Genomic DNA, 113,138 nt, shown 5'->3' on the forward strand with positions numbered 1-113,138 from the left:
GCAGGGCAATCAGGTGTTTCGTCATGCGGTCGAAAAACTGGCCCGAACCGCAGAAGTCGCGCTGGAGCGTGCAGGTCTGTCCAGCGATGATGTCGACTGGATCGTGCCGCATCAGGCCAATATCCGCATTATTCAGGGCACCGCCAAGAAGATGGGCCTGCCGATGGATAACGTTGTGGTCACCGTTCAGGACCATGGCAACACATCGGCAGCCTCAATCCCTCTGGCCCTGTCGGTGGGCAAGCAAAACGGCCAGATCAAAACCGGCGATCTGATCGTTACAGAGGCGATTGGTGGCGGTCTGGCCTGGGGTGCGGTCGCACTGCGTTGGTAACCGGCACAATCCGGCTTACAGAGCCTCCTGCAATTCATTGATATTGACAGCGAATTTTGCATAGCCATATGCTCAGACATCAACAGGGGAAAAAGCATGGGCGACAAAACACTGACCCGAATGGATCTGAGCGAGGCCGTCTTTCGTGAGGTTGGCCTGTCACGCAATGAAAGCGCACAGCTGGTCGAAAGCGTTCTGAACCACATGTCTGACGCGCTGGTGCGTGGCGAACAGGTTAAGATTTCGTCATTCGGCACCTTCAGCGTTCGGGACAAAACTGCCCGTATCGGTCGCAACCCTAAAACCGGTGAAGAGGTTCCGATCCAGCCGCGTCGTGTGCTGACATTCCGTCCGTCGCACCTGATGAAGGATCGCGTCGCCGCAGGGAACCGCAAGTAAGTTCAGGACATCCAGGTTATGAGTAAGTCCCCCGATGCCTTTCGCACCATAAGTGAAGTTGCGGACTGGCTCGGAGTTCAGGCTCATGTGCTGCGTTTCTGGGAAAGCCGGTTTACCCAAGTCAAACCCGTCAAACGCGCCGGTGGGCGGCGATATTATCGCCCCAATGATATGCGTCTGCTGGGCGGTATCAAGAAACTGCTGCACGAGGACGGGATTACCATCAAAGGTGTTCAGCGTATACTTCGGGAACAGGGCGTTGCGCATGTTGCATCGCTTTCACCCAATTTGGACGAAAACGCGCCCGCACCCAGCATCGACGATACTGTGGTTCCGTTCGCTTCAGCGCCGGAACCATCCGCAAACCAGATCGACATGGATTTGGGCGAAACCGCCCATTCCCCTGCCCCAGAGGCTCCGAGACCCGTCGCAACCCCCGAACCCAAACCGATACCGGCCGAGCTGGATGCAGCGCCGCTGATGGGTGGTATTGCCTCGCTGGCATGGAATCGTGACGAGTATGACGATGAGCTGTTGCGCCAGATTGCACCCATCGCCAAGGACCTGCGCAGGTGGCTGGATCGCGTCGAACACCACACGGCGGGATAGCAAAAAAGGCGATGATTTCCTCTTGCCCCCGCCGGGAAAGTCTTTATGAACACCTCAACGTCGGGCTATGGCGCAGCCTGGTAGCGCGTCCGTCTGGGGGACGGAAGGTCGCAGGTTCGAGTCCTGCTAGCCCGACCAAATCACACCGACGTTTATGGCACATAGGCCAGATCCCGCTCTGGCAGCAGAGGGGATCGAGATGACAGGTGTTTGCCCAAACCAACAGCTTGAGGCGATGATTGCACGCGGTGAGATCGCCGCAAGCCCGGATATCATCCCTGCACAGGTGCAGCCGGCAAGCCTTGATCTACGTTTGGGAACAGTGGCTTACCGGGTGCGCGCGTCGTTTCTGGCAGGCGAAGGACGGTCTGTTGCAGATCGTCTGGCCGAGTTTGAAATGCACCGCATCGACATCACCGAAGGCGCTGTTCTGGAAAAGGGCTGTGTCTATCTGGTGCCGCTGATGGAATCGCTCGCCCTGCCCGATGACATCAGTGCGGTGGCCAATGCCAAAAGCTCGACCGGGCGGCTCGACTTGCTCACGCGCACGATCACTGATGGCGGAACTGAGTTTGATCGGGTTCCCGCAGGCTACACAGGTCCGCTTTATGCCGAGATCTGCCCGCGATCGTTCTCGGTTCTGGTGCGCCCCGGAATGCGTCTGAATCAGATCCGTTTCCGCAAAGGTCAGGCGGTACTCAGCGACGCCGAGCTGACCGCGTTGCATGGTCAAACGCCGTTGGTTGATGGGCCAGCCGTCATTCAGGACGGGTTGGGGTTTTCGGTCGATCTGCAACTGCCCGATACCGATCTGGTCGGCTATCGCGCCAAGCCCCATACCGGGGTGATCGATCTGGATCGGATCGGCGAATACGACCCGCAGGAATACTGGGAAGAGGTGCATACCAAGGACGGTCGCATCATCCTCGACCCCGGCGCGTTCTACATTCTCGTCAGCCGCGAAGCGGTGCATATCCCGCCAATGTATGCTGCTGAAATGGCCCCATATCTCGCTATGGTCGGCGAGTTCCGGGTACATTACGCCGGATTCTTTGACCCGGGCTTTGGACATGCCGAAGCAGGCGGTGCCGGATCACGCGGGGTGCTGGAAGTGCGCTGCCACGAAGCGCCATTTGTGTTGGAACACGGACAAGTCGTCGGGCGCCTGGTTTATGAGAAGATGGCCGAAATGCCGACGCAACTATATGGCGCGGGTATTGCTTCGAACTATCAGGGTCAAGGCCTGAAACTGTCCAAGCATTTCAAAGCTGTGGGCTGAGTTTCAGAACTTCATGAACCGACGCATCTGACGCGACACCTGCCGCATCTGCTTTGCGCTTTGATTTTGGCGCTTGGTCGCATCGCGCATCTGGCGATCCGCCTCGGGGCCATTCTCAACATCAGACTGCCCCGGTTTGCGGCCCACCTTGCTGGCCATATCAATACCCTTGTCCACACCGTGGTTCACCAGGCGACGCATCACCCGACGCACGATCATATCGATGATCCGATTGGCATTCATTGGCTCAACTCCGTTTCCTGCACCCTATGATAGGCGGGATCTGCGGCAATAAAATGGCTGTCCGATCACTCTTCTTCGAACAGTTCGGTTTGATCTTCGTCCTCGTCATCACCCTGCCCTTCGCCCAGCGGCACAGCACCAGGGGGTGGGCGATTCTCCAACAGTCCGGCTGCGCGCAACTCCTTCAGGCCCGGCAGGTCACGGGCGTTTTCCAGCCCGAAATGATCCAGAAACTCAGGCGTTACGACGAATGTCACCGGACGGCCTGGTGTCATGCGACGGCGGCCCAGTCGGATCCACTCCATCTCAAGCAGTTGATCAATGGTGCCGCGCGAAACGGACACGCCCCGGATTTCCTCGATCTCCGCACGCGTGCAGGGCTGGTGATAAGCCACGATCGCCAGCGTTTCGATGGCCGCCCGGCTGAGTTTGCGGGTCTCGACAGTTTCCTTCTGCATCAGGAAGCCAAGATCGGGGGCTGTGCGGATCGCCCAAGCCTCACCAACGCGCACCACACGCACCCCGCGCCCTTCGTACCGTTTCTGAAGCGATTCAACAGCTTGCGCGGCATTGCTGCCATGGGGCATCCGCGCTTCAAGATCACCAATCGTCACTGGCTCGGCGCTGGCAAACAGCACGGCCTCGACCATACGTTCCTGTTCCGCCAAGGGCGGCGCTTCGAACAGTGTGCCTGTCTCTTCGTTGGCGTCAGTCACGTGTCTCAGTCCTCTTACGCAGATGGATCGGCGCAAAGGTCTCGCTTTGCTTGATCTCCATATGTCCTTCTTTCACCAGCTCAAGCGAGGCTGCGAAGGTTGCAGCCGTGGCAGAGCGTCGCCGAACCGGATCAGCATCCCAGCCTTCGGGCAGGTAGGTCTCCATATCCGTCCACACACCGGCAAAGCCTATCAGGGGCCGCATCCGCTCAAGCGCTTGTTCCATGGTGAAAACGGCGTCGCGGTCCATGACAAAGGGGCGGAACTCGTCGCGCGTGCGGATACGCGCATAGCCCTGCATCAGGTCCAGCAGTGTGGCGGAATAGGTCACGGTGCGGATACGCGTAACATCCTCACCCTGCCCGCGTTTGAAAAAATCTCGGCCCAATTGATCACGCGCCATCAGGCGCGCAGCGGCATCGCGCATGGCCTGCAAGCGTTCCAATTGGAACGCGAGGTGCGCGGCGAGTTCTTCACCCGAAGGACCCTCATCATCTGGGTTCGGAGGCAGCAGCAAGCGGGATTTCAGAAAGGCCAGCCAGGCCGCCATCACCAGATAGTCGGCGGCCAGTTCGATCCTCAACTGACGCGCTTTTTCGACAAAGGTCAGATACTGTTGCGCTAACGCCAGAACCGAGATTTTGCGCAAGTCCACTTTTTGCGTACGCGAAAGTGTCAAAAGCACATCGAGCGGACCCTCAAACCCGTCGACGTCCACAATCAAAGCCTCGGCGGCCAGCCGATCGGCTACCGAGACCGGGTCTTCGCTGAAAAGGTTATCCTGCATATACCTGCCCGCCCATTAGGGCAGATAGTTCCGCCTCGGCGGCTTGGATGTCAAGTTCCTGTGGCGGCTGGCGTCGAGCCAACGCCCGATCTGCGCGGGCTTGTGCCGCATCCGACATCTCACCAGCGGCTTCGAGCACCTTAGCACGCTCTTCAAAGGCCCCGTTGCAGTGCAAAGTAACATCGCATCCAGCGTCCAGTGCCTGTCGGGCCAAGTCGGCGGGCGCGCCGTTCAGGGCTTTCATCGTGATATCGTCGGTCATAATCAGACCGTCGAAACCGATGCGCTCCCTAATCAAAGTCATCATTCCAGCAGAAATCGTTGCGGGCCGTGGATCGATCTGGTCATAAACCAAATGCGCCGTCATCCCCATCGGCAAGTCGTTCAGCGCGCGGAATGGTGCAAAATCTGCTGCTTCCAGTGCACTTAGAGAAAGATCCACATGCGGCAACTCGTGATGACTGTCGAGCGTCGACAGACCGTGGCCGGGCATGTGCTTTACTACCGGCAACACTCCGCCATCAAAGTGTCCGTTGGCAACGGCTCGACCAATCGCGGAAACCTTTTCGGGATCAGACCCATAGCAGCGGTTCTTCAGGAACGCATGAGTACCCTCGCGGGCCAGATCGACCATCGGCGCACAATTGCTGTCGATGCCCAATCCCAGCAGTTCATGCGCGATCAGACGATAGCGCAGATACATCGCGCGCTCGGCCTGATCTCCGGCATGCGCGACATGATCCAAAGGGGGCAACCATTCACGGGCTAAAGGTGCGCGCAGACGTTGTACGCGGCCACCTTCCTGATCGACTGTGATTAGGCAATTTCGGCCAACCGCCTCGCGGAAGTCCTCGCACAAGGCGCGGGTCTGGTCAGCGGATTCGATGTTGCGGGCAAACAGAATGAACCCGAACGGGTTCATCTCTTTGAACAAAGCTTTTTCATCCGGCGTCAGGCGCAGCCCTTCGGCATCGGTGATAACCGCGCCAAATCTCACCGGACGGCGACCGGGATACAGTCTGCACCCTGCGCGACTAGGGCCGCGCAAAACTGGCGCGAGTCGCTCAGGTCATCAAACCCCATGACACGCAGGCGATAGAAGGTTCGTCCTCCGCTTGAGGTCTTCTGTATAACACGCTGTTTTCCATCCATATATTCTCCAAATCGGCCATTCAAACGTGCCCATTCGGCCTGCGCCACATCGGCGCTTTCGTATGCCCCAAGCTGAGCAAGTCGCGTGCCTTTGGTCAATGTATCGGGATCAACATCCAGACCAACAGCAGCCTTTACTGCAGCATTGATCGCAGCTTCCGTAGCGCTGTTGGACGAAATAGAACTTGGCGTAGCGCGGGCTGGACGCACATGCGGACGCAGCGACCGGCGTACACCAGGCAGTGCAGCAATCTTAGGGTCGGGCTGTTGCGCTGCGTAATCAGCCGGATCAATCGCGCGCTCTTCTTCGGGCGTGACCAGGGAAGCCAATTGCACGCCCTGCTCAGGCGTCTGTTCGAGCTGAGGTTCGGCGGCGAGCCCTTCGGCCAGAGCGTTCACGATCGCCTGATCAGTGGCGGGTTCCTCAATCACTTGCACTGCATTTGTGGCCTCAAGCGCGGTCATGGGCGTGTCTTCATCAGTCAGAGACACGGGGCGCGGTGCAAGGATCAGACGATCTGCCGGCGGTGCAGCAGTCCCGACAGCGGCAACTGCATTCACCGCTAGGCCCTGATGATCAGCAGGCGTCCCGCCGGGATTTTCGGGCTGCACGCGCATGGGTCCTTCGGCGGCACGCACGACCGGTACCCCGCTGACGTCGCGCATGATCAGTTGGTAGCCCCAAACGCCGACTCCGGCGACCAGCGCCAAAGACGCAACCGCCCCAAGCACGTTGACAATGCGGCCCAGCCCAGCGCCTGCGCGCGGGGCGTCATCATAGCTATAGCTTTCATCTGGATAATCATACGCATCTTCAGGATGCGATTGATTCGAGTAATGCATCTGCTCGGGGCTATGCTGCCCCGAGTAATCGTAACGTGCCATTTCCGCCTCACCGCCCGATTGCGCCGTAAAAAGTGGCGCGCGGGTCATTTCTTGTCTGCCTCAGACCGGCGGTTCGGGCGATATTTGTTATCGCATCTCCTGCGCCGGAGTAACGCCAAGAATACCCAAGCCCGCTGAAATCACAACAGAAACAGCCCGGGCCAGTGCGATTTTCGATTGGCTTGTGGCAACATCGCCATCCTGAATGAAGCGCAACTGGGTTTCGTCATTGCCCTTGTTCCACAGCGCGTGGAAATCTCCTGCTAATTCATAGAGATAGAAGGCAACCCGGTGCGGTTCATTTGTGCGAGCGGCGATTTCAACCAGACGTGGCCATTCTGCCAGCTTCTTGGCAACGGTCAGCTCAGAGGCGTGGTCGATCTTGCCCAGATCTGCCCCAGATAGCGTAGCATCATCGGCAGAAATCCCGGCCTCAGCGGCGCGGCGCAGCACACTCATGACGCGGGCATGGGCGTATTGGACGTAGAACACCGGGTTTTCGCGGCTTTGTTCCAACACCTTGTCGAAATCGAAATCCAGCGGTGCGTCGTTCTTGCGGGTCAGCATCACGAAACGGGTTACATCAGGCCCGACCTGATCGACTACATCGCGCAACGTGACAAAGTTCCCTGCCCGCTTGGACATCTTGAATGGCTCGCCATTCTTCCACAGCTTCACCAATTGGGTAAGCTTGATATCCAGCGGCACCTTACCATCGGAAAGGGCCGAAACCGCCGCCTTCATCCGTTTGACATAGCCGCCATGGTCCGCACCGAACACGTCGATTAGCGCGTCAAACCCACGGCTCACCTTGTCATAATGATAAGCGATATCCGGGGCAAAATAGGTCCAGCTGCCATCCGACTTCTTGACCGGGCGGTCGACGTCATCCCCGTGTTCGGTCGACTTGAACAAGGTTTGCTCGCGCGGCTCCCAATCCTCGGGCTTCTTGCCCTTGGGCGGCTCAAGCACGCCTTCGTAGATCAGGCCCTTGTCGGTCAAAGACTGCAGCGCCGCCTCGATCCGACCCGTGCCGTAGAGCGACTTCTCTGAGAAGAACACGTCCATCTCAACACCCAGCGCTTTCAGATCGGCGCGGATCAGGTCCATCATCGCGTCGGTGGCAAAATTGCGCAGCTCTTCCAGCCATCCGCTTTCCGGCTTGTCGATCAGGCTGTCGCCGTATTTCTCTTTCAGCGCTTCTCCAATTGGGATCAGGTAGTCGCCAGGATACAGGCCCTCAGCGATCTCTGGGCTCAGACCATTCGCTTCGCGATACCGTTCATAGGCCGACCGCGCCAGCACATCCACCTGCGCGCCGCCATCGTTGATGTAGTATTCGCGGGTCACATCATGGCCCGAATAGGCCAGCAAGCTTGCCAGCGCATCACCGAACACAGCCCCCCGCGTGTGGCCCACATGCAGCGGGCCGGTCGGGTTGGCCGAGACATATTCTACGTTCACCTTTTGACCATGCCCCATGGTCGAACGGCCATAATCGGTGCCCTTTTCCAGCACCGCAGCCAGCACGCCCTGCCAAACCGAAGACGCTAGCCGCAGGTTTAGAAAGCCCGGGCCCGCCACCTCGGCGCTGGTGATCCGGTCGTCTGCAGATAGCTTGCCTGCCAGCACATCCGCAATGTCCCGCGGCTTCATCTTCGCCGGTTTCGCCAGTACCATCGCCGCATTGGTCGCCATATCGCCATGCGCCGCATCGCGCGGAGGCTCAACCGCCACGTTGTCAAAGCTCAGCCCCTCAGGCAGCGCGCCTTCGGACTGCATCTGCGCCAGCGCGTCCAGTACCAGGCCGCGGATCTCGGAAAACAGGTTCATTTCGGATGTCCTTTTGCTTGCCGCGGGGTTTACCACGCAAAGCGCCAAGGTCAATGGACGCCTAAATTTTGCGCTTGGATTAACCGCTATCAGGGCTAAGGTCGGGGAAAACCGTGACCGGAGCCCCTGAATGCGCCTTACCCTGCCCTTCGCCCTGTTGCTGACCACCGCCCTGCCCACATGGGCCGAGATGCCCTCACCTCAAGGCCACGTACTGCTGACGCTCGGTGGCGCCGTCACCGAAACCAACCTGCCCGCGCGCGGCGAGAATGACGGCGGATTGTTGGGTTTTCTCGAAGTCACCCATACCGGTGCAGCAGGCTTTGACGCGGCTATGCTGGACGGGTTGGAACAGATCGAAATCACCATCCCCTACGGCCCGCCAGAGAACCAGCGCGACTATACCTTCGCTGGCCCGCTGTTGTCTGACGTAATGACGATGGCAGGTGCCAGGGGCAAATCCGCCCTGCCCATGGCTATGGATGGCTATCAGGCTGAAATCCCATGGGAAAGCATCGAGGCACACCAACCAATCGTAGCCACCCACGCGGATGGCGTGCCGATGGGCATTGGTAGTTACGGCCCCACGATGATCGTTTTCCCGCCCACGGATGATGCTGAACTGGCTCAAACACAAGCCAGCCAACAGGTCTGGGCCATCGCCTATATTGCGATCGAGTGATCTCCGGTAAGCCGGGCATGGTCTTGCAGCGCAAACCTGTCGGTCATGCCCGCGATATAATCCGAGACGATGCGGGCCAGCGCGGTCTCATCCTTTGCCGTCTCGATATCGACATGCCAGTGCCTGGGCATCTGTTTCGGGTCGGACAGGTAAATCGGAAACAGTTCCTCAACCACCTTGCTGACACTGGCGCGCACTTCCATCACGCTCGGTGCGCGATACATGCGCGAAAACAGGAAGGCGCGGATCTGTTTGAGCTTCGCCCAAAGATCATCCGAGAATTGAATGACCGGATAACCCAGATGGCGGATATCCTCGACCGACTGCGCCCCCGAGGCCGCTATCAACGCGCGTGAGGTGTCGATCAAATCCGAAACCATGACGCCAAATACCCGTCTGAGCGCCTCGTGCCGACGGCGATAAGGGTCAAGACCCGGATACTTGGCATCCACTTCGGCGAAACAGGCATCAATTATGGGAAGCTGCTGAATGTCTTCATCTCTGAACAATCCCGCCCGCAATCCGTCAAATAGATCGTGGTTGTTGTAGGCAATGTCGTCCGATAGCGCCGCGACCTGCGCCTCAGCGCTCGCATGGGTGTGAAGTTCGAGGTCAAAGCCCCGATTACACTCGGCCAATGCCCAAGGCAATGCACCAGTGACCGGCCCGTTGTGCTTGGCTATCCCTTCCAGACATTCCCAGGTCAGGTTGCACCCATCGAACTCGGCGTAGTGACGCTCAAGTTTGGTTACGATCCGAATGGCCTGCGCGTTGTGATCGAAGCCACCATATGGCTCCATCAACGCATGCAGAGCGTCCTCGCCCGTGTGACCAAACGGTGTATGCCCGAGGTCATGCGCCAACGCGACCGCTTCGGTCAATTCGCCGTTCAGGCCTAAGGCCCCGGCAATCGTTCGGGCCACCTGAGCCACTTCTATGGAATGCGTCAGGCGGGTTCGATAACTGTCACCCTCATGCTCAACAAACACTTGGGTTTTGTGTTTGAGCCGCCGAAATGCGCTAGCGTGAATAATCCTGTCCCGGTCGCGCTGAAAGCATGACCGAAAACTGCTTTCCTCCTCAGATACAAGCCGCCCCCTTGCGCGGCCTGGGTCCGAGGCAAAACCCGCTCTGTCCAAAGGTCTTGTCCTTGTCGCCTGTCGTCAGGTTCCATATATTGTACGATGCTAAGGAAATAAACCTTTGGAGACCGGCATGAATCTGCCCCCAACAGTCACAGAACGCGCCTTTGAACGCCTGGCCGAAATCGGTGCCGCAGATCAGGGCCAGGCCCTGCGTGTCGCTGTGGAGGGTGGCGGATGTTCCGGTTTTCAATACGAGATCGCCCTGGATGTGCCGAAAGAGGACGATTTGGTGCTAGAGGGCAAAGGCCAAAAGGTCATCGTCGACTCGATCTCTCTGCCGTTTCTGGAGAACGCGGTAATTGATTTCACACAGGAACTCATCGGCGCGCGCTTCGTGATTGAGAACCCCAACGCCACGTCTTCCTGCGGCTGCGGCACATCGTTCTCGATGTAGCTCCGGTGGGGGCTTTGCCCCCACACCCCCAAGGTATTTTTAGCCAGATGAAGAGGGATCCGCTCTCTGACAGTCAAAGTCAGAGAACTTCACCTGGCGCGGTCATCGGCGCCTCCGCCTGTACCGCATACTCAGTTTTGACGAATATGGTTAAGAATCCGTTTCTTCATCTGGCCCAAAATACCTCGGAGCGCGAGGCAGAGCCTCGCTTACTTGTTCGGCAACTTGCCGTTGCGTGTATTCTGCGCGATAGGTTGCCAATGGCACCGGAGGATCACGCATGAAAATCGCCACATTCAACATCAACGGTATCAAGGCACGGGCCGAGGCGTTACCTCGCTGGTTGGATGAGGCGCAGCCCGATGTTGTGTTGCTGCAGGAAATCAAATCTATTGATGAGAATTTCCCCCGCGAGATTTTCGAGGAGCGCGGATATAACGTTGAAACCCACGGGCAAAAGAGCTTCAACGGCGTTGCAATCCTTTCGAAATTGCCGCTTGAGGATGTCTCCCGTGGGTTGCCCGGTGATGAAAGTGATGAGCAGGCGCGCTGGATCGAAGCTACTGTCATAGGAAAGAGAGCACTGCGCCTCTGCGGATTGTATCTGCCAAATGGCAATCCGGTGCCGGGGCCGAAATATGACTACAAGCTTGAGTGGATGGAGCGCCTCTATGATCGTGCCCGCGATTTGATGGCATCAGAGGAACCCGCGTTGATGGCCGGGGATTACAATATTATTCCGCAGGCCGAAGATGCCAAGCGCCCCGACGCCTGGCGCGAGGATGCGCTTTTTCGACCCGAAAGTCGCGCTGCATTCCGCAAGGTATTGAATCTGGGCTTCACTGAAGCCTTTCGCGCGCGAACGCAAGGCCCTGGTCATTACTCATTCTGGGATTATCAAGCCGGCGCGTGGAACAGAAACGACGGGATTCGCATCGATCACTTTCTTCTGACGCCGCAAGCTGCAGATTTGATGCGTGATTGCAGGATCGATGCCGAAGTGAGGGGGCACGAAAAACCTTCGGACCATGTGCCGGTCTGGGTTGATCTCGACCTGTGAACGCTTACGCGGTCGCGTCGTAGCTATAGATCCACTCGTAGCGCCGTGCCAAGCGTGGACCAACCGCCATTAAGGCGGCCTGTGCGGCCAGCCTCATTGGCCCACGAAGATGGAAATTACGCGCATTTGCGCCTGCGGCGCCAACCACTTGCCTGGCACGCGGTCGTCGAGTGGCTTCATAGGTAGCCAATGCGCGGGCGACGCCTGAGTTGTCCTGGAACGCGCGTGTCAGGACCCAGGCATCTTCCAGTGCTAGGCAAGCTCCTTGGGCCATAAAAGGCAACGTCGGGTGCGCAGCATCCCCAAGCAAGGCCAATCGCCCATTCTGCCAGATTTGCGCCACGGGGCGCAGAAACAGCGCCCAAAGGTGAACCTCGTCAATCTTTGACAATATGTCACCAACCGGTCCGCCAAAATCGGCGAACCGGGTTCGCAGGTCGTCGGGATCACCCTGACGTCGCCAGCCTTCCTCTTTCCAGTCGGAACGCTCTTCTATGGCCACGATGTTCACGAGGCGTTGATCGCGCAGCGGGTAGGTTACCACGTGCCGGCCTGGCCCCATCGTCAAGGACGCGCATGGCAGTTCTTCTCGCTGGGTCCAGGGGATCGTTGCTCGCCAGGCAACCTGATGGGTGAAAACCGGGACCTCGGGGCCATTCAAGATCGGGCGGATAGTGCTGCGCCCACCGTCTGCAGCGATCGCGCATTCCGCACGCAGCCTTTCGCCGCTTTCCAGAACGATCTCGGCTTCGCTTGGGTGTTTATGAACCGTGGCGACAGGTGCATCCAGCCGAATATCCACCCCAGAGCGCAAGGCGGCTTTGTGCAACAGGTCCAGCAGATCTGCCCGGTGATAATAGTAAGTCGACCCAGCGGCAGGGACCGGGACCCGACTGATCACGCGCCCATTACGGTAATCGCGCAAAACGGTCCCACCCGAGTTTTGTCCGGCCTCAGGCACCTTACCAGCTACGCCTAGCGCACGCAGTACCGCCATCCCGTTCGCACTGATTTGCAATCCAGCACCAACTTCGGTCAGTTCTGGGGCCTGCTCCAGAACCGTCACCTGAGCACCCTGACTTCGCAGTGCGAGTGCCGCGGCCATGCCCCCAATGCCGCCGCCAATGACGCAGAAATTCAGACCATTGATATTCATGGACCTGCCATAACGCAAAAACGCCGAGGCGACAGGCCCCGGCGCAGTTGTTTTGTTGCAATTTCCCAGCGATCAATCGTCGCGGTGGACCTTTTCGCGGCGCTCGTGACGCTCTTGCGCCTCAAGCGTCATAGTCGCGATAGGACGCGCATCTAGGCGCTTGAGCGAGATCGGATCACCGGTCTTCTCGCAATATCCATACTCCCCTTCTTCGATCCGGCGCAGGGCCGAGTCGATTTTTGCCACCAGCTTACGCTGACGATCCCGGGTGCGCAGTTCCAGCGCACGGTCGGTCTCTTCGCTTGCGCGGTCAGCGACATCGGGAATGTTTCGGGTGTTGTCCTGCAGACCTTCGATCGTATCACGGCTGCCTGCGAGTAGTTCTGTCTTCCAATCCATCAGCTTGCGGCGAAAATACTCAAGCTGGCGATCATTCATGAAAGGTTCATCTTCAGCCGGACGGTAATCTTCCGGCAGAAAAACTTCCTGCTTCATATTTGCTCCCTCGGTATGGCCTGAAACGTCGGTTGCGATTGTATTACCTGACATTCGGCACCCCCTTCTGCGGAGCGTTTATCCGACGGGGCAGAGATTGTCACTACACAAACGTATGCCTCGCCGCCGCGTCACTCCGACTGCTCTAATATTGAGACTTGTAACAACAAAACCTTGTTTTTCTGTGGTTCTCGCAAGGCGTTTTTCAGGCAGCTTCAACCCCTGCGATACCCCGCCCCGAACGAATCGCCCAAAACAGATTGGACTTACAGCCCATCCCATCCTTTCGCGACGCTGCGGCCCGGCTTGTAAATAACCTTGCCTCTCTGTAACCCGAGCAGAGCAAACCCAGCCCGCATTCCGCGGAAACCACATGAGGGGTCCCATGACCGCACGTTTTCAAGGCACCGCAGAATATGTTGCCACCGACGATCTGAACATTGCCGTGAACGCCGCCGTTACGCTGGAACGCCCGCTGCTTGTCAAGGGCGAACCCGGAACCGGCAAAACCGAGCTGGCGAAACAGGTCGCGGGCGCGCTGGGGCTGACGATGATTGAGTGGAACGTGAAATCCACCACCCGAGCGCAACAGGGGTTGTATGAATACGATGCGGTCAGCCGTTTGCGCGATAGCCAGCTTGGCGAAGAGCGCGTGCATGATGTCTCGAACTATATTCGCAAGGGCAAGCTGTGGCAGGCATTCGATGCGGATGAAAAGGTCGTGCTACTGATCGACGAGATCGACAAGGCTGATATCGAATTCCCCAACGATCTATTGCAAGAACTCGATAAGATGGAGTTCCACGTCTACGAGACTGGCGAGACGATCCGTGCCAAGAACCGCCCGATCGTCATAATCACGTCGAACAACGAAAAGGAACTACCTGACGCATTCCTGCGCCGCTGCTTCTTTCACTACATCCGCTTTCCAGACGAAGCCACGATGCGCCGTATCGTCGAAGTCCATCACCCCGGCATCAAAGATGCGCTGCTGACCACCGCGCTGACCCAGTTCTACGAAATCCGCGAAACGCAAGGTTTGAAGAAAAAGCCCTCGACCTCGGAAGTGCTGGACTGGCTGAAACTGCTCTTGGCTGAGGACTTGAGCGCTGAGGACCTTAAACGCGACGGTGTGAATGCACTGCCCAAGCTACATGGTGCACTTCTAAAAAATGAGCAGGACGTACACCTGTTTGAACGGCTGGCCTTCATGGCGCGTAGCAAGCGGTGATCACAGCTTGTCATCGGTACGGTCGAGTGTCAGCATTACATCAACGAAAGACCCCGCGCCAATCGGGCCTCCAGAGCAGGAAATAGTAAAATGTCTAACGCCCTCACAATTCGCCCCTTGCGACCAGAAGACCGGGATCAATGGGCCGAAATGTGGCGTGACTACCTGGCATTTTATGAAACCGAAGCGCCGGATTCGACTTTCCAAAGCACCTTTGCGCGGCTCTTAGGTGATGATCCGAATGACTTTTCCTGTTTTGTCGCGGATTTGGATGGGCAACTGCTTGGACTGACCCACTACCTGTTTCATCGCCACGCCTGGAAGGAAGAAAGTGTCTGCTATCTGCAGGATCTCTATGCCCGCCCAGAAGCGAGAGGCACCGGAGTTGGACGCGCCCTGATTGAGGCCGTCTATGAAGAAGCGGACAGGCAGAAAGCCCCCTCAGTCTATTGGCTGACGCAGGAAAACAACCATACCGCACGCAAACTCTATGACCGCATCGGCAAGTTGTCGCCGTTCCTGAAGTATCAGCGACCATGAGGCTTTTAGGCGCAACCTTACTTCTGGCGGCGCTGTCTGCCTGCACCACGGTCGACCGGATCGAGACGCCGACCCGTACCCAGGTGATTGAAGCTTCGCTGCCGCCGTCTAAATCCTTCGGCGCTGCTCGTCCAAGCCCGCCTGCCCGCTCAAACAAGAACATCGCCGCAGATTTCCTATCTCTGCATTTCGCACTTGAGAGCGGCGCAGAGTTGCCCGTTTTCACCCGGTTTGATGGACCCATCACGGTGCGTCTGACTGGGACACCGCCACCAACGATGCAGACCGACCTGAGCCGGCTACTGACCCGGTTGCAACGTGAGGCGAAGATCGACATCCGGCAGATTCCAGAGGGTCAGGCGAACATCACGATCGAGGCTGTAAGCCAGAAACAGATCCGCCGCATCCTGCCGCAGGCAGCCTGTTTCGTCGTGCCCAACTCTTCAAGTCTGGAAGAATACCGCCGTGACAGGCGCAAAAGCAAAAGCAACTGGACCGAACTGCGAAAACGTGAACGGATCGGGATATTCATCCCCTACGATGCCAGCCCACAGGAAATTCGGGACTGCCTGCATGAAGAATTGGCTCAGGCACTTGGACCTCTGAACGACCTCTATCGCCTAACCGATTCAGTATTCAACGACGACAATTTCCACACTGTTCTGACCGGATTCGACATGTTGATCCTGCGCGCAGCCTATGCGCCTGAGCTGCAAAATGGCATGACACGCGAACAGGTGGCGGCGGTTCTGCCCGGCGTACTCAGCCGGCTGAACCCCAGAGGGGATCGGGTTGCGCCACAACAGATTACTGAGACACCTCGGGCCTGGATTAACGCAGTTCAACGCGCTTTGGGGGCTGGCGCTGGTACGGCCAAACGCGTCAACGCTGCGAACGAGGCAGCGCGAATTGGTCAACAGCAAGGCTGGACCGACCACCGCCGCGCCTATCCGCATTATCTGCTGGGGCGCATGGGGCAATTCGACGACCCTGAGGCGGCGCAGCAGCAATATAAAATTGCCCTGAAATACCTGAACGCCACCCCGGGAACAGAAATTCAGCGCGCTCATATCACGGCACAAACCGCAGCCTTTGCTTTGGCACAGGGTCAGGGCACCGAGGCCCTGCCCGAATTGAACAAAGCAATCAATGTCATGACCAAGGCCGAGAACGCCGCCCTTCTGGCCACTCTGCTGCTGCTCAAATCCGAGGCACTGCGGCAGTCCGGTCAACTAGATCAGGCACGTCGCGTTCGGCTGGACAGTATCGGATGGGCACGTTACGGCTTCGGCTCGGATTTGGTGGTGCGCTCGGTCACACAAGACATCGCGCAGTCAGCCGCCACAAGCACGGGTGGATAACGTCACATGATAGTGGTTCTGGGCATGGCTATTCTGGGCGCGATTCTGGGCGCGTTGACAGCACGCAAACGTAACGGAAGCGGTGCGGATATGGCGCAATACGCTGCGGGCTACGGCATTGCCTTTGCGTTGGTCGGGCTGGTGATTTCACTGGTCATTGTCCGCCTGGTATAGAACGATGTTCCTGCCCTTCTTCGAAAACCTCCGAAACGCTGGCATTCCCGTATCTTTGCGCGAATACCTGACGTTTCTGGAAGGGATGAAAAAGGGCTTGGCGACATACGATGTCGAGGCGTTTTACTATCTCGCCCGCGTTTCGATGGTGAAAGACGAGCGCAACATCGACAAGTTCGACCGTGCCTTTGCCGCCAGTTTCGAAGGGTTGGGTGAAATCAGTTTCGATCAAGTACTCGAGGCGGTCGATATTCCCGCCGAGTGGCTTGCAAAGATGGCCGAAAAGCACCTTTCGGATGAAGAAAAAGCCGAGATCGAGGCGCTTGGTGGCTTTGATAAACTGATGGAGACGCTACGCGAGCGCCTCAAGGACCAACAGGGTCGCCATCAGGGCGGTAACAAGTGGATCGGCACCGCAGGCACCTCACCTTTCGGCGCCTATGGCTACAACCCCGAAGGCGTGCGCATCGGCCAGAAAGAAAGCCGCCATCAGCGTGCAGTAAAGGTCTGGGACAAGCGCGAATTCAAGAACTTAGATGACACTGTTGAACTGGGCACCCGGAACATCAAGGTTGCCTTGAAACGCCTGCGCCGCTGGGCGCGTGAAGGTGCAGCGGAAGAGCTTGATCTGGATGGAACGATCAGGGCTACGGCTGAACACGGATATCTGGATGTCAAAACCCGACCCGAACGACACAACGCCGTCAAAGTGCTTTTGTTTCTGGACGTGGGCGGATCGATGGACCCGCATATCAAGGTCGTCGAAGAACTGTTCTCAGCGGCCCGAACCGAATTCAAACATCTGGAATACTACTACTTCCACAATTGCCTCTATGAAGGCGTCTGGCGCGACAATCGCCGCCGCTGGGATCAGCAAACTCCGACGCACGAGGTCTTGCGCACATACGGGCCGGACTACAAATGCATCTTTGTCGGCGATGCCTCGATGAGTCCCTACGAGATCGCTTATCCCGGCGGTGCAAATGAGCATTGGAATCAGGAATCTGGCCAAGTCTGGCTGGGCCGTGCACGCGAACAGTGGACATCGAACCTGTGGATCAATCCAGTGCCTCAGAAGTATTGGGAATATACCCATTCGATCGGCATGATCCGTGAGATATTCGAAGATCGCATGGTACCCATGACGCTGGCGGGTTTGGAACAAGGTATGCGGGAACTGACGCGCTAGTCACCGTCGGAGTCCTGGTTAACTCAGAAACCGGAAACAATAGGCCTAGTTTTCAGAGATATTCGCGTCAAAAGCACCACCAAAGAAACAATCTCAGCAAAATTCCCTGCCTCTCTCGAATTCGTGATATACGACAAAGGGATTGAAGCTGGGGGGCTGAGATGACCATTTCAAAACTACGAAATATACTGACATCTGTTTTGACCATTACAGCGTTCGCAATTGCATCGGGTGCGACCGCGACATTGGTACTTTCCCCTGACGCCGCTTATGCCAAGAATGATAATGGCAAGGGAAAGGGCCGCGGCGGCGGCAAAGGTAATTCTGGAAAAAGCAACGACGGCAACAAAGGCAAGGGAAAGTCCGGAAAAGGCAACGACGGCAACAAAGGCGGCGAAAAGGGAAAATCCGGCAAAGCTAAGGGTTCCAAAAGCGCGGGTAAAGATGCCGGCAAGGCCAACTCCAAAACGCACCGCGTGGAAAAGGCTTTCGGGTTTAACAAGAAGCAAAAGGCAAAACACCACCGGTCAGCCAAAACCTCTGCTAAAGCTAAGGGACGGAACGGCAAGGTACAAAAGACCACACTGGCGGGCTTTGGAAGAGAGTTTAAACGCGATGTCGAGCAACTATTTGGCAAGCGTTCGCCGGTAAAAACCAAGTCAAGCGCGAACCGCGTAACGAAAACGTATCGCAAGGCGTCGGTGGCTCCGGTTGAGTATTCCCCGCGACCTGTTGCTCGCACAGATTATAAATCCAAGCACTATGACAATAAGAAGCCCAGCAAGCGTCGCTATCGCGACCCGCTTGTTGCAGCGATCACCGATCCCGATGGCTCGGACAAGCTGCGTAACCTGAATGCGTCTAAGGCAGCAGCCCCGGCGTTCCGCAATGCTTCACCCAACAGCAATGTCGGCAAGATCGCGACCTATCAGGCGGCGGCGGAAACCTATTACGACCTGCGCGGTGACCTCTATGATACGCGCCGTGAACTGCGTGATCTGAACGAAGACTACGATGGCCGCAGCAGCGAAGACATCGCTGATGATATCGCCGCGCTTGATCCTGCGGACCCGAACTACGATGACAAGCTGAGTGCGCTTGAGGATGAGCTGCGCGATGCTGAAACCTATGAGGAGGCGCGCGACGATCTGCGCGCGGATCTGAGGGATCTGAAATACGAAACCCGCGACGCGTTGCAAGATGCGGAGGCTGCCTTTTATGACGCTTCGAAAGGGCGTACATTGACCAAGGCGACGCTGGGCGAGTTCCACGGCAATCTCGATCTGCCACAGCCAAACTACCGGCACAAGGACTGGGCAACGGTCCAGCCGGTGCCTTACGGTCCTGACGGCTTCCGCTATTCGGACGATAAGAAGATCTATGATGAAACCGACTATCGACTGCGCTACGACAAGCCATATTCCGATCGCAAGAAGGACCGCTATCGCTATTACCGCGACCCGCTTGTTGCAGCGATCACCGATCCCTATGGCTCGGACAAGCTGCGTAACCTGAATGCGTCTAAGGCAGCGGCCCCGGCGTTCCGCAATGCTTCACCCAACAGCAATGTCGGCAAAATCGCGACCTACCAGGCGGCGGCGGAAACCTATTACGACTTACGCGGTGACCTCTATGAGGCGCGCCGTGAACTGCGTGATCTGAACGAAGACTACGATGGCCGCAGCAGCGAAGACATCGCCGATGATATCGCCGCACTTGATCCTGCGGACCCGGACTATGATGACAAGCTGAGTGCGCTTGAGGATGAGCTGCGCGATGCTGAAACCTACGAGGAGGCGCGCGACGCTCTGCGCGCGGATGTGAGGGACCTGAGAGTTGATGCTCTGGTCGCAGAAAAGGAAGCTGAACGCGCATTTTTTGAGGCTTCGAAGGGCGAGGTCTTAACCAAGCAGTCCCTTGCCGAGTTTCATTCGAACCTGCACCTGCCCTCGCCAGGCAGGTAAGGCTGGATTGAGCCGCATAACTGATCGGGCGTGAAGGGCGAGTTACCGCTTGCCTCCTCGGGGTGGGCCGCCCATATCTAACTCATGCTTCGCTTAACACCCATCCTGCTGGCCATAGCCTATGCCGTTGTGATGTACCGGATATCCGTCTGGCGCACGCATCGTGAGTTGGATGCGAAGTCCACCGAACTGGCCGATCCTGCGCTAAAACGCATGACGGACCGGCTGGCTGCAGCCTTGGAAATTGATCGAGTCCCAGTCTACATCTACGAAATCGATCCGGTGAACGGGCTGGCCGCGCCGGACGGGCGCATTTTCATCACTCGCGGTTTTTATCGCAAATTTGGCAACGGCGAAGTATCAGCGGAAGAAATGGCAAGCGTAATCGCGCATGAATTGGGCCATGTCGCCCTTGGCCACGCCCGGCGGCGGATGATTGATTTCTCGGGTCAAAACGCCCTGCGTGCTGCGCTGATGATGCTATTGAACCGCTTCATCCCGTTCATTGGAGCCTGGATTGCAAATATGCTGACTCATTTGCTGGCCTCCCGCCTGTCGCGGAGTGATGAATATGAGGCGGATGAATATGCGGCTGCGCTTTTGACAAAAGCCGGGATCGGGATTGGTCCACAGAAGTCTTTGTTCCACAAGCTTGAGGATCTGACACAGCAGCGCGCGGGCGTTGTGCCCGCTTGGTTGATGAGTCATCCAAAGACGGATGAGCGGATCGCAGCTCTGGAAGTACTTGAACAAAAGTGGGGCGTGGGAGTTTAGGATAGGAGCGAGGGGCCAGCCCCTCGGGCTCCCCGAGATATTTTTGGCCAGATGAATGGGATCCCGAATTAAGTACTCAGGGCTTTGCCAAGGCGCGGCAGGCGGGCTTTTTTCATTAAGCTGCGCAAGGTCCATTGAGCACCGGATAGCCGGTTGGCTTCAGCAAGGACCGCTTTGGAAACCTGCGTCATGCCTTCGGGGTCGGACAGCCAGAGTTCATGTAGCAGTCCGTCCGGATCGCGCCGCTCAAGCCCTTCGTCGGCCAACATATTCTTGGGAAAATCCTTGGCATTGACGGTGACAATGACATCTGCCGAGCTTGTGACCGCCGTTGCGAGAACGTGGATGTCGGCGGCATCCGGCAACCATAGGCGCTGTTCAACACCGAGGTTGGCGGGTTGCTCGGCATTTGGCCAATGGGCCTGAACCAGCGCGATTTCGGCGCGCGCCTGCGCCTCGCCCTCGGGGCCAAGCTTGCGGGCGGCGCGGGCCCATTCTTCGAGGATACGTGCAGACCAGACGGGCGTGAAATAACCAAGCCTCGCAGCGCCCAACAGCATCTCTCGCATCACCGTGGGATAGATGACGCAGGTATCCAGAACGGCCTTCACAGACGGTAAAACACGGCTTTGAGGTAGCCGCTTTCTGCTAGCTGCGGCAGTTGTGGATGGTCCGGCCCGGCAAAGCCAGTTCGGATCAGTTGGGCCTGTCGTCCTGCCCGTCCGATCCCACGGGATGAGGCATCGCGGAAGCGGCCCAGATCAGCGGCATGAGAACAGGAGCAGAGGCCAAGATACCCGCCCGGTTTGACCAGCGGAGCCGCCAGACGTGCGGTACGCTCATAGGCACGCAAACCTGCATCCAACGCCTGTTTCGAAGGTGCAAAAGCCGGGGGATCACAGATGACGACGTCGAACAACGCGCCCTCTTCGCCGAGTTTGGTCAGTATATTAAAGGCGTCGCCTTGTCGGGTCTGGAAACGGGCAGAAAATCCTGAGACTTCTGCGCCCTTCGCCGCCAGTTCGAGCGCCGCTGCCGAGCCGTCAACGGACAATGCCTGTGCTGCGCCGCCCGCCAGCATGGCCAGACCAAAGCCTCCGACGTGGCTGAATACGTCCAGCACCTGCGCCTCGGGGTGAACCAACTTGGCGGCAAAGGCGTGGTTGGGGCGTTGGTCATAGAACAGGCCAGTTTTCTGTCCCCCGGTCAGGTCGGCCATGTAGGTTGCGCCATTCATTGGCACCGGCAGAGGCTTATCGGGCGCGGTGCCGCGCAAGGTCAGATTGGTGTCGTCCAACCCCTCGAGCACACGCGTGCGCCCCGAGGCGTTCTTCAACACTGTGTCGACCCCGGTCACCTTGACTAGCGCGTCGGTCAGAGATTCAAGATGTGCCTCAGCCCAGGTTGCGTTGGGTTGGATCACGCAGGCGTCTCCGAACCGGTCGATGATCACCCCGGGAAACCCATCCGCCTCGGCATGGATCAGGCGATAGTAAGGCGCATCGAACAGTCGCTCGCGCATCTCAAGCGCGCGGCGCAGACGGGTTTCAAACCAGTCCGCATCCAACTGCGCGTTAATGTCGCGATCCAGCACCCGGCACATGATCTTTGAGGCCGGATTCACCGCGACCAGAGCGATTGGCGCGCGCTTCTCGTCTTCCAGCACAGCCAAGGACCCCGGCCCGATTTTGCGGGTCCGGCGGTCGGTGACGATGTCATTGGCATAGACCCAGGGAAACCCGTGGCGCAGGCCACGCGCATTGGCCTTGGGTTTCAAACGGATACGGGGGCGGTCAGCTACGGGTGTCATGGCGCCCTCATAATCGTGAATGCACGGGGGTGAAAGCCCCGTTAACGGTTGCGCTTGCGCCAGCCGCCACGACGCTTGGGGGCTTGGGCCGCCTGCAAACCCTCGGTCAGGACCTGCGTCATCGGATGATCAGCAGCCTGTTCCGAATAGACTGCGTGTAGGTTGGTCAAGGCCTGATTTTGATCAAGCTCTCCGGGCAGGCTCAGCGCCCAATCCAGAAAGATGCTGCGACACTCGGGCAAGGTGATGCCTTCAATGCGATACGCCTCGCGGATCAGGCCTTTGTGGTCATTCGGATCATCACTGCGTGCCATCTTCAACCCTTCCGACAACTGCGCCAATCAACGAGGCCGCAGTGCTGTAATTGTCTTGCAACGCGGATTGCAGCTGTTCGACCTGATCGAACCCGGTCGCCCGACACAGAAAGGCCGTACCGCCTTCACCGATCTTGTCGGCCTCGATCACCTTTCCCGACAGCAGACGCGCCGCACATTGCACCGACCAGCATAAATCGTAACAACCCTTCAGGGTTTGCGCCTGCGCGACATCCAGCAGCCCGACAGCGACCGCCCCGTCCAGACCCGAGTGTACATCGCGCTGGGGCAATCCGGCCAGCAATGCGCCCGTCTCTGCCATCAGTTCGATATCCATCATGCGACCCGGCCCATTCTTTGCGTCCCAAACGCCCGCTGGTGCTTTGGCTGCGGCCAGTCTTTCGCGCATCTCGGCGACTTCTTTCAGCACCTTCTGGTGGTCGCGCGTTTGCGATAGGAATTCAGCGCGGAAGCTTTCGATATCCTCGGCTAAACCGGCTTCACCTGCGACCACATGGGCGCGGGTCAAAGCAAGGTGTTCCCACACCCAGGCCTCATTCTGCTGATAGTTGGTGAAGCTGACCCAGCTTGTAGCCACCGGCCCCTGATTGCCCGACGGGCGCAGACGCATGTCGACCTCATAAAGCCGTCCCTGCGACATTGGCGCGCTGAGCGCCGTGATCAGTGCCTGGGTGAACCGAGCATAATACGTCCGCGTCGCCAGCGGGCGAGGACCGTCGGACATATCCTGATCCTGCGGGTCATAAATGACTATCATGTCCAGATCGGATTGCGAGTTGATCCGACCCGCCCCAAGCGAGCCCATGCCCAGAACCGCAGCGCCGCGCCCTGGCGCCGGTCCATGCTTTTGGAAAAACTGATCGACAACGCAGGGCAAAACCGCCGCAATCACGGCCTGCGCCAGTTCGGCATATTGCTGCCCGGCCTGCGCCCCATCGATCAACCCGCGCAGATGGTGAACGCCGATGCGGAAATGCCATTCCTTGCACCAGCGACGTGCGAAATCGAGCTGTGTTTCATAGTCGCTTTCATCCGACAACGCCTGTGTAAGATCAGCTTGCAAGGCCGACTGTCCGGGCCAGTCGCTGAAAAAGCTGCCACCAATCACCGCATCAAAAACCGAGGCGTTGCGCGACAGATGGGTGGCGAGCGCATGTGACGTCCCAACGATATCGACCAGCAGATCAATCAGATGCGGGTTCGCTTCGAACAGGGAAAACAGCTGCACTCCAGCGGGTAATCCTGCCAAAAACCCATCCAGCGCCAGCAATGCTTCGTCGGGTTTCGCAGTTTTCGCCAATCGCGCTAAAAGTTCCGGTCTGAGCCGCTCGAATATCCGTGCACCACGCTGCGATCGAAGCGCCGGATAAGTCGGCCAGCGGGCCAGCACACCCTTGTCAAACTCAACCTCCTGAAGCGGCACGGGTGCCGCGCCTGGTCCAGGGGCGAAGAACCCTTCGGTCAGTTCGTGCACTTCGGTCAGGCGGCGGGTCAGTTCGGCGGTCAATTCGGCGCTGCTGATCCCCATCAGGCACGCGACCCGTTCGAAACCGTCCTCTGAATTTGGCACCTTATGGGTCTGTGCGTCGTGCACCATCTGGATGCGATGCTCGACCTCGCGGTGGGCGCGGTAGTGGTCAGTCAGTTTCTCTGCGACGTCTTCGGGCACCCAGCCCTTCGACGCCAACGCCGCCAGACCGGGAACGGTACCCCGGACGCGAAGGTCGGGATCACGTCCGCCCGCGATCAATTGACGGGTCTGAGTAAAAAACTCGATCTCTCGAATACCGCCCTGCCCCAGCTTCATATCGTGGCCGGGAATCGAGAGACTTCCGCCCGTTCCCTTGTTCTCGCGAATGCGCAAGCGCATGTCATGGGCGTCTTGAATGGCGGCAAAATCCAGATGCCGCCGCCAGACGAACGGGCGCAATGCATCGAGGAATCTCAGACCTGCCGCGATGTCCCCGGCGCAGGGGCGTGCCTTGATATAGGCCGCGCGTTCCCACGTGCGCCCAAGGCTTTCATAGTAGCGCTCAGCCGCTTCCATCGCCAGACACACAGGCGTCACCGCCGGGTCGGGGCGCAATCGCAGATCGGTGCGGAACACATAGCCATCCGCCGTCTTGTCGCTGAGCGTGGCACAGAAATTCCGCGTGGCGCGCACCATGCCCTGTCGCGCTTCGTAGAAATCATCGGGATCAAAGCGGGTTTCGTCGAACAGCACGATCAGATCGATATCTGAGCTATAATTCAGCTCATACGCGCCCATTTTGCCCATCGCCAGAATGACCATACCAGCTGCGGTTTCGACATCATCTTCGGTCATACCCGGCAGCTTGCCGCGCCGGATCAGCGCAGCAATTTCGGCCTTCGCTGCCACATCTGCGGCCAAAGCGCCAAAGTCGGTCAGCGCGGTAGTTACCTTTTCCAACGGCCACGCACCTGCCAGATCGGCCAGCGCCGTCAGCAAGGCCATGCGCCTCTTCGCTTGCCGCAAACCGGGTTTCAACTGATCCGGCGGCAGCGCGCGCGCTGCGCCCATCACATCCGCCAATGCCTGGTCCGGTTGCTGCAACGCGTGCGGCAACCAGTCCCTTTCTTGGTCAATCAAACCTTTCAGGTAGGGGCTAGAGCCCGCAGTTCCCGCGATCAACTCCCCCTGCTCGGCAGTCAAATCGGGCAGCGCCGCGCGTGTTTCGTCACCCAGATCGGTATGAAAAGCGCGCGGCAAGCGGTTGATAACAAGAGGCTGGCTCATGACCGTTCCAGTGGCGTGTCCTGGCTGAAACTGTTGATCCAGACGTCGTGACGCCGCTCCCACAGGGATGAGATCAGCATCGCCTCCCATTCCTGTGCTTCGGGGCGCAGATAATCTGCCCTGTATGAGAGCAAAACCACATCCGCCGATAAGACGCGCAACCTGGTATCGCTGAGTTCATATTGCGCCATCGTAGGCGCATCGGCGAACTGGCCAACATGATCGTCGCGATTGGCAAAACCCGTTGGATACACGCCCAGAAAATCGGGGCTCAACAGTGCCCGGTCCGCCTGTGCATTGCCTTCAACCAGCGCAGTCCATACCTGTTTTTCCAGCGAGAGGATCTGATCGAGTGACGGTGGGCTGGTGTTTTCAATATCTTCCATTTGCCTATGACTTGTGACGGCCGAAAATCAGATGCGGCCAGCGCACATGATCGGACAGAGTTGGCTTAGCCCTGTCCGATTGAACAGCAGAAAGGGCCGAATGTCCAAATCGTTATAGCCACTGATCCACTGGCGGCAAATCGAAAGTGAACGGATTTTCAATCCCCTGCCCGGCCAAATCCCACTCATCATAGTGCTCGTCTTCACGAAGCTGCAAAAACACCGCCTCAAGCTGATCGTTCAAACTCACCAACTCGTCCCAGGCGTCACCCATATGAGCCTGGAACATCGCCAGTTGTTGGAACAAGCCATCTGGCAAAGGGCCAAATTCCACACTCCCCAGATCGCGAGCTGGGAAATACATATCCTCTTCAAACTCAAAAAAGCGCGACATTCCGTCGTTAAAGTCAATTTGGCCATCGAACGAGACCGCAGCAAATACTTCATAAAGACCGGTCTCATTCATTTCGAGCTCGAACGACACCTCAAAACTCAGCGCAAAATCAGAAATTCCGTTTTGATGAAGCTTGCCTGCGATCTCGACGACCTCGTAATAGCCGTATGACGCCAGAACCAGATCGCCATTTGCATCGAACCCATGCACATCGAACATCTCCCCCAGTTCGCTGGCTATAGACAGATGCTGAAACTGTGCTGCCTGACTAATGTGAACGCCCTCAAATCCAAAGGCGGACCGGGCCTCATAAGAAACAGGTATGTCCGTTCCATTCATGCTTATGGTTTCAAGCGCGACTTGCTGTGTATGGTACAGCTCGGAAATGAGCGTGGCGCTTCCGCGTGTCGCGATCTCGTGGTTCACCATCGAAAGATTGAACTCAACCTCGCGAGACCCAGCACCTTGATACGCGCTGACCGTGCTGTCGATCACCCCGTCCCAAAACCCGCGCAATTCGATATCCGGCAGATCTTCTTTCCCTTCGAGATCATGGGGATCGAGGTTCAAAAAAGGCAAATCGACTTGATCAATCGAACTAGATACGCCGCCTTGCGAAGCTGGGCCTGGTTCGGTCGACAAGATGAAACTCTCCTCTGACCCGAACGGCCAATGAGTTGTGTTCACAACATTCATTTCAGCGACCTCCATTTATTGCTCCTCGGAAAACTATGTATTCAGCCATTGCGCAAACCCTATGGAAGGGTTTGATTATTAAGCGTTCTTAATAAAACGTTTAACCGATGGGCTGCGTCGCTCGGCCTGAATTACTGAGACGTAAATCCGCTGTAGTTGAATACTCGATACTGCAGTAGATCAGAGGAAGCGGGATAATTGCGAATGGACCTGAATTGGCGTGTAAAATATGGGCTCAAATGCATTTCCTTAGTTTGAAAATCTCATGAGCCCAATGGTTTTCAAGAAGGCCTTGAACAGCTATTTACGCGGTCTGCTGTTTTCTGGGACATAAAAGTGGCAAATGCCCAATGCCTCATGAAGCCAATCAAACAAATAGTTTTGGGCGCTGGTAAGAATGGCTTAGCCAAGCCATGAGTTGTTTTCATTGAATATCTGGCCAGGGTGAGCGCCCTCCTGTAGGCCAATCAGAACGTTCATATAGCCATCCTCCAAGCCAATACGAAAAGCACAGCGATAAATCTCCGGTTTCAAAAATAAAACTGGCATTGCCTATGCCTAGACAATGCCAGCGCAGGCAGCTGGGAGGAAAGATTGAACTGCCTAATATTTCTGACGTTCGTCGTGAAACCCGCTTCTTACAGATGCACGAAGAGATCACTGCCCTCTACTGATACATCGAAGCGTCTCGTTTTAATGGACGAATCCACAAGAAACTCACCGCTGCGAATGTCGAATTCCCAACCGTGCCAGGCGCAACGGACGATTTCACCGGCGCGATCATAGACAAATTCGGTTGAGTCCGTTTGGCGGGTCGTACCGCAGACCGGGCCTTCGCAGAGGGCCGCACCTTTGTGAGGACAGATGTTGAGCAAAGCGTGATAACCGTCGTCGAGTTTGAAAACGCCGATGGGCATGTTCGAAACTGTGACGATCTTTGCCGCGTCGCTGGGGACTTCATCAGTTTTGCAGGCGAAATACTTGTTTGCCATGGTCGATGTCTCCTTCTTTATTCGGCGGCATGCGCCATCGGGCGTGGCAGACGGGTATATACGTCCAACGCATTGAGTCCGAAGATCTTCTCGCGCCATGCGGGCGGGACATGCAGCTTGTTGACGTCGTCGTAGTCCCAATGCGGATAGTCCGACGCGAACATCAGGGTGTTCTCTCCATCCATCGCCTCAAGCGTGGCCCACAGGTGCTGGATATTCGCGGGCTGCTCCAACGGCTGGGTCGACATGCGGATGTTCGACTTGAAGTACTCGGTCGGCAGACGCTTGAGCCACGGCGTTTCCTTTCGCAACGCCTTGTAGTTCGCATCTAGACGCCAAAGAACCGAGGGCACCCAGGCGACGCCACATTCGATTATTACCACTTTCAAGCCCGGCCATTTCTCAAACACGCCGTGGGCGATCAGGCTGGCCATGTGGGTCATGGCCGTCTGCGGCAGTATCGCGTGGGTTTCCCAGAAGAAGGTCGAAGGCCCGGCCCCGATGGGGGTCGAGTTGATGCCGCCCTGTCCGCCGAGATGCATAGCGAATGGCAAGCCCATTTCGGCGCAAGCCTCATAGATCGGGTGATAGAACGGGTCGCCATAAGGGCGCGCGGCACCGTGGCTCACCAAAACTTGAACGACACGGGGGTGGCCGCCAACCCGGCGGATTTCAGCGGCGGCCAGATGCGGGTCCTGCGGTGCCACCACGATCGAGCCCCAGAACCGCTCGTCCTTGGGCAGCCAGTAGTCGATCATGTAGTCGTTATAGGCTTTGCACAGCGCATTGGCGTAATAAGGGTTGGCCAGCGTTGAGGCTTCGATCGGTTCGTCGCCGGTCAGGATCGCAACGTCGATATTGTATTTATCGAGGTGCTTTTCCTTCATTATCAAGTAGTTGTCGTCTTCCTCAACCGGGTTCACGTCATGGCGGGCAAATCCTTCGGGGTGGAACCAGGGACGATGGCCATGTGGGAATGCACCACGTGGGCCGGTGCGTTCACCCCGGACGAACATGTCCTTGAAAAGACCTTCCATGTAGGGTTCCAGAACCGTGGCGCTGCACCAATAGTTGTGGCAGTCGCAATCGACGATGAACATGAACTTCTCCTGTTGCTGGCGCCAAAAGGGCGGGCTTACATCTTGTTCAACGATGCTTGATATCTGCGAAACTTTGGCAAATAAATACAATTGAAACGCACCTATCGATCGGGATTACCGATTAAATGAATCGCCAGCTTTTAGTGACCTACATGGATGTTCTGGAAACGCGGAACTTCAACCGCACCGCCGAACGTCTGAATGTGACCCAATCCACGGTCAGCGCTCGCATCCGTCAGTTGGAGCAGGAGCTGGACACACGCCTGTTCGAACGGGGGCGCGGCGGGGCTGAACCCACGGCCGCCGGGCGCCGCTTTGAGACCCATTGCCGGTCACTGCTGGCTGCTTGGAGTCTGGCACGACGCGATGTTGAGGCGGGTGGCAGCGGCAACAGGCAACGCTTGCGTATATCAGTTCAGTTCAGTTTGGCCCGATCCGTGCTGATAGACTGGACTAAGGCAGTCAGGGAAAGAAACCCGTATCTGGACCTGTATCTCGAGGCGAATTTCTCACAACAGATACAGCGGGATGTTCTGACCGGCGAGACCGATATCGGTATTGTTTTTGTCCCGCAGCGGGCGCCTGACATGTTTGTCAGCGAATTGGGCAGCGAAAGCTATGTAATGCTGTCCACCGATTGTGACCGGATCGAGGACGTTCCATGGACGCGCTACATTCAGGTAGCCTACACATCATATTTTGACCGCCAGCATGACGAGGCGTTTTTGGATCAGCCGCAAAGCTCGACCCTGGTGGGCAGCAATGATCTGGCTTTGGATTTCCTAAAAGCCAGCGGCGGAACGGCATATTTCCCCGGATTTGCCGCACCGGGTCTGTGTGCCGAGTATCCAACATTGCAACAGGTTACTGACGCACCGGTGATCCCACAGCCCATCTATTCCATCGTGCACGTTCGAAAACGCCATGATCCGCTGGTGGCGCAAGCTGTCACCCTGTTCAAAGAACTAATCCAACACAGATCAATCGCTTTAACCGATTGATACCGCAATTCTGCACCGTTTTTCAGTCCCCTCGCACCATTATCCTCGCGCGAACCCTATTCTGGAGGTTTCCGCAAGATGCTCGTTGCGACGGACAGTCCGTTTTCCCTGAATTCAGCCAACAACCAACCCTGCTACGCAGGTGGGCCTGCCACTTTGACCTGCAAAGCGGTGATCGATGAAACGCATGACAGCAAGACCTTCGTCTTTGAAGACACGCAAAGCCGCAGCTTCGACTTCAAACCAGGCCAATACGTGACCTTCTGTTTCGAGATCGAGGGCAAGCAGCATGTACGCGCCTATTCGATCTCGTCCACGCCGACCCGGCCCCACAACATTCAGGTCACCGTCAAGCGCGTGCCCGGTGGGGTTGTGTCCAACTATCTGAACGATCAGATGGTCCCCGGAACAGAGATCGAGATTGCAGATATCACCGGTGGCTTCAACTGGGTGGATATCCCCAGCGATAAGCCATTGTTCCTGTCCGGTGGCTCGGGTGTCACCCCGGTCATGTCGATGCTGCAATACGTCACCGACGTGACCTTGCCGAAAGACATCGTTTTCGTGCATTTCGCTCGCTCGCCTAGGGACATCATTTTCCACGACCAGCTTGAGTTTTTGAACCGACGCTTCACCAACGTGACCATCCATACCATTGTGGATGAAGCGAATGATGGGTTTGAGGGTGAAATCGGTCAGATATCGGCAGATCTGCTGCAGCGACTTGTGCCTGATCACGCCGAGCGCAGCATTTTCATGTGCGGTCCCGAAGGGTTCATGAAAGCAGCCCGTGATGTGGCTTCTTTCATTCCGTTTGCCGCTGTCCACGAAGAAAGCTTTGGCGAAAAGATCACTATCGAAGAAAGCAGCGGCACGGGGGGCGAGGTCTATTTCTCACTCAGCGGTCTGCAAGGACATGCCGCCGAGGGCGAGACCTTGCTAGAGGCTGCGCTGAACGCAGGCGTCTGGATCGACTCGGCCTGCCAGCAGGGCGTTTGCGGCAACTGCAAAGTGCGCCTCACTCAGGGCGATGTTGAGATGCAGGACATGGGCGGCCTGCAACCCGGTGATACCGAGCAAGGGTATGTGCTGGCCTGTTGCAGTTGGCCGAAAGGCCCGGTCGCGCTCGACGCGTGAAGCGGAGATTCAAAGGGAGGAATACAAATGTCAATGAAACCACCACTATCGGAACTTCCGATAAAAACCGCTGACAACGGTTTTTACCGGGGGTTCAGCGTCAACGTGACGGTGATCAGCAAGATCGTCATCAGCCTGCTGGTTGTTTGGTGCATAGTCTGGCCAACACAGGCGGGTAGAATTCTTGGCGATTGGAATGCCGCCATTCTTTCGCAGTTTGCTGCCTGGTATATCTGGGTTGTTACCGGGTTTGTCATCGTCTGTATTGGGCTGGCCATCTGGCCAACTGCAGGACGTATGAAACTTGGCGTAGAGGGCGAGAAACCCGAGTTCTCTAACTTTTCCTGGTTCTCGATGATGTTTGGCGCGGGCATCGGTGTCGGAATGTTAACTTGGGCGGTCGCCGAACCTGTCGCGCATTTCAAGAACAATCCGTCCGTTATTCAGGGGGTGACGACTGCACTGGATGCAGACAATGTCCGAACGGCGTATGTTTGGTCATACCTACATTGGGGTTTCGGGGCGTGGGCATGCTATGCGATAGCTGGCTTGGCGCTTGCTTTCTTCAGCTATCGTCGCGGACTGCCGCTAACGATCCGCTCCTCATTGACCCCACTGTTTGGTAAATCACTGTCGGGCAACCTCGGTCATCTGATCGACATCGTCGCCGTTGTCGCCACTATTCTTGGGGTAGCCCAGACGCTCGGCTTCGGTGTTGAACAGTTCGTTGCAGGTCTCACACGCATCGGCATCGGTGGGCTCGCACAGCCCGATGGTTCTGCGACAAACTTGGGTATCGTCGTCGCTCTGCTTGTCATCATGGGCGCGTCGACCTTGTCGGCCCTGTCCGGTGTTGGCAAGGGCATCAAATGGCTTTCGAACATCAATATGGGCCTGTCGATCTTCCTTCTGGGGTTCTTCATCCTGTTCGGAGCGACCTTCTTTGGCGCCAAAGCGTTTTTTGTAGGCATATGGGACTATGTGGTCGCGCTGCCATGGCTGAGCTTCAACGTATACACATCTGATGGTGTTGAAGGGTCGGAAGCGTTCCTTCTTGCGCAGTGGCAGGGCTGGTGGCCGGTCTTCTACTGGGCGTGGTGGATCGCGTTCGCACCTTTCGTCGGTTTGTTCCTGGCGCGGATTTCCAGAGGCCGGACAATCCGTGAGTTCGTGTTGGGCGCGATGATTGTTCCCGCACTAATGTGCTTTGTCTGGTTCGCCTGGGCCGGAGGCACGGCTATCGACCTGGAACTGAACGGAGACGCAAACGGCGTCATCCTGGATGCGGCGAACGGCGACAAGATCTTCGCGATGACAGAACACATGCTTGCTCCGATTGCAGAAGCATTGGCGTGGGCAATGGCCGCCGTGATCGTTGTCCTGCTGATGACGTTCCTTGTCACGTCTGCAGACTCGGCCGTGCTGATCGTGAATACGATCAACGCAGCTGGCGACGAAGGTCCCAAGGCAAGGCCTCACATCATGTTCTGGGGCGCAGCTCTGGCACTTGTTGTCGGGGGCTTGCTTGTCTCAGGTGGTACCGGAGCCATCCAGACCGCTATGGTGATAGGTGCATTGCCCTTCTCTATTGTAATGGCGTTGATGTGCATCGCACTGATCAAAGCAATCTGGAATGATGGGCGGCGCGAAGCAGCGGGCATCGCGACAACAATCTCAGCTGAAGCAACGACTATGCCGGCCGAATAGAGGTTGAGGAAATATCTTTGATTGGCCTCCGGTATTTCGGAGGCCATTTTCTGTCTGGCCCTCAATGCCAACCCATCAAATGTGTGAGCAAACTGAAACTGATTCAAATCTGTATTCCAGTTTGAAGTTGTTTGCGACAATGTCGGCCAATGTGGACGCTTTACTACAAGTATCGCCCCGCACCTTTTTGCCGACAATCGAGGTCGCGCACATGATCCGTAAAGGTCAGCTAACGCTCGGAGTCTGTTCCTTTCAAACACTCAAAGAACTGACCACTTTATACCGCAGGTCAGATGCATTTCTTAAAACTTCAGGGGGCTTCGCTGCAGAACCTTTATGCACTCATGCGGCACCATCGGCCTTCGTCTTGGCCGATGCCAGTACGCTTGAGATAAATGCCATACCCAACAAACCGTCAAAAAGACCGGGCAGTAAGTGGTCCGCCTTATCCTCACATCGGATCAGTTCGGCGGCCTCGGCGTAGAGGGTTGCAAAGCCTTCCAAATATCCTTCAGGGTGGCCCGGAGGGATACGAGTTGCTCGTTGGGCGGCTTGCGGCAGCACCGATCCTGATCCACGTGTCAGGAGCTGCATAGGCTGGCCAAAGCGGGTGAATTGTAGGTGGTTAGGGTGTTCCTGTGACCACTCCAGACCACCACGTTCGCCATAAACCCGCAAACGCAGGCCGTTTTCGTTTCCCACGGCCACGTGACTGGCCCATAGCATTCCACGCGCGCCACTAGCATAGCGCATCAAGACGTGGGCGTTGTCGTCCATCTGGCGGCCCGGAACCAAGCTTGAAAGGTCAGCGGCAAGGTGCGATGGCACTTCGCAGTTACAAAATGTGCCAGATTGAACGCGTGAGTACCGATATCACCAATTACACCAGCACCGGACCGAATTGGGTCGGTGCGCCGGTCGGACTGCTTGTTGTCCGATGCGGTGGGTACGGCCAGCCAGTCTTGCGCATATTCCACTTGCACCAACCGCAGCTTGCTCAACTCGCCCGCACGCACCATGCCACGTGCCTGACGAACCATTGGATAACCCGTGTAGTTGTGAGTCAGTATAAAATGAGTTGATGACGCATGTCGGAAGCGCAGAATGGCGTACTCGGCATCACGTTCGGTTTCAAGATCGCCCATCTTTGCGAACCAGGCTCTTATGTGCCCGAATAGTTCGGTATCCGGATCGTAAACCTGTTCGAGATCTTACGAGTCGATGACGGGTTCATGCAGCTTTCGAACCTGACATGGTGCCCTGTTCAAACCACTATGCTGTAGATTCAGTTTTTGACCGAGGCTTAGGTCATCTGGCTTAATACCTATCATGCGACACTGATTGAACGTCTTGGCCCCCTGCTGTCGTCGTCAAAATTGACATGGTTCAAAACCGCGTTTGCGCCGTTGCCACTTTATAGAAGCCGGTTCTGTCGTGACGGGACCCGTTGCAATCTTTTGACCATTGACCTTGGTGGATCTGGCGCCTGTTTGGCGAAAGGTATTATCCAGTTGACGGTCTGCTATTGGTCTCCTTCAAAAGGCGGTTCAGTGCAGCGTGGTCCAAGACTACGCTCCGCTCCGACATGGTTTCTTCTGGGTCCCGGCAAGAAACACGCTAGCGCAGGTAGCGGAAAACCGCGTGGAAGATCACTTCATCAGGAAAATGTGCTCCCTTGAGTAAGATCAGTACGTACCGCTCCTGTCTGTTTTGCGAACGCCGCCAAAAGAACTACCTTGCAAGCGACAATTGGGATCGTAGATTGCGACAGAACCTATCTGGTTTGGTCCGAAAAACATCGTTTTCAGGCAAGGCTGTGAGTGTTCAGGGTAGTGTGTTGCAGACTTCAGCCATATCGAATGAATGACCACCGAAGTCTGCAGATGTTGCCTGCCCCGGACCTGCCGAGGCAAGCGCGCGCACCCCTACTTCAGTGCCCAATGCGGGCTAAAATCACGCTGCCGCAATCTGGCGAGCCTTTTCGACCATGACCTCCGCCTGGCGGATCGAGGCATAGTCGATCAGACGACCATCCAGCGACACCGCACCTTTGCCTGCGGTCTCGGCCTCGGCCATAGCAACAAGGATACGCTGCGCCTTGGTGACTTCGGCATCGCTGGGTGACATGACCTCGTTCGCCAGAGCGATCTGGCTGGGATGGATGGCCCATTTACCTTCGCAGCCCAACACCGCCGCCCTTTTGGCAGCTGCCTTATAGCCTTCAGGATCCTGGAAATCACCGAACGGACCATCAATCGGACGCAGACCGTTGGCACGGGCGGCGACAACCATACGGGCGAGCGCGTAGTGCCACATATCGCCCCAATGGGTCGCGCGCGCAGCATCGCCATCCGGGTCGGTCAGAACCGAATAGTCGGGGTTCACACCACCGATGATCGTGGTCCGCGCGCGGGTCGAGGCTGCATAGTCCGCCACACCGAAGTGCAGGCTCTCATTGCGGTTCGAGGCCGCCGCGATTTCGCTGACATTCTGCATGCCCAGAGCGGTCTCGATGATATGCTCGAACCCGATGCGTTTCTTGTAACCCATCGCGTCTTCGATCTGCGTGACCATCATATCGACGGCATAGACATCTGCTGCTGTGCCGACCTTGGGGATCATGATCAGGTCCAGCCGCTCACCGGCTTGTTCGACTACATCCACAACATCGCGATACATGTAATGCGTATCCAGCCCGTTGATGCGCACCGACATTGTCTTGCTGCCCCAGTCGATATCGTTCAGGGCTTGAATGATGTTCTTGCGGGCCTGCTCTTTTTCATCCGGGGCTACCGCGTCTTCGAGATCTAGGAAGATCACGTCCACATCCGAGTTCGCGGCTTTTTCGAACATGCCGGGCTGGCTGCCCGGCACGGCGAGTTCGCTGCGGTTCAGGCGCGCGGGGGCCTGTTCGATGGCATAAAAGCTCATGGGTTTTGCTCCTTTGAAGAAGGGTGCGTCAGATCACGCGGTCACGGGGTGGGCGACCAGCGAAGAAGTCGCCCAGATTGTCCAGCACGCGAAAGCCCATGGCTTCGCGCGATTCTTTTGTTGCGCTGCCTAGATGCGGCAGCATCACCAAGTTGTCGCATTGCAACAGGTCAGGGTTGATGCGCGGCTCGCCGTCGAAAACATCCAGCGCAGCGCCGCCGATCGTGTCGAATATCAGCGACTGTACCAAAGCGCGCTCGTCCACTACCTCGCCGCGCGCGGTGTTGATCAGGAAGGCGTCGGGTTTCATCAGGTCCAGCCTGCGCCCGTTGATCAGGTGCCGGTTCGCGGCCCCGCCGGGGCAATGCAGCGAGACGAAATCGCAATGCGGCAACAGATCGTCCACTGTCTCGACCTGCGTGGCGTTGAATTGCTTCAGTACGTCTGGCGACACGGTGCTGCGGTTCTGTACGAGAATTTTCATGCCGAAACCGTGATGAGCGCGGCGGGCCATTTCCTGACCGATGCGGCCAAAGCCGATGATGCCCAGCGTCTTGCCGCTGACCTTGGTGCCGACCAAATGGGTCGGACGCCAGCCGGTCCAGCCGCCAGCGCGCAGCTCGCGCTCGCCCTCACCGGCGCGACGGGCGACCATCAGAAGCAGGGTCATGGCCAGATCGGCGGTGCATTCAGACAGAACATCGGGCGTGTTGGTGACCGTCATACCCAGATCACGGGCCGCCGGTTCACAGATATGACTGTACCCGACGCCGTAATTGGCCAAAATCTTGGTCTGAGCTGCGGCCACGTCCAGCGCTTCGGCGCTAAGCGTGTCGGTGACGGTGGGCAGAACCGCGTCGTATGTCTTCAACGCGTCGCGGAGTTCCGCCGGAGACATCGGATTGTCCCCGGTATTTAGCACGGCGTTGTAGTTTTCGGCCAGTTGCGCCTCGACGGCGGCAGGCCAGCGACGGGTGACAAGGACCGAAGGTTTGACCATCACGCAGCCTTTCCCATGACACGGGCGATAGTCTCGCCGATCACCGCGGGGTTTTCAGCAACCGTCACACCAGCCGCTGACAGGATTTCCACCTTCTCGCTGGCGCTTTCGCCAAAGGCCGAGATGATCGCGCCAGCATGGCCCATGGTCCGGCCCTTGGGCGCGGTCAGACCCGCGACATAGGCCACAACAGGCTTGGTGACGTGGTCACGGATATATTCTGCAGCCTCGGCTTCCTGAGGGCCACCGATCTCGCCGATCATAGCTATGACCTCGGTGTCTTCGTCCTGTTCGAACCGCTCAAGGATATCGCGGAAGGACGAGCCGTTGATTGGATCGCCGCCAATGCCGACGCTGGTTGAGACACCGATGCCGCGCTCTTTCAACTGCGCCGCAGCCTCATAACCCAGCGTGCCCGAGCGTCCGATGATGCCCACATTGCCTGGCAGGTAGATATGTCCCGGCATGATACCCAGCAGCGCCTTACCGGGGCTGATGGTACCGGCACAGTTCGGACCGGTCAGCACCATGCGCTTGTCCTTAGGATAGCGGTACATGTAGCGTTTTACGCGGATCATGTCCTGCGCGGGGATGCCGTCGGTGATGCAGACGCAATAGCGAACACCGGCATCTGCGGCCTCCATGATCGAATCCGCCGCGAACGGAGGGGGCACGAAGACAAGGCTAGCCTCGGCGCCAGTGGCCTCAACCGCCTGTTTGACGGTGTCGAATACGGGTACGCCTTCGACGGCCTCTCCGCTTTTGCCGGGAACAACGCCGCCAACGACGTTGGTGCCATATTGCACCATATCCTTGGTATGCAGGCGCGCCATGCGTCCGGTGATGCCCTGAACGATAACGCGGGTGTCGCGGTCCAGAAGAATGCTCATTACACAGCCCTCATCTTGGTGTTTTGGGACAGATCGTTGCGCCATGCACCCACAGCGCGTTCAGCGGCTTCCATAAGGGTTGTCGCGCGGATGATTGGCAGGCCCGATTTGGCCAGGATTTTCTGACCTTCCTCGACATTGGTGCCCGCCAGACGCACGATGACCGGCAGGTCGATTTCTAACTCGCGCAGCGCCTGTACTACGCCCTCGGCCACCCAGTCACAGCGGTTGATGCCTGCGAAGATATTGACCAGCACCGCCTGAACGTTGTCATCGGACAGTACCAGTCGGAACGCTTTGGCCACCCGCTCGGGCGAGGCACCGCCACCGATGTCCAGAAAGTTCGCAGGTTCACCCCCAGCCAGCTTAATGGTGTCCATCGTGGCCATGGCCAAACCGGCACCGTTCACGATACAGCCGATATTGCCGTCCAGTCCGACATAAGACAGTCCGCGATCCGCCGCGCGGCTTTCGCGCGGGTCTTCCTGACTTTTGTCTCGCAATTCAGCAACCTGCGGATGGCGAAACAGAGCATTGTCGTCAAAGCTCATCTTCGCGTCCAACGCCAGCACACGGTCGTCACCAGTGATGACCAGCGGGTTGATCTCGACCATAGTCGCGTCCAGCTCGCTGAACGCAGCATAGCAACCCTGCAGGGTACGGACCATGTGTTGAATTAGGCGAGGTTCCAGCCCCAGATTAAACGCTATTTCGCGGGCCTGAAACTCCTGCAGTCCAACGGCAGGTTCAACGATTGAGCGTACGATACTGTCGGGGCGCTCAGATGAGATTTCTTCGATCTCCATCCCACCTTCCGAAGAGGCCACGATCATCACCCGCTGACTGGACCGATCCAGCACAAAGCCCAGATAAATCTCGCGATCAATCGGTACGGCGGCCTCCACATAGACGCGGTAGATGCCTTTGCCCTCGGGGCCGGTCTGGTGCGTCACCAGCTTGCGGCCAAACATCTCGTCACAAGCCTCGTATATTTCGCTTTCCGAGTTGCACAGCTTTACACCACCGGCCTTTCCACGCCCGCCAGCATGGACTTGCGCCTTAATAACCCACTTGTCACCACCCAACTCACGCGCGCGATATGCCGCTTGCTCGGGGCTGTAGGCCAAAGCCCCCGAAGGGACCTCGACGCCGAAATTCGAAAGAAGTTCTTTCGCCTGATATTCATGGATATCCATCTGCATTCCCTCCCGTTATGCAGCGATAGATGTGCCGTAGCGACTTTCCAAAAGTGCTTCGATGGCTTCGAAATCAACCGAGCCGCCCATCTCGCGGATGGCCTGGGCGAACAGCCTGACGATGCGACTGACCGATTGGTGGGTTAGCTGGTTCAGGATGCCGATACGGACTTGAACCGGGGCGCTGAGCGTGGGCCAGATGCCAAAGCCACGGGCGCGGCAGTTCTGTACCAACTCCATCTCACGACCCGCCAGCTCCGCGGGCAGGTTCAGCACCACAAGGCTGGGCATGTCCGAGGTGACCTGGCAACCCATCGCGGTGACGGCGTCGCGCAGGACGGCCTCATGCGTGCGATAGGAATGCGCACGTTTGACCAATCCCTCCTGCAGAGTCAGGCGTAGCGATTCATGGAAGGCGGCGACCGCATAGCCCGAATGGGTACGGTGATAGGTGCCCTTTTCCACGTCTTGCCCATCAACGATGCCCCAGTGGCGTGCTTCGAAAATCGGGTTGTGGACGTATGTATAGGCGCCGGAGGTCTTCAGCGCGTCGATATAGGCGTCGGTGAAGCTGACCGGCGCATAGGTCAGCGGTAGGCAGCACAGCCCTTTTTGCGGGCACGAGGCCCATCCCGCGACACCCGGATAGTCATCGATGCGGAAATCCGCGATACCCAACGACGATACGGCATCGATCAAACCCATCACATCGTGGCGTTCACAGGCATCCGAGAAGCCACGCAGGTCGTTGACCCGACCCGACCCGGTTTCCCAATGCGCCATGAAGGCCCACTTCGGTTTGTGCGTGGCCAACACCTCTTCGACCATCTCGCCTGTGACGGGCTGGCCATGAGGAACCTCAATAACGGCGACACTCGCAGCTTGTGGGTCCAGAGGGTTGGTCGCGTGCTCTTCCGGTGTTGCAGCCTTGATCCGCAGAGTCATCGCATCGATGCCCGAGAAGGTGCCATTGGTGAAGGCCACAACCTTGTCACCCGGCATCACCGCCGAGAACATGGTGTCCAGCCCACTCCATCCGGTGCCAGCAACCGCGAAGGTATGGGTGTTGGCGGTGCCCCAGATCAGACGCAGCATGTGCTTGCATTCGATCATGCCACGCAGCACGTCGCTCTGCATGTGGTCGGCAACGCCGGCGCTGGCAAACGCCTGCAAAACACGTGCGTCGGTGTTTCCCGGTCCTGGGCCAGCGGCCAGCGTCTCGGGGATGTCGAGCGTTGGATAAATCTGAAACGTCATGTGCTCCTCCTGTGCGTCGGGTGTGTTCGATACCGCCGATCGCCTTGACCCAGAGGAAAACTGAAACTTGCGCCGGGGCACAACGTAACTTACTACAGCTTTAGCATATCTTGTTAGGTGGGTATTAACCTACCCATTTTGGTAAATATGCCAATGTATACTGAAAGCATCCCCACCAAAATGGGTAGGTTTAGATAAAATCAGACGGGAAAACAATGTCCGACACATCTCAACGCCCCATTGATGTCATGCTGGCCAACAACAACCCTTTGGTGCTGTCGGCCATGTCCGAGATCTTCGAGCGCGACCCGCGATTCTCTCTGGTGGCCACTTCAGCGACCGCCGAGGGATTTCTGGGCACAGTCATGCGGGTGCCGGTTCAGGTGGGGATCGTGTCCTGGGAACTTCCTGCTTTGGGCGCGGCAAAACTGATTGAGGTTCTGCGCGAGCAGACCAACGCGCCACGCTTTGTGGTCTATGGGGACGAGGCTGGGGACGTACCGCGTCAGGCTATGCAGGCCGGGGCCGCAGGGTTCGCGCCGCGTTCGGGCGAGGTCGAAGGCTTGCTGGAAACCTGTGTCGATGTCGCTAAGGGCAAAATGGTATTTCCCTATATCGACGTGCGCAAAATGCATCAAAACCCGTTGCAGACTCTGTCGCGCAAGGAACTCGCTATCCTTGAGGCACTGGCGCAGGGCATGTCCAACAAGGAATTGTCGAAAGAGCTGCAGATTTCGACCAACACGGTAAAGTTCCATCTGTCGAACATATACGACAAGCTGTCGATCAAGAACCGCGCGCAGGCGATTGCCTTCTATTACGCTTCAAAACTGGACAACGGAAACTCGTGAATTGCGAAACCTCGTGACGTCCGTTGCTAAGGTTTAGATTGCTAAGCGGCTGGTTCAGCGAATTGATGAAACGGACAGATTACGGGTGTGATTTGACCTTTGCGGATCATGTGCGTCACTTACCTTTCGTCGAGCGTTACCCCCGCTGATTTGAGCGCGCTGATCCAGCCGATCAGAAGTTGAGCGTATGAATGACATTTGGGCCATGGACATCGCGTCGGACCGGCTGGCGTAGATCAGGGGCAAACCAGCGGGCTATGCCTACTTTGAGGCGTTGTTGCTGTGCACTGAATTTCTGGACGCAGATATACGCTGATGCTCTAGCCCAGATTTTGTGCCCGTAATTCTAGGATATACACGGGACACCAAATCGCTATTGGGCCGCCCAAGGGCAGCGATTCAGTTGGGGGACCCGAACCTGATCGCAACCCTCGTTGCCTTCGTTCTGTAGTAAACTCGGTTCGAACACGGCTTCGAACTCAGAGCCTTTCACCCTGACTTGACTGGTCGAAAAAGAGCTTTGCCATAGTCTTTGCGACCCGACCACCGTGAGCGGATACATCAACGGGCAGTAATAATCGCCTTCGGTTGTCTTTCGAGCATTCTTTCCCGATGTTGCGCTAAATATTTCAATCATGCGCCCTGCGCATTGCCTGCCATCCGCCGCGGCAAATGATCTTGTGCATCAACTAATTTCAACGATTGAACGCATCAATTAACAATTTTGATAAGCAACATACCATTGCTACCACTCGACCTCTGACGCAACTAGTAAAAAAACCGGCTAGGAATAAGAACAAAGCTTTGACGTCGTCAATCTGGATTTGACAAGGGCTTCGGCAAAAGTGACGGCACATGCAACGTCATCTACCACCGGCAGGCCGAACTCTTCGGACAGTTGTGACATCAGATCTGTCATGCCAGCGCAGCCCAGAACAATCGCTTCCGCTCGGTCTTCTTCGATTGCGGCGCGTATCTCTGCCCGTATTATATCGATGGTCTTGGGGTCGTTTTCCTCCAGCTTCAAAACCGGCACATCCGAAGCCCGAACCCTGACACATCTGCGATCTAAGCCGTATCGCAACAAGTTTGCCTCTAGCCCTGCTAGAGATCGGGACAAAGTGGTGATGACGCTAAATTTTGGACTGATCATGGAAGCCGCGTGGTAGGCCGCCTCCCCAACGCCGATGACTGGCGCCGAAGTGACGCAGCGCACGGCGTCGACTCCGGTATCATCGAAACAAGCAACAACAATTGCGTCCGCATCAGCATGCGCCTTCACGACCTCCAGAAGACCGGGAACACAGGTAGAGACCTCCAGATAGCCCTGAATGCTGGCGGGGCCTTCTTGCGAATTGGCGGCAATGATCGTGGTTTCGGAATGCGCAGCGGCCCGTGCAGCTTCTTTGATCTTTCGCGTCATGGAGGCGGTGGTGTTGGGATTTACAACAAGCAGTTTCACAGCGTCCTCACACTTCTCCGCCCAGATAGGCGGCTTTGATCCGGGGACCAGTGAGCGAAGAAACCAGAAAACGACTTGCTGCAATTATCCATGTCGAAATTTGAATAAAACCATGGCGCGCTTCACCCCGCTGATTGATCCGCCCGGTCAGACGCTGGATTCCGAAAAATGTAAATCTTTTTCACATACCCCCTTGCAACCACCTATCCCCCCTCCCATCTTGGTAATGTGAAAAGCATTTACATCCTAACTGGAGAGAGCACATGACCGCATTGTCCGACCACGCCGTTCCCCAAAATCCGGGATGGCTGCACCGAAGCGAAGCCTGGCTTGATAGCAAGGGCAAAGGCGCCTGGATCGCCGCAATGGTCCTTGGCTTTATCTTCTTCTGGCCCATCGGCCTGGCCTTTCTTGCCTATATGATCTGGAGCAAACGCATGTTCAGCAAATCCTGCAGCCGCCGTTCGTCGTGGAACAGCCACATGAGCGCCATGAAACCTTCGGGCAACAGCGCGTTTGACGCCTACAAGGCCGACACCCTGGCGCGTTTGGAGCGCGAACAGAAAGACTTTGAGGCGTTCCTGCACCGCCTGCGCGAAGCCAAGGACAAGGCCGAGTTCGACGAGTTCATGGACGAACGCGCCCGCGATAATCGTGATGACGAAAACGGCGAACAACCTGCCTAATTGCGGCTTGCCCTGTCCCGCCCATCGGGACAGGGTGTTTCTGCACAATACCCGGATTACAGTCTATGTCTCATCTGCCTGACCCCGACAGCCAACCCGAATTCTACCAATCCGTAGCGACCAAGCGCTTTTTCGCGTGGCTGTTCGACATCGCCTTTATCTCATTGCTCTGTACAGTTGCGATTCTGCTGACCTTTGGCATGGGCTTCTTCATATTGGCGCTGATCTACGCAGTCATCAGCTTTGTCTATCGCGTTGTTACCATCGCCAACGGCTCGGCCACGCTGGGGATGCGCTTCATGGGGATAGAATTGCGTGACGCCTTTGGCGCCCGAATGGATACGGGGAAAGCCATTGCACATACGGCAGGTTACTTTGTCAGCATGGCGATCCCGGTACTACAGATCATTTCGGTCATCATGATGATGACCAGCGCCCGCTGTCAGGGCCTGACCGATGCCTTCCTCGGCACCGTGATGATCAACCAGCGCGCCTAAAAACACCTGAGTGAAACACTTGGCTGCGCCAAAAACCGTTGCTATCATCGGTTCCGAGGAAATGCGGGACCTTCATGCGACACACGCTGCCAATTGCGCCACAATTCTATGTGACGGCACCCCAGCCCTGCCCTTACCTTGAGGGCAGGATGGAGCGCAAACTGTTCACCGCCCTACAGGGGGAAGGTGCGGATCAATTGAACAATTGCCTTTCGCAACAAGGATTTCGCCGCTCGCAGAACGTACTGTATCGCCCGTCCTGCACCGACTGCGCCGCCTGTCTATCTGCCCGTATCGATGTGTCAGCCTTTCAGCCAAGCAAAAGCCAAAAACGGGCCCACAAGCGCAATTCCTACTTGATCCGACGTGCAACATCGCCCTGGGCAACGGATGAACAGTTCGACCTGTTCCGTCGGTATCTGGACGCGCGCCATGCGGATGGCGGTATGGCCGATATGGATGTCTTCGAATTCGCCGCGATGATCGAGGAAACCCCGATCCGCAGCCGAGTCGTAGAATATGCCGATCCCGAAACCGGCGAGCTGATCGCCGTCAGTTTGACCGATGTACTGGATGACGGACTGAGCATGGTTTACTCATTCTACGATCCAGAGTTCCAGCAAAGCTCGCTGGGCACTTACATGATTCTCGACCATATCGAGATCGCGCGCGAGGCAGGGTTGCCCTATATTTATCTGGGCTATTGGGTGCCCGGCAGCCCCAAGATGGGGTACAAGGCCAAATTCGCGGGCTTGCAGGTCTATATGCAGGGTGAATGGCAGCGAATTAAAAATCCCGAGCAGTGTGACCATACGGCCCACCACCCCCTTTCGTCGGCCCCGATTGCCGAGCAGGTGGCCAACATCCAGCTGCCTGACCGCCACCCCACCAAAGGTTAATCTATCATGCGTCAGAGCCTTCATGCGGTGACGCTGGTCGTCCCGGATTATGACGCAGCGATCGCGTTCTACACCAAAGTGCTGTGCTTTACTCTGACGCAGGATATTGATCTGGGCGATGGTAAACGCTGGGTGCGGATCACGCCTCCGGGCTCGGATGGTGCTTCATTGTTGCTGGCCAAGGCGGTGGGCGCGGAACAGATCGCATCGGTCGGCAATCAAACCGGTGGGCGCGTTGGCTTTTTCCTCGAAACAGATGATTTCTACCGCGATCACGCGGCGATGCTGGAAGCAGGCGTAGGGTTTGAAGAGCGCCCGCGCCATGAACCCTATGGAATTGTCGCCGTCTGGCGGGATCCTTTCGGAAATCGTTGGGATTTGATCGAATTTTCAGCACCTGTATCGACAAAATAAATACATTTTTTTCATCGCTTTAAACTACCTTCCGCCATGCTGCGCCCAATTGTTAAGCAATCTTAATCGACCTTCCCCCGCCCGTGCGATTGAAAGTTGACGCAAGGTCACCAAATTAGCCGCACTTCTAAACGTCCAGCCCAAACCTGAAACCCGCAGCTCAATCAGACGCTGACCGGGCTGGCTTTATTGTCGCTACGGCAGGCCTCCCACCCTGTCGCAGAGGTTCTGAAGGAGGGGGAAAATGACATATGCCGCACGCCGACTGGTTTCGGCCACGCTGACGACCCAGATTCTGGTCGCGCTCGCCTTGGGCTCGATCTTTGGTCTGGTCTTGAACTATCTCGATATCGCTGCGCTCAACGCAACACTTGTGCAGGGTGTGCTGTCCATGTTTGGGCAAATGTTCCTTAATGCACTTCAGATGCTTGTTGTGCCGCTGGTTGTGTTCTCACTGCTGTGCGGCGTTGTCGGCATTGGCGATGTCAAATTGCTGGGCCGTGTCGGAGGGCTGACCTTCGTTACCTATCTGGCCACCACCGCCTTGGCCGTGACAACTGCCTTGATCTTTGCGGGCCTCATTGGGCCGGGCACCGGATTCACGAGCCTGCATCTGGCCGGTGATAGCGTAAGCGTCGCCAACCCGCAGACCACTTGGGAAATACTGGCGAACATCATCCCAAAGAACCCGATCAACGCTCTGGCCAATGGTGAGATGCTGCAGATCATCTTCTACGTGATGGTCGTTGGTATTGCAGTGCTAATGATGGGCAGCCGCGCCAAGGCCTTTGTGGAAGGATGCGAGTTCATGAATGAACTGGCGATGAAGATCGTCAATATCGTCATGGCCTTCGCCCCCATCGGCGTCTTCAGCCTGATTGCCAAAACCTTTGCGATGGAGGGCTTTGGCCTATTCGGACCGGTGATCGGCTATCTGACCACGATCAGCCTGGCGCTGGTATTCCATCTGTGTGTCACGTTGATGGCGCTGCTGTATTTTACGACCGGGCTGAGCCCTCGGGTATTCCTGCGCAAGATGCGCTCGGCGCAGGTGTTTGCGTTCTCGACCTCAAGCTCGAACGCAACAATTCCGGCCAGCTTACAATGCGTGACGCAGCGCGTCGGCGTTGACCGTTCCGTGGCGTCGTTCGGTATTCCCCTAGGGGCGACGATCAACATGGATGGCACCGCAATCATGCATGGAGTGGCGACCGTTTTTCTGGCTAATGCCTATGGCATTGATCTGGGGCTAAGCGGTTATCTGACCGTGATTTCAATCTCGGTTCTGGCCTCAATCGGCACGGCAGGTGTGCCCGGTGTGGGGATAGTGATGCTGGCGATGGTTCTGAACCAGTTGGGTATGCCGCTGGAAGGCATCGGCATCATTCTGGCCGTCGACCGGATCCTCGATATGATGCGGACGGTTGTGAATGTCACTGGCGATGCGGTGGTGACCACCATTGTCGGGCAAAAGGTCGGCAAGCTGGACAAGGCCACGTTCGACAATCCCAATGCCGGACTTGTCGAGACCACAGATCTTGCAATCGATCATGCCACTGAAGCGGAGTTTGAAAGGCTGACACACCCACAGCCGAATTCCTGAAAAACAAACGGAGGCCCTAATGGGCCTCCGTATTCGTCAGTCTAAGCGACAGATCAGTTCGGGATCAGGTCAGGAACGATGGTTACAATCGACGGGAAGAACCACAGGATTGCGATGCCCACAACCTGAATGATCACGAACGGTATGATGCCGCGATAGATGTGGCCAGTGGTGACCTCTTTCGGTGCAACGCCCCTGAGGTAGAACAGCGCAAACCCGAACGGCGGCGTCAGGAACGAGGTCTGCAGGTTCACCGCCACCATGATGGTCACCCATTTCGGATCAAACGATCCGCCATAGATCACCGGCCCAACGATCGGGATCACGATGTAGATGATCTCAAGGAAATCCAGCACAAAGCCAAGAATGAACAGCACCAGCATCACGATCAGGAAGACCGTGAATTCATTATCAAAGCTGCGCAGGAACTGCTGTATATAGTGCTCTCCACCAAAGGAAATCACCACCAGGTTCAGCAGTTGCGATCCGATCAGGATGGTGAAGACCATCGACGTCACCTTCGCTGTCTCACGCACCACCGGTGTCAGAACCCCGCTTGAGAACAGCACCCAGCAGCCGTAGATCAAGCCGAACAGCGCATAGAGGTAGGCCGAATAGGCGATGATGAACGCGATCCAGCTTTCAACTGAAACATTGCCCTGATTGATGCGCAGATCAAAGTTCACTCCCATCACCAGTGCGATGATCACTGCGAAGGTTGACCAGATGATCACTTTGCCCGACCGGTTCTGATCCTGAAGTTTCCGATAGGCCGCTAGCATGATCGCTCCACCCGCCCCCAGTGCCGCAGCCGGCGTAGGGTTGGTGACACCGCCAAGAATCGAACCCAACACCGCGATGATCAGCACCAGCGGTGGGAAGACCACACGGATCAGATCATTGGTCGCGCAACGGGCGGCAGCTTCTTTGCACCCATACATTGCGAGCGCAAAAGGTATGGCGAGTATCAGGAACGTAGCCCCGGACGAAGTCGTTGGCGCGATCAGCAACACGTCGACCAACAACATCAGCAACAGGCCAATCGCTCCGACGATCAGAGGCTGCGGCGCTTGCGACGGTGCAATCCCGCGACCCAGCACCAGCGTCAGACCCAACAGCACTACAATAACGGCGACGCCGTTGCCGATTGGCGCTGCAGCGGCGATCTTGGCCTCTTGCGCAGCAGCCAGTTCCTCTTCGCTCAGACGCTGGGCTTCGGACGAACCACCTGCTTCGTCAATCGCTTCCTGCTCGGCCACGGCCTGGTCCCAGGCTGATTGCCCATGCAGTTCGATCATCGAAGCCTTACACTCTTCGGACACGTTCGTGCGCAGCGAGGCGCCCTGCCCGATATCCGTAAATGCCGAGACCGAGATGTTCTGGCTGCCAATCACTCCCGCGCTTCCCAGAAGTACCGCGCCAACAATCAGAGCAACCGGAGCGCCCAGCAGCCAGGTCAGCCCTTCCGAGCGCGTGATGGTTTCACCCGAGCCTCCCGACAATTCAACTGCCGGGGCCTTTTCCGGGTTCAACAGCGCATATCCAAAGGCATAAAGCGCGTAGAGCAGCGCCAACATGATCCCAGGCAGCAGCGCCGCCTGGAACAGTGTACCCACCGAAACAACTGCAGGCTCGCCCAGATAGGTCAGCGCGTCGGTGCACCCGGCCTCAACCGCGCGCGTTTCCTGCGCGGTCGAATAGAGGTCACCAGCCAGTGTACCTAGCAGAACGATCACGATGGAGGGTGGAATGATCTGCCCCAACGTACCCGAGGCCGCGATCACACCTGTCGCCAATTCCGGCGAATAGTTGTTTCGCAGCATGGTCGGCAGGGCCAACAGTCCCATGGTAACAACGGTCGCGCCGACGATACCGGTCGAGGCAGCAAGGAACGCGCCCACGACCACAATCGAGACCGCAAGGCCACCGGGCAGCGGGCCAAAGACTCGCGCCATCGTGGTCAGCAGGTCGTTTGCAATTTTTGAACGCTCCAGCGTGATGCCCATCAGAACGAACATCAGCACCGCCAGCAGTGTCTCGATCGACTGCCCGGCCAGAACACGTTCGTTCATGCGGTTCACGATGAAGGAAACATTCCGGTCCAGCGCTGTTTCCCAGCCTTGTACAAAGACCGGCTCGGCGATCCTTGGCAAATCCGGGTATCGGAACACGGATATCACGTCAGGTTTGACGCCAGAATTCACCACGTCGCGGTAGGCTTGCGAGCCGGTGTCGATCGCCTGGTGGATCAACAGTCCGGCACTATCCAATGCAGCGATAATCCCGAACGAAATCACCCCGGCCCCACCAATGGCAAAGGCCACAGGGAAACCCGAAAGAATGCCTCCGAAGAGGCAGAAAAATACGATAATGAGGCCTATCTCGACGCCATCAAGTCCGAATAGCATTGTCTGGTTCTCCGTCCCTAATGCGCGCCTTCGTAGGCTTCTTCACCCTCGCCAAGGCTGTCCTTGTCGAGGTATTTTCCTTCACTTTCCGGCCCTTCCACGTATTCCAGATACGAGCGATACAGGAACGCAATCGCGTGCAGGAACACCATGGCGGCAAAGGCCACCAGCAGGATTTTGAACAGGAAGTAGGCGTTGAACCCGTTAGGACTAAACCCGATGGTTTCCACGTTCCAACGCAGCGCTCGGGACTTGGCCACAAGCCTATCCAGCGTGTCACTGGCCGAGGGTTTCGGCACGATCAGGTGCCGCCACATGAAGTACCATCCATACATCCAGGTCAGAACGGCCATGGGCATCATGAACAGAACCGCCCCGCACATATCAACGACGCGTTTGGCCTTGTGACTGATGCCCGCATAAATCAGGTCAACGCGCACATGGCCGCCCTGCACGAATGTGTAGGTGCAGCAAAGGCACACAACCATGGCGTTGTAGAGTTTAAGTTCTTCGGCGAACCAACTGATATCCATTTGAAAAGGGATACCCAGCCCAAAGGACATATCCGGCCGTGTGAACACCCGCTGCATGAATACTATAACGATCTGCTGAATTACCATCAGCAATCCCGCCCACGCAAAGAAGCGGCCAGTGGTATTGGCGAAGCCTTCGAGCCCGCGTACCATTCCCCACATGAAGTTCCGATAGTAAAGACCAATGGCCGTCAGCACCAGAAACAGCGCGAAGATCACGAAGAAGAACTCGACAGACCCGCCATAATAAACAAAGCGCATGATTGCTTCTTTGTTCGACCAGTCCAGCCAGAGCTGCGGATGCGTGATGGCGTATCCGAAATTATAGAAGGCTTCGGCAATGTTCTGAATGAACCAGACCAGTCCATTCCACAGGGCGCCGAAGAACGAGATACCGTTTTCGTCCTGCATGTTGTCCCCAGGTCGCATCGGTTGCACGTTTGGTTATGACGGCATGTCCGGGCCGCTTATGTGCAACAGGAAAGGCTCCCCCGCTGACGGGGGAACCGATTGCATTGAGCGGATTGCTTAGCCGCGTACGCGGTCACGCTGCGAGGTGTAGACACCCGACGACAGGTTGTTCCATGCCGACGATGCTGCCATCGACTCCATGGCGCTGTCGTGAATGCGCTTGAACAGCTCATCACCCATGTTTTCATCCAGAACTTCTTGGCTGGCTGCGCCAAACGCGTCCCAAACGCTGTCCGGGAATTCCATGACCTTGACACCACCGGCCTGCAGACGCTGCAGCGCTGCACCGTTGTTGGCCAGGAATTGTGCCAGGTTCCACTGGTGGCACTCGGCAGCTGCGATCTCGATGATCTTCTGCTGCGCGGCGGACAGGCTGTCATAAACCTCGCGGTTGGTGGCCAGCGACAGACCCGCACCCGGCTCATGGAAGCCCGCGGTGTAGTAGGTTTTGGTGATTTCCTGGAAGCCCGCTTTTTCATCAGCCCAGGGACCGATCCACTCGGTTCCGTCAATAGCACCGGACGACAGCGCCTGATACACTTCCGAACCCGGAATGTTCTGAACGGATGCGCCCAGTTTGCCCAGCGCCTTGCCACCCAGACCCGGCATGCGGAATTTCAGGCCGTTAAAGTCTTCGGGGCTGTTGATCTCTTTCGAGTACCAGCCACCTGCCTGCGCGCCAGTGTTACCGGCCAGGAAGGATTTCAGGCCGAAGATTTCGCCCAGCTCATCATGCAGCTCCATGCCGCCGGCATGGTAGTACCAGTTCACCAGTTCCTGCGCGGTCATGCCGAACGGAACAGCGGTGAAGAACGCATAGCCCGGGTGCTGACCCACAAAGTAGTAGTCTGCCGCGTGGTACATATCGGCCTGTCCGGACGATACCGCGTCAAACACCTCAAAGGCACCAACCAGTTCACCAGCGGCTTTGATTTCAACGTTCAGGTCGCCATCCGACATTGTGGTAATGCTGTCGGCGCAACGCTGCGCGCTGTCGAACACACCTGCGAGGCCACGGCCCCACGAGGTGACCATAGTCAGCGTGCGCTTGCCTTGCGCATAGGCGGGCGCTGCCAGCGTGGTGGCTGCAGCGGCCGAGCCGCCCAGTGCTGATGTTTTCAGAAACTTACGACGATCCATATGAGTGATCCTCCCCTTCATATTCATTCCCCGGGTGATGCCGGGTCGATCGTTTCTAGTGCGCGTTAGCCTAGTTCCACACACATGAATGTGAATACCTACTACTACGTAGCCAGTCGGGTTTTTCCACATTCAAAAGCACAAATCCGGTTGATTTTACCCGCTCGCGCCCAAATCACTGTGGCCGAGCACTGTGTTCTTCCAAATTTTTTGCAATTTGCCGGCAGCTTGCGTATCGATTCGAACATGGGAGGAATCCGGAACCTAATCTCGCTAACCTATGCGCAAAAACTGTCGCTGGTTGCCGCAATCCCGCTGATCGCAGCGGTTGCGGCCATTGCAATGGTGGTCGCTTATGAATCGCGCGCGACCGCCGAGAGTGAGATACAGGCCCTCGAGCGCCGCCTGATCGAAGCCAAAAAAGAAGAGCTGCGTAATTACGTGACCCAGGCGCGGAACGGGTTTGCCTATATTTACGGTCGCGCCTCCCCGGATGACGAAATCGCAAAAAACCTCGTGACCCAGATTCTGTCGGCGATGATTTACGGCAAGGACGGGTTCTTCTTTGTCTATGACTATGACGGCAACAACCTCGTCAGCCCGCGCCAGACTGAATTCATCAATCGCAACTGGGCCGATCTGACCGACAGCGATGGCACCCCGATTGTGGATGAGTTCATCACGCTCGCCCGGCAGGGCGCAGGCTGGCACAGCTTTATGTGGCAAAAACCATCGACCGGTGAAGAGGCTCAGATGATCGCCTATGTTGTTGGCCTGCAGGACTGGCGCTGGGTGGTGGGCACGGGTGTGTTCATTGATGACATCGTCGCCACCGTCGCCAATGCCCGGGCTGAGGTTGAGGCGCGCGTGCAGCGCACCTTCCTTTATATCGGAGGCATTGTTCTGGCCGCTGTTCTAATCGTCTTTGCCTCGGGCATGTTGCTGAACTTCCGCGAACGGCGGCTGGCTGATGCCAAGCTTAAGGAACTGACACAGCGGGTACTGGACGCTCAGGAAGAAGAGCGCGGGCGCGTCGCCCGCGAATTGCATGACGGCATCAGCCAGATTCTGGTTGGCGTACGCTATGCACTGGACAACGCCCGACGACGTCTGATCCGCGGGGATGACGAGTCGGCGCAGGAACCATTGCAAACAGGTATCGACAATCTGGCCACCGCCATCACCGAGGTTCGCCGCATCAGCCGCGACCTGCGTCCGGGTGTTCTGGATGATCTGGGGCTTGGGCCAGCGCTCAAGGCTTTGACCGACGATTTCAGTGAACGCACGGGTATTGAAACCGATTTCTCAACCGTGGTGTTCCGAAACCGATTGGATCAAGACAGCAAGATTGCCCTCTACCGTATTGCGCAGGAAGCCCTGACCAATATCGAGCGCCACTCGGGAGCAACCCGTGTTACCATTGACCTGCGGGGTCATAAGAAAGGCGCCACGATGCGGATTACGGACAATGGTCGCGGGTTGCGGAACGAACCAGGCCATGTCAGCACCGGAATCGGGCTACGCAACATGCAGGAACGGATCGAACAGCTTGACGGCACTCTACGCATCCTCTCATCGCGCGGCGGGCGCAGCGGCACCGTGATTGAGGTCAGCTTGCCGCTCAGTCATATGCTGCCACCACAGGAAGACCCAACGCCAAAACGAAAGGCCGGTATCTGATGTCCGACTCAATCATCCGGGTCCTTATTGTCGACGATCACCCCATGGTCGCCGAAGGCATTCAGTCTCTGCTGGAAAGCTATGATGAGATCGAAGTTGTCGGCACACTTTCCAACGGACAAGAAGCTGTCGATCGAGCAACCCACCTGCAGCCGGACGTGATCCTGATGGATCTCAACATGCCCGGCCTGAGCGGGTTGAACGCCACCGAGATCATTTTAGAGCGCCTGCCCAAAACCCGCGTTCTGATCCTGTCGATGCATGACAGTCCCGAATACATCTCAACCGCGCTCAGCCACGGCGCCAAAGGCTATATCCTCAAGGACGTTCCCACCGAAGAGATCAAGCAAGCCATCGATGCCGTGATGCGGGGCGAGCGGTATCTTTGTACCGGGGCCAGCGGCTCGCTGGAGCCCAAGGACGGCAACACGCGCGAGGCGCTGACCGGCCGGGAACAGACAATCCTGCTGGAATTGGCGCAGGGTAAATCCAACAAAGAGGTGGCACTGGCGCTGGACATTTCGGTGCGCACAGTTGAGACGCATCGCAAGAACATCAAGCGCAAACTTGGCATCTCCTCCACCGCCGGCTTGACCCGCTATGCCCTGGAGCATGGCGTCCTGCAGGGCACCAGCCCCGGGCTATGACCGCAGCGCGAAACGCGCTGCCCGGCCCAGCCGAAGGAGATGTGCCAACGGCACATTGAAGTCGGGCGGGAGCACTACCCGCTGCCGCGTTCACTGATATCTTCACCAAAGAACACCAAAGTCCCGTCTTCATCGAGGACATGAAATTCGCGCTGCTGATACGGCTGATCGAATGGCGGGCGCACCCGCCCTTCAGGCAGCTCCTCCAACCCGGGGCGCAGGCTTTCGAACAGGCTGTCGATTCCTTTGACGTCAACATAAAACGACTGCTCATCCCCCAATGCGCGCCCATCCTGACGCGGTGGACATTCCAATAATCGGATCGCTACAGGATCACGGCGCAAAAAGGCATAATTGTCCTGCCTGAATGTGCAGGAAAACCCAAGCCGCTGAGTGTAGAACTCAATCTGCGCGTCCAAAGAAGAACAAAGGACAAATGGTGTAAGTTGTAATATCTGCATCAAAACAGCCCTCTTCCAACCTCGGGCCCGAGACTAGCACATATCAGTCAAGCAGTTGATCACCCCGCAACCCTTCACGCTCATAATGATGCGGCAGCACACGGCCATAGAGTTGACGGGTCCGCTCCACCCCACCACACATGCCTTCGGTTTCGACAAACGAAAAGATACCAACATAGCGTTTCCGTTGTCCTTCAACCGGCGCAACCCGGTGCAAGGCATAGCGCCCCTTGAATATCTGCAGGTCGCCCGGTTGCAGTTCCAGTTGGTGTACGCCCCTCCTGCTGCCATCCAAAATCGCAGCGACGCCCTTGAAATTCTCGTCTTCACTGGTCCGCAGATTGGGTGCGTATTCGAATGCACCGCCCTCCTCGCCATTCTGGATTGCCAGCGTCACGGTGTAATTATTGGTGTCAAAATGCCACGGAAAGCCGCCTCCCTTCTCGACCACATTGATGATCACATCCGCCAACGGGTCATCATATCGGAAGAACCGATCCTCCGGCTCGTTCAAAGCCATGCGGATGAAAGGCATGAAACCTTCATACTGATAAATACGCCGCAGCGGGCTTGTGACAGGGAAGTTGTCAGCCGGAACAAAGGCGTTTGATCGGTCATAAAAACGTCGGATTGGATGACCGATCCCGTAACTGGGATCATCCTGCGTAAAATAGGCATTCGTGCGATTGAACGAGCGATGCGCTTTGGGAGCGACGTGATCGGCCTCAGCGATCAGTTTCCCAAGGCCATCTTCGTGCACAAAGCCGGGGAGGACCGCGCATCCATCAACTTCCAGATCCCGCCTCAGGTCCGCGATCAGCTGCCTGTACCCGTATGAATCAGGCCGATCGATCGGATAGCGCCCCAGATCCACAAGATCGTGCAGCATGTCTGACCTCCCGATTTAGCGCTGTTTTCACCAGCCTGCCTCAGCATCGGGCGCTGCTCTGGTCTGTTTCAGACATGGGCCTGACGCAATCAGACCACTGTTGATCACCCGATCGCCCACCAATTTGCGGCGAATTTTCGCGGATATTTCTCGACCTGCGTCATTTTGCGCAACAAAATATCAAATCCTACAAGCCCAGACTTACAATATTTTTGTATTTGCCTGTTGACGCCCCTTCCCCTCAACCATAATGTCCCTGCACGCAAAGAAGGAGCCTCTGGCGATGAAAGCGCTAGTCGTAATCGTAGGAAACACGCGCATGGGCCGGTAACGGTAAACCATAATCGAACCCATGCGCCTCCGAAAATCTCGGGGGCTTTTTTTTGGCAACACGCAAGACACATGTCGCGAACGGAGCAAAGCAGATGACACGTGAGATGACCGGCGCAAAGATGGTAGTTCAAGCCCTCAAGGATCAGGGCGTGGACACGGTATTCGGATACCCCGGTGGCGCCGTCCTACCGATCTATGACGAGATCTTTCTGCAAAATGACATCCGTCACATTCTGGTGCGCCACGAACAAGGTGCTGTGCACGCAGCCGAAGGTTATGCCCGGTCAACCGGCAAGCCGGGCGTTGCGCTGGTAACCTCGGGCCCCGGCGCGACCAATGCGGTGACCGGCCTGACCGATGCGTTGCTGGACTCGATCCCGATTGTCGTTCTGACCGGGCAGGTTCCGACCTTCATGATTGGCTCTGACGCCTTTCAGGAAGCCGACACTGTGGGCATCACGCGCCCCTGCACCAAGCACAACTGGTTGGTGAAGGATACGGACTCGCTGGCGGCAACTATGCACGAGGCCTTCCATGTGGCCACTTCCGGTCGCCCCGGCCCCGTGCTCGTTGACATTCCGAAGGACGTTCAGTTCGCCTCGGGTGAATACACGACGCCAAAACCGTCGACCTCTCACTATCAGCCAGTATTGAAGGGCGATCTGGAAGAAATCACGGAGCTTGTTGCAGCAATCGAGACCGCGAAGAAGCCAGTGTTCTACACCGGCGGCGGCGTCATCAACTCGGGCCCGGCTGCCAGCCAGCTGCTGCGCGAACTGGTGGACGCAACCGGCTTTCCGATCACATCGACCCTGATGGGGCTTGGGGCCTATCCGGCCTCGGGCGAAAACTGGATCGGCATGCTTGGGATGCATGGGCTCTACGAGGCCAACATGGCGATGCATGATTGCGATCTGATGATAAACATCGGCGCGCGATTTGATGACCGTATCACCGGCCGGATCGATGCGTTCTCGCCGAACTCAATCAAAGCCCATGTAGATATCGACCCGTCGTCGATCAACAAAGTTATCCGTGTCGACATCCCAATAGTTGGCGATGTTGCCCACGTGCTTGAGGATATTCTGAAAGTCTGGAAAGCACGCGGTCGCAAAACAGACGCTGCCAATATCAAGCAGTGGCAAGACCAGATTAACGAATGGCGCAAGGTCAACTGCCTTGCCTTCACAAACAGCGAAAAGACCATCAAGCCGCAATACGCGCTGCAACGGCTTGAAGAGCTGACGAAGAAATACGACCGCTATGTCACAACCGAGGTTGGACAGCACCAGATGTGGGCGGCGCAATACCTGGGTTTTGAAGACCCCAACCGCTGGATGACTTCGGGCGGGCTGGGCACTATGGGCTATGGTTTCCCCGCCTCGATCGGTGTGCAAATGGCACATCCCGATGCGCTGGTCATCAACGTGGCTGGTGAGGCCTCGTGGCTGATGAACATGCAGGAAATGGGCACGGCCGCGCAATACCGCCTGCCCGTGAAACAGTTCATTCTGAATAACGAGCGGCTTGGAATGGTACGACAATGGCAAGAACTGCTGCACGGCGAACGCTATTCGCATTCGTGGTCCGAGGCCCTGCCTGATTTCGTCAAGCTCGCTGAAGCCTTTGGTGCCAAGGGTATCCTGTGTTCCGACCCGGCCGATCTGGACGACGCGATCATGGAGATGATCAATTACGACGGTCCGGTCATCTTCGACTGCGTGGTCGAAAAGCACGAGAATTGCTTCCCGATGATCCCATCGGGCAAGGCCCACAATGAGATGCTGCTGGGCGAAGCCGAAACGCAAGGTGTTATTCAAGCTGGTGGAGCTGTGCTCGTTTGAGCACCGCTTTGCCACATCTAGGTCAAATGCCGGAGCTAAGGTCGCCGCACGTGACATGAAAAAGGGTTAGATCATGCGTGATCTCAGCAGTCAGTTCTCAGCCAGAGCTTCGAGCCCGGAAGAGAATTTGTCGATATTCACCGGCCGTCGCGGTTGGCAAGCGGGGCTCATGGTTCCACTCTTCGTTCTAGCGTTGATATTGTTCTGGGTCGGCACAGGCTGGTATGCCGTTGTTGATCAAGGAAAAATGGCGTTATCCGTTGATTTCAAGGTGTTCTGGGCTGCAGGTCACCTCGCGCATTTAGGCGAACCGCTTGCGGCATTTGATATCGACAGATTGTCGGAAATACACGAAGCGTCCAAGGAAGACGATTGGATGCCTTGGTCTTATCCTCCCTCATTCCTTGTCGCACTCCAACCACTCGGGGCATTGTCGTTTTCTCCGGCTTGGGCGATTTTCACAGCGATTTCAATTGTCGCGATGTTTCTTGCTGTGCGGCCATTTTCCTGCGGAATCGTACCGGTTTGGTTTGCTTTTGCACTCTCCCCCGCCATGTTGCCAAACTTGTATATGGGGCAGACCACAACCCTTTGGGCAGCAGGCCTTCTGGCCGCACTAGCGGCGCTAAAGAACGACCGCTTCGTACTGGCAGGGTTCTTTATTGGATTGCTGACGCTTAAACCCCAACTTGGCCTGCTCATACCGCTTGCGCTTTTGGCAAGCGGTGCGTGGAAGACGATCATATCAGCAACGGTCACGACGGTGGTCTTGTCCGTTCTGGCCACTCTGGTCGTTGGCGTCGAATATTGGACCGAAATGCGCAACATGATGGGCGTTCACTTTGAAGAGATACGAAGCTCAATCCACCTGAATACGGTCATGCTTAGCCCTTATTCCTTGCTGGCCAGCATCGGTGTGCCAGAAACGCTCGCGCTTGCGATGCAATGGACTTTGACAGTGTTGTCTGGAATTGCAGTCTTCGTTGCATGGCGCAGCCCAAGGGTAGGTTTTGACTTGCGGGTAGCGGTGCTCTTTCTGGGTATTTCCATGTCTACACCGTACTTCTGGTTCTATGAATCTGGGCTGCTTGCAATCGTTGCATTGTTCCTGCTTCGAGCTGGCGTCCTGACAACTTCTCCATGGCGTCTGGTACTGGCCGCCGCAATGTGGATCGGTATCGGACCAGCAACACATATGGTGCTTTTCAAGATGACCGAGATATTGTCTTTGCGCCTCGTGTTTGCCCCGATCCTAATACTGGCTTGCGTAGTTTGCCTCCAAGCGCTGATCTCTGCGCTACGAAAGCCCGAAGAAACTTATGTCCAAGATGAGGTCTATCAATGACTCCGCTAAACATCGTCAAAGGCTCCACCCGCCATTCTGCATATAACCTACGCCCAACATTCTCGGACGTGCAGGAACAACACACGATCGCGGTGCTGGTTGAAAACGAACCGGGGGTTCTGGCCCGCGTAATTGGTCTGTTCTCGGGTCGTGGCTATAATATTGAAAGTCTAACGGTTGCCGAGGTTGACCATACCGGGCATCTCAGCCGAATTACCATCGTCACCACCGGCACCCCGCAAGTGATTGAGCAGATCAAGGCGCAGCTTGGACGCATCGTGTCGGTCCGTGACGTGCATGATCTGACCGTCGAAGGTGCTTCGGTCGAGCGCGAGCTGGCGATCATAAAGGTTGTCGGTGAAGGCGACAAACGGGTCGAAGCCCTGCGACTGGCCGACATATTCCGGGCCAATGTCGTCGATAGTACGCTGAATTCGTTCATCTTCGAGATCACCGGTGCACCGGACAAGATCGATGCCTTTGCCGATCTGATGCGCCCTCTTGGCTTGATTGAAATCGCCCGTACCGGAGTTGCAGCCCTGTTGCGCGGTGACTAAGCCCCATTTCCGCCCCGGGACTGAATTCATTCTCGGGGCGGCGGCCTGCTTGGCCATTGTGCCCTGCTAACCTCAAAAAGGCTTAATGCGTTCATCAAATATGAGCAACAGCATGAAAAAGATCATGCAAATAGGCTGAAAGCCTATTGATTTTGCTTATCATCAGACTAGCCTGTGACGCGTAGCGAGGCGCTTTGCAGCGCCCGTTGGGGTCAACTTTACGATTTCTGAATACTGCGCGGCCGCTGTGCCGCCGCAAACCTGTTTTTGCTGAAGATACAAACGGAAATCTGGGACAGAAGTGACCGACATCAATCGCAGCCCCGCAGAATTGCGCAGCATGTTCGGAGCCAACCTCAGGCAGCTCGCAAACAGTTATCGGTCGGTTTCAGAGCTTTGCCGCCAATTGGGTATCAATCGAACTCAGTTTAATCGCTATCTGTCGGGTGAAAGTTTTCCCAGGCCGGATGTGCTGGACCGGATGTGTCGATTCTTCGATATCGACGCGCGTATCCTGCTGAAACCTTTGGATGAAATAGAACCGGTCGCCGCTCATCCCGCATCAGAAATCATCGATCGATTTCTCGTCACCGGGTCAGAAAAAACTATGGCGACCGGATTTTATCACGCCGCTGAGGCCTCACCAAACCGACGCGAACCAACACTTCACCGGCTACTGTTTATGCGCCGCATTCGGCATTGCACCTTGCTGCGCAGCTATGAACCCTTGTCGCATATGCCGAAATGCTCCGCGCCGATGCGTGAGGTTCAGGGCATCGTTTCTCACATCGGCGGACAAGTCTGCGCATTGATGTCCCGGCCCGGCGCACAGGATTGCAGAATGATGGTTCTGAACCTTCCGCCTGAATGGGCACCTCAGGAATGGTCGGGTTATGTGTATCGGTTGGCCGGTGGCAGTGGATCCGATGTAAGACGGCTTACGCTGCATCACCTTGGGCATAATTTGTCCGCAGCACTGCAATCGGCCCGAAAGGCGCACAATTCATCAGGGCCTGACTTAAACGGACAGATTTAAGAGGGTGTCGGCTGAGCAGCCCCGGACGGATCGTTGTCCAAGATCAAGCGATAAAGATGCCAGCTGGCATGCCCCAGCAAAGGCAGGACGATAAACAGGCCCAGGAACCAAGGGATCATCGCCAAAAAAGTGATGATCGCGATGAAGGCCCCCCACGCCAGCATCACACCCATGTTCGCTTTGACATAGGCAAAGCTGGTGATCATCGCGGTCACAAAATCCAGCTCACGATCCAGCAGCATAGGGATCGACAGCACGGTGATCATGTACAGAATGATTGCAAATACGGCCCCGACCAGTGTGCCCAATACCAACATGCTCAGCCCATTCGGGGTCAGGAATACCTCAAATGATGTTGAAATGTTGGTCATCGTCGACAGCCCCATGAACAGGGCAAAGATCATGTGGCCCAGAAAGAACCAGAACAGAAAGATCACCACGATAATGGCGCAGATCGACGGCAGTTGCCTTCGGCTTTGCTGTATGACCACGCCGAAGATCGCACCGGGATTCAACGGCTCGCCCTGTTCCAACCGGTGCGAGACCTCATATAATCCCACGGCAGCAAACGGCCCGATCAGGGGAAAGCCGATCGCGGCCAAAACCAGCCAGAACGACGTTCCCGTCTGCAGCGTGACCCACGCCATCAGCCACCCGGCCAGCACGTAGAAGCCTGCGAACAGAAGTCCGAAAAGCGGCGCGCGGCGATAATCCTGCCAAGCTCGGCGTAACGCTTCTTTCAGCATCGCGGTATCAACGGGTTTCAGCGTCGGCACACCAAAGGGTTTGTCCATTCTTGTTTTCTCCTCCCGGGCGGTTGTTCTACATGGCGGGTCGTTTCTGAGGCCAAAGCGTTGCAGAATGATATGCCGCCCCAATCGACAAGATCCGCGCATCTGCACCACGCGGACCGAACAGCTGCATTCCCATCGGCAGCCCTTGTGCTCCAAAACCGACAGGCGCACCCAGACAGGGCAACCCCAAAAGGCTGACGGGTGTCACGACCTGCATCCAGCGATGGTAGGTATCCATCCCCTGCCCCTTGATTTCGGTTGGGTACGGCGTTTCAAGCTCGAACGGCCAGACCTGCGCTGCGGGCAACACCAAGGCGTCATAGTCTTCGAAAAGCTCCACCGCCCGCTTGTGCCAGTCAGACCGGTTCACACTGGCCCGGTGCACATCCATCGCGCTGAGCGCCAGGCCGCGCTCCAACTCCCATTGCGCGGTATCTTTGAGTGATGATTTCTTCTTGGCCAAAGGCTCCAACCCTGCGGCCACTGACCAGGAGCGCAGAGTAATCCAACTGTCCCAGATCAGGTCCGCGTCAAACGGTGGTGCAAGCGCCTCAACCCGTGCACCGCGTTCTTCGAAAACGTGCAACGCATCGCGGCATAGCGCGAGGATACCCTCTTCGCACGGAAACGCCCCGCCCCAGTCGCCCAACCAGCCTATGCGCATCCCTGTCAGATCAGCCGCTTGAACGGGCGACACGCGCTCGACCTCTGTGCTCAATGGCATCCTTGGATCGGGGCCGGATATGACGTCAAGCAATAGCCCGATGTCTTCAGGGCTGCGCGCCATAGGCCCCAGAGTTGAAAGCTGATGCAGATAACCGTCCCCCACTGGCTCAGACGGAACGCGCCCCCAACTTGGCCTGAACCCGTATACGTTGTTCCATGCGGCCGGGTTGCGCAGGCTGCCCATCATGTCCGAGCCGTCTGCCAGCGCCAGCATTCCAGTCGCCAACGCCACTGCTGCACCGCCCGACGAACCTCCACAGGTTTTCGTGGGATCATAAGGGTTGCGTGTTGCACCAAAGACAGGATTGAACGTGTGCGAACCCAGTCCGAATTCCGGCGTGTTGGTCTTACCGATCAGAATTGCCCCAGCAGCCCTTAGCCGGGCGGCCAGCAGATCGTCAGTTTGCGGCACATGATCCTTGAACAATGGCGAACCCTGCGTCGAAGTGATCCCTGCCACATTTACCAGATCTTTCACCGCTATCGGCAACCCGTGCAGCGCGCCGCGAGGTGACGCGGCATCCGCCGCCCGCGCCTCGGCCATCAAAGCGTCTTCATCCCGCAGCGCGACAATCGCGTTTACCGCACCGTTCACCTGGGCGATCCGATCCAGCGTCGCGCGCATCAGTTCTGCAGCTGAAAGCTGTCGGCGGGACAAGGCGTCAAGAATGTCCGTCGCGGATGCTCTGGTCAAATCCATGCGGGTTGGTCCTTTGGCTGCTCGTCATCAGCCTAGCGACGTGCTCGGACCATTTAAAGCTACTGTTTAAATGTATCTTTTTAGAATTTCGCGAAGAAGAGCGGCGCAAGAGCGCGCATCATCTGATCCTGAGGTCGATCCGCACATTGCTGTCGCGGCCCAGCACATTGTTCAGACCAAAGACGATCATCACCAGACTAAGCACCAGCCACAACCCGCCCCACATCATGGTGGTTCCGCCGAATTCTTCAGCCAGCATGTATGCATCTGATCGCAATCCCGCGCGTCGGATCGTGTCATCGAAAATGTCAAACGGAACGTAGATCATGCTGGTCAGCCCGATGACCCGTAGAATCAGATCACACAGGTTGCGGTTCAGGAACCACGCGGTGGCCAGCATCACCGCTCCACAGCCCGCGCTGAACGCCATGGCAAACGGTTCCCGGATATACAGGAGCGCAATAATCAGCATGACTCCCCCAAAGAGACCAAGCGCAGCCCGATCGGCATTGGTGCGCAGGGCGATCATCAGCAGGCCCATCCCAAGCATCAAGGACCCAAGATATCCCGCTGACAGACTGACAAACCGATTGCCTCCTCGGCCAATAACCAGACCACCTTGTTGTGGAGAGACCGAGAAACTTTCAACCGAACCACCGGTCAGGATAATGGCACCGGCATGTGAAAGCTCATGCAGGAACACAACCAGGATTTTCAACGGAAGCACCAGCATCGTGTTCCAGAACACAAACACCAACGCGACAATTGCGATCAATTGCCAGTGGCCCTTGATCAGGTTCACAGCCGAGGTCAAGGACTGCCGCAATTAGCCTTCGCCCTGCGCCTCGGACCGGCTTTTGCCCGAGACATTCAGGGCCAGTGTCGCCGCCATGAAACCATCCAGATCGCCATCCAGCACACCTTTGGTGTCGGATGTTTCATGATTGGTCCGCAAGTCTTTGACCATCTGATAGGGCTGCAGCACGTAAGACCGGATCTGGTTGCCCCAGCCCGCATCACCCTTGGCTTCGTGGGCGGCGTTGATCTCGGCGTTTCTGCGATCCAGCTCTTGCTGGTACAGCCGTGATTTCAGCGCTTTCATGGCAATATCGCGGTTCTGGTGCTGCGATTTCTCGGAACTGGTGACTACGATTCCGGTCGGAATATGCGTAATCCGAACCGCCGAGTCCGTCGTGTTCACGTGCTGACCACCCGCGCCCGAGGACCGGTAGGTATCAACGCGGATATCCGATGGGTTCACCTCGATCTCGATATTGTCGTCCACCACAGGATAAACCCAGACCGAACTGAACGAGGTATGCCGCTTGGCCGCCGAGTCGAACGGAGAGATACGCACCAAACGGTGCACGCCACTTTCCGATTTAAGCCAGCCATAGGCGTTGTGGCCAGTGATCTTGTAGGCGGCGGACTTGATCCCCGCCTCTTCCCCCGCTGTCTCGGATTGCAGTTCGACCGTATAGCCTTTTTTCTCGGCCCAGCGGACATACATCCGCGCCAGCATCGAGGCCCAGTCGCAGCTTTCCGTACCGCCTGCGCCCGAGTTGATCTCAAGGAAGGTATCATTGCCGTCCGCTTCGCCATCAAGCAGCGCCTCAAGCTCTTTCTTTGCGGCCTTGGTCTGCAGCTTTTTGATCGCTTCTTCGGCGTCGGTTACGACCTCTTCGTCCTCTTCCATCTCGCCCAGTTCGATCAGCTCGATATTGTCGCTGAGATCGGTCTTGATGGATTCGTAGGTCTCGATGGCATCGACCAGCAACTGCCGTTCGCGCATCAATTTCTGCGCGTTCTCGGGATTGTCCCACAGGTTCGGATCTTCAACACGCGCGTTGAATTCCTCCAACCGGTGCGGCGCTGTTTCATAGTCCATGCGCTGCGCCAGCAGCTCCAGCGACTTTTCGATTTCCGCCACAATATTCTGGGTTTCGGCGCGCATGGTCAGGTCCCAACTTGCTCAATCAGGTGTGCGTGATAGCAAGTGGTGCGAGGTACCACAAGACGACTGAGCCGGGAAACTTGGGCGGATCAGTAAAGCCCGCCGCCCTGCAGATCGCCCTGGCTGGCATTGGGGCCAACGGTGATCGTATCCCCGGTTGAGGTGGTCACCTGACGGCCCGAACTTGCCTCTTCAAACAACGGCAGGTCAGATCCCATCGCGAAGCCACCGTCATAGACGCGATCGATAAAACCATCCACGCCATCACGGAAATACTCGGCGACCACATATTCTCCACTCGCGTCTTCTGGCAGGCGCGCGCCGCTGAAACGGTCAATCTTGATGAAATGGCCACCCGGAGGCACCTCGAACGGGCCACCGCCGTATTTCTCGACTGCTTTTTCCATAAAGCTTTGGAACACAGGACCGCACAAGGTGCCGCCGTAGGCTCCTCGGCCCATAGGGCGCGGGCGGTCATAACCGATGTAGCAACCGGCCACGATATTTGAGGTGAAACCGATGAACCACGCATCCTTGGATTCGTTCGTGGTGCCGGTCTTGCCCGCTGTGGGCACGGGCAGGTTCACAACACGTGATGCAGTGCCGCGATCAACCACGCCCTTCATCATCGACGTCAACTGGTAGGCGGTGATGGCATCCATGACCTGGCTGCGATCGGTGAGGATCGTGGGCGACTCATCAGGCTCAAGCCAGCTAGAGTTACAATCGACGCACTGGCGATCGTCATGGCGATAGATGGTCTTGCCGAACCGGTCCTGAATACGGTCAACCAGTGTGGGTTCAACCCGCTCGCCACCATTGGCGAACATCGCATAGGCAGCGACCATTTTGTACAGCGTAGTCTCTTCAGACCCTAGCGAGTTCGCAAGGAACGCACCCATCCGGTCATAAACGCCAAACCGCTCGGCATAACCTGCGACCACGGGCATTGTGACTTCTTGCGCCAGACGGATGGTCATCAGGTTCCGCGACTGTTCGATCCCGGTACGCAAGGGCGTTGGACCGTAAAACTTGTTCGTCGAGTTTTTGGGACGCCACAGGCCCTGCGGTGTATTCACCTCGATCGGCGCATCCACAACGATCGTCGCGGGGCTGTATCCGCTATCCAGAGCAGCGGCATAAACGAATGGCTTGAAGCTGGACCCGGGCTGGCGCTGCGCCTGAGTGGCGCGGTTGAACACGGTGTCCTGATACGAGAACCCACCCTGCATCGCCAGAACACGGCCCGAATTTACGTCCATCGCGACAAAGCCGCCCTGCACTTCTGGCACCTGACGGGCAGACCACTGCCCCTCTTCGCCAGCCATTACCAGAATGACATCGCCGCGTTTGAAATTGTCCTGGAAGTTGCCCTGCATCCATTTGATGTCTTCGCGCGGGACGGTGCCATCTGCTGGGCCATCTTCGATCCCGACGGTCAGGGATTGGTCGGCCACGTTCAGAACAACGGCAGGATACCACTGCGTCGGCAGCACCACGTCGCGGGGGATTTCCATGATCGCCAGCGCCTCGCGCCACTGTGCTTCATCCGCCAGCTTCTCCTCAGCGATGACCTCGCCTGTGCCGCGCCACCGCCCGCGAGAGCGGTCGTATTTCTGCAGCGCCGTGCGCAGGGCTTTCGCCGCTTCGACCTGCATTTCCTCATCCACCGAGGCGCGTACGGTGAAACCGCCAGTGAAGAACTCACCCTCGCCAAAATCCTCGCTCAACTGGCGACGGATTTCGTCGGTGAAATAGTCACGCGGCGGCAGTGCAGTGCGGAAGCTTTCAAAATCCCCGTTCTGAACCGAACGCAAAGGCATCTCGACTTCGGTCTCATAGGTGGCCTGATCGATATAGCCGTTCTGCTGCATCTCGCGCAGCACATAGTTGCGGCGGTTCAGCAAACGTTCTTTCTGCCGCACAGGATGGTAGTCCGATGGTGCCTTGGGCATCGCCGCCAGCATCGCGGCTTCATGCGGGGCCAGTTCCTGCAGAGTTTTGTTGAAATAGGTCTGCGCAGCAGCGGTCACACCATAAGAGTTCTGGCCCAAAAAGATCTCGTTCATATACAGCTCGAGGATCTGTTCCTTGTCCAAGGTATCCTCAAGCCGGGTGGCGAGGATAATTTCCTTGATCTTGCGCTCGGCCCGGCGATCACCGGACAAAAGGAAGTTCTTCATCACCTGCTGCGTGATGGTTGACGCACCACGAACGGTTTCGCCTTTAGTGCGCACTGCCTCGACCCCGGCAGCAATGATCCCACGCGGGTCATAACCCTGATGAGTATAGAAGTTTTTATCTTCCGCCGAGATAAAGGCCTGTTTTACCAGATCGGGAATTTCCTCGGACGGCGTAAACAGGCGGCGCTCCTGCGCAAATTCGTCGATCAGCTGGCCCTCACCCGAGTAAATCCGGCTGATAGTCGGTGGTTTGTATTGTGCCAATGATTCATGACTGGGCAGGTCTCGGCCATACATCCAGAACACCGCGCCAACGACCAGCGCGGCCATAAAAATACCCAAGGTCACAAGGCTGAAAATCGCCCCGAAAAACGAAAGAATGAACCGGATCACGTTACTGCCTTTTACTCGCGATGACGCCTATATAGTGTCGCCCCCGCGCAGGGTCAAAACACGAAAGGCTACAATGGCTGTTTTGCGCCGCTGCGTCATTGTCCGATCAGAGATCGCTTCACCAGATCGTCCCGACGCCAGTTCTCAAGCCCCTGCACAAGCCCATGCGCCATGGATGCGCGCCAGTTTGGATCAGAGATGTTCTTGAAATCGCGCGGGCTGGACAAAAAACCCAACTCAACCAGAACCGATGGGATATCGGCTGCCTTCAACACCGAAAACGACGAAGAACGTAGCGGACGACGATTCATCGGGCCTCCCTGCTGCGTCATTCCATCCACCAGCGAGCGCGCCAGTGCGCTACTGCGTGGCACAGTCTCTTGCCGAGCCAGATCCAGCAACACATCAGCGACCTGATCGTCTGCACCGCTGAGATCAATACCTGCGATCAAATCACTCCGGTCATGCCGTTCGGCCAGCTTTTGACTGGCAACGTCTGAAGCTTCCTCTGAAAGAGTGTAGACGACCGACCCATGCGCCAGCCCTTCGGAAAGCGAATCCGCATGCAGTGAGATAAACACGTCGGCCCCGGCCTGATGTGCCAGCGAGATACGGCGTTCGAGCGAGACGAATTGATCGTCAACACGCGTCATCACCACTTCGAAACCGCCGGTACGCAGCAGCGCCTCTCGCAGCTCTCGCGCGAAGGTCAGCATCAGTGTTTTCTCATTGGTATCAGCGAATTCTGCCCCGGGATCAATGCCGCCATGCCCGGGATCCAGCATGACCCGAACCGCCCGCACACCGTCGCGCCGCGGCAGTGCCGGTGTCACTGCGGGTTCCGGCAAATCCCAGCCGGGCTGACGGGGGGCACCTGCGCTGGCTGCAAAACTGTCAAAATCAGTGCCTTTCAGGTGCAGCGATAGTTGAGCAGTGCCCGTCGCCTGATCAACCCGCAGATCAGCTGTTTGCACCGCCAGCGGAGCGCCCAGCTCCAACACCAGACGCGACCAACCGGGCACGTATGCGCCGAATTGAACACCGCTGATCCGGCTAGTTTGCAGAAAGGTCTCGCGGTTCAGGCCAGACCAATCGACCTCTTGGAAATCCAGCACCACGCGGTATGGATCGCGCAGCGTGAACACGCGGTATGGCACGCCTTGAGTCAGCCCAAGTTCGACCCTTACGCCGGTATTGCCATCATCGACGATGCTGCTCTGGTCCGGAAGGACGCGTGCAAGCGCGCTAAAGTCCTGCGCGACAGCAGCACCAGTCAGCGCCCATATCAGGGCGATTGCGTAGAAAATCCTGCTCATGGCCTCAAGTTATCCCGAGATCGTTTGAGGCAGAGCCTATCGCATGACGCCGCCTTTGTGAACGCTTTAGGCCGTTCGCGGGATCGCGCCTCGCTCGGCCATAAAACGTTGCAGCCGGTCCAACCCCTCCTGAATGTCGTCGCTCGATCGCGCATAGGAAAATCGCAGCGTCGTGTGCCCGCGCACCGGGTCGAAATCCAGCCCCGGCGTCACGGCAACTCCGGCTTTGTCGAGAATCTCGGCTGCAAATGCCCGGCTGTCATCGGTCAAGTCTGAGACATCCGCGTAAACATAAAACGCCCCATCCGGCGGTGCGATATTGGTAAAACCGGCCTTGGGCAACCCGTCCAGCATCAACAGACGATTGCGGCGGTATACATCCAGATTGGCCTGCAATTCGTCGTTACAATCCATAGCTGCCAATGCGGCCACCTGACTGGCGTGAGGCGCGCAGATGAACATGTTCTGGGCAATCCGCTCGACCACGCGCACCTGATCTTCGGGCACAACCATCCAGCCAACGCGCCAACCGGTCATCGAGAAATATTTGGAGAATGAGTTGATCACATAGCACTCATCCGTCAGCTCCAGCGCAGTGACGGCTTTGGCCTCGTATTCCAGCCCGTGATAAATCTCGTCACTGATGAACGATGCACCCTGCGCGTGCGCCGCATCGATCAGCGCCTGCATCGCCGCATGATCCAGCATTGTCCCAGTCGGGTTGGCAGGCGAGGCAACCATCAATCCCTGCAAATCAAGCCCCGTGAAATCGGTGGGCACCGGCTGCAGCCGGTTTTCCGGTGCTGTCGGCAAGTCTACCGGCACCAAACCCAATGCTTTCAGGATTTGCCTATATGAGGGATATCCCGGGGCACCAATCCCCACCCGATCACCGCTGTCGAACAGAGCGGTAAAGGCGAGCAAAAACCCGCCCGATGATCCCGGTGTGATGACCACCCGTTCTGGATTGAGATCAACGCCATACCATTCGCCATACATCTGCGCGATCCGCTGACGAATAGCGGGCAAACCCAAAGCCACCGTATACCCAAGCGGCCCTTGTTCCATGGCCTTCGCCAATGCTTCGGTTGCCCCTTTGGGTGCGCCGGTCCCCGGTTGACCTACTTCCATGTGAACGACATGCCGTCCGACCTCTTCCGCCTTGCGCGCGGCCTCCATCACGTCCATCACGATGAAGGGATCGACCCCGGAACGGGTTGAGTTTCTCATGGCCATCTCCCATGTTGCAGCCATGGCTTTTGAACGCTTATCCCGGCTGGCGTCAATCCCGGCCGTGTTGCTGCTCGCGGTGACATGGGTGGTCAGCGCCATGCAGGCCAGCGCGCAGAGCCTGATCCGCGACCCTGACATTGAACACGGGCTGCAAGAGCTTGCCTTTCCGATCCTGCGCGCCGCTGGCCTGAACACCAAGCGCGTACGGGTGTTGATCGTCAATGATGGGACGTTCAATGCCTTCGTGATCGACTACAACACCATCTACATCAACTACGGCCTGATCCTGAGCGTCGAGACGCCCGAGATGCTGCAAGCGGTAATCGCACACGAGGCCGCGCATATCGCCAACGGTCACCTGGCCAGACGCTCGGAGAACCTGCGCGCGGCACAACGCAACGCGCAGCTTGGGACCCTTTTGGCGCTTGCAGCCGCAGCCGCAGGTGGTGGAGAAGCCGCGGCGGGCATTGCGGCGGGCACGCAAGCCTCGGCGCTGCGCAGCTTTCTGGGCCATACGCGGGCCGAAGAAGCCTCGGCCGACCGAAGTGCTGCCAGCTATTTACGTTGGGCCGGAATATCTCCGCGCGGGATGGTCAACCTGCACCGCAAGTTCGCGGGGCAAGAGCTGTTGAACCCGGTCAATCAAGACCCTTACATGCGCTCGCACCCCACCAGCCGCGAACGTTTGCGCGCCGCCGAGGCCTTTCTGAACGAATTCGGCGACAAGGCAAAGCAAAACGCAAACGCCGATTACTGGTTCGCGCGGATCAAAGGTAAGTTGTCAGCCTTTCTTCGATCCCCGGCCTGGACCATGCGTCGCGCGGGCGAAGAAAAAGATCGTGACATACGCCTGATGCGCGAGGCATCGGCCCATCATCAAAATCGCGATCTCGCCCGTGCCCGCGCCGCAATCGATGGTGCGCTGGAGATTCGCCCTGACGATCCGTTTTTTTATGAATTGAAGGGCCAGATTCTATTGGAGAACCGGCGCGTGCGCGAAGCTGTGGATGCCTACGGTGCAGCCGTTGATATGGCGCCCAACAATGCCCTGATCCTCGCCGGTTACGGACGTGCTTTGCTGGCGGATGGCAAGACGAAGAAAGCCCTGCAAGTGCTTGAAAAGGCGCGCGCACGCGACTATCGCAATGCCCGGCTGATGCAGGATCTGGGTTCTGCCTATTCGCAGGTGGGCAACAACGGAATGGCGTCTGCGGTGACTGCAGAACGCTATGCGCTGCAGGGCCGACTTGATGATGCGGGCATACATGCTAAACGGGCTGTTGCACAGCTCCCCGAAGGCTCTCCGGGTTGGCAAAGGGCACAGGATGTGTTGATTGCCTCGGAGCGCGCAAAGAAGAAGAAAAAGAGGAAACGGAAATGATCCTGAGACATGCTGCACCGGCCCTATTGGGTCTTTCCCTGATCACTGGTCCTGCGCAGGCGCTGGAATTGAACGCGATGAGCGACGCCGAGAAGGCCGAGTTTGGCGCACAAGTGCGCGAATACCTTCTGGAAAACCCCGAAGTGATCCTCGAGGCGATCAACATCCTTGAGGAACGCAATGCCGTTGCCGAGGCTCAGGCTGACAAGGAGCTCGTCGCGGCCAACGCTGACGAGCTTTTTAATGACGGTTACAGCTGGGTCGGTGGCAATCCGGACGGCGATATTACTCTGGTCGAGTTCATGGACTACCGTTGCGGTTACTGCCGGCGCGCCGTGCCCGAAGTGGCCACCCTGCTGGCCGAGGACGGCAATATCCGTCTTGTGATTAAGGAATTGCCGATCCTGGGCGATGCCTCTGTAGCGTCATCCCGCTTTGCCATCGCAACAAAACAGGTAGCCGGAGACGATGCCTATAAGCAGGTCCATGACGCTCTGCTGGAATTCAGCGGCGAGCCCTCCGAGGTGACCCTGCGCCGGATTTCAGATGGGCTGGGTCTGGACAGCGACGCGATCATCGCGGCAATGAACAGCGATGTGGTCACCGAAGAAATCGCAAAAACCCGCGATCTGGCGCAAAAGCTGCGGATTTCAGGCACACCGTCCTTTGTTCTGGGCACCGAAATGATGCGCGGGTACCTGCCCGCAGACCAAATGCTCCAGATCGCAAATGGAGTTCGGGCAGAACAGGGTTAAGTCATCACTGTAGGTTTCCAGCATGGATCGACGGAACCTCTTACTCACTGGAGGCGCGCTGAGCTTTATGGGCCTGTCTAAGCAAACCCTCGCTCAGCGCACCTCAAACTTCTTTGTACCGGCGGAAGAAGCGCCCCACGAACGCACATTTATGCAATGGCCGGTCAGCCGCAAAGTTTACCGTAACCAGATCTTTCTGGATATGGTGCAACAAACCATCGCGGAAATCGCGAACGCCATTTCCGCCTTTGAACCCGTGACAATGCTTGCGGCGGCAAAGCACCATGCGGATGCGCGTCAAAAACTTTCCTCATCAGTCGAGCTCTGGGATGTTCCAACCGAAGATTTGTGGTGCCGCGACGCAGGTCCAATCTTCGTGATCGACAATCGAGGCGGGATTGCGGTCAGTCATATCCAGTTCAACGGCTGGGGCCGGAAACAGGTGCACAAACACGATGCGCAAATCGCCAGTAAGGTTGCCGATCACCTCGGCCTACCCCTGCTTCCGTCCGGCTTGAGGGGCGAGGCCGGTGGTGTAGAACAAGACGGGCATGGGTTGATCATGGCCCATGAAAGCTCGTGGGTGAATGAGAACCGCAATCCAGACCTGTCACGCAACGAAATTGAATCCCGATTACTGGCAGCCTATGGGGCTGACCGCATGGTCTGGTCTGATGGGGTCTGGGGCGAGGATATCACCGATTACCACATCGACAGTCTGGCGCGCTTCACCGGCCCTGGGCGCGTTTTGATCAACCTGCCAGACGAGCCGGATATGGATGATCCATTTCATGTCGCGGCCCTTGATACTCATGACCGTCTCATCGCCGAAGGATTGCAGGTTGAGGTGATCCCTGAACCCAATAGGCGCCGAGTTAACGATCCCGAATTCGTGGCGTCTTATGCGAATTACTATGTTTGTAATGGCGGCATCGTGATGGCCCAGTTCGGAGACCGCGAAACCGATGAGATTGCACAGATGGCCCTAGCTCGTCACTACCCCGGGCGCGAGATCATTGCATTGAATGTCGACGTATTGGGCGAGCTGGGCGGCGGCATTCACTGCGCAACACAGCAAATGCCTGTTGCATAGGCCTTGTTACTCAGCAGCTTCAGCTGCCGCATCCAGCTCTGCTGCCTTCTTTTCGACCTCTTCAACGATGTGATCAATCATCTGGTCGTTTGACATCTTGTGGCTGGCTTTGCCTGCCAGATAGACCATGCCCGAGCCTGCCCCGCCACCGGTGAAACCGACATCGGTCATCAGCGCCTCACCCGGACCGTTCACGACACAGCCGATGATCGACAGGCTCATGGGTGTCTTGATGTGTTCCAAGCGATGCTCCAACGCCTCAACCGTTTTGATTACGTCAAAACCCTGTCGCGCGCAGGAGGGGCATGAGATGATGTTCACGCCGCGATGGCGCAGGCCCAGAGATTTCAGGATCTCATAGCCGACCTTGACCTCTTCCACCGGATCAGCAGACAGGCTGACGCGGATCGTGTCGCCAATGCCCATCCACAGCAGATTGCCCAGACCGATGGCCGATTTGATGGTGCCGCTGACCAGCCCTCCGGCCTCGGTGATGCCCAGATGGATGGGCGCATCCGTCGCCTCGGCAATGCCCTGATAAGCCGCGGCTGACAGGAATACGTCGCTGGCTTTCACACTGATCTTGAAATTGTGAAAGTCGTTGTCTTCGAGAATACGGATATGCTCCAACCCGCTCTCGACCATCGCTTCGGGGCACGGCTCGCCGTATTTCTCAAGCAGGTGCTTTTCCAGGCTCCCTGCGTTCACCCCGATCCGGATCGAGCAATTGTGGTCTCGCGCGGCTTTGATGACTTCTTTCACCCGTTTTTCATCGCCGATATTGCCCGGATTGATCCGCAGACAGGCCGCACCGGCCTCGGCGGATTCGATTCCGCGACGGTAGTGGAAATGAATATCAGCCACGATAGGAACAGGGCTTTCGCGCACGATCTCTTTCAGCGCTTTTGACGAGGCCTCATCCGGGACCGAGACCCGCACGATATCCGCCCCCGCCTCTGCTGCCGCCTGCACCTGTGCCACGGTCGCAGCCACATCGGTGGTCAGCGTGTTGGTCATGGTCTGCACGGCAATCGGTGCGTCACCTCCGACGGGCACATTGCCAACCATGATCTGACGGGATTTGCGGCGATAGATATTGCGCCAAGGGCGCACGTGATTGAGCGACATGAGGATCGATCCGGATCAGCCTGAATTGACCCTTAGATAGTTCGCCATCCCTTGGGGAGCAATGCCAAGATCACTCGGTGGGCGCTTCTGCCGCCTCGGTCTGCAACTCGGCCACCAGTTGCTTGAGTGCGCTGTTCTGATCGGCCTCAAGATCGGCAACTGCGAAGGTTTCTGCAACGGCATCTTTTGACAGAACAACACCTTTGGCCACCGTACCCGGCGCGCCCACAGGACCAAAATGTTCGCCATTCATCGAGAAATAGACCGACCCCGCGGCTCCTGCTCGCAGTTGCGGGGGTTCCTCGGTGAGCGGCACTTCAAACGTGCTGCCCTGCTCAACGGTACCCAGAGTTCCTTCGAAAATCACGCTGCCATCGGCTGCCGTGACACGCATCCAAGCGGGGTTCACGGCCACGATCTTCAGCGTCGTATCCAGCTTTTCAACCACTTGAGGCAAGGCCGGGCGTTCAACCGTATGAACTTCGGTCACCTTGATCTGCGGAGGTTCGGGCGCGCGGAACGTTCCGACATTGCGCGGATCAAGGGTGGAAATCGGCGCATCCCGCGCCACCAGCACCGGCACATCAAGTGCCTGCGGACGATACAGACGATCCAGCGCTTCAGAGCTTGGCACCTCGGCGCTGGCCAGCTCGGTTCCCTCGGGCCGGGCCTGTGCGGCATCCAGCGGGTCAAGGTCTGTAAGCACGACGGGGGCCTGCTCAACCGGGCTGACCTGCACCTGCTGAATGCGGTTCAGAACCGACCAGCCCCCATAACCGATGCCGCCAATGACGGCCAACAGCACCAGCGTCGATCCAATAGCACGCGGTTCAATCTGGCTGACTACGGATTCGCGGCCCGGAATATAAGGCGTACTGGGCGAGACAAACGGATCACGCCCCATCGGCCCGCGTGAAGGCAAACCACCTTGCGCTTTTTTGACCACCGACGCCTCGGCCGACATGCCATGCGCAACCTCGAAACCGCTTTCCTGACAGAAGGTCGCAAAAGTCTCATCGGGGTTCATGCCCAGATAACGGGCATATGAACGCACATACCCGGCGATGAAGCCGGGTGTGTCAAAGGCATCGGGATCTGCATTTTCGATGGCGGCGATGTAGTTGGCTTTGATTCGCAGTTCACGCTGCACATCCAGAAGCGACTTGCCCATCGTTGCACGTTCGCCGCGCATGACATCGCCAAGCCGTACCTCATAGTCATCAAAACCCTTGGGTCTGACGTCCATGTCTTCTTCGGAATCGCGCTGTGATCTGCGCCCAATCATTCCTGCTGCCCCATCTTTGCCTGTCGCGTGTTACGCGCAAACGTCGAATCGCCCCTATAACGATTCGTCCGCTTCTTTTGTTAGCGTAAGCTTAACACGCAGCAAACTCGTTGCACACTTTAGCGTGAGGTTATCCAGCAAGTTCGGCGCGATTTAGCGCACAATGTGACCAAAGTTCGTCCATCGCCTGCACCAGACGGTTCATTTCGTCGGGTCCATGCACCGGAGATGGCGTAAACCGCAGACGTTCGGTGCCGCGCGGAACGGTCGGGAAATTGATTGGCTGCACATAGATACCATAGTCATCCAGCAGCATATCGCTCAACTTCTTGGTGTGGACGGGGTTGCCAACGATCACCGGCACAATGTGGCTGCCGTGATCAATCAGAGGCATGCCAAGTCCTTTCAGCCTCAGCTTAAGAATGCTGGCCTGGGTCTGGTGCTGCTCGCGCAGTTCAGGCGCGCGCTTGAGATAGGCCACCGAGGCTGCCGCCCCTGCCGCAACCGCAGGTGGCAGCGAGGTAGTGAAGATAAAGCCCGGCGCATAGGACCGGATGGCGTCACACATCTTGGCACTCGCCGCGATGTAGCCGCCCATGACACCGTAGGCTTTGGCCAGCGTTCCGTTGATGATGTCAATGCGATGCGCCAACCGATCACGCTCGGTTATGCCCCCGCCGCGGGGGCCGTACATGCCAACCGCGTGAACCTCATCAATATAGGTCAAAGCACCGAATTCATCGGCCAGATCGCAAATCTCTTCAATGGGTCCGAAATCGCCATCCATCGAATAGACCGACTCAAACGCGATCAGCTTGGGGGCTGCAGGGTCATCAGCCTCAAGCAACTCACGCAGATGTGCCACGTCATTGTGGCGGAAGATGCGTTTGGCACCCCCGTTGCGGCGCACGCCTTCGATCATCGACGCATGGTTCAGTGCATCGGAATATATAATCAGGCCGGGGAACAATTTTGGCAGAGTGCTGAGTGTCGCGTCATTTGCGATATAGGCACTGGTGAATAGCAGTGCGGCTTCTTTGCCGTGCAAGTCCGCCAATTCAGCTTCCAGCCGTTTGTGATATACTGTCGTGCCTGAAATGTTGCGCGTCCCGCCCGAGCCTGCGCCTGCGGCCTCCACCGCCTCGTGCATGGCCTCCAAAACAACAGGATTCTGACCCATGCCCAAATAATCATTGCCACACCACACGGTGATGTTCTGCTGCGAACCATCGGGACAAGTCCGTACCGCATGCGGAAAATGACCGTTCCGACGTTCAATATCGATAAAGGTCCGATAACGTCCTTCGTCATGCAGCCTGGCAATCGCTGTATCGAGCTGAGCAGTATAGTCCAACGGACCCTCCTTGGATGCCCGGTTATTATAGCCCCGGGCGACTTTTTTCGCCACTTCACAAGCCGGGCTGGAAGTATGGCGTCGCGTTCATCTGTCCAACTGGCCTACAGCCGAACAGCCGAACCCAACTTTGATTTGCATCAAATAACGCCAAACGCCTAAACCGACAAGCAAAGTTACGACCACAAGACGCGAGGAAACGCCGCAGGCCTTTCCCCCAGATCCAGCACAGAAACCTGCTGGACGGTACCGCCCATGCTGATAGGCTCTGCCCAATTTCAAGACCTTCCCAGGAGACCCCTATGTCGCTTGACGCTGTACTGAGCCGGATCGATACCGATCTGACCACCTCCATCGACCGCCTGATGGAGTTTCTGCGCATTCCCTCCATCTCGACTGACCCGGCCTTCAAGGACCAAGTCGACCAGGCTGCCGATTGGCTGGTGGCGGATCTGAAAAGTATCGGTATTGCAGCCGAAAAGCGCGAAACTCCGGGACATCCCATGGTCGTTGGCCATGTCGGTGAGGACAGCGGTGGGCCGCATGTTCTGTTCTATGGACACTATGATGTGCAACCTGTCGATCCGCTGGAGCTGTGGACACGCGATCCTTTCGATCCGGCTTTGGAAGACACTCCACACGGACAGGTGATACGCGGGCGCGGCGCTTCTGACGACAAAGGCCAACTGATGACCTTCGTCGAGGCCTGCCGCGCCTGGAAAGCAGTGCATGGCACCCTGCCCTGCCGCATCACGTTTTTCTTCGAAGGTGAGGAAGAATCCGGGTCGCCCTCGCTCGTGCCATTTCTTAAAGCAAACAAATCCGAGCTTCAGGCCGATCTCGCGCTGGTCTGTGATACTTCGATGGTGTCGCGGGGGGTGCCTTCGATAGCGTCGCAATTGCGCGGCATGCTCAAGGATGAATTCACAATCATCGGTCCCCGCATCGACCTGCATTCGGGCCACTATGGCGGGCCGGGTCTGAACCCGCTGCGGGAACTGTCGCGCATCGTCGCATCCTTCTATGATGAAGAAACCGGCCGCGTCGCAGTCGAAGGTTTTTACGAAGGCGTACACGAAGTCCCGGCCGAGCAGTTGCGCCAATGGGAGAATTGCGGGTTCGATGAAGCGGAATACCTGAATTCGGTTGGCTATACCGAGCCGCGCGGTGAAACAGGCTATTCCACGCTGGAACAACAATGGGCGCGACCCACGCTCGAAGTGAATGGCCTTTGGGGAGGTTACAACGGCGCGGGCTCCAAAACCGTTATCCCGTCCGAGGCACATTGCAAGATCACCTGCCGCCTGGTCGGCGACATGGACCCGGACGCGCTCCGCAAAAGGATCCGCAAACATGTCGAAGAGCGCCTGTCTACGGATGCTAAAGTGGTCTGGGACAGTGATCTCGAAGGCTCGCCTGCTTCCGTGATGAACCTTAGCCGCCCAGAATTCGAAGCGGCCCGCGGAGCACTTTCGGACGAGTGGAAACGCGAGGCCGTTTTCACCGGGATGGGCGGATCAATCCCGGTGGTTGGATATTTCAATACAGTGTTGGGGCTGGATTCGATGCTGGTTGGGTATGCCAATGACGATGATGCCATCCACTCGCCGAACGAGAAATACGACGTCAAAAGCTTCCACAAAGGCATCCGCTCGTGGGCCCGTATATTGGAAGCAATAAATAAATGAGGATCCTTTGCGAGGCACTGCCTCGCGCTCCGAGGTATTTTCGGCCAGATGAAGTACGGATCCCCTGCTTCATCTGGCTATAAATATCTCGGGGGAGTCGCGGCTTGCCGCGGCGGGGGCAGAGCCCCCTGGCCTTACATGTGGATCACGCGTCCATAGGCATCCAGCACGCTTTCATGCATCATTTCAGACAGCGTCGGATGCGGGAAGACGGTGTTCATCAGGTCTTCTTCAGTGGTTTCCAACTGGCGACCGACCACATAGCCCTGAATAAGCTCTGTGACTTCGGCACCGATCATGTGTGCTCCGAGCAATTCCCCGGTCTTTGCATCGAAGACGGTCTTGATCAGTCCCTCGGGCTCACCAAGCGCGATGGCCTTGCCGTTGCCGATGAACGGGAAGCGTCCGACCTTGATGTCATAACCCAGCTCTTTGGCCTTGGCTTCGCTATATCCAACCGAAGCGACCTGAGGCTGGCAATAGGTGCAGCCCGCGATGCTTTCAGGCTTCACCGGATGTGCGTGTTTGCCCGCGATCAGCTCAGCTACCATCACGCCTTCGTGGCTGGCTTTGTGTGCCAGCCAGGGCGCCCCGGCGATATCACCTATTGCGTAAAGCCCGTCTACCCCAGTGCGGCAGTATTCATCGGTGACCACGTGCGTGCGGTCGATCTTCACACCCAAGGCTTCAAGCCCGAGGTTTTCCACATTGCCGACGATGCCCACGGCCGAGATCACCGTGTCAAAATCGTGTTTCTCAACCTTGCCTTTCACCTCGATATGCGCAGTCACCTTGCCCTTGGCGCGGTCCAATTGTTTAACCATCGCCTTTTCCATGATGGTCATGCCCTGCTTGGTGAAAGCTTTCTTGGCAAATGCACTGATCTCGGCATCTTCTACAGGCAGCACTCGATCCATCACCTCGACCACGGTCGTGTCCGCGCCCAACGTGTTATAGAAGCTGGCGAATTCGATCCCGATCGCACCCGAGCCGATGACCAGCAGTTTCTTGGGCATCCGCGGCGGTTGCAGCGCGTGTTTGTACGTCCAGACCAGATCGCCATCCGCTTCAAGGCCCGGCAGTTCGCGCGCCCGGGCACCGGTGGCCAGAACGATATTCTTCGCGGTTAGGTCTTCCGTGCCTTTGTCTGTTTTGACGCTGACCTTGCCCTTGGCGGGGATCGATGCCTCGCCCATGACAACAGCGACTTTGTTCTTTTTCAGCAGATGACCTATACCGCCGGACAACTGCGCGGCAACACCGCGCGAGCGCTTCACAACCGCATCCAGATCGTAGCCGACCTTGTCTGCTTTCAAGCCAAAATCCTTGGCACGCTCCATCAGGTGAAACACTTCCGATGACCGCAGTAGTGCCTTTGTCGGGATACAACCCCAGTTCAGGCAGATACCACCCAGATGCTCGCGCTCGACAACAGCGGTCTTCAGGCCCAGTTGCGCCGCGCGAATAGCGGCTACATAGCCACCGGGGCCAGCCCCGATTACGATCAGATCATAAGATTGTGCAGCCATGTTTCCCTCTCGGCACAGGTCAGTTCAAAAACTAGTTTACCGTTAAACTATTTTTTACAAAGCATCAACATCAGAGCCCGCGACATATGTGACGCGGGGTCAAATCAGGTATTTGGAGCTGAATTCAGCCTATACCCACGTTACCGCAAAGGCTAGAACTGACGAATATGCACTACCAGTTTTTGACCTTCCCGATTTTCGAAAGGCGTACCATGGCTAAAACGCTCAAAGATTTACTGCTCGCTCTTTTGAACGCGACATTGATATTGTTGGCTTTATGCCTGTTTTTGGGGTGGAAACTTGCGCAGTCTGTCGATCAGATCCGGGTCGGGTTTGCTGAGAACCTGCAGGTCGTGGCGCCGCTACGAGATCAGGCGCAGGGAATTCGTGGGGAACTGGCCGCGTTGCGCAGCGATCTTGCAACCCTTAGCAGTCAGGGCACGCAACTCGATGCGGTCACGCGCCAACAGCTGAATGCGGCATTGCGACGTTTGGGTGATCTGGAGGGGAAGCTGGAAAATACCCAGGCCCGATTGGCGGGCCTGGTCGAAAAACCAGAAGACTTGATCGACTATGCCATCACGACATCCGCCGACACTGTCACCGACCGCCTTCTGATCCTAAAAGGCTGTGAGCCCGCGACCTAGGTCGCGGCCTGCAACTCGCGCACAGTCGAACCATATCCGCCATTACTGACATATGCGGCTTCGTGTTCAGTAGTCGCGCGTTCCAGCGCATCGTTTCGATACGGGAAACGACCGAACTTGCGGATCACCTCACGATGAGCGCGCGCATGAAGCAGATTGCTCTCGCCGCCTTCCGGCATCCGTTCGATCATAAGGCGCACACAGCGCTCCTGATCGCACAGATTTTCGGAATGCATCATCGGCAAATAAAAGAACTGCCGCGCCGGTTCGTCGATCTTAAGATCCCAGCCTTTGTCGACCGCGCATTTCGCTGCAGCCAGTGCTGCCCGATCCGATGCAAAGGCCTGTTTGCTTCCTCGGAACATGTTGCGAGGCAACTGATCCATAAGAATAATATAGGCCAGCGAACCGCTAGGATAGGTCAGCCAAAGCGAGAATTTACCCTCACACGCGGCTTCCCATGTTGAAAGAAATTTATCCCGGATCCGCGCATCCAGCGCTTCATCCTGCAGGTACCACCCCTCGGGGCCAACCTCATCTAACCAAAAACTCAATACTTCTTCAGGACCTACCATTGCCCTAGACTCCGTAATTGCCCTCCCCAGGACGTAACGTCATTAAAATCACTTTTACAGATTTGTGACAGTAACATATTGCAACACAAAAGTCACATTTTCGGCGCTCAGGCGGGTTCTTGTGTATCCTGCTCGTCCTGGGCCGCTTCAATGGCGACCTCTTGCGCAACTTCCAGGGCAACGGGCGAAGATGTCGGGTAGATCGGGGCAATCGATCCGGTTTCATCCACGGGTTTGTAGACGCGCTGGGTCATACGATAGGCCGCATAGGCGGCCATGATGAACATCAGCGCCGCGATGAACAGGAAAAAGCCTTGTGGGCCGAGCACGCCAGCCCCCATTAGCCAACCGGTGATAATTGGACCTGCGATTGCGCCCAAGCCGTTAATAAAAACCAGACCGCCCGAAGCCGCCGACATATCGTCATACTCCAAGTAGTCATTGGTATACGCGATCAACAGAGAATAGAGCGGGCTTGTCATGCCGCCGATGATAAAGGCAGCTACGAGAAGCATGGTGAAAGTGACGCCCAGTATCATGCCTATCACGGCGCCTACCCCACCAACAGTGGCCACCAGCATGATCAGCAGACGGCGGTCCATTCTGTCGGACATCCAGCCCAACGGATATTGCAGGACTACGGCGCCGATATAAAACACCGCTACGAAGGTCGAAATCTCGACCAGACTCAACCCCACCTGAGCGCCATAAACGGCGCTCATCCCGAATTGCGCTGAAAATATCCCGCCAAGCAAGAACATGCCGACGCAGCCCAGCGGCGATGTTTCCATCAGCTGGCGCAATGTCATCGGTTTGGTGGTATCGAACGCCGGGGTCGGAGAAATGGACAGCAGAATAGGCGCAAATGAGATCGAAACCAGTATAGAAGCGATGACAAAGGTCTCATATCCTGCCGGGTCACCGACCAGCAACAAGGCCTGGGCACTCACCACACCTGTCATCTGCACCATCATATAAAGCGACAGCGCCTGCCCTCGGTTCTCGTTGTTTGCGGCATTGTTCAGCCAGCTTTCCGCGGTCACATACACGCCCGAAAAACAGAACCCGATAATCACGCGGCCAATCGACCATGCAATTGGATCGGTCAGCATCGGATACATGATCATGACAGCCGAGATGAACGAGGCCAGCGCCGCAAACACGCGCACGTGCCCGACGCGGCGGATCATTTCAGGTGCCAGACGCGAGCCGCCAAGGAACCCAAGGAAATAGGCCGACATCACAAAGGACATCTCTAGAGTCGAGAATCCCTCGATTTCTCCACGCACCCCCAGCAACGTGCCCTGCAGGCCATTGCCGACCATCAGCAACCCCATTCCCAGAAGAAGCGCCCAAGCGCTGGAAAGAACCTGAAGCATTCTGCCTATCCAAAATTGCCGGTGTGTTTTGTCCGCTTTGCCGTCAATGACGAAGCACGTCGCGCTTGTCTACGACATTGTAAGGGCGCAGATGGCCAAGATACGACTATGGTATCAGCAGAGATCCGTCGCCGTATGAGAAAAAGCGATATTCTTCTGCGATAGCGTGGTCATAGACCGACTTGACCCGATCCTGCCCAATCAACGCCGAAACCAGCATCAGCAATGTGGATTTCGGCAGGTGGAAGTTGGTCATCAGCGCATCAGTGACGTGAAATTCAAAACCTGGGTATATGAAGATATCGGTCTCGCCCTCCCACGGCGCGATCCGGCCGCGTCGTGCTGCGCTTTCGATCAGTCGAAGGGCAGTTGTGCCCACCGGGATAACGCGCCCGCCCGCTTCTTTGGTCGCCGCAATCTCGGCAGCGGCCTGCGCGCTGACCCGTCCCCATTCGGCGTGCATCTTGTGGGTGGTCACGTCTTCCACTTTGACCGGCAGAAATGTGCCTGCCCCCACATGCAGTGTGACATGCGTGAACTCGACACCGCGCTCCGATAGCGCCTGCAAAAGCGCATCATCAAAATGCAAGGACGCGGTTGGGGCCGCTACGGCTCCGGAGTTTCGCGCCCACACAGTTTGGTAGTCGTTCTTGTCCTGTTCATCCGCTGCACGTTTCGCTGCGATGTAGGGAGGCAACGGCATCGCGCCGGCCTGCTCCAACGCTTGATCGAAATCCTCTCCGGTCAGGTTGAAGCGCAGATAGGCTTGGCCATCGGCAACTCGGTCCAGGGTTGCGCTCAGATCGTCGGAGAATACGATCTCTTCGCCCGGTTTGATCTTCTTAAGCGGCTTGATCAGCGCGGCCCAACAACCATCAGATTGCGGGTCCAGCAACGTTGCCTCAATCGCGGCAGATACCGGCCCTTGCGCGCTGTCACGGTGGCGGCGACCGCTGAGGCGAGCGGGAATGACGCGGGTGTCGTTCAGCACCAGACGGTCCCCGGGCTGCAATATGTCCGGCAGATCGAACACGTGCCGGTCCTGAACAGCATCACCCTGCGCAAGCAGCAGTCGCGCTGACGAGCGCGGGCTGACGGGACGCGTGGCAATCAGGTGTTCGGGCAGGTGGAAGTCAAAGTCGCTGAGTTTCATGGCCGCGCCATACATCGGCCCGACAGATTCGGCCACAGCTCAGATCAGCGATCCTCACCACGTGTCTGGAAGGCGGGATTGGGTTCGCCAGATCGATCCGGTGTGGCATTCGGGCCATCCGAGACCGTTGGCGCAGGCTCGCGCAACAGGTTGCGCAGAAACAGAGGTGCGAGACCAGACAGAGGATTGACCGAAACTTGCGGGTCGGACAGCGGTCCGGACAGAGTGTAGTTGAAGGCAAAGATACCTTCCCCCTTTTTGGTCAGAACGCTGCCAATAGCATTGACCAGATAGATCGGTGAAATCGCGCCGCGCAGGTTCAGCATCCCGGCTACAGTGTCGACCGTACCATCAAAGGACAGCCCCATTGATGGACCTACGGCACTACCGCTCAGCACCTTCACCTCGGTCGGAGTGATACGCATTTTGCTGTCGATGGCTGCGAAGAAAATACCTTGCCCCGCCATTTCATCCAGCAACCCCACCAGACTGATCGCGTTCAATATCGCTGCCATGGCCGGGGCGTCCGTGATCCGCGTATTTTTGATTTTCAGGTCGACGTCATAATTTCCAGGCTCTGCGATCGGATCCAGTTGCAATTGCATTGTTCCACCGCGTGCCTGCGTCAGAACCCCCGCTGATCTCAGAACCGCCCCTGCATCGTCCGAGGTTAGACCAACCGCAGATCGGGACGCGCGCGGGGTGACCTGACCGCGGATCGCTGCACCGCCATTGACTTGCGACGCAAAGCTGCCGGTCAATCCGCCAGTGGTTTGAAACGAGCCAGTCAACCCGGTCAACGCAACGGATTCAGTGACTTGTAGTCGGTCCAGCTTCACATCCAGCTTTGGCCCGGGCCCGGCAGCACCACTGCTGCTGCCTCCCTCGCCGATAGTGGATTTTCCCAGATCAAGCACGCCGCCCAACACACGGATATCTGACAGCGCGGCACCACGCCCAATCAATTCCGCCGGAACTGCAAGCCAGTCGCCCAGTTCGAACGTGCTGAACCGTACCCTTTCGAACCCGCCATCCCGGAACGAGATCGCTGCAGTTGTCCGCAGACCAGCAGCGTTGATCCGAAGGGAATCGACACTTAGCTGAGCGCCCAGCATGGCCTCGGCAGTCAGAGAGCCGCCAGTGCTGGCTGATTTGCGCCATCCAAGCTCAGGGATCGCCAGCGCGACACCAACCAGATCGGATTGTGCGGACAAGCGCGGGGGTGCACCCGCACCAAGACTCAGGCTGAAATCGGCGATCCCCTCTCCGGTCAACATGCCGCGCGGCAGTCCGGCATTGATTTGTTCCATCAAACGCGGGGAGAGTTCGATTTGACCTGTCAGTTCGCTTTGCTGCGGGGTTTCGCCTCCGATCGGCTGCCGCCAAAGCGCTTCAACCGGTACAACACCAAACAGCCCCTCGCCCTGGATGGTCACTTGCGTCTGGTCGCCGCTCAGGTCCAATCGGTCTGCGCTGACTTCAAATCCGGGTACCAGCTTGCTGCTGTCCAAATTCGACAACTCGCCAACAAAATGGAACCTGGTATCTTCCAGCTTCAGGCCCTTAATCAACGGCAAGGAAAGCGTTCCATTCAGACTGACCTGACCGTCGGCCAGATCCACCGGCAGATTGGCCTTGGTCAACAGTTGCAGCGGCGGGCGGTCCAGCAATGACATGGCTGCGGTTACACTGCCGCTGGCCTTAATCCGCGCAATGGCCGGGGTGGTTTTTTTGATGCCGGTATCGGGAATGATGAACGAGGTGCCCGAGGCATCAACAGCACCTCCTTCATCCGCGATCACAATCCCCTTTTGCGCCGAGACGGTAAAGCGCCGGTTGAGCAGGCTGGCCTGTCCCTGCGCGTCTTGGATGGTTGGCAACGTCTTGGCGAACCGTATCTCGGTCTTGTCGAATTCGAAATCCGCATAGATGTCCGGCTTTTCTCCGGGCCGCAAACGCAGGGCGAAATCCAGATCGGACATTTCTCCGTGATAGAGGTTATCGGTGACCCAAAGGCGCGGTTTCGGGGCAAGTCGTTCGGGCCAGTAGTTCAACAGCTGATCAGAGCTCATCCGATCAATCTGTGCATCAATGGCTGCGACCCAGCCGTCGGTCAAACCAGCCAGAGACCCGCTGAGCCGTGCGCGATGTGCACCGTCTTCAACCGTCATTTGCCCCAGCTGTATACGGAACGGCGCAAGTTTCATCTGGAAATCAACATCGGCCCGCGTCAGATTCAGTGCTTCGGGGAACAGATTGGCCGGGTTGATCTCAATCCCGCTGAGGCGGAACTGCCCCGACATACTGTCCAACCCGCCAGCTTTGACCCCATGTAGAAAGGCCTTGCCATCTGCCTGCACCGTACCCCAGGCAGACTGGATCGAGACTTCGTTGAAATCCAGCGCCTGTTGTTTCGGGTCGTAGGTAAAATACGTCCGCGCCGCGTCGAATTTGATCGGTGTTGTTTCAGGCGTGGGCTGCACGGCGCCTGCACCCAGATTCAACGTGGCAAAGACCGGCCCCAGCGCGCCCTCAGTATCAATGCCACCCCTCAAAGCACCTGAGATCGGTGTGCGAAGTACCTGCATCCATGCCAGCGCCGGGCTGTGGCCTGCGATATCCTCGGCGGGAAGATCGGTGATCGAGATGCCGAACTGCGCAGCGGGACTGCCCAGCAAACTGGTATAGTTGGCCTCGATCGTGCTGACATAATCGCGACCGGCCAGCACCGAGAAATTGGTGGCCAGACGAACCTCACCCGCGCTGCGGTTGGCCTGAATACGCCCGCCGTCCAGCACCCAGGACCGGCCCAACCGCAGGTCCTGATAGTCCAGCGTAATTGCATCCAGTTCGACCGAGGTCAGGGCTGACAAAATAGGCGCCTGGAACACCTCGTCCGATGATTCAATCAGCTGCGCCAGGTTCCGGGCCTGACCGACCGGCGCACTTCCGGCACCGACGGTCAGCGACAGCGCTCCATCGACACCCCGTGTCAGTGCAATCTGCGCGCCTTGCAATATGATCCGCTTCGGGCGCACATGCCCGCGCAACAGCGGGCGCATCGACAGGCTGGCCCGCAGGTCGGACACTTCGGCAATCTGCCGTCCGTCCGCATCGCTGATACGAACATCGGTCAGTCGCAGTCGCGGACGCCAGCCTTCATGAATGATGAAACTGACATCGCCGAACCGAACTTTGACGCCACCCAATGTCTGATCAAGGCGCGCCTCGACCCGGTCGCGCAACCAATCCGGCGCGTGCATGCGCTGGCCGACAACCATAAAGCCGGTGACCAGTGCCAGAAATCCAAGGATGAAGACACCGCGCAATGTCCACAGGCCTGCGGTCCGACGCCGCGACCGACGGCGGGGTTTCTTATCCGCCTTCGTGTCATCCTGCTGTTCTTGCTGGACCAATTTGCGTCTCACGCCTTTCAACCTGTCAACGGAGCCCTATGATATGCGGCAACCGTTAATTTCTCAGCCGGAGTTTGAATATGCCCGAAGTCTCAGACATCGCACCCGACTTTACACTGCCTCGCGACGGCGGCGGCGAGGTGACCCTGTCGGAACAGCGTGGCCGCGCGGTCGTTCTGTTTTTCTATCCCCGCGATGATACGCCGGGCTGCACCAAGGAATCCATCGGTTTCTCGGAACAACTACAAGCCTTTGCGGATGCGGGTGCTAACGTTTTCGGCATCTCGCGCGATACCGTGGCAAAGCATGACAAATTTGTCGCCAAGCACGGCCTGACGACGCCGCTTTTGTCCGATGAGGGTCAGAGCGTGTGCGAAGATTATGGCGTCTGGGTCGAAAAGAACATGTACGGACGCAAATCCATGGGCATCGAACGCTCGACCTTTCTGATTGATGCGGATGGAAAAATCGCCCGCGTCTGGCGCAAGGTGAAAGTGCCGGGTCATGTGGACGAAGTGTTGGAGGCCGCACGCGCGCTCTAGCCCTCTCGACCCGCGCGGGCATCAAGGGTATGACCCGCGCGGAGTGCAGCGTAAGGGGGCAAGCGTGTCAAAAACACTGACCGAAATGGCGACCGAGATTCTGACCACATCGGTCGGTCGCGAGAAAACCGCCCTGTCCAAACGATACGCCGCTGCCTGGTTCGCAGCCCGGCAGGGCGACGCGCCCAAGATCGAAGTGGGCACCGCAAAGCCACCGCTATACCCTGCGCGACCTGAAAAGCCCGAACTGTTGTCGCCTCGTGATGTACCGCGCCGAAGGGCGGGGTCCGAGGCCGGCCGCATCGCACTGTTGCACGCTGTCACTCATATAGAGTTGAACGCCGTGGATCTGCATTGGGATATCATTGCCCGGTTTGGCCATGTGCCCATGCCCATCGGCTTCTACGATGATTGGGTGAAATGCGCCGAAGAAGAATCGCGCCATTTTGAGATGGTCTGCGACTGCCTCGAACAGATGGGGAGCCACTATGGTGCCCTGCCCGCCCATGCAGGCATGTGGCGCGCCGCCGAGGACACTGCCGAGGATCTTATGGGTCGTCTTGCCGTCGTCCCAATGGTGCTTGAGGCACGTGGGCTGGACGTGACCCCCGGAATGATCGACATTTTCCGCAAGGCCAAGGCTGACGACGCAGTCGCTGCACTGGAAGTGATTTATGCCGAGGAAGTTGGTCACGTCGCCTATGGCTCGAAATGGTTCCACTTCTTGTGTGGGCGCGAGAATGCCGACCCCAAGGATGTATTCCACGCCCTCGTCCGCCGCTATTTCCACGGCGCGCTGAAACCACCATTTAACGAAGAGAAACGGGCCGAGGCCGGACTGCCGCCAGATTTCTATTGGCCCCTGACCGAAGACCTGCCACCACCCGGAGTTGTGTCGGACTGACAGCAAATGCTCGCTATCGGCAAGTTCTCGCCGATCACGTGCGGTAATTCTCCGTTCATAGCTCTTGATTGGTTAACAAACTTGCCCGAATGCCTCGACCGCTTTATGCAATCGCGTCAAGGAGCGGCTACTCACTCACGACCGGCTCCGAGATATGGGGACAATTGAGGTAGGACGCGTGCGGACACGTCTGGCAATTAAACTACACTCACTGCTCGAGCGGCACTTTCCAGAGCGCCGTGTTTTTCTGAAATCTGACAACGACACGCGGTTCATCCGACTGAGTTCTGAAACTCAGATCGCTGCAGTCGCCGGTGTGTCGGTGATGGTCGCCTGGACCGCGATTGCCACGTCAGTTCTGTTGATGGACAGCATCGGATCGGGCAATTTCCGGGAACAGGCCAAGCGCGATCAGGCTACGTATCAAGAACGTCTGAACATTCTGTCGGAAGAGCGCGATGCGCGTGCGGCCGAAGCGCTGGCTGCACATGACAGGTTCAACGCAGCTCTGGAACAGATTTCGGTCATGCAGTCCGAATTGCTGGAATCCGAGAACCGCCGGCGCGAGTTGGAAACCGGCATCGAGGTGATCCAAACCACGCTGCGTGCCACTATGAAGCAGCGCGAAGACGCGCGGACAAAACTGGCCGAACTGCAACCCAGCAATGATGCGGACGCGGCTTATGCGATGGCATCGGCAAACCCGGAACAGATGGCATTTATGACCGATGCCCTGGCCCGGACCGCGGCGCAGCGCGACAAGATCGCTGCCGATGCGCAAGGCGCGTTGGACCAGCGTGACGAGCTCGAGCTTGAGATCCGCCTGATGCAGGAGCGCAGCGACGAGATTTTCCGCCAGTTGGAAGAGGCGATGCTGATCTCGGTCGAACCTCTCGACAAGATGTTCCGCAGCGCGGGCATGCCAACAGATCGTATCCTCGACGAAGTTCGGCGCGGATATAGCGGTATGGGCGGTCCGCTGACCCCTTTATCCTTCAGCACCCGCGGTGAGGAACTGAGCCCCGACCAGATCCGCGCCAATATCCTGCTGGAACAGATGGACCAGCTGAACCTCTATCGCATCGCTGCGGAAAAGGCCCCCTTCGCCAGCCCGGTGCGCGCCGCTGTCCGTTATACCAGTGGCTACGGAACCCGCCGCGACCCAAAAACCGGCGGCCGGCGCATGCATAACGGGTCGGATTTCGCCGGTCCTCGCGGGACCGATATCTTTGCGACCGCCGATGGCGTTGTCACCCATGCGGGCTGGCAATCCGGTTTCGGAAAGCTGGTGAAAATCAAACACGCCTTCGGTATTGAGACACTTTACGCTCATAACAGCAATCTTCGCGTTAAGGTTGGCCAAAGGGTCTCGCGCGGGGACCATATTGCTGATATGGGTACCACCGGACGATCGACCGGCACGCATCTGCACTATGAGGTGCGCGTGAACGGAAAACCCATGAACCCAATGACTTACATCAAGGCTGCGAGAAATGTTTTCTAAGAGCAAAATCAACGAACCCGGGTCGAAAGAGACTGAGGCAGCAAAACCGGCCGCTCCGGCCACTCCGGCAACACCTGCACCGGCTGAAACAAAGGCCAGCACCCCTCCCAAGCCCAAGCCACCGGCATCGGTGCTGTCCTCGGATCTGCACATCACTGGTAACATCAAGACCTCGGGCGATATCCAGGTCGAGGGCACCGTCGAAGGCGACATCCGCGCCCATCTGCTGACCATCGGCGAGACCGCCACCATCAAGGGCGAAGTCACTGCAGATGACGTAGTGGTCAACGGCCGTATCGTGGGCCGCGTCCGCGGCCTGAAGGTCCGCCTGACTTCAACCGCCCGCGTCGAAGGCGACATCATTCACAAGACCATCGCCATTGAAAGCGGCGCGCATTTCGAAGGTTCGGTGCAGCGTCAGGACGACCCGCTGAACCCGGGCCGCAGCGGCAAATCGGGTGCCAACCCGGCGGCGGAAGTGAAGCAGTAAACACTTATCGGCAAGACCAATCAGCAACGCCGCAGGATACACTGCGGCGTTTTTTTTGTTTTGGGGTGTTCGTCTAAATCTAACAATGACCTCAATGCGGGACGTAGCGGCCTTACACCGCGCAAGTGCCGCAATGCGCTTGGTTGATCAGGAGGGCTTGGTCTGCGCTGCCCCCGCTACTCGTACTGAACGATCACCGAAAGAAAATCATCATCGCTTGTTACTACTGTGTGGTGGCCTTTGCCGTGTTTGTCTTCCATATGCCAGACGTCACCCGGACCAATATCTCTGAATTCCCCGTCGCTCGCGGTCACGCGCACTGAACCAGAAAGACAAATGAGCTTTTGAGCGACAGGTGTGGGATGAATTGGCTCATCCCAACCCTTCTTGAGTCTCAAGAACATGGTTTGCTTGACAGCTTCTGGCTTTGAAATCTCGATTGCTTTCGCAGGTGGTGCAAAGCTTTGCTCTTCAAGTTCGACTTCGATGTCTTTCCAATGGCTTTCGCCTTGAGCATCCGAATACAGTTTTTTGAACTTCACCTTGATACCCCCACCACATCGCAAGCCCACAACCGATACCGGACATTGGGGCGCAAAGGAGAAAAACGCAAGTTGGGCCGAGTGTGTCGTTCTCAATCGCCAGCTCACCGGAAAAAGCATATTCCCTAACAGTCCCCCTATCTGACGTGTCTTGAAGGAAAATTCCCCGCATTCTCACAGTTTCACAAAAAGCGTTTTTTGAATTAACCTTAAAGTCATTGATTTCTGGAGGGCTTTTCATGTCATCAAAACTCATGGCCGAATTCTTCGGTACATTCTGGCTGGTACTGGGTGGCTGTGGCAGCGCGGTGCTGGCTGCAGGTGTTGCTGATGTCGGCATCGGCTGGCTGGGCGTTTCTTTTGCTTTCGGCCTGACGGTGCTGACCATGGCTTATGCGGTCGGTCATATCTCGGGCGGGCACTTTAACCCGGCGGTCAGTCTTGGGCTGATGATCGGAGGGCGGTTCGATGCCAAAGATCTGATCCCCTACTGGATCGCGCAGGTGATCGGAGCGATCGCCGCAGCAGCCGTGCTCTATCTGATCGTCAGCGGAGCGCCGGGTTTTGAGGGCGTTGGAGGGTTCGCGTCGAACGGGTATGGCGAGGCGTCACCCGAAGGCTATTCGATGATGTCGGCCTTGGTGATCGAAATCGTCATGACGGCGTTCTTCATCGTGATCATTCTCGGTGCGACCTCCAGCGGCGCGCCTGCCGGGTTCGCCCCGATTGCGATTGGTTTGGGGTTAACGCTGATCCACCTGATCTCGATTCCGGTGACCAACACCTCCGTAAATCCCGCCCGGTCAACCGGCGTGGCGTTGTTTGCTGACGGTCCGGCACTGGCGCAGCTCTGGCTGTTCTGGGTGGCACCTTTGATCGGCGGTGCGATTGGCGCACTGATCTGGCGGGCGATGTCGGACGACGATTGACCCGGCCGCATCAAGAACCCCCGGCCCGCAGAAGCGCGCCGGGGTTTTCTTTTATTCGGTCACCGTGACCTTTTTCATCGCATCCGGTTGTCCGATCACTGCGCCATTAGGGCCATCGCCCCGCTTGATCGCATCGACCACGTCCATCCCTTCTGTCACCTGACCGACAACCGTGTACTGACCATTCAGGAACGGGCCGGGCTCGAACATAATGAAGAATTGCGAGTTCGCGCTGTCTGGGTCCTGCGCCCGCGCCATACCCACGACGCCCCGGTCATAATTGAAATCCGAGAATTCAGCAGGCAGATCAGGGCGATCCGATCCACCCGTACCCGCACGACGCATGTCGCCACCGACACGGCCAAACTCAACATCGCCGGTCTGCGCCATGAACCCATCGATCACACGGTGGAACACAACCCCATCGTACTGACCCGCAGCGGCCAGAGCGGTGATCTGCTCTACATGCTTGGGTGCAATATCCTCGAATAGATCAACGGTGACGGTGCCATTGGCGCCCTCGCCCTCGATCTCAATCTCAAGCCCGGTTGCCAGCGCAGGGCTGGCCAGCAAGGAAAAAACTGCAGCCAGCTTATGCATCAGCAGCCACCTTAACGCTGATCATGCGGTCGGGGCTCGCTGGCGGCTCACCACGCACAATCGCGTCTACATGCTCCATCCCGTCGATGACGCGGCCATACACGGTGTACTGGCCGTTCAGGAAATGGTTGTCCTTGAAGTTGATGAAGAACTGCGAGTTTGCCGAATCCGGGTTGGCCGAGCGTGCCGCACCCAACGTGCCGCGATCATGGGGCAGTTTCGAAAACTCTGCCGGAACGTTCGGCAGCGACGATCCACCGGTGCCCGCCATACGAATGTTGAACCCGTCTTCCATGTCGCCATGCTGCACATCGCCGGTTTGCGCCATGAACCCGTCGATCACACGGTGGAAGGCGACGTTGTCATATTCACCACCACGCGCCAGCTCTTTCATGCGGGCCGAGTGCTGAGGGGCCACGTCGGGCAGCAATTCGATGACGACATTGCCGTCTTTCAGCTCAATGATGATCGTGTTTTCGGGGTCTTTGATCTCGGCCATCTGGCCCTCCTGTCTTTGAAACTTGCGCAAATACCTATGACGCGGGCGCGCGAATGCCAAGTGACGCATTGACCTGAACGCAAAATGCAGGAAAAGAACCGCTGAAACTGGATGCAATGGGCAAGGATGAGCGCGATGGGCTGGAAATCTCTGGACGATATGGATCTTGGCGGTAAGCGGGTTCTGGTGCGCGTGGATATCAACGTACCGATCGCGGATGGCGTGGTGACCGACGACACCCGCATTCAACGGATCGTGCCAACCGTGCGCGATATCCTCGGCGCAGGCGGTAAACCCATCCTGCTGGCCCATTTCGGACGCCCCGGTGGTCAGCATGTACCCGAGCTGTCATTGAAGCAGCTTGTGCCAGCACTTGAATCCGCTTTTGGGGCTCCCGTGCGCTTTGCGGATGATTGCGTAGGCTATGAGGCTGAAACCGCAGCCTCCGCCCTAGCGGAAGGTGAGGTTCTGCTGCTGGAAAACACCCGCTTCCATGCCGAGGAGACCAAGAACAGCGTCCCACTTGCCCAAGGCATGGCAAAGCTGGGCGACATCTATTGCAACGATGCCTTCTCGGCCGCGCACCGCGCCCACAGCTCGACCGAGGCGCTGGCCCGTCTGCTGCCCGCCTGTGCCGGACGCCTGATGCAGCAGGAACTGAGCGCACTTGAGGCCGCCCTGGGCGCGCCCAAGCGGCCTGTCACAGCGGTTGTCGGGGGCGCCAAAGTGTCGACCAAGCTGGACCTGCTGGGCAACCTGATCGAGAAGGTTGACTATCTGGTCATCGGTGGCGGCATGGCGAATACATTCCTACTGGCCCAGGGGATCGATGTCGGCAAATCACTGGCCGAGCACGCCATGACCGATACCGCCGCCGAAATCCTCGGCAAGGCCGAAGCCGCTGGCTGTACGATCGTCCTGCCGCGCGACATCGTCGTGGCCGAAGTGTTCGAGGCCAACGCGCCGCATCAGGTTCTGCCCGCTGATCAGTGCCCTTCGGACGCGATGATCCTGGACGCCGGTCCCGAAAGCGTCGCAGCCGTGTCCGAAGTGCTGGAAAAAAGCCAGACCCTGATTTGGAACGGCCCACTGGGGGCGTTTGAGCTGACCCCGTTCGATGCCGCAACCAATGCGGCGGCGCTGAAGGCGGCTGCACTAACCCGCGATGGCAAGCTGACCTCGGTCGCGGGCGGGGGTGACACGGTCGCCGCGCTGAACGCCTCGGGCGCGGCAACGGATTTCTCATATATCTCTACTGCTGGTGGTGCCTTCCTTGAATGGATGGAAGGCAAGACCTTGCCGGGTGTGGCTGCGCTGGAACTATAAGCGCTCAAACCTCAGGTCTCAGCTTTTTCTACTCAGGGGATTCACAACCCGAATCACCTGTGACATAGTGCGTCGAGACATCCAAAAAGGGTGCGTTTCTGAGGCAGTATTTCACACGGCGGTTAACACAGTGTCCCGTTCCAATCGGCCCGGTTTAGGGGCTTTCATTTTCTTCTCAATCGCCTTCATGCTGGGGGTGTATTTCACCTTTGCCGCCGTTCAAGGGGATTACGGTCTGTTTCGCCGGGTCGAGATTGCCGCCGAGCGCGATGTTTTGTCTCGCGATCTGGCGCAGCTGAACGCCGAAATCGAACAAATGGAAAACCTGACCCGCCGACTGTCAGACACCTATCTGGATCTCGATCTGCTGGATCAACAGGCCCGCTCAGTGCTCGGCATGATCCGCGCGGATGAGATCGTTATCCGCTGACGAAATTTTTGACTAAGGATCTCTGTACCTTAACGCCCGGAAGATAAGCTGTGGCAGGCCGCAACTCGCGTATCCTGCCCTCGCGTAACATTAGTACTCGCCAGAACGTGTGAAATGCTCTATGAGATAGTTTAACGCTAAACTATCTTGCCGAAAGGGGGAGATCGCCACTATGGCTGCGCGAAAAACCACAAAGAAACCAAATGTTTCTGCGGAAGAACTGACCACATATTACCGCGAGATGCTGCTGATCCGCCGATTCGAGGAAAAGGCAGGTCAACTCTACGGCATGGGTCTGATCGGGGGTTTCTGCCACCTCTACATCGGTCAGGAAGCGGTTGTTGTCGGCCTTGAGGCCGCGGCCAAAGAAGGCGACAAGCGCATCACGTCCTATCGCGATCACGGCCACATGCTGGCCTGTGGAATGGACCCGGGCGGCGTAATGGCCGAATTGACCGGTCGCGAAGGCGGGCTGTCCAAAGGCAAAGGCGGCTCGATGCACATGTTCTCGAAAGAGAAGAATTTCTATGGCGGCCATGGCATCGTTGGCGCACAGGTTCCGCTGGGTGCGGGTCTGGCCTTTGCTGACAAGTACAAAGAAAACGGCGGCGTCACCTTCACCTATTTCGGTGATGGCGCGGCCAATCAGGGTCAGGTCTACGAGACCTTCAATATGGCTGCTCTTTGGGAGCTTCCGGTGGTATTCGTGATCGAAAACAACCAGTATGCCATGGGCACCGCGCAAGCACGCTCGACCTCTTCGGCCGACATCTACCACCGCGGTCAAGCCTTCGGAATACCGGGCGAAATGGTGAACGGCATGGACGTTCTGGCCGTCAAAGCCGCAGGTGAAAAAGCGGTCGCCCACTGCCGTGCGGGCAAAGGTCCCTACATCCTCGAGGTGAAAACCTACCGCTATCGCGGCCACTCGATGTCTGACCCGGCCAAGTATCGTACACGCGAAGAGGTTCAGAAGGTCCGCGAACAAAGCGACCCGATCGAGCACGTGCGCGAGCTGCTGCTGACCGGCAAACACGCGACCGAGGATGACCTGAAGGCGATCGACAAAGAGATCAAAGAGGTCGTCAATCAGGCCGCCGAATTCTCGAAAGAAAGCCCCGAGCCGTCGCTGGACGAGCTCTGGACTGATATCTACGCCTGAGAGGACGAATAAGACATGGCAACCGAAATTCTCATGCCCGCCCTTTCGCCCACGATGGAAGAGGGCACATTGGCCAAGTGGCTGGTCAAGGAAGGCGACACCGTATCCTCGGGCGACATCATGGCCGAGATCGAAACCGACAAGGCTACGATGGAGTTCGAAGCCGTCGATGAAGGCATCGTCGGTAAGATTCTGATCAGCGAGGGCACCGAAGGGGTCAAAGTAAACACCCCTATCGCGATCCTGGTCGAAGATGGTGAAGACGCCTCCGCCCTGCCCGTGGCTGCGCCCGCAGCCGCAGCGGAGGCCGAAGCCGCCCCTGCGGCGGTTGAGGCCCCCGCTCCTGCCGCAGCAGCCCCCGCTGCTCCGGTTGTGGACCTGTCGCCCGATTGGCCTGCCGACGCCGAGATGGCGCAGCAAACCGTCCGCGAAGCCTTGCGCGACGCGATGGCCGAAGAAATGCGCGGCGACGAAGATGTCTATCTGATGGGCGAAGAAGTCGCTGAATATCAGGGCGCCTATAAAATTTCTCAAGGCCTGCTCGATGAATTCGGTGCCAAACGTGTCATCGACACCCCGATCACTGAACACGGCTTCACAGGCATCGCCGTCGGCTCGGCCTTTGGCGGGCTGAAACCGATTGTCGAGTTCATGACCTTCAACTTCGCCATGCAGGCGATTGATCAGATCATCAACTCTGCCGCCAAAACGCTTTATATGTCTGGCGGTCAGATGGGCTGTCCGATTGTATTCCGTGGCCCTAACGGTGCCGCTGCCCGCGTGGCCGCGCAACACTCGCAGGACTACGCCGCATGGTACATGCAGGTGCCAGGTCTCAAAGTGGTGATGCCCTATTCCGCAGCCGATGCCAAAGGTTTGCTGAAATCGGCCATCCGCGACCCGAACCCGGTTGTGTTCCTTGAAAACGAAATCCTCTACGGCCGGTCCTTCGACGTGCCGCAAGTGGATGACCTGACCATCCCGCTGGGCAAGGCCCGCATCTGGCGCGAAGGCTCGGATGTGACCATCGTCAGCTTTGGCATCGGCATGCAATATGCGCTGGAAGCCGCAGACAAACTGGCCGAAGACGGCATCAGCGCCGAAGTGATCGACCTACGCACCATCCGCCCGATGGACACCGGTGCGATCATCAACTCGGTGATGAAAACCAACCGTCTTGTGACCGTCGAAGAAGGCTGGCCGCAAGGTTCCGTTGGTAGCTACATCAGCTCGGTCGTCATGCAGGAAGCGTTCGATTATCTCGACGCCCCGGTCATCACCCTCACCGGCAAAGATGTTCCGATGCCATATGCGGCGAACCTCGAAAAGCTGGCGCTGATCACCACTGATGAGGTGATCGCTGCGGTGAAACAGGTGACCTACCGGTAATGGAGATCAGGGGCCGCGATCCAGCAACCGAATGCTACCGTGTCGAGATTGACATCGACAACCGCATCGTGCGGGCGCTTATACCCGAGCGACTGGCGGCGGATATGCGGTTGATCGGCGCGCGCCCCTCACACCAGACCGCCTATGTCTGGATGGCGGAGAACAAAGACAAAATCGAGGCTGCGATTGCGACACTCGCACGCGGCACCGGGCGCCCCAAAGCGCCCTTTGACCAAATTACTCTGATTGAGGAGCGCTGAAATGCCCACCGAAATCCTGATGCCTGCCCTGTCCCCGACGATGGAGGAAGGCACACTTGCAAAATGGCTCGTCAAGGAAGGCGACACCGTCTCCTCGGGCGATCTGCTGGCCGAAATTGAAACCGACAAGGCAACAATGGAGTTCGAGGCCGTTGACGAAGGCACCGTCGGCAAGATCCTTATTCCTGAGGGAACCGAAGGCGTTAAAGTCAACACCGCCATCGCAGTCCTGCTGGAAGATGGAGAAAGCGCTGATGATATCGGTGCAACGCCAACCGCTGCTCCCGCGGCTGCGCCAGCTGCCGCAGCGGGCAACGAGGCTGCCGCACCAGCGGCACCCGAGGCGCCCGCCCCTGCCCCAGCGGCACCGGCCAAAGCGGATGGCGGTCGTATCTTCGCATCCCCCCTTGCTCGTCGGATTGCCGCACAAAAGGGTCTAGATCTGGCTCAAATCTCAGGTTCTGGCCCTCATGGCCGTATCGTCAAAGCCGATGTGGAAAGCGCCACAGCCGCACCTGCAGCAGCACCTGCGCCTGCTGCTGCAGCCGCCCCAACCGCCGCCGCTCCCGCAGGTCCATCGGCTGACGCCGTGGCCAAGATGTACGAAGGCCGCGAATACGAAGAGATCAAACTCGATGGCATGCGCAAGACCATCGCCGCGCGTCTGTCTGAGGCCAAACAGACCATCCCGCATTTCTACCTGCGCCGGGATATCAAGCTGGATGCGCTGCTGAAATTCCGCAGCCAGCTGAACAAGCAACTCGAAGGCCGGGGTGTGAAACTCAGCGTCAACGACTTTATCATCAAGGCCGTCGCCAACGCGCTGCAGCAGGTGCCCGAGTGCAATGCCGTCTGGGCGGGTGACCGGGTTCTACAACTGAAACCTTCGGATGTGGCTGTTGCCGTCGCCATCGAGGGCGGTCTGTTCACTCCGGTCCTGCAAGATGCCGACACCAAATCGCTGTCGGCGCTGTCGACCGAGATGAAAGACCTCGCCGGACGCGCCCGCGAGCGCAAGCTGGCCCCGCACGAGTACCAAGGCGGTACTTTCGCAGTCTCGAACCTCGGCATGTTCGGCATCGACAATTTCGATGCCATCGTGAACCCGCCGCATGCAGGTATCCTCGCAGTTGGTACCGGCCTCAAGAAACCTATCGTGGGCGATGACGGAGAACTGACGGTCGCAACCGTCATGTCCGTCACCATGTCGGTCGATCACCGGGTCATCGACGGCGCGCTTGGCGCTCAGCTGCTGCAAGCCATCGTCGACAACCTGGAAAATCCGATGGTCATGTTGGCCTAAGCTCAGAAGATCATGCACAAAAAAGGCCGCCTCGAACCCCGAGGCGTCCTTTTTCGTCTATTCACTCCGAATTACTGGTCTTTCCCCAGCATATGATCCATCGAGATCGACGGCTGATCGCACCCGGCCTCGCCCACGATCTTGGCGGGAATGCCAGCGACCGTCGTGCACGGTGGCACTTCCTGCAGCACCACTGATCCGGCGGCGATACGGCTGCAATGGCCAACCTCGATATTGCCCAGAACTTTAGCACCAGCGCCGATCAGAACGCCGTCACCAATGGTTGGATGGCGCTGTTCTTCTTCCTTACCGGTTCCGCCCAGCGTCACCGAATGCAGCATCGAAACATTGTCCCCAACCACAGCGGTTTCACCGATCACGATAGAATGGGCATGGTCGATCATGATGCCTTTACCGATGCGGGCAGCTGGATGGATATCAATGCCGAATATCTCGGAAGATCGCATCTGGAAGAAATACGCCAGATCATGGCGCCCCTTGTTCCAAAGCCAGTGGGCTACGCGATAAGCCTGCATCGCCTGATACCCCTTGAAATAAAGGATCGGTTGCAGCAAGCGGTGGCAGGCCGGATCGCGTTCATAAACGGCCATCAGGTCCGCGCGCGCGGCTTCAATCAACGCTTTGTCGTCAGCATAGGCCTCATCCACGATCTCACGCAGTACCATCATCGACATCTCGTTCGAGCATAGCTTGGCCGAGATGCGATAGGACAATGCCCTCTCAAGACTGCGGTGATGCAAGATACAGGCGTGTACCAACCCGCCCATCAGCGGCTCTTTCTCGACGGCTGCATGGGCTTCCGAGGTGATGCGGTCCCAAACCGGGTCCACAGGTGTCACTTGGCTGCGCGTTTCGAACATGGCTTTTCATCCTTTGCTGCGCTTAGAATAGCCATCTAGTCGTAAAATTACCAAACGCAAACCCTTGATATGCACTACAACAAAAAATGAACTCAGCCGATCTGGACCATTTTCGGAAGCTTATTCACCAGCGCCTTCGCGATCTCGCCGCGCAATCCGCCGCCGGTCAGGATGCGCAATCAGTTGTGGAGCTGGATCAACAGGCAGTGGGTCGGCTCAGCCGGATGGATGCGTTGCAAAATCAAGCAATGGCCAAGGCGCAACAGGCCCGGCGCGACACCGAAACGCATCGGCTTCGGGCCGCGCTGAACCGGATGGACGAAGACGAATTCGGCTATTGCGAAGATTGCGGCGAGGAAATAGCGCACGGAAGGCTAGAGCTGGACCTTGCCGCCTCAAAATGTGTCAGCTGCGCATCTGGCTGATTTGGAACCGGATCAGTTTTCGCAGAACCATCTCGAAACATTGGCAATATTGCAGATCGTCGAAATTTGGCTCGTCTGCCAAGGGCCGGCAGCGCGCGGCTGCCATCAACGAGCCATTTCCATAAACAGGATGCAACCGCCCTGTTCTGGCGACATGTCGATCCGCCAGTTCGGCCTCAGCAATCAGGAGGGTGCTTATCCTATCGCGGTCGGTTCGCGGCGCGGCCAGCAAAGCCCGCGCCGCCGCGCTGAGATCTCCGTGCAGGACTGGCCGCACGGCTAGCCGACCGAAAGGCGCGCAAACGCCCCGGGTCCGTAGGTAGCCGAAACCTGCGCGACTGCGATATCGTAGGGTCCGGCCAGCCCGTCATCGGCTTTCATCGCGTCAGAATACTGCCAAACCGGATCACTGGTGACAGTTTCGCGCAACAAAGCACCCTCAGTGAAGACGCGGATCAGATAGGATTCGCTTTCTTCGCCCAGAGGCACATCCAATGCGCTCCAGTCATCGCCATCAATCCGGGTGCGGCGCACCCACGAGATCTTGTCCCCGGTAGCCGACGCAGAAGCCTGCAAATGCACTGGCGCATAAGGTCTCAGCCCATTGCCATCGAACGCTTCAACCAGATGCACATATGCCGGGTCCTCGTAGCCGCGCGTTGCAGGGCCGATACGGTAATGCTTGGCCACGCGGCGTTCGGTGCGCAGCAACCCGGTCTGATAAACACGTTCATCCAGTAGGACAAAGGTAGACGCTTCAGGCCAGACATCCGGCATCAGGGCATCCGTACCCAGCTGACCACGCAAGCGGCCTGACAAATTGTAAACGCCAGTCTCCTGCAAGACCGCATCCGAGAACTGGAACACTTCCCAATTGCCCGGTGTTCCGTCACCGATGGCAGCCAGATTGGCACCACTCAGCAACGCCGAGCGTGGACGCGACTCCAAAACGCCATCGATCAGGTTGACACGCAACGCGGCCCCTTCGTCCCAGATCCCAGCGCCTGCGCGTCGCAGGGGTGTTTCGGTGAAGCCAATCACCGCCTGCCCCGCGATCACTTGATGCAAGGTATAGTCCTCATCCTGTGCAGCCGAATAGACAGCCACGTTACTGGGCCAGGGCTCGGCCGATATCGCCAGATACGGCGCATGGGGCGCCTCGGATCCAGTGATCAGCGGCAGGTCCATGAACACCGGCAGAACTGGCACCGGAGCAATGAATGGCTTGGCTGCCGCCACATCATCCAAAACATCGGACGGGGTATAAACTCCGGGTTCAATCCGCACCGCATCCGCCAATTGCATCTCGGCCTGTTCCAGCCGGTCGATCCGATATAGCGTTCCGTCCCCGCCATCCGGCAAACGCACCACATCGCCGGCCCCGACATGCAGCAGCGAGGGCGGCAGAGCAAATCGCACAGTCTCGCGCGAGATGCGGGACTCGCTTAGCCAGCGCTCGACCGTCTGACGCCCTTCGGCGCGAGTCATCGACAATGGCATTTCGTTGACGGCGACCGAATGGGTTCTGTCATCAGGCAAGACGGCCTCTTCCGCGACAACATCATGGTCCGCATCCGACTGGACGAACCGCAGACGCACACGCCCGGTCATCTCGGCCTCAGCCTCGCGGCGATGTTCCACTGGCCCGTCGATATCCGCGCTGATGGCGATCTGCTCGGGGTCAATGTCAACGGCCCGACGCCCGTCGCGGGTTCTGAACTTCAGCACCCCGTCCCGCTCGATCGCGTCGAACCCATAGCGCAGCATCAGCGGCTGCAAGGCCTGCCGAGCAATCATTACGTCCTCAACCGCGTAACCGCGTACCACGCCGTAGAGCTCGGACACATCAATCGCCGTCACCCCTGCCTCATGGCAGATTTCTGTCACGACCGAGGCCAGAGTCCGCGACCCGGATCGCCCGTTCAGCCAATGCCCACGTGCATAGTTATCGCCGTCCGACCACTGCGACCGCAGGTTCGGGAAAGTCGGGAACGGACGCGCATCCCAAGCCCAGACAAAGGCGTTCGACAGGTCCACCATCGGGCCGTCATAGATATCTGAAACCGGGTTGAACTCAGCATCACCCCAATAGCCAAGGACGGCCCGAAGGTACTGAACCATGATAAAATCATCCCGTACTCCATTGGAATAGAGCGGCAAATTTGATTCAGACGACTTTGGGTCCAAGAATTTGTTCGGCTGGTTCGTACCCTTGTCGATGGCCGCGCAGCCCAGTTCGGTGAACCAGATTGGCTTGGCCCCCGGCACCCAACCCGTTGGCGTTTCCTGCCGCACACCCCCGATCCGCTCATGATGTCGGTTTGCCCACCAGTTGCGCAGGTCCTTGTACCGCCAGACCCACGGCTCGCCATGATCGTCATCAGTGATCGGGCTTCGGATCTGCGCTTCGGCTTCCTCGGGTGACGCATAGTACCAATCATACCCCTCGCCGCCTTCGATATTGCCGCGCAGATAGTCCAGATCGTAGATCGACCCATTCGACACCTCAGCGTCCAGATGCGAGGCCCTATCCCGCCAGTCGGACAGCGGCATGTAGTTGTCGATGCCGACAAAATCTATGTTCTCATCGGCCCAAAGCGGGTCGAGGTGGAAATACCGGTCTCCGGTGCCGTCTTGCGGCTGATACCCGAAATACTCGGTCCAGTCTGCGGCATAGCCGACCTTAGTTTCCGGCCCCAATATCGCGCGCACTTCCGCGGCCAGAGACCGCAGCTCCGCAACTGCAGCGAAGCCAGACGCGCCGCGGATTTGCGTTAGCCCGCGCATCTCGGACCCGATGCAGAAGGACTCCACGCCGCCCGCCGCCTTGCAAAGGGCCGCATAGTGCAGAATGAACCGCCGTAATCCCCATTCACTTGGGCCGCGATAGGTCACTTTGCTGCCGCTGGTCGAGAAATGTGACGCGCGCGCCGTACCAAAGAACGCCGCCACCTGCGCATCCGCATAGGCAGTTTGATCCGGCGAGCCTGGCCGCCCCGGAGCAACATCCAAAGTGATCCGCCCACGCCAAGGCAAATGTGGCTGATCCGGCGCATCGGACCACGGATCAGGCAGGCCGTTGCCCTCTGATTGCTCCATCAAAATAAACGGATAAAACATAACCCGTTTGCCCGAGTTCTTCAGGTGCCGGATCGCCTGCACTACGGCCGCATCGGCCGGTGTGCCGCCATAAACCGGACGCCCATCCTGCCATTTCACCTGCCCCGCCGCAGTTCGGGACAGACCTGAAACACTCCAGGGCATGTTTGCGCCCTCGATATTCTTGCGTTCAACCTTGGGGCGGATCTGGCATTCTCCGCAGCGCAAATCATCGCCGAACCACGACACGATCAACGAAGCCGCCTCGCAGCCCGGCAATTCCTGGCTGAGCGCCCGCGTCGAGGTCACCAGATCGGACTTGCCCGATGGTGAATTGACATTCGCCGCCCAACTGCGCCCCCGGCCCTTGGTGTAATTAACCTGAGATGAAGCCAGTGCGTATTCACCCGTACCCGGCATCAAGGCCACCCCCTTGATGATCCGTGACAGCCCGTCCTCGGCATCCGGCATCTCGTCTTGTTCCTGCCGCACCACCTCGAACGAGAATTGCGGCACGCGGTTGCCAAAGGGGCCCAGCGCCAGATCTTCGATCACCACATAAGCCGTGCCGCGATAGGCGGGCACCGTGCCTGCCCCTTCCACCGCTTCAATCAGCGGGTCGGGCAATTGCTCGTGATCGCCGCGATATATCCGCATGTTCAGCGTTCGGCGCTCGACCTCTTCACCATCGGCCCAGACACGCGTGATATCCGCAACCTGTCCCGCGCCCACCGCAATCGCCAGAGACACCGAATAGCTGTAGCTATGCGTGGTTGTCGTTGTCGTCACTTCAACGGGCTTGGGTTTCCCCTTGCCTCCACCGCCACCGCCTGATGTTTGCGTCGTCGTCGAGGTCGATCGGGTTTCCAGAAAGTCCGAGGCCCAGATGACCTGTCCTCCAACTCGCATCCGGCCGTAGACCGTCGCGACGGTCGCACCCTCACCGGTTTCGGTGAGACGGAAACGATCCAGACGCCCGGTCTCGACCACCTCGCTGCCGCCGCCCATTACGGATTGGCTGGCCATCAACCGGTTGTCGATCACCCGCCCCAGCGTCGCCCCAACCGCGCGGCCAATCACCGCCGTTGACAGGCCCGCAACCGAGCCCCCGATCGAACCACCTATTGCCGCACCTGCAGCAGACAGAACTATTGTGGCCATCAGAAATCCTCCAGCGGGAATTCGAAACAAGCGACCACGCGGCGACGCCAAGGCTCGCTCAGCGTGTTTTCAACAACACCATGCCCGGTATAGGCGTGGATGAATCGCATCGGGTCTTGGGCGCTGACGATGCCCAGATGCTTTGCCACGGCCGCATCCCGCATCCGAAACAGCAATACATCCCCCGGGGCCAAATCATCGGGCGATTTCTCGACTAGATGGCGACGGGCTGCGGCCCACATGCGTTCCTCACCCTGCGGCTCGGACCAATCCATGCTGTAGACCGGCACCGCCTCAGGCTCATGCCCCATCACCGCGCGCCAAACGCCCCGCAATAGGCCGAGACAATCGGCGCCTGCACCCCGAACAGAGGCCTGATGAACATAAGGTGTGCCCAGCCATCCGCGCGCTTCGTCCACGATATCTTGTTTTGTCCGCATCACCGCCTGCTTCCCCCTTTGTGTTGACTACTGCGCTTGGGTACGGCCATGACCCAATCCTCGTGTGGCAGGTCAGGGAAGCCCTGAAAATTCAGCATGTTGTTGAACTTCAATCGGCAAGTGGTCATGCGCTTGTCACACCCGGCGATCAGCTGGACCCGGTCCCCAACCGCCAGCCCGCCGCCAATCGCCGACCACAGCGTGACATCGCGGCCATCTCTGACCTGTTCATCCAGCTTGATCGAGGCCCACAGGCCCTGCGCAGCCCCGTCCAGCACATCCAGCCTGCCGCGTTCAAACCAACCCGCATCAGAACTCTCCGCGCCCTGCAAACGCAAAGCCGCGCCGTCCAGCGCGACAATTTCAGCCTCAGCGCGATAACCCGGCGTCTCCAGGGCAAAGCGGCACGCCTTATCCCCCAACACAGCCGTACAGGGCTTCTGATAAATCCGCCCTAAAGGCCGGTTCAGCAGATCGGTCAACCCGCGCAATTCCGCATGAAACGCCCCGCCAGCGCGACGCAACTCACCAATCGAACCACGAAACTGCAGCATCCGCTGCTCAGGATCGGCCCAATTGACCAGCCAGGCCTGCACCTCGGCCCCATCAAAGCGCCCCGCCTCGATATCCTCTTCCCGGACCGAGGCATCAGACAGCGCGCCCATCGCCTCGGTATTATCGATCGACAGGCCGGTTGCCTGCTCGATCGCCGCAGCGGTCAGACCGGTGCTGGCTTTGAACACCAGCCCGTCAAAGCGCAACTCCATATCGTGATCCGTGAAACCATAGACCTGCCCGTCGCTGCGCGTGATTGCCCAGCAACGACAGGTGGTGGTCAGCCCGCTTTGCAAATGCGCCTGCAGCGCCTGTTTGTCCCCGCTCATCAGACCCGCACCTCGACCACCGGTACGTTCGGGACGTCACCGGCCTGAAAGCTGGCCACGCTGGTCTGGATCTTGTCGGTGTTGAACCGTACCGGAACGTCGAACTCAAACCCGGCTGTAATCTCGACCTGCTCAGGCGGCGGGGCCGAGAACATCACGCGTCCGGTCGCCAAATCGACCTCAAAGTCCACGCCTTCGCGTTGCGCGTCCTGATCCAGCCCCAGCGTCACGGTCCCCAGTACCGGCTTCAGGATTGGCCGCACATAGCTGAACCCGCCCGAGCTGTAGGTCTTGACCAGTTGAAACGAAACCGTCTCGCCATCTCCGCGCGCAATCACCTGATCGCCCTTGTCGACCTCAGCCGTCGCCGCGCCCGATTTGAAATCCGACCAGTCTTTCCAGCGGAATCCAAACATCTGGCCTTGCCGCGCCTCGAAGAAGGAAATCAATGTCTCGATATCGTCTAGCGACCGCATCCCCAGCCCGGCATCATAGCGCCTGCGCGAATGCGCCCAGGGCGTGTTGCGTTCTTCGAACCCGTTGGCCAGCGTCACGATATCCGTGCGCCGTTCCGGCCCACCGACCGAGCCAAAGCTCAGGCTGGCGGGAAATCTCACCTCGTGGAAATTCATCGCCTGCTCCCCTTATCTGTTGCGATTGCCGCGGCCCAATGCGCGGCTCATCTGCGCCGCGATCTGGCCTTGAGAGCGGCGGAACCCCTGCACATCCGGTGTTGAGATATTCATCACCACGTTGACCGCTCGCGCGCCGCCCTGTGACCGCACACCCAGCTTGCCATCGGCCCCGCGCGCCAGTGGCATGATCGCCTCAGGCCCCGCCTCACCCATCAACCCGGTGCCGCCTCGCATCGGGAACATGGTTGGACTGCTAACGACCCCACCATTGGCAAACGGCATCACACGGCCCTGAGAAAAACTGCCGCCATCCGCGAAGGGCAGAATCCCCTGAACCAACCCACCAACCCCGTTGGCCAGCATGCCGCCAAAATGATCCGTCACAGGTTTGATCGCCGCCGAATACGCCGTGCGGATCATCGAGTTCTTCAGCACATCCAGCGCGCCTGAAAGGTTCATTCCGTCCAGCACCACGCCATCAAACGCCTTGCGCAACCCGCCGGACATGCCACGCTCGAGCGTGGCCACATCCTTGCCGGTCTCTTCAAACGCGGCCTTGATCCGCCGCATCTGGCCATCAAACGCCGAAGCCATGGTGGCGGCGTCCCCCAGCGCATCGCCCAGCGCCTCTCCCCGCTCCTGCAGGTCGTCAAAACCCTCACGATCCGTCATTACGCTCTCCTTGTGTCTTGTCCGGATAGGCCGCGAGCAGCGCATCCAGCCCTGACCGGTTCATCGCCGGCAACCCCGCGCACTGCCCCAGCATCAGCCGCAGCTCAGCCGGGGTCAGACGCCAGAACTGATCCGGCGTCAGGCGAAGGCCGAGGAACCCGGCCCGCATCAGTACGGGCCAGTCGAACCCGCTCACTCGGGCACCATGAAGGCCCGCGCCAGCAATTCGGCTGCCGCCTTGGCCCCCGCCATCGGCCCACCCGCAATCTCGGCATGCAGCAGATCATCGCGCGTGACCTGCGCTCCGCCGCCCCGCAACCCGGCAACTAGCAGCGCCAGCACATCACCGCTGGAGTAAGCCCCGCCTTCAAACCGCTGCACCAGTTCGACCAGAGACCCGGCCTGCAGCTCTTGTTCCAATTCCGCCAAAGCACCCAATGTCAGCTTGAGCACCCGCTGCTCCCCATCGATTGTCAGCGCCACCTCGCCCGTCCACGGATTGGCCATCAGAGCGCCGTAAAGCTCAGCGCGCCGGCGCTTGCCATGCTCATCTCATAGGTCGCCTCACCGTTATGCGAGCCCGCATATTCGATGCTGCTGACCTGAAACGGGCCTTCGACAATACCGAAATCGGGGATGATCACCTGAAAGCCGGGCGTCTCACCGTCAAAGAACAGCTGGCGCGCACGCTCATCTGTGCCCGCATCCTTGAACACGCCCGAGCCCGAAATCGCGGCCGATTTGACCCCGGCCCCCGACAGCAGCTCGCGCCACCCGCCCTGACTTTCCAGGCTGGTCACATCCACACTTTCCGCGTTGAAACTGATACGCGTGGCGCGCAGCCCCGCGATGGTCTCGAACAGGCCGGTGCCGTTCATATCCACTTTGACCAACAGGTCTTTTCCGTTCTGGGCAGCCATATGCTCTCTCCGTTGATTGCTTAGTCGTCTTCCACGCGGGCGCGGAATCTCAGATCGATCTGGCGGATCGCGCCGCCGGTTCCCGTGCGTCGGGCGCTAGCGCGTTCGAACCACAGCCCCACCAGATGGCCCCGGTCCAATGTCAACGCCGCGCCTTCCAGCGCGTCACACACTGCGCCCGCCAATGTCTTGGCCGCGCCAAAGCCCGCCGCTTCGGACACCACTGAGACCGTGAACCGATGCACCGCGCCTGCACCCGTCCGGTCCGACGCGTCGCGCACCTCTTCCGGGCCAAGTGTCACGTAAGTTTGCGGCAACACTCCCGACGGCACCGCGTCATAGATCGCACCACCCGAAAGGGTGCTGACCTGCGCATCGCCCGCCAATTGTTGAAACACCGCCGCCTGCAAAGCGGCTGCAACGCCATAGCTCATGCGGCCACCTCTTCATCTGCGAAACAAGTCAGGTACTGGCCGCGTGGATCGCGCTCGGCCACTGCACGAATGACAAACCGGCGCGCCCCCTCAACAAATCGCTGATCAGGCGTGGGCCGCATGGATGATCCCTCAGGTGCGCCCCGGACTACGATCCGATAGCCAACCCGCGACACCGAGGCGCCACCGACCGCGCGTTCCGCCCCGCTACGTGCCGTCACCTCGGCCCAAAGCGCGCCCAGCGCAGCCCATGTCTCGGTATAGCCGCCCGCACCATCGGCACTACGGATCGGAGCCTCCAGCACCAGCTTGCGATTCAGTCGCGGCGCGCTCATTGCGTCACCCCCGCGCCGAAGCGCACAGTTCGATAACGCTGGATCAGACTGGTGACACCAAATGGCATGCACCCTGCGCCCAGCGCCGTCTCATCGCGGTATTCGTAGTAATGCGCCGCCAGCAGCAGCACCGCCTGCCCAAGGTCAGCGGGCAGCCCGCCCCAATCCGTGGCCATCCCGACAGTAAAGGCAATCTTCACCGAGCCGCCGGTCTGCACCCTTGGCAAACAAGCGCCAACCGGACGCAACCGAGGGCGCTGCATGTCGCGCTCCAAACGGTAAGCTTCGGCATCCACAAGCGTGTCGGTCCCCGCCGCATCCGTCAGCGTGATCGCAGCAACCGAGACCACCGGGGCCACCGGCAGCACTTCACCTGCTGGATCGCGCCAACCGTTCAGGCTCCACGAGAAATCCCGTTCGATCAGCACCTTACCGGTGCGCGCCTCAATCGCCGCAATGGCCGCACGCAGAAAGCCATTCAACACCTCGTCCTGCACATTGCCCTCGGCAAACCCCGTGCCCAGCCGCAGATGCGCCTTGAACTGATCCACCGGCAGCGCCGCATCCGCGATGGCGGTTTCTTCGATCAACATCATCCATTCACTCCGCAATCTCGGACCCCTCCGGGGCCGTATCCTTGGAAAATGACGGGCACGCGCCGCCCCACGTTGCTCGGACGGAGGGGAGCAGCTAGACAACGCGGGGGATCTCACCCCGGCCCGCGCCCGCCGCCCGAGGGGCCTTGCAGCCCCCCGGATCCGCCACCGCTTAGGCGATGCCGAATTTCAGCAGTTTGATTGCAGCAAAATCGCTCACATCACCGCCCACGCGCTTGGTCGCGTAGAACAGGACATGCGGCTTGGCGCTGAACGGATCGCGCAGCACGCGCAGATCGGGACGTTCGGCTATGGTGTAGCCCGACTGGAAGTCACCGAAGGCAATCGAATAGCTGTCGGTCGCCGCATCCGGCATGTCCTCGGCAATCAGCACCGGATAGCCCATCAGACGCGCAGGCTCACCAGCGGCTAGGCCATCCGACCAAAGGAAGCGGCCATCGCTGTCCTTCAGCTTGCGGATCAGACCCGCGGTTTTCGAGTTCATCACGAAAGTGCCGTTCACCCGGTACTGCGCGCCCAGCGCATAGACCACGTCCACAATCGCATCCGCATCGACGCCACCATCAATGCCCGACGCGACATAACCCAGGCTATCCCAGCCCCAGCTGCCGTTTTCCATCGTACGATGGGTCAGGATACCCTTGGGCTTGTCCACACCGTCGCCATTGATAAACGCCGCTGCCTCGGCCCGGGCAAACTTGTCGGCGATACGACCGGCCAGCCAACCTTCGACATCAAACGCACTGTCATCCAACAGACGCTGCGACGCCTTGGGCAGCGCGCTCAGCTCGTGCAGCGGGATCGAAATCCGATCAATCGATGGGGTCGAGGTCTCAGCCGTGGCCGAGTTTTCATCCGCCCAACCCGCGCCCACATCGGTGTGGTCGATCAGCACGTCGAACGAGTTCGCCTCGACATTCACAACTGACGCAATCGAACGGATCGAAGCGGTTGAATTCAACACCGACTTGATCATCTCAGCCGTCTGCGGATCGACCAGATAGCCACCGTCGCTGTTCACCGCCGTCGAAAGCGACTTGGCCTCAATCTCCAGCCCGCGCAGCCCGTCATCCTCGCCCGAACGCACATAGGCGTCAAAAGCCTTCTGATGCGGGGCGCCTTCTTCGATCGATGCCGCAAGGTGCGGACGCGCCGCGATGGTTGATTTACGATCCAGCATGGTCAGTCGCTCTTCTGTCTGTTGCAGTTGGGTTTTAACTTCGGCCTTGAGGCCGTTGAATTCATTCACGAAGCCAGCCATCGCCTGCTTCACCTCCTGAACCAGGGACGCACCCTCTCCGGTCAAGGCCGGGGTCTCGGTCTTGCTCATCAGCACTTCCTTATTGGGGGGTTAGAGGCGCTAGATTCGCGCCAGCTCCTGCCGGGCGTCGTTGAACACCTCAGCAATACTGCGCCAGGTGTTTTCAACGTCAGGCTCCACGCCTTTCGCCGCCACCCGCGCACTGGGCAGCATCGGGAACGTCACCAAAGACACCTCCCACAGCTCCAGTTCGGTCAGGACCCGCTGGCCCCTGTCATTTTTCACGGCCCGTTTGGTGCGATAGCCAATCGACAGGCCGTCCATTGCCCCCGCCCGGATCAATTCGGCCGCCTCACGGCCCTTTTGTGTGGACTCCAGCAGACGTCCCTTGACCCACAGGCCCTTGTCATCCTCGCGCACCTCGTCCCAGACACCGATGGGCTGCGCCGGATCATGCTGCCACAGCATCTTGACCCGCTGGCCCGCCTTGGACAGCCCGTCAAGCGAGCCCCTATACGCCCCGCGCTGCACCACATCGCTGCCCTGATCGACCTGCCCGAACAGGCTGGCATAGCCCTCGATCACCGCATCCTCGGACACCGACAACCCGTCGCCAAACCGCGCGAATTTATGTTCCAAATCCATGAACTTCTCCATGTAACTCACTGACATTATGGCGTTACCACAAGGAATGATTGAAACGCCTGCGCCAAAATCACCGCCGCCACGCCGTACACTGTCAGCCATAGCCGCTTCTCCAGCCGCTCCATCATCTCTTCGATCTGATCCAACCGCCGACACAGGTGGGCGTGCTGGATCTCGGCCACCCGCTCATGCGCGGCCAGACGCAGGCCCGGCGCGCAGTCGAACGGAGGATACCCGTCACCCATCGCCACGCTCCGGCAACCCCAGCAACGCCCGCTTCTCGGCATCGCTCAGGAAATCGGCCCCGCTGACCCGCGCCCATTGCGCATCACGCTCTGCCGACAGCGCCGGCACCTGATCCAGATCAGGCTTCAGCATCAGTTCCTCACCGATAAAGCCCGCCAGCCATTCTGACACCGCCGCCGCCACCCGCGTCACCAGGGGCAGCACGGTCAGGCGATAAAACGCCCGGTTGGCCTCCTGATAGTTCGAATAGGTCGCGTCGCCCTGGATCCCCAGCAACATTGGCGGGACACCGAAGGCCAGCGCGATCTCGCGGGCGGCGGCTTCCTTGGTCTTTTGAAACTCCATATCGGACGGAGAGAACCCCATCGGCTTCCAATCCAAGCCCCCTTCCAGAACCATCGGACGGCCCGCATTCCGCGCCCCGCGATAGTTCTGCTCGATCTCATCGGACAGACGCCGGAACTGATCTTCGGCCATCACCCCATGGCCATCACCCTTCCACACCAGCGCCCCCGAAGGCCGCGCCGCATTGTCCAACAGCGATTTCGACCACCGAGACGCGCTGTTATGCACATCAATTGCCATCGCCGCCGCCTGCATCGGTGAAAATCCGTAATGATCATCCTGAGGATGGAACGATTTGATATGACAGATATTTTCCGCCGCAAACCGGTGCTTCTTGCCACCAACCGCGTAATCATAAGCCTTGGGCCACCCATCCGCACCCGGCACCACGCTCATCCGATCCGAGCGCAGCACATGCAGCTCAACCGGCAGCCCTTCCTCGGCCTGCACCGCCTCAACATAAGCATTGCCCGACAGCAACAACTGCCCGAACAGCGCTTCCATCAATTCCGCCCGCCCCTGCGCCGCATTCGGACGGCGCATCAGGGACAGGATCGGATGCATATCAAACCGCTGCGCCTGATCCTGCAACACCAAAGGCAACGCCGCCGCCGCCTCAGCAATCAGTTTGACCGAGCGAAACCCCACCGGGTTCCCCGAAAACCCCGTCCGCGTCAGCGACACCGCATCCCGAGGGCTCCACGCCACGCGCCCGCCCGTCTGCCACGCCACCACAGGCCCCGCCGTGCTCGCCTTCGCCTCGGGCGTTGCCTCAGCCGATCCACGACGCAAGAAATCGAATACCATCTGTGCTCCTTTCTGCCGCCGCTCTGCCCGGCTTGTTGAAAGGAGTTATGAGGGAAAGAAGTTTAAGCCTTGGGAATGGGGCGTTCGGGGGGTGGGCAACGGGTCAGCGACCATTCTCCGACTGCCATCAGGCAACAAGACAATTAATCGGCAGCTCCGGACTTTCGAAGTTTACGATCTGCACTGCCCACGCCTCGAAAACAAACATGACCGACATGTGATGTCCACGACATTTTGGCTAAATCACTAGGGTGGGTATCGATCCCAAAGAGCAATTGTTGCAGCTTTCATACGTCTGCTGCGTGCTTATTTACAAACTCTTTTACGACGTTTGAGTAATCAATATTGAGAATGTCCAAATTGCGGATAGCTGATTGAATGAGCCACTTTGACTCATCCTCCACCTCAAAGAACAACTCAGCACTATTCTCAGATGCAACACTATCCATATGCTTGATACTGTTTTTGGGGCGCACAAGTAATTTTCTGAGCTCTTTTTCACTCAACTTCTTCCAGCCGAGTTGCTCCACGCCCACTTTTTGGATGACGTTCAAACGATTAACTGCTTCAGTCATTTGGTCCACATCGCCATTTGCACGAATAAGCTTGCCAAGAAGCTCCTCTGCCACTCCGGCCAAATTCATTGCGGCGAAATATCTTTGACGCAACTCTCTTTCTTCAATAGCTGCTTCTAAGTACTCGAGAGCTATGTTTAATTTGGGGTATTTGCTCAAATGCCTTCTCCATACTCTCAAGTAGTATCGGCTGGTATTGGCATGAATTGAACCTTCAAACCAGTGTCGCAATTTGATCGTTGGTCTGCGGTTAGCACGCCGGTTTGACCTATTGTTCTTTTCCGTTGGTCTGGAAACAGGCCTGCTAAAGGCTAAGCATTGTCGTAGAGCCACTAGCTTCGAAATACGCGTTTTAATCACAAACTTCGCACCCGACGCCGACCATACGCTCCCGCAGGCACCACAATCAATTCATGCGGCGCCCATACCAACGCATCTATTCTGTC

General features: G+C 57.8%; 112 protein-coding genes and 1 tRNA gene (1 of these 113 cut by a window edge). 47 read left to right on the forward strand and 66 right to left on the reverse strand.

Features of this window, described 5'->3' with window-relative positions; genetic code table 11:
• The 5 genes from ACR0CZ_RS12435 to ACR0CZ_RS12455 all read left to right on the forward strand — a co-directional run.
• On the forward strand, positions 1-334 hold the end of the coding sequence (locus ACR0CZ_RS12435; RefSeq protein ID WP_170406350.1) for a beta-ketoacyl-ACP synthase III. It extends 638 nt beyond the left edge of the window; the window shows 334 of its 972 coding nt (coding positions 639-972); its start codon lies beyond the left edge, outside the window; the stop codon is at positions 332-334.
• Between the two features lie 96 nt (positions 335-430).
• On the forward strand, positions 431-733 hold the full coding sequence (ihfA, locus tag ACR0CZ_RS12440) for an integration host factor subunit alpha (RefSeq protein ID WP_008755922.1): 303 nt from the start codon (positions 431-433) through the stop codon (positions 731-733).
• Positions 734-751: 18 nt separating this feature from the next.
• Positions 752-1,342, forward strand: a complete 591-nt coding sequence (locus ACR0CZ_RS12445; RefSeq protein WP_170396676.1) for a MerR family transcriptional regulator — start codon at positions 752-754, stop codon at positions 1,340-1,342.
• Between the two features lie 61 nt (positions 1,343-1,403).
• A tRNA-Pro gene (locus tag ACR0CZ_RS12450) sits at positions 1,404-1,480 on the forward strand.
• Positions 1,481-1,541: 61 nt separating this feature from the next.
• Positions 1,542-2,621 carry a 2'-deoxycytidine 5'-triphosphate deaminase gene (locus tag ACR0CZ_RS12455; RefSeq protein WP_170396675.1) on the forward strand — a complete coding sequence of 360 codons (1,080 nt, stop codon included), beginning with the start codon at positions 1,542-1,544 and terminating at the stop codon, positions 2,619-2,621.
• 3 nt (positions 2,622-2,624) lie between these two features.
• On the opposite strand, the gene ACR0CZ_RS12460 is transcribed toward ACR0CZ_RS12455, so the two are convergent.
• From ACR0CZ_RS12460 to argS, 6 genes are all read right to left on the reverse strand, one after another.
• Positions 2,625-2,864, reverse strand: a complete 240-nt coding sequence (locus tag ACR0CZ_RS12460; RefSeq protein ID WP_170396673.1) for a hypothetical protein — start codon at positions 2,862-2,864, stop codon at positions 2,625-2,627.
• A gap of 65 nt (positions 2,865-2,929) precedes the next feature.
• The gene (gene scpB / locus ACR0CZ_RS12465; RefSeq protein ID WP_170396671.1) at positions 2,930-3,580 is read right to left on the reverse strand and encodes an SMC-Scp complex subunit ScpB; all 651 of its coding nucleotides are present in this window, start codon (positions 3,578-3,580) and stop codon (positions 2,930-2,932) included.
• A complete protein-coding gene (locus tag ACR0CZ_RS12470; protein WP_170396668.1) occupies positions 3,573-4,367 on the reverse strand; it encodes a segregation and condensation protein A in 795 nt (264 codons plus the stop codon). Before ACR0CZ_RS12470 ends, scpB begins: the two co-directional genes overlap by 8 nt.
• Positions 4,357-5,364 (reverse strand): beta-N-acetylhexosaminidase, encoded by a 1,008-nt coding sequence (gene nagZ / locus ACR0CZ_RS12475; protein ID WP_170396666.1) that lies wholly within the window; start codon positions 5,362-5,364, stop codon positions 4,357-4,359. Before nagZ ends, ACR0CZ_RS12470 begins: the two co-directional genes overlap by 11 nt.
• Positions 5,361-6,452, reverse strand: coding sequence for an SPOR domain-containing protein (locus ACR0CZ_RS12480; RefSeq protein WP_480536928.1), 1,092 nt, complete (start codon positions 6,450-6,452; stop codon positions 5,361-5,363). The genes nagZ and ACR0CZ_RS12480 overlap by 4 nt, the downstream gene beginning before the upstream one ends.
• A 39-nt stretch (positions 6,453-6,491) precedes the next feature.
• Entirely contained in the window at positions 6,492-8,237 is a 1,746-nt protein-coding gene (gene argS / locus ACR0CZ_RS12485) for an arginine--tRNA ligase (RefSeq protein WP_480536927.1), read from the reverse strand.
• A gap of 130 nt (positions 8,238-8,367) precedes the next feature.
• Between argS and ACR0CZ_RS12490 the strand changes: the two genes are divergently transcribed.
• Positions 8,368-8,919, forward strand: coding sequence for a molybdopterin-binding protein (locus tag ACR0CZ_RS12490; protein WP_170396662.1), 552 nt, complete (start codon positions 8,368-8,370; stop codon positions 8,917-8,919).
• Here ACR0CZ_RS12490 and ACR0CZ_RS12495 read toward each other — a convergent pair.
• Positions 8,901-10,058: a deoxyguanosinetriphosphate triphosphohydrolase gene (locus ACR0CZ_RS12495; protein ID WP_170396661.1), complete on the reverse strand. Its 1,158-nt coding sequence runs from the start codon at positions 10,056-10,058 to the stop codon at positions 8,901-8,903. The genes ACR0CZ_RS12490 and ACR0CZ_RS12495 overlap by 19 nt on opposite strands.
• Before the next feature lie 76 nt (positions 10,059-10,134).
• On the opposite strand from ACR0CZ_RS12495, the gene ACR0CZ_RS12500 reads away from it, so the two are divergent.
• Together ACR0CZ_RS12500 and xth are read left to right on the forward strand one after the other, a co-directional pair.
• Positions 10,135-10,458, forward strand: coding sequence for a HesB/IscA family protein (locus ACR0CZ_RS12500; RefSeq protein WP_170396659.1), 324 nt, complete (start codon positions 10,135-10,137; stop codon positions 10,456-10,458).
• Positions 10,459-10,738: 280 nt separating this feature from the next.
• Positions 10,739-11,518, forward strand: a complete 780-nt coding sequence (gene xth / locus ACR0CZ_RS12505; protein WP_170396657.1) for an exodeoxyribonuclease III — start codon at positions 10,739-10,741, stop codon at positions 11,516-11,518.
• A 4-nt stretch (positions 11,519-11,522) separates the two neighbouring features.
• Here the strand turns inward: xth and ACR0CZ_RS12510 are convergent, their stop codons facing one another.
• Complete coding sequence (locus ACR0CZ_RS12510; RefSeq protein ID WP_170396655.1) at positions 11,523-12,674, reverse strand: FAD-dependent monooxygenase; 1,152 nt, start codon at positions 12,672-12,674, stop codon at positions 11,523-11,525.
• Positions 12,675-12,746: 72 nt separating this feature from the next.
• On the reverse strand, positions 12,747-13,169 hold the full coding sequence (gene dksA, locus ACR0CZ_RS12515; protein WP_074736317.1) for an RNA polymerase-binding protein DksA: 423 nt from the start codon (positions 13,167-13,169) through the stop codon (positions 12,747-12,749).
• A 385-nt stretch (positions 13,170-13,554) separates the two neighbouring features.
• Here dksA and ACR0CZ_RS12520 point away from each other — a divergent pair, with 385 nt between their 5' ends.
• The 7 genes from ACR0CZ_RS12520 (at position 13,555) to ACR0CZ_RS12550 (ending at position 20,402) form a co-directional block, all read left to right on the forward strand.
• Positions 13,555-14,400 (forward strand): AAA family ATPase, encoded by an 846-nt coding sequence (locus ACR0CZ_RS12520; protein ID WP_170396653.1) that lies wholly within the window; start codon positions 13,555-13,557, stop codon positions 14,398-14,400.
• Positions 14,401-14,490: 90 nt separating this feature from the next.
• Entirely contained in the window at positions 14,491-14,940 is a 450-nt protein-coding gene (locus tag ACR0CZ_RS12525) for a GNAT family N-acetyltransferase (protein WP_170396652.1), read from the forward strand.
• Positions 14,937-16,301, forward strand: a complete 1,365-nt coding sequence (locus ACR0CZ_RS12530) for a DUF2927 domain-containing protein (protein ID WP_170396650.1) — start codon at positions 14,937-14,939, stop codon at positions 16,299-16,301. Before ACR0CZ_RS12525 ends, ACR0CZ_RS12530 begins: the two co-directional genes overlap by 4 nt.
• A 6-nt stretch (positions 16,302-16,307) precedes the next feature.
• Complete coding sequence (locus ACR0CZ_RS12535; protein WP_170396648.1) at positions 16,308-16,475, forward strand: hypothetical protein; 168 nt, start codon at positions 16,308-16,310, stop codon at positions 16,473-16,475.
• A 4-nt stretch (positions 16,476-16,479) separates the two neighbouring features.
• Positions 16,480-17,664, forward strand: a complete 1,185-nt coding sequence (locus ACR0CZ_RS12540) for a vWA domain-containing protein (protein ID WP_170396646.1) — start codon at positions 16,480-16,482, stop codon at positions 17,662-17,664.
• A gap of 161 nt (positions 17,665-17,825) precedes the next feature.
• The gene (locus tag ACR0CZ_RS12545) at positions 17,826-19,628 is read left to right on the forward strand and encodes a hypothetical protein (RefSeq protein ID WP_170396644.1); all 1,803 of its coding nucleotides are present in this window, start codon (positions 17,826-17,828) and stop codon (positions 19,626-19,628) included.
• A gap of 84 nt (positions 19,629-19,712) precedes the next feature.
• Complete coding sequence (locus tag ACR0CZ_RS12550; protein ID WP_170396642.1) at positions 19,713-20,402, forward strand: M48 family metallopeptidase; 690 nt, start codon at positions 19,713-19,715, stop codon at positions 20,400-20,402.
• Between the two features lie 68 nt (positions 20,403-20,470).
• Here the strand turns inward: ACR0CZ_RS12550 and ACR0CZ_RS12555 are convergent, their stop codons facing one another.
• The 8 genes from ACR0CZ_RS12555 to ACR0CZ_RS12590 all read right to left on the reverse strand — a co-directional run bounded on the left by ACR0CZ_RS12555 (position 20,471) and on the right by ACR0CZ_RS12590 (position 28,873).
• Entirely contained in the window at positions 20,471-21,013 is a 543-nt protein-coding gene (locus ACR0CZ_RS12555; RefSeq protein ID WP_170466422.1) for an RSP_2648 family PIN domain-containing protein, read from the reverse strand.
• Positions 21,010-22,212, reverse strand: coding sequence for an RSP_2647 family RNA methyltransferase (locus ACR0CZ_RS12560; RefSeq protein ID WP_170466419.1), 1,203 nt, complete (start codon positions 22,210-22,212; stop codon positions 21,010-21,012). The genes ACR0CZ_RS12555 and ACR0CZ_RS12560 overlap by 4 nt, the downstream gene beginning before the upstream one ends.
• Before the next feature lie 41 nt (positions 22,213-22,253).
• Positions 22,254-22,526: a hypothetical protein gene (locus tag ACR0CZ_RS12565; protein WP_170396636.1), complete on the reverse strand. Its 273-nt coding sequence runs from the start codon at positions 22,524-22,526 to the stop codon at positions 22,254-22,256.
• Entirely contained in the window at positions 22,513-25,305 is a 2,793-nt protein-coding gene (locus ACR0CZ_RS12570; protein ID WP_170466416.1) for a [protein-PII] uridylyltransferase family protein, read from the reverse strand. The genes ACR0CZ_RS12565 and ACR0CZ_RS12570 overlap by 14 nt, the downstream gene beginning before the upstream one ends.
• The gene (locus ACR0CZ_RS12575) at positions 25,302-25,691 is read right to left on the reverse strand and encodes a nuclear transport factor 2 family protein (RefSeq protein ID WP_170396632.1); all 390 of its coding nucleotides are present in this window, start codon (positions 25,689-25,691) and stop codon (positions 25,302-25,304) included. The genes ACR0CZ_RS12570 and ACR0CZ_RS12575 overlap by 4 nt, the downstream gene beginning before the upstream one ends.
• 112 nt (positions 25,692-25,803) lie before the next feature.
• A complete protein-coding gene (locus tag ACR0CZ_RS12580) occupies positions 25,804-26,796 on the reverse strand; it encodes a hypothetical protein (protein WP_170396630.1) in 993 nt (330 codons plus the stop codon).
• 623 nt (positions 26,797-27,419) lie between these two features.
• Positions 27,420-27,773: a Rieske (2Fe-2S) protein gene (locus tag ACR0CZ_RS12585; RefSeq protein WP_170396629.1), complete on the reverse strand. Its 354-nt coding sequence runs from the start codon at positions 27,771-27,773 to the stop codon at positions 27,420-27,422.
• Between the two features lie 17 nt (positions 27,774-27,790).
• The gene (locus ACR0CZ_RS12590; protein WP_170396627.1) at positions 27,791-28,873 is read right to left on the reverse strand and encodes an amidohydrolase family protein; all 1,083 of its coding nucleotides are present in this window, start codon (positions 28,871-28,873) and stop codon (positions 27,791-27,793) included.
• Positions 28,874-28,998: 125 nt separating this feature from the next.
• On the opposite strand from ACR0CZ_RS12590, the gene ACR0CZ_RS12595 reads away from it, so the two are divergent.
• The 3 genes from ACR0CZ_RS12595 (at position 28,999) to ACR0CZ_RS12605 (ending at position 32,718) form a co-directional block, all read left to right on the forward strand.
• The gene (locus ACR0CZ_RS12595; RefSeq protein ID WP_170396625.1) at positions 28,999-29,874 is read left to right on the forward strand and encodes a LysR family transcriptional regulator; all 876 of its coding nucleotides are present in this window, start codon (positions 28,999-29,001) and stop codon (positions 29,872-29,874) included.
• Positions 29,875-29,952: 78 nt separating this feature from the next.
• On the forward strand, positions 29,953-31,011 hold the full coding sequence (locus tag ACR0CZ_RS12600; RefSeq protein ID WP_170396622.1) for a hybrid-cluster NAD(P)-dependent oxidoreductase: 1,059 nt from the start codon (positions 29,953-29,955) through the stop codon (positions 31,009-31,011).
• Between the two features lie 27 nt (positions 31,012-31,038).
• A complete protein-coding gene (locus ACR0CZ_RS12605; RefSeq protein ID WP_170396620.1) occupies positions 31,039-32,718 on the forward strand; it encodes a BCCT family transporter in 1,680 nt (559 codons plus the stop codon).
• 342 nt (positions 32,719-33,060) lie between these two features.
• Here the strand turns inward: ACR0CZ_RS12605 and ACR0CZ_RS12610 are convergent, their stop codons facing one another.
• The 7 genes from ACR0CZ_RS12610 to ACR0CZ_RS12640 all read right to left on the reverse strand — a co-directional run bounded on the left by ACR0CZ_RS12610 (position 33,061) and on the right by ACR0CZ_RS12640 (position 39,992).
• Entirely contained in the window at positions 33,061-33,495 is a 435-nt protein-coding gene (locus ACR0CZ_RS12610) for a Gfo/Idh/MocA family oxidoreductase (RefSeq protein WP_480503328.1), read from the reverse strand.
• Positions 33,471-33,863 carry a Gfo/Idh/MocA family protein gene (locus ACR0CZ_RS12615; RefSeq protein WP_480503330.1) on the reverse strand — a complete coding sequence of 131 codons (393 nt, stop codon included), beginning with the start codon at positions 33,861-33,863 and terminating at the stop codon, positions 33,471-33,473. The genes ACR0CZ_RS12610 and ACR0CZ_RS12615 overlap by 25 nt, the downstream gene beginning before the upstream one ends.
• Positions 33,864-34,671: 808 nt before the next feature.
• Positions 34,672-35,649, reverse strand: coding sequence for an HpcH/HpaI aldolase/citrate lyase family protein (locus ACR0CZ_RS12620; protein WP_170396618.1), 978 nt, complete (start codon positions 35,647-35,649; stop codon positions 34,672-34,674).
• 28 nt (positions 35,650-35,677) lie between these two features.
• Entirely contained in the window at positions 35,678-36,649 is a 972-nt protein-coding gene (locus ACR0CZ_RS12625; RefSeq protein WP_170396616.1) for a 2-hydroxyacid dehydrogenase, read from the reverse strand.
• The gene (sucD, locus tag ACR0CZ_RS12630; RefSeq protein ID WP_170396614.1) at positions 36,649-37,539 is read right to left on the reverse strand and encodes a succinate--CoA ligase subunit alpha; all 891 of its coding nucleotides are present in this window, start codon (positions 37,537-37,539) and stop codon (positions 36,649-36,651) included. Before sucD ends, ACR0CZ_RS12625 begins: the two co-directional genes overlap by 1 nt.
• A complete protein-coding gene (locus ACR0CZ_RS12635) occupies positions 37,539-38,735 on the reverse strand; it encodes a malate--CoA ligase subunit beta (RefSeq protein ID WP_170396612.1) in 1,197 nt (398 codons plus the stop codon). Before ACR0CZ_RS12635 ends, sucD begins: the two co-directional genes overlap by 1 nt.
• Before the next feature lie 15 nt (positions 38,736-38,750).
• Entirely contained in the window at positions 38,751-39,992 is a 1,242-nt protein-coding gene (locus ACR0CZ_RS12640) for a pyridoxal-phosphate-dependent aminotransferase family protein (protein WP_170396610.1), read from the reverse strand.
• Between the two features lie 215 nt (positions 39,993-40,207).
• On the opposite strand from ACR0CZ_RS12640, the gene ACR0CZ_RS12645 reads away from it, so the two are divergent.
• The gene (locus ACR0CZ_RS12645) at positions 40,208-40,843 is read left to right on the forward strand and encodes a response regulator transcription factor (RefSeq protein WP_255612072.1); all 636 of its coding nucleotides are present in this window, start codon (positions 40,208-40,210) and stop codon (positions 40,841-40,843) included.
• A 784-nt stretch (positions 40,844-41,627) separates the two neighbouring features.
• On the opposite strand, the gene ACR0CZ_RS12650 is transcribed toward ACR0CZ_RS12645, so the two are convergent.
• A complete protein-coding gene (locus ACR0CZ_RS12650) occupies positions 41,628-42,305 on the reverse strand; it encodes an aspartate/glutamate racemase family protein (RefSeq protein WP_170396608.1) in 678 nt (225 codons plus the stop codon).
• 263 nt (positions 42,306-42,568) lie between these two features.
• On the opposite strand from ACR0CZ_RS12650, the gene ACR0CZ_RS12655 reads away from it, so the two are divergent.
• From ACR0CZ_RS12655 to ACR0CZ_RS12675, 5 genes are all read left to right on the forward strand, one after another.
• Positions 42,569-42,991 carry a DUF2852 domain-containing protein gene (locus tag ACR0CZ_RS12655; RefSeq protein WP_170396606.1) on the forward strand — a complete coding sequence of 141 codons (423 nt, stop codon included), beginning with the start codon at positions 42,569-42,571 and terminating at the stop codon, positions 42,989-42,991.
• A gap of 65 nt (positions 42,992-43,056) precedes the next feature.
• Positions 43,057-43,488, forward strand: coding sequence for an RDD family protein (locus ACR0CZ_RS12660; protein ID WP_170396604.1), 432 nt, complete (start codon positions 43,057-43,059; stop codon positions 43,486-43,488).
• A 74-nt stretch (positions 43,489-43,562) separates the two neighbouring features.
• On the forward strand, positions 43,563-44,387 hold the full coding sequence (locus tag ACR0CZ_RS12665) for an arginyltransferase (protein ID WP_170396602.1): 825 nt from the start codon (positions 43,563-43,565) through the stop codon (positions 44,385-44,387).
• A 6-nt stretch (positions 44,388-44,393) separates the two neighbouring features.
• Entirely contained in the window at positions 44,394-44,801 is a 408-nt protein-coding gene (locus tag ACR0CZ_RS12670) for a VOC family protein (protein WP_170396600.1), read from the forward strand.
• A 244-nt stretch (positions 44,802-45,045) separates the two neighbouring features.
• Positions 45,046-46,404 (forward strand): dicarboxylate/amino acid:cation symporter, encoded by a 1,359-nt coding sequence (locus ACR0CZ_RS12675; RefSeq protein ID WP_170466410.1) that lies wholly within the window; start codon positions 45,046-45,048, stop codon positions 46,402-46,404.
• 53 nt (positions 46,405-46,457) lie between these two features.
• Here the strand turns inward: ACR0CZ_RS12675 and ACR0CZ_RS12680 are convergent, their stop codons facing one another.
• The 3 genes from ACR0CZ_RS12680 to ACR0CZ_RS12690 form a co-directional block, all read right to left on the reverse strand.
• Positions 46,458-48,812 (reverse strand): TRAP transporter large permease subunit, encoded by a 2,355-nt coding sequence (locus ACR0CZ_RS12680; RefSeq protein ID WP_170466407.1) that lies wholly within the window; start codon positions 48,810-48,812, stop codon positions 46,458-46,460.
• Positions 48,813-48,829: 17 nt separating this feature from the next.
• On the reverse strand, positions 48,830-49,756 hold the full coding sequence (locus ACR0CZ_RS12685) for a TRAP transporter small permease subunit (RefSeq protein WP_170396594.1): 927 nt from the start codon (positions 49,754-49,756) through the stop codon (positions 48,830-48,832).
• Between the two features lie 117 nt (positions 49,757-49,873).
• Entirely contained in the window at positions 49,874-50,956 is a 1,083-nt protein-coding gene (locus ACR0CZ_RS12690; RefSeq protein WP_170396967.1) for a TRAP transporter substrate-binding protein, read from the reverse strand.
• A 246-nt stretch (positions 50,957-51,202) separates the two neighbouring features.
• Here ACR0CZ_RS12690 and ACR0CZ_RS12695 point away from each other — a divergent pair, with 246 nt between their 5' ends.
• On the forward strand, positions 51,203-52,636 hold the full coding sequence (locus tag ACR0CZ_RS12695; protein WP_170396592.1) for a cache domain-containing protein: 1,434 nt from the start codon (positions 51,203-51,205) through the stop codon (positions 52,634-52,636).
• The gene (locus ACR0CZ_RS12700) at positions 52,636-53,283 is read left to right on the forward strand and encodes a response regulator transcription factor (RefSeq protein ID WP_170396590.1); all 648 of its coding nucleotides are present in this window, start codon (positions 52,636-52,638) and stop codon (positions 53,281-53,283) included. Before ACR0CZ_RS12695 ends, ACR0CZ_RS12700 begins: the two co-directional genes overlap by 1 nt.
• Before the next feature lie 74 nt (positions 53,284-53,357).
• Here ACR0CZ_RS12700 and ACR0CZ_RS12705 read toward each other — a convergent pair whose 3' ends face one another.
• Together ACR0CZ_RS12705 and ACR0CZ_RS12710 are read right to left on the reverse strand one after the other, a co-directional pair.
• Positions 53,358-53,744, reverse strand: a complete 387-nt coding sequence (locus ACR0CZ_RS12705; protein ID WP_255612071.1) for a bleomycin resistance protein — start codon at positions 53,742-53,744, stop codon at positions 53,358-53,360.
• Positions 53,745-53,787: 43 nt separating this feature from the next.
• Positions 53,788-54,633, reverse strand: coding sequence for a HalD/BesD family halogenase (locus tag ACR0CZ_RS12710; RefSeq protein WP_170396586.1), 846 nt, complete (start codon positions 54,631-54,633; stop codon positions 53,788-53,790).
• A 425-nt stretch (positions 54,634-55,058) separates the two neighbouring features.
• Here ACR0CZ_RS12710 and ACR0CZ_RS12715 point away from each other — a divergent pair, with 425 nt between their 5' ends.
• The 4 genes from ACR0CZ_RS12715 (at position 55,059) to ACR0CZ_RS12730 (ending at position 59,748) form a co-directional block, all read left to right on the forward strand.
• Positions 55,059-56,810, forward strand: coding sequence for an acetolactate synthase 3 large subunit (locus ACR0CZ_RS12715; RefSeq protein ID WP_170396584.1), 1,752 nt, complete (start codon positions 55,059-55,061; stop codon positions 56,808-56,810).
• Between the two features lie 73 nt (positions 56,811-56,883).
• Positions 56,884-58,155 (forward strand): glycosyltransferase family 87 protein, encoded by a 1,272-nt coding sequence (locus ACR0CZ_RS12720; RefSeq protein WP_170396582.1) that lies wholly within the window; start codon positions 56,884-56,886, stop codon positions 58,153-58,155.
• On the forward strand, positions 58,152-58,712 hold the full coding sequence (gene ilvN / locus ACR0CZ_RS12725) for an acetolactate synthase small subunit (RefSeq protein ID WP_170396580.1): 561 nt from the start codon (positions 58,152-58,154) through the stop codon (positions 58,710-58,712). The genes ACR0CZ_RS12720 and ilvN overlap by 4 nt, the downstream gene beginning before the upstream one ends.
• A 340-nt stretch (positions 58,713-59,052) precedes the next feature.
• A complete protein-coding gene (locus ACR0CZ_RS12730) occupies positions 59,053-59,748 on the forward strand; it encodes a helix-turn-helix domain-containing protein (RefSeq protein ID WP_170396965.1) in 696 nt (231 codons plus the stop codon).
• Here the strand turns inward: ACR0CZ_RS12730 and ACR0CZ_RS12735 are convergent.
• From ACR0CZ_RS12735 to ACR0CZ_RS12765, 7 genes are all read right to left on the reverse strand, one after another.
• The gene (locus ACR0CZ_RS12735; RefSeq protein ID WP_170396570.1) at positions 59,745-60,542 is read right to left on the reverse strand and encodes a DUF2189 domain-containing protein; all 798 of its coding nucleotides are present in this window, start codon (positions 60,540-60,542) and stop codon (positions 59,745-59,747) included. The genes ACR0CZ_RS12730 and ACR0CZ_RS12735 overlap by 4 nt on opposite strands.
• Before the next feature lie 28 nt (positions 60,543-60,570).
• The gene (locus tag ACR0CZ_RS12740; protein ID WP_170396568.1) at positions 60,571-61,968 is read right to left on the reverse strand and encodes an amidase; all 1,398 of its coding nucleotides are present in this window, start codon (positions 61,966-61,968) and stop codon (positions 60,571-60,573) included.
• 118 nt (positions 61,969-62,086) lie between these two features.
• Positions 62,087-62,794, reverse strand: coding sequence for a M50 family metallopeptidase (locus ACR0CZ_RS12745; RefSeq protein WP_480536926.1), 708 nt, complete (start codon positions 62,792-62,794; stop codon positions 62,087-62,089).
• Positions 62,795-63,922 carry a peptide chain release factor 2 gene (gene prfB / locus ACR0CZ_RS12750; RefSeq protein WP_170396566.1) on the reverse strand — a complete coding sequence of 376 codons (1,128 nt, stop codon included), beginning with the start codon at positions 63,920-63,922 and terminating at the stop codon, positions 62,795-62,797.
• An 89-nt stretch (positions 63,923-64,011) separates the two neighbouring features.
• Positions 64,012-66,498, reverse strand: coding sequence for a PBP1A family penicillin-binding protein (locus ACR0CZ_RS12755; protein ID WP_170396564.1), 2,487 nt, complete (start codon positions 66,496-66,498; stop codon positions 64,012-64,014).
• Between the two features lie 95 nt (positions 66,499-66,593).
• Positions 66,594-67,814, reverse strand: coding sequence for an N-acetylmuramoyl-L-alanine amidase (locus ACR0CZ_RS12760; RefSeq protein ID WP_170396562.1), 1,221 nt, complete (start codon positions 67,812-67,814; stop codon positions 66,594-66,596).
• A 66-nt stretch (positions 67,815-67,880) separates the two neighbouring features.
• Positions 67,881-69,044, reverse strand: coding sequence for an aminotransferase class I/II-fold pyridoxal phosphate-dependent enzyme (locus ACR0CZ_RS12765; protein ID WP_170396560.1), 1,164 nt, complete (start codon positions 69,042-69,044; stop codon positions 67,881-67,883).
• On the opposite strand from ACR0CZ_RS12765, the gene ACR0CZ_RS12770 reads away from it, so the two are divergent.
• Genes ACR0CZ_RS12770 through ACR0CZ_RS12780 form a run of 3 tightly spaced genes read left to right on the forward strand, consistent with a single transcriptional unit; the run spans position 69,043 to position 72,276 of the window.
• A complete protein-coding gene (locus ACR0CZ_RS12770; RefSeq protein WP_480536925.1) occupies positions 69,043-70,428 on the forward strand; it encodes a M48 family metalloprotease in 1,386 nt (461 codons plus the stop codon). The two genes, ACR0CZ_RS12765 and ACR0CZ_RS12770, sit on opposite strands and share 2 nt — an antisense overlap.
• The gene (locus ACR0CZ_RS12775) at positions 70,425-71,183 is read left to right on the forward strand and encodes a DsbA family protein (protein WP_480536924.1); all 759 of its coding nucleotides are present in this window, start codon (positions 70,425-70,427) and stop codon (positions 71,181-71,183) included. The genes ACR0CZ_RS12770 and ACR0CZ_RS12775 overlap by 4 nt, the downstream gene beginning before the upstream one ends.
• Positions 71,184-71,205: 22 nt before the next feature.
• Positions 71,206-72,276, forward strand: a complete 1,071-nt coding sequence (locus ACR0CZ_RS12780) for an agmatine deiminase family protein (protein ID WP_480536923.1) — start codon at positions 71,206-71,208, stop codon at positions 72,274-72,276.
• Positions 72,277-72,282: 6 nt separating this feature from the next.
• Here the strand turns inward: ACR0CZ_RS12780 and ispG are convergent, their stop codons facing one another.
• The 3 genes from ispG to hemA form a co-directional block, all read right to left on the reverse strand.
• Positions 72,283-73,404 (reverse strand): flavodoxin-dependent (E)-4-hydroxy-3-methylbut-2-enyl-diphosphate synthase, encoded by a 1,122-nt coding sequence (ispG, locus tag ACR0CZ_RS12785; RefSeq protein ID WP_170396552.1) that lies wholly within the window; start codon positions 73,402-73,404, stop codon positions 72,283-72,285.
• A 70-nt stretch (positions 73,405-73,474) separates the two neighbouring features.
• Entirely contained in the window at positions 73,475-74,689 is a 1,215-nt protein-coding gene (locus ACR0CZ_RS12790) for a helix-turn-helix domain-containing protein (protein WP_170396550.1), read from the reverse strand.
• 130 nt (positions 74,690-74,819) lie between these two features.
• The gene (gene hemA, locus ACR0CZ_RS12795) at positions 74,820-76,043 is read right to left on the reverse strand and encodes a 5-aminolevulinate synthase (RefSeq protein ID WP_170396548.1); all 1,224 of its coding nucleotides are present in this window, start codon (positions 76,041-76,043) and stop codon (positions 74,820-74,822) included.
• Between the two features lie 302 nt (positions 76,044-76,345).
• Here hemA and ACR0CZ_RS12800 point away from each other — a divergent pair, with 302 nt between their 5' ends.
• Positions 76,346-77,731: a dipeptidase gene (locus ACR0CZ_RS12800; RefSeq protein ID WP_170466404.1), complete on the forward strand. Its 1,386-nt coding sequence runs from the start codon at positions 76,346-76,348 to the stop codon at positions 77,729-77,731.
• A 134-nt stretch (positions 77,732-77,865) separates the two neighbouring features.
• On the opposite strand, the gene lpdA is transcribed toward ACR0CZ_RS12800, so the two are convergent.
• Positions 77,866-79,260: a dihydrolipoyl dehydrogenase gene (lpdA, locus tag ACR0CZ_RS12805; protein ID WP_170396544.1), complete on the reverse strand. Its 1,395-nt coding sequence runs from the start codon at positions 79,258-79,260 to the stop codon at positions 77,866-77,868.
• A 212-nt stretch (positions 79,261-79,472) separates the two neighbouring features.
• Between lpdA and ACR0CZ_RS12810 the strand changes: the two genes are divergently transcribed.
• Entirely contained in the window at positions 79,473-79,907 is a 435-nt protein-coding gene (locus ACR0CZ_RS12810; RefSeq protein ID WP_170396542.1) for a hypothetical protein, read from the forward strand.
• Here the strand turns inward: ACR0CZ_RS12810 and ACR0CZ_RS12815 are convergent.
• From ACR0CZ_RS12815 to ACR0CZ_RS12830, 4 genes are all read right to left on the reverse strand, one after another.
• A complete protein-coding gene (locus tag ACR0CZ_RS12815) occupies positions 79,904-80,482 on the reverse strand; it encodes a DUF924 family protein (RefSeq protein WP_170396541.1) in 579 nt (192 codons plus the stop codon). The genes ACR0CZ_RS12810 and ACR0CZ_RS12815 overlap by 4 nt on opposite strands.
• 107 nt (positions 80,483-80,589) lie before the next feature.
• Positions 80,590-81,861 carry an MFS transporter gene (locus tag ACR0CZ_RS12820; protein WP_170396539.1) on the reverse strand — a complete coding sequence of 424 codons (1,272 nt, stop codon included), beginning with the start codon at positions 81,859-81,861 and terminating at the stop codon, positions 80,590-80,592.
• A gap of 106 nt (positions 81,862-81,967) precedes the next feature.
• Positions 81,968-83,014 carry a tRNA preQ1(34) S-adenosylmethionine ribosyltransferase-isomerase QueA gene (queA, locus tag ACR0CZ_RS12825; protein ID WP_170396537.1) on the reverse strand — a complete coding sequence of 349 codons (1,047 nt, stop codon included), beginning with the start codon at positions 83,012-83,014 and terminating at the stop codon, positions 81,968-81,970.
• Between the two features lie 44 nt (positions 83,015-83,058).
• Positions 83,059-86,442 carry a YhdP family protein gene (locus ACR0CZ_RS12830; protein WP_480536922.1) on the reverse strand — a complete coding sequence of 1,128 codons (3,384 nt, stop codon included), beginning with the start codon at positions 86,440-86,442 and terminating at the stop codon, positions 83,059-83,061.
• A gap of 68 nt (positions 86,443-86,510) precedes the next feature.
• On the opposite strand from ACR0CZ_RS12830, the gene ACR0CZ_RS12835 reads away from it, so the two are divergent.
• The 4 genes from ACR0CZ_RS12835 to ACR0CZ_RS12850 all read left to right on the forward strand — a co-directional run bounded on the left by ACR0CZ_RS12835 (position 86,511) and on the right by ACR0CZ_RS12850 (position 89,870).
• Positions 86,511-86,972, forward strand: a complete 462-nt coding sequence (locus tag ACR0CZ_RS12835) for a peroxiredoxin family protein (RefSeq protein WP_170396533.1) — start codon at positions 86,511-86,513, stop codon at positions 86,970-86,972.
• 85 nt (positions 86,973-87,057) lie between these two features.
• Positions 87,058-87,876, forward strand: a complete 819-nt coding sequence (locus tag ACR0CZ_RS12840) for a ferritin-like domain-containing protein (RefSeq protein WP_170466435.1) — start codon at positions 87,058-87,060, stop codon at positions 87,874-87,876.
• Between the two features lie 178 nt (positions 87,877-88,054).
• Positions 88,055-89,380, forward strand: coding sequence for a DUF5930 domain-containing protein (locus ACR0CZ_RS12845; protein ID WP_170466398.1), 1,326 nt, complete (start codon positions 88,055-88,057; stop codon positions 89,378-89,380).
• Positions 89,370-89,870 carry a bactofilin family protein gene (locus ACR0CZ_RS12850; protein ID WP_170396528.1) on the forward strand — a complete coding sequence of 167 codons (501 nt, stop codon included), beginning with the start codon at positions 89,370-89,372 and terminating at the stop codon, positions 89,868-89,870. The genes ACR0CZ_RS12845 and ACR0CZ_RS12850 overlap by 11 nt, the downstream gene beginning before the upstream one ends.
• Positions 89,871-90,046: 176 nt before the next feature.
• Here ACR0CZ_RS12850 and ACR0CZ_RS12855 read toward each other — a convergent pair whose 3' ends face one another.
• The gene (locus ACR0CZ_RS12855) at positions 90,047-90,412 is read right to left on the reverse strand and encodes a cupin domain-containing protein (RefSeq protein ID WP_170403066.1); all 366 of its coding nucleotides are present in this window, start codon (positions 90,410-90,412) and stop codon (positions 90,047-90,049) included.
• 239 nt (positions 90,413-90,651) lie between these two features.
• Here ACR0CZ_RS12855 and aqpZ point away from each other — a divergent pair, with 239 nt between their 5' ends.
• Positions 90,652-91,341, forward strand: a complete 690-nt coding sequence (gene aqpZ / locus ACR0CZ_RS12860; protein ID WP_170396526.1) for an aquaporin Z — start codon at positions 90,652-90,654, stop codon at positions 91,339-91,341.
• A 51-nt stretch (positions 91,342-91,392) separates the two neighbouring features.
• Here the strand turns inward: aqpZ and ACR0CZ_RS12865 are convergent, their stop codons facing one another.
• Both ACR0CZ_RS12865 and ACR0CZ_RS12870 read right to left on the reverse strand, forming a co-directional pair.
• Complete coding sequence (locus ACR0CZ_RS12865; protein WP_170396524.1) at positions 91,393-91,941, reverse strand: peptidylprolyl isomerase; 549 nt, start codon at positions 91,939-91,941, stop codon at positions 91,393-91,395.
• Positions 91,934-92,440, reverse strand: a complete 507-nt coding sequence (locus tag ACR0CZ_RS12870) for a peptidylprolyl isomerase (RefSeq protein ID WP_170396522.1) — start codon at positions 92,438-92,440, stop codon at positions 91,934-91,936. Before ACR0CZ_RS12870 ends, ACR0CZ_RS12865 begins: the two co-directional genes overlap by 8 nt.
• A gap of 135 nt (positions 92,441-92,575) precedes the next feature.
• Between ACR0CZ_RS12870 and ACR0CZ_RS12875 the strand changes: the two genes are divergently transcribed.
• From ACR0CZ_RS12875 to ACR0CZ_RS12900, 6 genes are all read left to right on the forward strand, one after another.
• Complete coding sequence (locus tag ACR0CZ_RS12875; protein ID WP_170396520.1) at positions 92,576-93,766, forward strand: phosphoglycerate kinase; 1,191 nt, start codon at positions 92,576-92,578, stop codon at positions 93,764-93,766.
• Between the two features lie 130 nt (positions 93,767-93,896).
• Complete coding sequence (locus tag ACR0CZ_RS12880; protein WP_170396518.1) at positions 93,897-94,196, forward strand: septum formation initiator family protein; 300 nt, start codon at positions 93,897-93,899, stop codon at positions 94,194-94,196.
• 172 nt (positions 94,197-94,368) lie between these two features.
• Positions 94,369-95,358: a pyruvate dehydrogenase (acetyl-transferring) E1 component subunit alpha gene (gene pdhA / locus ACR0CZ_RS12885; protein WP_170396516.1), complete on the forward strand. Its 990-nt coding sequence runs from the start codon at positions 94,369-94,371 to the stop codon at positions 95,356-95,358.
• Positions 95,359-95,373: 15 nt separating this feature from the next.
• Complete coding sequence (locus ACR0CZ_RS12890; RefSeq protein WP_170396514.1) at positions 95,374-96,747, forward strand: pyruvate dehydrogenase complex E1 component subunit beta; 1,374 nt, start codon at positions 95,374-95,376, stop codon at positions 96,745-96,747.
• Positions 96,747-97,007 carry a hypothetical protein gene (locus tag ACR0CZ_RS12895; RefSeq protein WP_170396512.1) on the forward strand — a complete coding sequence of 87 codons (261 nt, stop codon included), beginning with the start codon at positions 96,747-96,749 and terminating at the stop codon, positions 97,005-97,007. Before ACR0CZ_RS12890 ends, ACR0CZ_RS12895 begins: the two co-directional genes overlap by 1 nt.
• A gap of 1 nt (position 97,008) precedes the next feature.
• On the forward strand, positions 97,009-98,310 hold the full coding sequence (locus tag ACR0CZ_RS12900; protein WP_170396510.1) for a pyruvate dehydrogenase complex dihydrolipoamide acetyltransferase: 1,302 nt from the start codon (positions 97,009-97,011) through the stop codon (positions 98,308-98,310).
• A gap of 71 nt (positions 98,311-98,381) precedes the next feature.
• On the opposite strand, the gene cysE is transcribed toward ACR0CZ_RS12900, so the two are convergent.
• Positions 98,382-99,191: a serine O-acetyltransferase gene (gene cysE, locus ACR0CZ_RS12905; protein WP_170396508.1), complete on the reverse strand. Its 810-nt coding sequence runs from the start codon at positions 99,189-99,191 to the stop codon at positions 98,382-98,384.
• Between the two features lie 86 nt (positions 99,192-99,277).
• Here cysE and ACR0CZ_RS12910 point away from each other — a divergent pair, with 86 nt between their 5' ends.
• The gene (locus ACR0CZ_RS12910) at positions 99,278-99,616 is read left to right on the forward strand and encodes a TraR/DksA C4-type zinc finger protein (protein WP_170396506.1); all 339 of its coding nucleotides are present in this window, start codon (positions 99,278-99,280) and stop codon (positions 99,614-99,616) included.
• Here ACR0CZ_RS12910 and ACR0CZ_RS12915 read toward each other — a convergent pair.
• The 17 genes from ACR0CZ_RS12915 to ACR0CZ_RS12995 form a co-directional block, all read right to left on the reverse strand.
• Positions 99,597-99,893 carry a DUF7742 family protein gene (locus ACR0CZ_RS12915; RefSeq protein WP_170403088.1) on the reverse strand — a complete coding sequence of 99 codons (297 nt, stop codon included), beginning with the start codon at positions 99,891-99,893 and terminating at the stop codon, positions 99,597-99,599. The two genes, ACR0CZ_RS12910 and ACR0CZ_RS12915, sit on opposite strands and share 20 nt — an antisense overlap.
• A 2-nt stretch (positions 99,894-99,895) precedes the next feature.
• Positions 99,896-103,876, reverse strand: coding sequence for a baseplate multidomain protein megatron (locus ACR0CZ_RS12920; RefSeq protein ID WP_480536921.1), 3,981 nt, complete (start codon positions 103,874-103,876; stop codon positions 99,896-99,898).
• A complete protein-coding gene (locus ACR0CZ_RS12925) occupies positions 103,876-104,316 on the reverse strand; it encodes an NlpC/P60 family protein (RefSeq protein WP_170396502.1) in 441 nt (146 codons plus the stop codon). Before ACR0CZ_RS12925 ends, ACR0CZ_RS12920 begins: the two co-directional genes overlap by 1 nt.
• The gene (locus ACR0CZ_RS12930; RefSeq protein WP_170466392.1) at positions 104,316-105,200 is read right to left on the reverse strand and encodes a baseplate hub domain-containing protein; all 885 of its coding nucleotides are present in this window, start codon (positions 105,198-105,200) and stop codon (positions 104,316-104,318) included. Before ACR0CZ_RS12930 ends, ACR0CZ_RS12925 begins: the two co-directional genes overlap by 1 nt.
• Positions 105,200-105,832: a DUF2460 domain-containing protein gene (locus tag ACR0CZ_RS12935; protein WP_170466389.1), complete on the reverse strand. Its 633-nt coding sequence runs from the start codon at positions 105,830-105,832 to the stop codon at positions 105,200-105,202. The genes ACR0CZ_RS12930 and ACR0CZ_RS12935 overlap by 1 nt, the downstream gene beginning before the upstream one ends.
• A gap of 12 nt (positions 105,833-105,844) precedes the next feature.
• Positions 105,845-106,507 carry a phage tail tape measure protein gene (locus ACR0CZ_RS12940; protein WP_170466386.1) on the reverse strand — a complete coding sequence of 221 codons (663 nt, stop codon included), beginning with the start codon at positions 106,505-106,507 and terminating at the stop codon, positions 105,845-105,847.
• Positions 106,494-106,703, reverse strand: a complete 210-nt coding sequence (locus tag ACR0CZ_RS12945) for a rcc01693 family protein (protein WP_170466383.1) — start codon at positions 106,701-106,703, stop codon at positions 106,494-106,496. The genes ACR0CZ_RS12940 and ACR0CZ_RS12945 overlap by 14 nt, the downstream gene beginning before the upstream one ends.
• Positions 106,700-107,014: a gene transfer agent family protein gene (locus tag ACR0CZ_RS12950; RefSeq protein ID WP_170422217.1), complete on the reverse strand. Its 315-nt coding sequence runs from the start codon at positions 107,012-107,014 to the stop codon at positions 106,700-106,702. The genes ACR0CZ_RS12945 and ACR0CZ_RS12950 overlap by 4 nt, the downstream gene beginning before the upstream one ends.
• Positions 107,014-107,427: a phage major tail protein, TP901-1 family gene (locus tag ACR0CZ_RS12955; protein ID WP_170396490.1), complete on the reverse strand. Its 414-nt coding sequence runs from the start codon at positions 107,425-107,427 to the stop codon at positions 107,014-107,016. The genes ACR0CZ_RS12950 and ACR0CZ_RS12955 overlap by 1 nt, the downstream gene beginning before the upstream one ends.
• Before the next feature lie 20 nt (positions 107,428-107,447).
• Positions 107,448-107,861, reverse strand: a complete 414-nt coding sequence (locus ACR0CZ_RS12960) for a DUF3168 domain-containing protein (RefSeq protein WP_170422219.1) — start codon at positions 107,859-107,861, stop codon at positions 107,448-107,450.
• Positions 107,858-108,196 (reverse strand): head-tail adaptor protein, encoded by a 339-nt coding sequence (locus ACR0CZ_RS12965; protein WP_170422221.1) that lies wholly within the window; start codon positions 108,194-108,196, stop codon positions 107,858-107,860. Before ACR0CZ_RS12965 ends, ACR0CZ_RS12960 begins: the two co-directional genes overlap by 4 nt.
• Complete coding sequence (locus ACR0CZ_RS12970; RefSeq protein ID WP_170396484.1) at positions 108,193-108,792, reverse strand: head-tail connector protein; 600 nt, start codon at positions 108,790-108,792, stop codon at positions 108,193-108,195. The genes ACR0CZ_RS12965 and ACR0CZ_RS12970 overlap by 4 nt, the downstream gene beginning before the upstream one ends.
• 172 nt (positions 108,793-108,964) lie before the next feature.
• Positions 108,965-110,143, reverse strand: a complete 1,179-nt coding sequence (locus tag ACR0CZ_RS12975) for a phage major capsid protein (RefSeq protein WP_170396482.1) — start codon at positions 110,141-110,143, stop codon at positions 108,965-108,967.
• A 30-nt stretch (positions 110,144-110,173) separates the two neighbouring features.
• On the reverse strand, positions 110,174-110,719 hold the full coding sequence (locus tag ACR0CZ_RS12980) for an HK97 family phage prohead protease (protein ID WP_170396480.1): 546 nt from the start codon (positions 110,717-110,719) through the stop codon (positions 110,174-110,176).
• A 26-nt stretch (positions 110,720-110,745) separates the two neighbouring features.
• Entirely contained in the window at positions 110,746-110,964 is a 219-nt protein-coding gene (locus ACR0CZ_RS12985) for a GTA head formation protein, RCAP_rcc01685 family (protein WP_010442100.1), read from the reverse strand.
• Entirely contained in the window at positions 110,957-112,117 is a 1,161-nt protein-coding gene (locus tag ACR0CZ_RS12990; RefSeq protein WP_170396478.1) for a phage portal protein, read from the reverse strand. Before ACR0CZ_RS12990 ends, ACR0CZ_RS12985 begins: the two co-directional genes overlap by 8 nt.
• A 287-nt stretch (positions 112,118-112,404) precedes the next feature.
• Positions 112,405-112,851, reverse strand: a complete 447-nt coding sequence (locus tag ACR0CZ_RS12995) for a hypothetical protein (protein WP_170396477.1) — start codon at positions 112,849-112,851, stop codon at positions 112,405-112,407.
• Positions 112,852-113,138 lie beyond the last annotated feature (287 nt).

This window comes from Ruegeria sp. H9, from assembly GCF_056532915.1.

Excerpts from the sequence above, each read along its gene's own strand:
- ihfA (WP_008755922.1), top strand. The coding sequence starts at position 431 with ATGGGCGACAAAACACTGACCCGAATGGATCTGAGCGAGGCCGTCTTT.
- ACR0CZ_RS12445 (WP_170396676.1), top strand. The coding sequence starts at position 752 with ATGAGTAAGTCCCCCGATGCCTTTCGCACCATAAGTGAAGTTGCGGAC.
- ACR0CZ_RS12455 (WP_170396675.1), top strand. The coding sequence starts at position 1,542 with ATGACAGGTGTTTGCCCAAACCAACAGCTTGAGGCGATGATTGCACGC.
- ACR0CZ_RS12460 (WP_170396673.1), bottom strand. The coding sequence starts at position 2,864 with ATGAATGCCAATCGGATCATCGATATGATCGTGCGTCGGGTGATGCGT.
- ACR0CZ_RS12470 (WP_170396668.1), bottom strand. The coding sequence starts at position 4,367 with ATGCAGGATAACCTTTTCAGCGAAGACCCGGTCTCGGTAGCCGATCGG.
- ACR0CZ_RS12480 (WP_480536928.1), bottom strand. The coding sequence starts at position 6,452 with ATGACCCGCGCGCCACTTTTTACGGCGCAATCGGGCGGTGAGGCGGAA.
- argS (WP_480536927.1), bottom strand. The coding sequence starts at position 8,237 with ATGAACCTGTTTTCCGAGATCCGCGGCCTGGTACTGGACGCGCTGGCG.
- ACR0CZ_RS12490 (WP_170396662.1), top strand. The coding sequence starts at position 8,368 with ATGCGCCTTACCCTGCCCTTCGCCCTGTTGCTGACCACCGCCCTGCCC.
- ACR0CZ_RS12500 (WP_170396659.1), top strand. The coding sequence starts at position 10,135 with ATGAATCTGCCCCCAACAGTCACAGAACGCGCCTTTGAACGCCTGGCC.
- xth (WP_170396657.1), top strand. The coding sequence starts at position 10,739 with ATGAAAATCGCCACATTCAACATCAACGGTATCAAGGCACGGGCCGAG.
- ACR0CZ_RS12510 (WP_170396655.1), bottom strand. The coding sequence starts at position 12,674 with ATGAATATCAATGGTCTGAATTTCTGCGTCATTGGCGGCGGCATTGGG.
- dksA (WP_074736317.1), bottom strand. The coding sequence starts at position 13,169 with ATGAAGCAGGAAGTTTTTCTGCCGGAAGATTACCGTCCGGCTGAAGAT.
- ACR0CZ_RS12520 (WP_170396653.1), top strand. The coding sequence starts at position 13,555 with ATGACCGCACGTTTTCAAGGCACCGCAGAATATGTTGCCACCGACGAT.
- ACR0CZ_RS12525 (WP_170396652.1), top strand. The coding sequence starts at position 14,491 with ATGTCTAACGCCCTCACAATTCGCCCCTTGCGACCAGAAGACCGGGAT.
- ACR0CZ_RS12530 (WP_170396650.1), top strand. The coding sequence starts at position 14,937 with ATGAGGCTTTTAGGCGCAACCTTACTTCTGGCGGCGCTGTCTGCCTGC.
- ACR0CZ_RS12535 (WP_170396648.1), top strand. The coding sequence starts at position 16,308 with ATGATAGTGGTTCTGGGCATGGCTATTCTGGGCGCGATTCTGGGCGCG.
- ACR0CZ_RS12540 (WP_170396646.1), top strand. The coding sequence starts at position 16,480 with ATGTTCCTGCCCTTCTTCGAAAACCTCCGAAACGCTGGCATTCCCGTA.
- ACR0CZ_RS12545 (WP_170396644.1), top strand. The coding sequence starts at position 17,826 with ATGACCATTTCAAAACTACGAAATATACTGACATCTGTTTTGACCATT.
- ACR0CZ_RS12550 (WP_170396642.1), top strand. The coding sequence starts at position 19,713 with ATGCTTCGCTTAACACCCATCCTGCTGGCCATAGCCTATGCCGTTGTG.
- ACR0CZ_RS12560 (WP_170466419.1), bottom strand. The coding sequence starts at position 22,212 with ATGACACCCGTAGCTGACCGCCCCCGTATCCGTTTGAAACCCAAGGCC.
- ACR0CZ_RS12565 (WP_170396636.1), bottom strand. The coding sequence starts at position 22,526 with ATGGCACGCAGTGATGATCCGAATGACCACAAAGGCCTGATCCGCGAG.
- ACR0CZ_RS12570 (WP_170466416.1), bottom strand. The coding sequence starts at position 25,305 with ATGAGCCAGCCTCTTGTTATCAACCGCTTGCCGCGCGCTTTTCATACC.
- ACR0CZ_RS12575 (WP_170396632.1), bottom strand. The coding sequence starts at position 25,691 with ATGGAAGATATTGAAAACACCAGCCCACCGTCACTCGATCAGATCCTC.
- ACR0CZ_RS12580 (WP_170396630.1), bottom strand. The coding sequence starts at position 26,796 with ATGGAGGTCGCTGAAATGAATGTTGTGAACACAACTCATTGGCCGTTC.
- ACR0CZ_RS12585 (WP_170396629.1), bottom strand. The coding sequence starts at position 27,773 with ATGGCAAACAAGTATTTCGCCTGCAAAACTGATGAAGTCCCCAGCGAC.
- ACR0CZ_RS12590 (WP_170396627.1), bottom strand. The coding sequence starts at position 28,873 with ATGTTCATCGTCGATTGCGACTGCCACAACTATTGGTGCAGCGCCACG.
- ACR0CZ_RS12595 (WP_170396625.1), top strand. The coding sequence starts at position 28,999 with ATGAATCGCCAGCTTTTAGTGACCTACATGGATGTTCTGGAAACGCGG.
- ACR0CZ_RS12600 (WP_170396622.1), top strand. The coding sequence starts at position 29,953 with ATGCTCGTTGCGACGGACAGTCCGTTTTCCCTGAATTCAGCCAACAAC.
- ACR0CZ_RS12605 (WP_170396620.1), top strand. The coding sequence starts at position 31,039 with ATGTCAATGAAACCACCACTATCGGAACTTCCGATAAAAACCGCTGAC.
- ACR0CZ_RS12610 (WP_480503328.1), bottom strand. The coding sequence starts at position 33,495 with ATGGACGACAACGCCCACGTCTTGATGCGCTATGCTAGTGGCGCGCGT.
- ACR0CZ_RS12615 (WP_480503330.1), bottom strand. The coding sequence starts at position 33,863 with ATGGGCGATCTTGAAACCGAACGTGATGCCGAGTACGCCATTCTGCGC.
- ACR0CZ_RS12620 (WP_170396618.1), bottom strand. The coding sequence starts at position 35,649 with ATGAGCTTTTATGCCATCGAACAGGCCCCCGCGCGCCTGAACCGCAGC.
- ACR0CZ_RS12625 (WP_170396616.1), bottom strand. The coding sequence starts at position 36,649 with ATGGTCAAACCTTCGGTCCTTGTCACCCGTCGCTGGCCTGCCGCCGTC.
- sucD (WP_170396614.1), bottom strand. The coding sequence starts at position 37,539 with ATGAGCATTCTTCTGGACCGCGACACCCGCGTTATCGTTCAGGGCATC.
- ACR0CZ_RS12635 (WP_170396612.1), bottom strand. The coding sequence starts at position 38,735 with ATGGATATCCATGAATATCAGGCGAAAGAACTTCTTTCGAATTTCGGC.
- ACR0CZ_RS12640 (WP_170396610.1), bottom strand. The coding sequence starts at position 39,992 with ATGACGTTTCAGATTTATCCAACGCTCGACATCCCCGAGACGCTGGCC.
- ACR0CZ_RS12645 (WP_255612072.1), top strand. The coding sequence starts at position 40,208 with ATGTCCGACACATCTCAACGCCCCATTGATGTCATGCTGGCCAACAAC.
- ACR0CZ_RS12655 (WP_170396606.1), top strand. The coding sequence starts at position 42,569 with ATGACCGCATTGTCCGACCACGCCGTTCCCCAAAATCCGGGATGGCTG.
- ACR0CZ_RS12660 (WP_170396604.1), top strand. The coding sequence starts at position 43,057 with ATGTCTCATCTGCCTGACCCCGACAGCCAACCCGAATTCTACCAATCC.
- ACR0CZ_RS12665 (WP_170396602.1), top strand. The coding sequence starts at position 43,563 with ATGCGACACACGCTGCCAATTGCGCCACAATTCTATGTGACGGCACCC.
- ACR0CZ_RS12670 (WP_170396600.1), top strand. The coding sequence starts at position 44,394 with ATGCGTCAGAGCCTTCATGCGGTGACGCTGGTCGTCCCGGATTATGAC.
- ACR0CZ_RS12675 (WP_170466410.1), top strand. The coding sequence starts at position 45,046 with ATGACATATGCCGCACGCCGACTGGTTTCGGCCACGCTGACGACCCAG.
- ACR0CZ_RS12680 (WP_170466407.1), bottom strand. The coding sequence starts at position 48,812 with ATGCTATTCGGACTTGATGGCGTCGAGATAGGCCTCATTATCGTATTT.
- ACR0CZ_RS12685 (WP_170396594.1), bottom strand. The coding sequence starts at position 49,756 with ATGCAGGACGAAAACGGTATCTCGTTCTTCGGCGCCCTGTGGAATGGA.
- ACR0CZ_RS12690 (WP_170396967.1), bottom strand. The coding sequence starts at position 50,956 with ATGGATCGTCGTAAGTTTCTGAAAACATCAGCACTGGGCGGCTCGGCC.
- ACR0CZ_RS12695 (WP_170396592.1), top strand. The coding sequence starts at position 51,203 with ATGGGAGGAATCCGGAACCTAATCTCGCTAACCTATGCGCAAAAACTG.
- ACR0CZ_RS12700 (WP_170396590.1), top strand. The coding sequence starts at position 52,636 with ATGTCCGACTCAATCATCCGGGTCCTTATTGTCGACGATCACCCCATG.
- ACR0CZ_RS12705 (WP_255612071.1), bottom strand. The coding sequence starts at position 53,744 with ATGCAGATATTACAACTTACACCATTTGTCCTTTGTTCTTCTTTGGAC.
- ACR0CZ_RS12710 (WP_170396586.1), bottom strand. The coding sequence starts at position 54,633 with ATGCTGCACGATCTTGTGGATCTGGGGCGCTATCCGATCGATCGGCCT.
- ACR0CZ_RS12715 (WP_170396584.1), top strand. The coding sequence starts at position 55,059 with ATGACACGTGAGATGACCGGCGCAAAGATGGTAGTTCAAGCCCTCAAG.
- ACR0CZ_RS12720 (WP_170396582.1), top strand. The coding sequence starts at position 56,884 with ATGCGTGATCTCAGCAGTCAGTTCTCAGCCAGAGCTTCGAGCCCGGAA.
- ilvN (WP_170396580.1), top strand. The coding sequence starts at position 58,152 with ATGACTCCGCTAAACATCGTCAAAGGCTCCACCCGCCATTCTGCATAT.
- ACR0CZ_RS12730 (WP_170396965.1), top strand. The coding sequence starts at position 59,053 with ATGTTCGGAGCCAACCTCAGGCAGCTCGCAAACAGTTATCGGTCGGTT.
- ACR0CZ_RS12735 (WP_170396570.1), bottom strand. The coding sequence starts at position 60,542 with ATGGACAAACCCTTTGGTGTGCCGACGCTGAAACCCGTTGATACCGCG.
- ACR0CZ_RS12740 (WP_170396568.1), bottom strand. The coding sequence starts at position 61,968 with ATGGATTTGACCAGAGCATCCGCGACGGACATTCTTGACGCCTTGTCC.
- prfB (WP_170396566.1), bottom strand. The coding sequence starts at position 63,922 with ATGCGCGCCGAAACCCAGAATATTGTGGCGGAAATCGAAAAGTCGCTG.
- ACR0CZ_RS12760 (WP_170396562.1), bottom strand. The coding sequence starts at position 67,814 with ATGAGCAGGATTTTCTACGCAATCGCCCTGATATGGGCGCTGACTGGT.
- ACR0CZ_RS12770 (WP_480536925.1), top strand. The coding sequence starts at position 69,043 with ATGGCCATCTCCCATGTTGCAGCCATGGCTTTTGAACGCTTATCCCGG.
- ACR0CZ_RS12765 (WP_170396560.1), bottom strand. The coding sequence starts at position 69,044 with ATGAGAAACTCAACCCGTTCCGGGGTCGATCCCTTCATCGTGATGGAC.
- ACR0CZ_RS12775 (WP_480536924.1), top strand. The coding sequence starts at position 70,425 with ATGATCCTGAGACATGCTGCACCGGCCCTATTGGGTCTTTCCCTGATC.
- ACR0CZ_RS12780 (WP_480536923.1), top strand. The coding sequence starts at position 71,206 with ATGGATCGACGGAACCTCTTACTCACTGGAGGCGCGCTGAGCTTTATG.
- ispG (WP_170396552.1), bottom strand. The coding sequence starts at position 73,404 with ATGTCGCTCAATCACGTGCGCCCTTGGCGCAATATCTATCGCCGCAAA.
- ACR0CZ_RS12790 (WP_170396550.1), bottom strand. The coding sequence starts at position 74,689 with ATGATTGGGCGCAGATCACAGCGCGATTCCGAAGAAGACATGGACGTC.
- ACR0CZ_RS12800 (WP_170466404.1), top strand. The coding sequence starts at position 76,346 with ATGTCGCTTGACGCTGTACTGAGCCGGATCGATACCGATCTGACCACC.
- lpdA (WP_170396544.1), bottom strand. The coding sequence starts at position 79,260 with ATGGCTGCACAATCTTATGATCTGATCGTAATCGGGGCTGGCCCCGGT.
- ACR0CZ_RS12810 (WP_170396542.1), top strand. The coding sequence starts at position 79,473 with ATGGCTAAAACGCTCAAAGATTTACTGCTCGCTCTTTTGAACGCGACA.
- ACR0CZ_RS12815 (WP_170396541.1), bottom strand. The coding sequence starts at position 80,482 with ATGGTAGGTCCTGAAGAAGTATTGAGTTTTTGGTTAGATGAGGTTGGC.
- ACR0CZ_RS12820 (WP_170396539.1), bottom strand. The coding sequence starts at position 81,861 with ATGCTTCAGGTTCTTTCCAGCGCTTGGGCGCTTCTTCTGGGAATGGGG.
- queA (WP_170396537.1), bottom strand. The coding sequence starts at position 83,014 with ATGAAACTCAGCGACTTTGACTTCCACCTGCCCGAACACCTGATTGCC.
- ACR0CZ_RS12835 (WP_170396533.1), top strand. The coding sequence starts at position 86,511 with ATGCCCGAAGTCTCAGACATCGCACCCGACTTTACACTGCCTCGCGAC.
- ACR0CZ_RS12840 (WP_170466435.1), top strand. The coding sequence starts at position 87,058 with ATGGCGACCGAGATTCTGACCACATCGGTCGGTCGCGAGAAAACCGCC.
- ACR0CZ_RS12850 (WP_170396528.1), top strand. The coding sequence starts at position 89,370 with ATGTTTTCTAAGAGCAAAATCAACGAACCCGGGTCGAAAGAGACTGAG.
- aqpZ (WP_170396526.1), top strand. The coding sequence starts at position 90,652 with ATGTCATCAAAACTCATGGCCGAATTCTTCGGTACATTCTGGCTGGTA.
- ACR0CZ_RS12865 (WP_170396524.1), bottom strand. The coding sequence starts at position 91,941 with ATGCATAAGCTGGCTGCAGTTTTTTCCTTGCTGGCCAGCCCTGCGCTG.
- ACR0CZ_RS12870 (WP_170396522.1), bottom strand. The coding sequence starts at position 92,440 with ATGGCCGAGATCAAAGACCCCGAAAACACGATCATCATTGAGCTGAAA.
- ACR0CZ_RS12875 (WP_170396520.1), top strand. The coding sequence starts at position 92,576 with ATGGGCTGGAAATCTCTGGACGATATGGATCTTGGCGGTAAGCGGGTT.
- pdhA (WP_170396516.1), top strand. The coding sequence starts at position 94,369 with ATGGCTGCGCGAAAAACCACAAAGAAACCAAATGTTTCTGCGGAAGAA.
- ACR0CZ_RS12890 (WP_170396514.1), top strand. The coding sequence starts at position 95,374 with ATGGCAACCGAAATTCTCATGCCCGCCCTTTCGCCCACGATGGAAGAG.
- ACR0CZ_RS12895 (WP_170396512.1), top strand. The coding sequence starts at position 96,747 with ATGGAGATCAGGGGCCGCGATCCAGCAACCGAATGCTACCGTGTCGAG.
- ACR0CZ_RS12900 (WP_170396510.1), top strand. The coding sequence starts at position 97,009 with ATGCCCACCGAAATCCTGATGCCTGCCCTGTCCCCGACGATGGAGGAA.
- cysE (WP_170396508.1), bottom strand. The coding sequence starts at position 99,191 with ATGTTCGAAACGCGCAGCCAAGTGACACCTGTGGACCCGGTTTGGGAC.
- ACR0CZ_RS12910 (WP_170396506.1), top strand. The coding sequence starts at position 99,278 with ATGAACTCAGCCGATCTGGACCATTTTCGGAAGCTTATTCACCAGCGC.
- ACR0CZ_RS12920 (WP_480536921.1), bottom strand. The coding sequence starts at position 103,876 with ATGGCCACAATAGTTCTGTCTGCTGCAGGTGCGGCAATAGGTGGTTCG.
- ACR0CZ_RS12925 (WP_170396502.1), bottom strand. The coding sequence starts at position 104,316 with ATGCGGACAAAACAAGATATCGTGGACGAAGCGCGCGGATGGCTGGGC.
- ACR0CZ_RS12930 (WP_170466392.1), bottom strand. The coding sequence starts at position 105,200 with ATGAGCGGGGACAAACAGGCGCTGCAGGCGCATTTGCAAAGCGGGCTG.
- ACR0CZ_RS12935 (WP_170466389.1), bottom strand. The coding sequence starts at position 105,832 with ATGAATTTCCACGAGGTGAGATTTCCCGCCAGCCTGAGCTTTGGCTCG.
- ACR0CZ_RS12940 (WP_170466386.1), bottom strand. The coding sequence starts at position 106,507 with ATGACGGATCGTGAGGGTTTTGACGACCTGCAGGAGCGGGGAGAGGCG.
- ACR0CZ_RS12950 (WP_170422217.1), bottom strand. The coding sequence starts at position 107,014 with ATGGCCAATCCGTGGACGGGCGAGGTGGCGCTGACAATCGATGGGGAG.
- ACR0CZ_RS12955 (WP_170396490.1), bottom strand. The coding sequence starts at position 107,427 with ATGGCTGCCCAGAACGGAAAAGACCTGTTGGTCAAAGTGGATATGAAC.
- ACR0CZ_RS12960 (WP_170422219.1), bottom strand. The coding sequence starts at position 107,861 with ATGAGCTATGGCGTTGCAGCCGCTTTGCAGGCGGCGGTGTTTCAACAA.
- ACR0CZ_RS12965 (WP_170422221.1), bottom strand. The coding sequence starts at position 108,196 with ATGAGCGCGCCGCGACTGAATCGCAAGCTGGTGCTGGAGGCTCCGATC.
- ACR0CZ_RS12970 (WP_170396484.1), bottom strand. The coding sequence starts at position 108,792 with ATGATGTTGATCGAAGAAACCGCCATCGCGGATGCGGCGCTGCCGGTG.
- ACR0CZ_RS12975 (WP_170396482.1), bottom strand. The coding sequence starts at position 110,143 with ATGAGCAAGACCGAGACCCCGGCCTTGACCGGAGAGGGTGCGTCCCTG.
- ACR0CZ_RS12980 (WP_170396480.1), bottom strand. The coding sequence starts at position 110,719 with ATGGATTTGGAACATAAATTCGCGCGGTTTGGCGACGGGTTGTCGGTG.
- ACR0CZ_RS12985 (WP_010442100.1), bottom strand. The coding sequence starts at position 110,964 with ATGGGTGACGGGTATCCTCCGTTCGACTGCGCGCCGGGCCTGCGTCTG.
- ACR0CZ_RS12990 (WP_170396478.1), bottom strand. The coding sequence starts at position 112,117 with ATGGTATTCGATTTCTTGCGTCGTGGATCGGCTGAGGCAACGCCCGAG.